Source organism: Paenibacillus sp. 2KB_20 (assembly GCF_052115765.1).
In the GTDB taxonomy this organism is placed as follows: domain Bacteria; phylum Bacillota; class Bacilli; order Paenibacillales; family Paenibacillaceae; genus Paenibacillus_AQ.
In genome coordinates, this window is sequence record NZ_JBFRHH010000008.1 from 173,014 (window position 1) to 259,717 (window position 86,704).

Annotated in this window: 90 protein-coding genes and 2 pseudogenes (1 of these 92 cut by a window edge); 66 read left to right on the plus strand and 26 right to left on the minus strand. The window is 47.3% G+C overall.

All coding sequences use genetic code 11. The annotated features are described in order from the left end of the window. From AB4124_RS22965 to AB4124_RS22975, 3 genes are all read left to right on the plus strand, one after another. A protein-coding gene (locus AB4124_RS22965; protein WP_441974285.1) for an ABC transporter substrate-binding protein/permease crosses the window boundary here: on the plus strand, positions 1-435 show its 3' portion. The gene continues 1,008 nt to the left of window position 1, outside the view; only the last 435 of its 1,443 coding nucleotides appear in the window; its start codon lies off the left edge, out of view; the stop codon is at positions 433-435. Beyond that, positions 422-1,144 (plus strand): amino acid ABC transporter ATP-binding protein, encoded by a 723-nt coding sequence (locus tag AB4124_RS22970; RefSeq protein ID WP_339272438.1) that lies wholly within the window; start codon positions 422-424, stop codon positions 1,142-1,144. Before AB4124_RS22965 ends, AB4124_RS22970 begins: the two co-directional genes overlap by 14 nt. Before the next feature lie 185 nt (positions 1,145-1,329). Then, positions 1,330-2,061 (plus strand): 3D domain-containing protein, encoded by a 732-nt coding sequence (locus tag AB4124_RS22975; protein ID WP_441974286.1) that lies wholly within the window; start codon positions 1,330-1,332, stop codon positions 2,059-2,061. 93 nt (positions 2,062-2,154) lie between these two features. On the opposite strand, the gene AB4124_RS22980 is transcribed toward AB4124_RS22975, so the two are convergent. After that, positions 2,155-3,003, minus strand: a complete 849-nt coding sequence (locus tag AB4124_RS22980) for a polysaccharide deacetylase family protein (RefSeq protein ID WP_441974287.1) — start codon at positions 3,001-3,003, stop codon at positions 2,155-2,157. Between the two features lie 168 nt (positions 3,004-3,171). Here AB4124_RS22980 and AB4124_RS22985 point away from each other — a divergent pair, with 168 nt between their 5' ends. The 7 genes from AB4124_RS22985 to mobB all read left to right on the plus strand — a co-directional run bounded on the left by AB4124_RS22985 (position 3,172) and on the right by mobB (position 8,818). Further along, positions 3,172-4,194, plus strand: coding sequence for an NADH:flavin oxidoreductase/NADH oxidase (locus AB4124_RS22985; RefSeq protein ID WP_076321196.1), 1,023 nt, complete (start codon positions 3,172-3,174; stop codon positions 4,192-4,194). 127 nt (positions 4,195-4,321) lie between these two features. Further along, positions 4,322-4,990: a PspA/IM30 family protein gene (locus AB4124_RS22990; RefSeq protein WP_076321197.1), complete on the plus strand. Its 669-nt coding sequence runs from the start codon at positions 4,322-4,324 to the stop codon at positions 4,988-4,990. Between the two features lie 198 nt (positions 4,991-5,188). Beyond that, positions 5,189-5,593 (plus strand): DUF350 domain-containing protein, encoded by a 405-nt coding sequence (locus AB4124_RS22995; RefSeq protein ID WP_076321198.1) that lies wholly within the window; start codon positions 5,189-5,191, stop codon positions 5,591-5,593. A 30-nt stretch (positions 5,594-5,623) separates the two neighbouring features. Next, positions 5,624-6,130, plus strand: coding sequence for a DUF4178 domain-containing protein (locus tag AB4124_RS23000; RefSeq protein ID WP_076321199.1), 507 nt, complete (start codon positions 5,624-5,626; stop codon positions 6,128-6,130). A gap of 10 nt (positions 6,131-6,140) precedes the next feature. Then, on the plus strand, positions 6,141-6,872 hold the full coding sequence (locus AB4124_RS23005) for a DUF4247 domain-containing protein (RefSeq protein ID WP_441974288.1): 732 nt from the start codon (positions 6,141-6,143) through the stop codon (positions 6,870-6,872). A gap of 156 nt (positions 6,873-7,028) precedes the next feature. Continuing rightward, positions 7,029-8,318 carry a molybdopterin molybdotransferase MoeA gene (locus tag AB4124_RS23010; RefSeq protein WP_441974289.1) on the plus strand — a complete coding sequence of 430 codons (1,290 nt, stop codon included), beginning with the start codon at positions 7,029-7,031 and terminating at the stop codon, positions 8,316-8,318. Next, the gene (gene mobB / locus AB4124_RS23015) at positions 8,315-8,818 is read left to right on the plus strand and encodes a molybdopterin-guanine dinucleotide biosynthesis protein B (RefSeq protein ID WP_339293101.1); all 504 of its coding nucleotides are present in this window, start codon (positions 8,315-8,317) and stop codon (positions 8,816-8,818) included. Before AB4124_RS23010 ends, mobB begins: the two co-directional genes overlap by 4 nt. Before the next feature lie 11 nt (positions 8,819-8,829). On the opposite strand, the gene xerS is transcribed toward mobB, so the two are convergent. Next, complete coding sequence (xerS, locus tag AB4124_RS23020; protein ID WP_076321203.1) at positions 8,830-9,912, minus strand: tyrosine recombinase XerS; 1,083 nt, start codon at positions 9,910-9,912, stop codon at positions 8,830-8,832. 203 nt (positions 9,913-10,115) lie between these two features. Here xerS and AB4124_RS23025 point away from each other — a divergent pair, with 203 nt between their 5' ends. From AB4124_RS23025 to AB4124_RS23055, 7 genes are all read left to right on the plus strand, one after another. Next, positions 10,116-10,619 (plus strand): GNAT family N-acetyltransferase, encoded by a 504-nt coding sequence (locus AB4124_RS23025; protein WP_339293103.1) that lies wholly within the window; start codon positions 10,116-10,118, stop codon positions 10,617-10,619. Positions 10,620-10,697: 78 nt separating this feature from the next. Beyond that, a complete protein-coding gene (locus AB4124_RS23030) occupies positions 10,698-11,471 on the plus strand; it encodes an SDR family NAD(P)-dependent oxidoreductase (protein ID WP_441974290.1) in 774 nt (257 codons plus the stop codon). A gap of 21 nt (positions 11,472-11,492) precedes the next feature. Beyond that, positions 11,493-11,627: a hypothetical protein gene (locus tag AB4124_RS23035; protein WP_441974291.1), complete on the plus strand. Its 135-nt coding sequence runs from the start codon at positions 11,493-11,495 to the stop codon at positions 11,625-11,627. Further along, the gene (locus AB4124_RS23040; protein ID WP_441974292.1) at positions 11,624-12,133 is read left to right on the plus strand and encodes an aldo/keto reductase; all 510 of its coding nucleotides are present in this window, start codon (positions 11,624-11,626) and stop codon (positions 12,131-12,133) included. The genes AB4124_RS23035 and AB4124_RS23040 overlap by 4 nt, the downstream gene beginning before the upstream one ends. A gap of 348 nt (positions 12,134-12,481) precedes the next feature. Beyond that, positions 12,482-13,828 carry an ABC transporter substrate-binding protein gene (locus tag AB4124_RS23045; protein ID WP_422759616.1) on the plus strand — a complete coding sequence of 449 codons (1,347 nt, stop codon included), beginning with the start codon at positions 12,482-12,484 and terminating at the stop codon, positions 13,826-13,828. Between the two features lie 118 nt (positions 13,829-13,946). Beyond that, positions 13,947-14,804, plus strand: a complete 858-nt coding sequence (locus tag AB4124_RS23050; protein ID WP_076321207.1) for a carbohydrate ABC transporter permease — start codon at positions 13,947-13,949, stop codon at positions 14,802-14,804. A gap of 21 nt (positions 14,805-14,825) precedes the next feature. Beyond that, positions 14,826-15,698: a carbohydrate ABC transporter permease gene (locus tag AB4124_RS23055; protein ID WP_441974293.1), complete on the plus strand. Its 873-nt coding sequence runs from the start codon at positions 14,826-14,828 to the stop codon at positions 15,696-15,698. Between the two features lie 125 nt (positions 15,699-15,823). Here AB4124_RS23055 and AB4124_RS23060 read toward each other — a convergent pair whose 3' ends face one another. Next, a complete protein-coding gene (locus tag AB4124_RS23060) occupies positions 15,824-16,042 on the minus strand; it encodes a hypothetical protein (RefSeq protein WP_441974336.1) in 219 nt (72 codons plus the stop codon). A gap of 224 nt (positions 16,043-16,266) precedes the next feature. On the opposite strand from AB4124_RS23060, the gene AB4124_RS23065 reads away from it, so the two are divergent. Beyond that, positions 16,267-16,701 (plus strand): MarR family winged helix-turn-helix transcriptional regulator, encoded by a 435-nt coding sequence (locus AB4124_RS23065; protein WP_441974294.1) that lies wholly within the window; start codon positions 16,267-16,269, stop codon positions 16,699-16,701. Positions 16,702-16,755: 54 nt separating this feature from the next. Then, positions 16,756-17,391, plus strand: a complete 636-nt coding sequence (locus AB4124_RS23070; protein ID WP_441974295.1) for an NAD(P)-dependent oxidoreductase — start codon at positions 16,756-16,758, stop codon at positions 17,389-17,391. A gap of 387 nt (positions 17,392-17,778) precedes the next feature. Here AB4124_RS23070 and AB4124_RS23075 read toward each other — a convergent pair whose 3' ends face one another. Next, positions 17,779-18,240, minus strand: a complete 462-nt coding sequence (locus AB4124_RS23075; protein WP_441974296.1) for an Hsp20/alpha crystallin family protein — start codon at positions 18,238-18,240, stop codon at positions 17,779-17,781. Positions 18,241-18,362: 122 nt separating this feature from the next. Between AB4124_RS23075 and AB4124_RS23080 the strand changes: the two genes are divergently transcribed. The 6 genes and pseudogenes from AB4124_RS23080 to AB4124_RS23105 all read left to right on the plus strand — a co-directional run bounded on the left by AB4124_RS23080 (position 18,363) and on the right by AB4124_RS23105 (position 19,742). After that, positions 18,363-18,584 carry a spore germination protein gene (locus tag AB4124_RS23080; RefSeq protein ID WP_076321212.1) on the plus strand — a complete coding sequence of 74 codons (222 nt, stop codon included), beginning with the start codon at positions 18,363-18,365 and terminating at the stop codon, positions 18,582-18,584. Positions 18,585-18,602: 18 nt separating this feature from the next. Beyond that, positions 18,603-18,806 (plus strand): annotated as a pseudogene (locus tag AB4124_RS23085) (spore germination protein GerPB); the annotation flags it as partial. A 36-nt stretch (positions 18,807-18,842) separates the two neighbouring features. After that, positions 18,843-19,175: pseudogene (gene gerPC, locus AB4124_RS23090) on the plus strand (spore germination protein GerPC); the annotation flags it as partial. Next, the gene (locus AB4124_RS23095; RefSeq protein ID WP_339272466.1) at positions 19,153-19,338 is read left to right on the plus strand and encodes a spore gernimation protein GerPD; all 186 of its coding nucleotides are present in this window, start codon (positions 19,153-19,155) and stop codon (positions 19,336-19,338) included. The pseudogene gerPC and the gene AB4124_RS23095, both read left to right, overlap by 23 nt. Next, positions 19,335-19,457, plus strand: coding sequence for a hypothetical protein (locus AB4124_RS23100; RefSeq protein WP_441974297.1), 123 nt, complete (start codon positions 19,335-19,337; stop codon positions 19,455-19,457). The genes AB4124_RS23095 and AB4124_RS23100 overlap by 4 nt, the downstream gene beginning before the upstream one ends. After that, complete coding sequence (locus AB4124_RS23105) at positions 19,458-19,742, plus strand: spore germination protein GerPE (RefSeq protein WP_441974298.1); 285 nt, start codon at positions 19,458-19,460, stop codon at positions 19,740-19,742. Positions 19,743-19,882: 140 nt separating this feature from the next. Here the strand turns inward: AB4124_RS23105 and tlp are convergent, their stop codons facing one another. Further along, a complete protein-coding gene (tlp, locus tag AB4124_RS23110) occupies positions 19,883-20,110 on the minus strand; it encodes a small acid-soluble spore protein Tlp (RefSeq protein WP_071218157.1) in 228 nt (75 codons plus the stop codon). Positions 20,111-20,333: 223 nt separating this feature from the next. Here tlp and AB4124_RS23115 point away from each other — a divergent pair, with 223 nt between their 5' ends. The 12 genes from AB4124_RS23115 (at position 20,334) to AB4124_RS23170 (ending at position 33,071) form a co-directional block, all read left to right on the plus strand. After that, positions 20,334-21,626, plus strand: a complete 1,293-nt coding sequence (locus tag AB4124_RS23115; protein WP_441974299.1) for a WD40/YVTN/BNR-like repeat-containing protein — start codon at positions 20,334-20,336, stop codon at positions 21,624-21,626. A 196-nt stretch (positions 21,627-21,822) separates the two neighbouring features. Continuing rightward, the gene (locus tag AB4124_RS23120; RefSeq protein WP_076321218.1) at positions 21,823-22,005 is read left to right on the plus strand and encodes a hypothetical protein; all 183 of its coding nucleotides are present in this window, start codon (positions 21,823-21,825) and stop codon (positions 22,003-22,005) included. Positions 22,006-22,229: 224 nt separating this feature from the next. Next, positions 22,230-22,646: a DUF2500 domain-containing protein gene (locus AB4124_RS23125; protein ID WP_076321219.1), complete on the plus strand. Its 417-nt coding sequence runs from the start codon at positions 22,230-22,232 to the stop codon at positions 22,644-22,646. Between the two features lie 67 nt (positions 22,647-22,713). Next, positions 22,714-23,463, plus strand: a complete 750-nt coding sequence (locus AB4124_RS23130) for an SDR family NAD(P)-dependent oxidoreductase (RefSeq protein ID WP_441974300.1) — start codon at positions 22,714-22,716, stop codon at positions 23,461-23,463. Positions 23,464-23,663: 200 nt separating this feature from the next. Continuing rightward, positions 23,664-25,997, plus strand: coding sequence for an AraC family transcriptional regulator (locus tag AB4124_RS23135; RefSeq protein WP_441974301.1), 2,334 nt, complete (start codon positions 23,664-23,666; stop codon positions 25,995-25,997). Positions 25,998-26,140: 143 nt separating this feature from the next. After that, positions 26,141-27,772 carry an extracellular solute-binding protein gene (locus tag AB4124_RS23140; RefSeq protein WP_076321222.1) on the plus strand — a complete coding sequence of 544 codons (1,632 nt, stop codon included), beginning with the start codon at positions 26,141-26,143 and terminating at the stop codon, positions 27,770-27,772. 81 nt (positions 27,773-27,853) lie between these two features. Next, on the plus strand, positions 27,854-28,813 hold the full coding sequence (locus AB4124_RS23145; protein WP_430139607.1) for an ABC transporter permease: 960 nt from the start codon (positions 27,854-27,856) through the stop codon (positions 28,811-28,813). Positions 28,814-28,827: 14 nt separating this feature from the next. Continuing rightward, complete coding sequence (locus AB4124_RS23150; RefSeq protein ID WP_339272479.1) at positions 28,828-29,709, plus strand: carbohydrate ABC transporter permease; 882 nt, start codon at positions 28,828-28,830, stop codon at positions 29,707-29,709. A 15-nt stretch (positions 29,710-29,724) separates the two neighbouring features. Next, positions 29,725-30,852, plus strand: a complete 1,128-nt coding sequence (locus tag AB4124_RS23155; protein WP_441974302.1) for a glycoside hydrolase family 88 protein — start codon at positions 29,725-29,727, stop codon at positions 30,850-30,852. A gap of 173 nt (positions 30,853-31,025) precedes the next feature. Next, positions 31,026-31,667: a copper resistance CopC family protein gene (locus AB4124_RS23160; protein ID WP_339293119.1), complete on the plus strand. Its 642-nt coding sequence runs from the start codon at positions 31,026-31,028 to the stop codon at positions 31,665-31,667. Continuing rightward, positions 31,668-32,756 carry a copper resistance D family protein gene (locus AB4124_RS23165; protein WP_441974303.1) on the plus strand — a complete coding sequence of 363 codons (1,089 nt, stop codon included), beginning with the start codon at positions 31,668-31,670 and terminating at the stop codon, positions 32,754-32,756. 51 nt (positions 32,757-32,807) lie between these two features. Further along, positions 32,808-33,071: a GNAT family N-acetyltransferase gene (locus tag AB4124_RS23170; protein WP_441974337.1), complete on the plus strand. Its 264-nt coding sequence runs from the start codon at positions 32,808-32,810 to the stop codon at positions 33,069-33,071. A 108-nt stretch (positions 33,072-33,179) separates the two neighbouring features. Here the strand turns inward: AB4124_RS23170 and AB4124_RS23175 are convergent, their stop codons facing one another. Beyond that, complete coding sequence (locus AB4124_RS23175; RefSeq protein WP_441974304.1) at positions 33,180-34,052, minus strand: helix-turn-helix domain-containing protein; 873 nt, start codon at positions 34,050-34,052, stop codon at positions 33,180-33,182. Between the two features lie 201 nt (positions 34,053-34,253). Here AB4124_RS23175 and AB4124_RS23180 point away from each other — a divergent pair, with 201 nt between their 5' ends. From AB4124_RS23180 to AB4124_RS23200, 5 genes are all read left to right on the plus strand, one after another. Next, a complete protein-coding gene (locus AB4124_RS23180) occupies positions 34,254-36,935 on the plus strand; it encodes a family 78 glycoside hydrolase catalytic domain (RefSeq protein WP_441974305.1) in 2,682 nt (893 codons plus the stop codon). A gap of 138 nt (positions 36,936-37,073) precedes the next feature. Then, positions 37,074-37,496: a cell wall hydrolase gene (locus tag AB4124_RS23185; RefSeq protein ID WP_076321231.1), complete on the plus strand. Its 423-nt coding sequence runs from the start codon at positions 37,074-37,076 to the stop codon at positions 37,494-37,496. An 88-nt stretch (positions 37,497-37,584) separates the two neighbouring features. Next, positions 37,585-37,983: a spore coat protein GerQ gene (gene gerQ / locus AB4124_RS23190; RefSeq protein WP_256720417.1), complete on the plus strand. Its 399-nt coding sequence runs from the start codon at positions 37,585-37,587 to the stop codon at positions 37,981-37,983. Positions 37,984-38,430: 447 nt separating this feature from the next. Continuing rightward, positions 38,431-39,747, plus strand: a complete 1,317-nt coding sequence (locus AB4124_RS23195) for a hemolysin family protein (protein WP_441974306.1) — start codon at positions 38,431-38,433, stop codon at positions 39,745-39,747. Between the two features lie 159 nt (positions 39,748-39,906). Further along, complete coding sequence (locus tag AB4124_RS23200) at positions 39,907-40,407, plus strand: hypothetical protein (protein WP_441974307.1); 501 nt, start codon at positions 39,907-39,909, stop codon at positions 40,405-40,407. 279 nt (positions 40,408-40,686) lie between these two features. Here the strand turns inward: AB4124_RS23200 and AB4124_RS23205 are convergent, their stop codons facing one another. From AB4124_RS23205 to AB4124_RS23220, 4 genes are all read right to left on the minus strand, one after another. After that, on the minus strand, positions 40,687-41,499 hold the full coding sequence (locus AB4124_RS23205) for a DUF4367 domain-containing protein (protein WP_430165159.1): 813 nt from the start codon (positions 41,497-41,499) through the stop codon (positions 40,687-40,689). After that, the gene (locus AB4124_RS23210; RefSeq protein ID WP_076321236.1) at positions 41,477-42,067 is read right to left on the minus strand and encodes an RNA polymerase sigma factor; all 591 of its coding nucleotides are present in this window, start codon (positions 42,065-42,067) and stop codon (positions 41,477-41,479) included. Before AB4124_RS23210 ends, AB4124_RS23205 begins: the two co-directional genes overlap by 23 nt. A gap of 383 nt (positions 42,068-42,450) precedes the next feature. Further along, a complete protein-coding gene (locus AB4124_RS23215) occupies positions 42,451-43,680 on the minus strand; it encodes an aminopeptidase (RefSeq protein WP_441974308.1) in 1,230 nt (409 codons plus the stop codon). A 167-nt stretch (positions 43,681-43,847) separates the two neighbouring features. Beyond that, complete coding sequence (locus AB4124_RS23220; RefSeq protein ID WP_441974309.1) at positions 43,848-45,080, minus strand: aminopeptidase; 1,233 nt, start codon at positions 45,078-45,080, stop codon at positions 43,848-43,850. 143 nt (positions 45,081-45,223) lie between these two features. On the opposite strand from AB4124_RS23220, the gene AB4124_RS23225 reads away from it, so the two are divergent. Further along, the gene (locus AB4124_RS23225; protein WP_071224350.1) at positions 45,224-45,499 is read left to right on the plus strand and encodes a hypothetical protein; all 276 of its coding nucleotides are present in this window, start codon (positions 45,224-45,226) and stop codon (positions 45,497-45,499) included. A 115-nt stretch (positions 45,500-45,614) separates the two neighbouring features. On the opposite strand, the gene AB4124_RS23230 is transcribed toward AB4124_RS23225, so the two are convergent. Then, positions 45,615-46,967: a TrkH family potassium uptake protein gene (locus tag AB4124_RS23230; protein ID WP_430184711.1), complete on the minus strand. Its 1,353-nt coding sequence runs from the start codon at positions 46,965-46,967 to the stop codon at positions 45,615-45,617. A 78-nt stretch (positions 46,968-47,045) separates the two neighbouring features. Between AB4124_RS23230 and AB4124_RS23235 the strand changes: the two genes are divergently transcribed. The 4 genes from AB4124_RS23235 to AB4124_RS23250 all read left to right on the plus strand — a co-directional run bounded on the left by AB4124_RS23235 (position 47,046) and on the right by AB4124_RS23250 (position 50,437). Beyond that, on the plus strand, positions 47,046-47,963 hold the full coding sequence (locus tag AB4124_RS23235; RefSeq protein WP_339272508.1) for a DMT family transporter: 918 nt from the start codon (positions 47,046-47,048) through the stop codon (positions 47,961-47,963). 114 nt (positions 47,964-48,077) lie between these two features. Further along, complete coding sequence (locus tag AB4124_RS23240; protein ID WP_076321242.1) at positions 48,078-49,214, plus strand: alcohol dehydrogenase catalytic domain-containing protein; 1,137 nt, start codon at positions 48,078-48,080, stop codon at positions 49,212-49,214. Positions 49,215-49,376: 162 nt separating this feature from the next. Next, on the plus strand, positions 49,377-50,120 hold the full coding sequence (locus tag AB4124_RS23245) for an AzlC family ABC transporter permease (RefSeq protein WP_339293130.1): 744 nt from the start codon (positions 49,377-49,379) through the stop codon (positions 50,118-50,120). After that, on the plus strand, positions 50,111-50,437 hold the full coding sequence (locus AB4124_RS23250; RefSeq protein ID WP_098743408.1) for an AzlD domain-containing protein: 327 nt from the start codon (positions 50,111-50,113) through the stop codon (positions 50,435-50,437). The genes AB4124_RS23245 and AB4124_RS23250 overlap by 10 nt, the downstream gene beginning before the upstream one ends. Before the next feature lie 129 nt (positions 50,438-50,566). Here the strand turns inward: AB4124_RS23250 and AB4124_RS23255 are convergent, their stop codons facing one another. Next, positions 50,567-51,484 (minus strand): NAD-dependent epimerase/dehydratase family protein, encoded by a 918-nt coding sequence (locus tag AB4124_RS23255; RefSeq protein ID WP_430107057.1) that lies wholly within the window; start codon positions 51,482-51,484, stop codon positions 50,567-50,569. A gap of 179 nt (positions 51,485-51,663) precedes the next feature. Here AB4124_RS23255 and AB4124_RS23260 point away from each other — a divergent pair, with 179 nt between their 5' ends. The 4 genes from AB4124_RS23260 (at position 51,664) to AB4124_RS23275 (ending at position 55,792) form a co-directional block, all read left to right on the plus strand. Then, positions 51,664-53,589, plus strand: coding sequence for an LTA synthase family protein (locus AB4124_RS23260; protein WP_441974310.1), 1,926 nt, complete (start codon positions 51,664-51,666; stop codon positions 53,587-53,589). Positions 53,590-53,787: 198 nt separating this feature from the next. Further along, complete coding sequence (gene bioB, locus AB4124_RS23265; protein WP_076321247.1) at positions 53,788-54,786, plus strand: biotin synthase BioB; 999 nt, start codon at positions 53,788-53,790, stop codon at positions 54,784-54,786. A 70-nt stretch (positions 54,787-54,856) separates the two neighbouring features. Next, positions 54,857-55,303 (plus strand): rhodanese-like domain-containing protein, encoded by a 447-nt coding sequence (locus AB4124_RS23270; protein WP_441974311.1) that lies wholly within the window; start codon positions 54,857-54,859, stop codon positions 55,301-55,303. 150 nt (positions 55,304-55,453) lie between these two features. After that, the gene (locus tag AB4124_RS23275) at positions 55,454-55,792 is read left to right on the plus strand and encodes an antibiotic biosynthesis monooxygenase (protein ID WP_213644932.1); all 339 of its coding nucleotides are present in this window, start codon (positions 55,454-55,456) and stop codon (positions 55,790-55,792) included. 244 nt (positions 55,793-56,036) lie between these two features. On the opposite strand, the gene AB4124_RS23280 is transcribed toward AB4124_RS23275, so the two are convergent. Then, entirely contained in the window at positions 56,037-56,798 is a 762-nt protein-coding gene (locus AB4124_RS23280; RefSeq protein ID WP_076321248.1) for an alpha/beta fold hydrolase, read from the minus strand. Between the two features lie 416 nt (positions 56,799-57,214). On the opposite strand from AB4124_RS23280, the gene AB4124_RS23285 reads away from it, so the two are divergent. Together AB4124_RS23285 and AB4124_RS23290 are read left to right on the plus strand one after the other, a co-directional pair. Next, positions 57,215-58,465 (plus strand): DHH family phosphoesterase, encoded by a 1,251-nt coding sequence (locus AB4124_RS23285; RefSeq protein ID WP_430139645.1) that lies wholly within the window; start codon positions 57,215-57,217, stop codon positions 58,463-58,465. A gap of 79 nt (positions 58,466-58,544) precedes the next feature. Further along, complete coding sequence (locus AB4124_RS23290; RefSeq protein ID WP_441974338.1) at positions 58,545-59,714, plus strand: cell wall-binding repeat-containing protein; 1,170 nt, start codon at positions 58,545-58,547, stop codon at positions 59,712-59,714. 408 nt (positions 59,715-60,122) lie between these two features. On the opposite strand, the gene qoxD is transcribed toward AB4124_RS23290, so the two are convergent. The 4 genes from qoxD to qoxA all read right to left on the minus strand — a co-directional run bounded on the left by qoxD (position 60,123) and on the right by qoxA (position 63,962). Continuing rightward, entirely contained in the window at positions 60,123-60,410 is a 288-nt protein-coding gene (qoxD, locus tag AB4124_RS23295) for a cytochrome aa3 quinol oxidase subunit IV (RefSeq protein WP_098743425.1), read from the minus strand. 1 nt (position 60,411) lies between these two features. Then, positions 60,412-61,008: a cytochrome aa3 quinol oxidase subunit III gene (qoxC, locus tag AB4124_RS23300; RefSeq protein ID WP_076321252.1), complete on the minus strand. Its 597-nt coding sequence runs from the start codon at positions 61,006-61,008 to the stop codon at positions 60,412-60,414. Then, positions 61,005-62,948 carry a cytochrome aa3 quinol oxidase subunit I gene (qoxB, locus tag AB4124_RS23305; RefSeq protein ID WP_441974312.1) on the minus strand — a complete coding sequence of 648 codons (1,944 nt, stop codon included), beginning with the start codon at positions 62,946-62,948 and terminating at the stop codon, positions 61,005-61,007. Before qoxB ends, qoxC begins: the two co-directional genes overlap by 4 nt. Positions 62,949-63,011: 63 nt before the next feature. Beyond that, on the minus strand, positions 63,012-63,962 hold the full coding sequence (gene qoxA / locus AB4124_RS23310) for a cytochrome aa3 quinol oxidase subunit II (protein ID WP_430107064.1): 951 nt from the start codon (positions 63,960-63,962) through the stop codon (positions 63,012-63,014). Between the two features lie 837 nt (positions 63,963-64,799). Between qoxA and AB4124_RS23315 the strand changes: the two genes are divergently transcribed. Further along, positions 64,800-65,189 carry an ABC transporter permease gene (locus tag AB4124_RS23315; protein ID WP_441974313.1) on the plus strand — a complete coding sequence of 130 codons (390 nt, stop codon included), beginning with the start codon at positions 64,800-64,802 and terminating at the stop codon, positions 65,187-65,189. Between the two features lie 53 nt (positions 65,190-65,242). Here the strand turns inward: AB4124_RS23315 and AB4124_RS23320 are convergent, their stop codons facing one another. Then, the gene (locus AB4124_RS23320; protein WP_441974314.1) at positions 65,243-66,694 is read right to left on the minus strand and encodes an aminotransferase-like domain-containing protein; all 1,452 of its coding nucleotides are present in this window, start codon (positions 66,692-66,694) and stop codon (positions 65,243-65,245) included. 142 nt (positions 66,695-66,836) lie between these two features. Here AB4124_RS23320 and AB4124_RS23325 point away from each other — a divergent pair, with 142 nt between their 5' ends. The 3 genes from AB4124_RS23325 to AB4124_RS23335 all read left to right on the plus strand — a co-directional run bounded on the left by AB4124_RS23325 (position 66,837) and on the right by AB4124_RS23335 (position 69,301). Further along, positions 66,837-67,454, plus strand: coding sequence for a LysE/ArgO family amino acid transporter (locus tag AB4124_RS23325; protein ID WP_441974315.1), 618 nt, complete (start codon positions 66,837-66,839; stop codon positions 67,452-67,454). 109 nt (positions 67,455-67,563) lie between these two features. Next, positions 67,564-68,412: a GNAT family N-acetyltransferase gene (locus tag AB4124_RS23330; protein ID WP_441974316.1), complete on the plus strand. Its 849-nt coding sequence runs from the start codon at positions 67,564-67,566 to the stop codon at positions 68,410-68,412. A 76-nt stretch (positions 68,413-68,488) separates the two neighbouring features. After that, complete coding sequence (locus AB4124_RS23335; protein WP_441974317.1) at positions 68,489-69,301, plus strand: sugar phosphate isomerase/epimerase family protein; 813 nt, start codon at positions 68,489-68,491, stop codon at positions 69,299-69,301. Positions 69,302-70,131: 830 nt separating this feature from the next. Here the strand turns inward: AB4124_RS23335 and AB4124_RS23340 are convergent. Continuing rightward, positions 70,132-71,976: an ABC transporter ATP-binding protein gene (locus AB4124_RS23340; protein ID WP_441974318.1), complete on the minus strand. Its 1,845-nt coding sequence runs from the start codon at positions 71,974-71,976 to the stop codon at positions 70,132-70,134. Beyond that, a complete protein-coding gene (locus tag AB4124_RS23345; RefSeq protein ID WP_441974319.1) occupies positions 71,969-73,705 on the minus strand; it encodes an ABC transporter ATP-binding protein in 1,737 nt (578 codons plus the stop codon). The genes AB4124_RS23340 and AB4124_RS23345 overlap by 8 nt, the downstream gene beginning before the upstream one ends. 186 nt (positions 73,706-73,891) lie before the next feature. Between AB4124_RS23345 and AB4124_RS23350 the strand changes: the two genes are divergently transcribed. From AB4124_RS23350 to AB4124_RS23360, 3 genes are all read left to right on the plus strand, one after another. Further along, complete coding sequence (locus AB4124_RS23350) at positions 73,892-74,794, plus strand: M15 family metallopeptidase (RefSeq protein WP_441974320.1); 903 nt, start codon at positions 73,892-73,894, stop codon at positions 74,792-74,794. After that, positions 74,791-75,333 (plus strand): VanZ family protein, encoded by a 543-nt coding sequence (locus AB4124_RS23355; protein WP_076321266.1) that lies wholly within the window; start codon positions 74,791-74,793, stop codon positions 75,331-75,333. Before AB4124_RS23350 ends, AB4124_RS23355 begins: the two co-directional genes overlap by 4 nt. 100 nt (positions 75,334-75,433) lie before the next feature. Further along, the gene (locus tag AB4124_RS23360) at positions 75,434-75,676 is read left to right on the plus strand and encodes a hypothetical protein (RefSeq protein ID WP_441974321.1); all 243 of its coding nucleotides are present in this window, start codon (positions 75,434-75,436) and stop codon (positions 75,674-75,676) included. A 61-nt stretch (positions 75,677-75,737) separates the two neighbouring features. On the opposite strand, the gene AB4124_RS23365 is transcribed toward AB4124_RS23360, so the two are convergent. After that, complete coding sequence (locus AB4124_RS23365) at positions 75,738-76,958, minus strand: RNA polymerase sigma factor (RefSeq protein WP_441974322.1); 1,221 nt, start codon at positions 76,956-76,958, stop codon at positions 75,738-75,740. Between the two features lie 221 nt (positions 76,959-77,179). On the opposite strand from AB4124_RS23365, the gene AB4124_RS23370 reads away from it, so the two are divergent. Beyond that, positions 77,180-77,581 carry a hypothetical protein gene (locus AB4124_RS23370; protein ID WP_076321269.1) on the plus strand — a complete coding sequence of 134 codons (402 nt, stop codon included), beginning with the start codon at positions 77,180-77,182 and terminating at the stop codon, positions 77,579-77,581. Positions 77,582-77,684: 103 nt separating this feature from the next. On the opposite strand, the gene AB4124_RS23375 is transcribed toward AB4124_RS23370, so the two are convergent. After that, positions 77,685-78,596, minus strand: coding sequence for an aminoglycoside phosphotransferase family protein (locus AB4124_RS23375; protein WP_441974323.1), 912 nt, complete (start codon positions 78,594-78,596; stop codon positions 77,685-77,687). A 238-nt stretch (positions 78,597-78,834) separates the two neighbouring features. Between AB4124_RS23375 and AB4124_RS23380 the strand changes: the two genes are divergently transcribed. Continuing rightward, complete coding sequence (locus AB4124_RS23380; protein ID WP_076321271.1) at positions 78,835-79,149, plus strand: DUF1904 family protein; 315 nt, start codon at positions 78,835-78,837, stop codon at positions 79,147-79,149. Positions 79,150-79,262: 113 nt separating this feature from the next. Here AB4124_RS23380 and AB4124_RS23385 read toward each other — a convergent pair whose 3' ends face one another. Next, the gene (locus AB4124_RS23385; RefSeq protein ID WP_441974324.1) at positions 79,263-80,132 is read right to left on the minus strand and encodes a LysR substrate-binding domain-containing protein; all 870 of its coding nucleotides are present in this window, start codon (positions 80,130-80,132) and stop codon (positions 79,263-79,265) included. Positions 80,133-80,274: 142 nt separating this feature from the next. On the opposite strand from AB4124_RS23385, the gene AB4124_RS23390 reads away from it, so the two are divergent. Together AB4124_RS23390 and AB4124_RS23395 are read left to right on the plus strand one after the other, a co-directional pair. Further along, a complete protein-coding gene (locus AB4124_RS23390; protein WP_441974325.1) occupies positions 80,275-80,958 on the plus strand; it encodes a VOC family protein in 684 nt (227 codons plus the stop codon). A 50-nt stretch (positions 80,959-81,008) separates the two neighbouring features. Beyond that, entirely contained in the window at positions 81,009-81,956 is a 948-nt protein-coding gene (locus tag AB4124_RS23395; protein ID WP_441974326.1) for an aminoglycoside phosphotransferase family protein, read from the plus strand. Positions 81,957-82,043: 87 nt separating this feature from the next. Here AB4124_RS23395 and mraY read toward each other — a convergent pair whose 3' ends face one another. Both mraY and AB4124_RS23405 read right to left on the minus strand, forming a co-directional pair. Continuing rightward, entirely contained in the window at positions 82,044-82,994 is a 951-nt protein-coding gene (gene mraY, locus AB4124_RS23400; protein WP_441974327.1) for a phospho-N-acetylmuramoyl-pentapeptide-transferase, read from the minus strand. 142 nt (positions 82,995-83,136) lie between these two features. Further along, a complete protein-coding gene (locus tag AB4124_RS23405; protein WP_441974328.1) occupies positions 83,137-83,721 on the minus strand; it encodes a TetR/AcrR family transcriptional regulator C-terminal domain-containing protein in 585 nt (194 codons plus the stop codon). Positions 83,722-84,228: 507 nt separating this feature from the next. On the opposite strand from AB4124_RS23405, the gene xerA reads away from it, so the two are divergent. Continuing rightward, positions 84,229-85,338 carry a site-specific tyrosine recombinase/integron integrase gene (gene xerA, locus AB4124_RS23410; protein ID WP_441974329.1) on the plus strand — a complete coding sequence of 370 codons (1,110 nt, stop codon included), beginning with the start codon at positions 84,229-84,231 and terminating at the stop codon, positions 85,336-85,338. A gap of 120 nt (positions 85,339-85,458) precedes the next feature. Continuing rightward, complete coding sequence (locus AB4124_RS23415; protein ID WP_076321277.1) at positions 85,459-85,992, plus strand: GNAT family N-acetyltransferase; 534 nt, start codon at positions 85,459-85,461, stop codon at positions 85,990-85,992. A 394-nt stretch (positions 85,993-86,386) separates the two neighbouring features. On the opposite strand, the gene AB4124_RS23420 is transcribed toward AB4124_RS23415, so the two are convergent. Beyond that, positions 86,387-86,470 carry a putative holin-like toxin gene (locus tag AB4124_RS23420; protein ID WP_220687457.1) on the minus strand — a complete coding sequence of 28 codons (84 nt, stop codon included), beginning with the start codon at positions 86,468-86,470 and terminating at the stop codon, positions 86,387-86,389. Positions 86,471-86,704 lie beyond the last annotated feature (234 nt).

The following is an 86,704-nucleotide window of genomic DNA, read 5'->3' on the forward strand; positions in this document are numbered from 1 at the left end:
AGCTTGGCGGCGTTTGATATTAAATTCTCACCGATCCAGTCGGGTATTTTGACGCTTTCTATCAACAGCGCTGCCTATCTAGCTGAAATATTCCGTGCTGGCATTCAAGGCGTGGACCGCGGTCAATTGGAGGCTGCACGCTCCCTCGGAATGACCAAGGGCAAAGCGATGCGCCACATTATTTTGCCGCAAGCGTTAAAAGGCGTTTTGCCTGCGATCGGTAATGAGTTTGTTGTCATCATCAAGGAATCCTCCATCGTCTCCTTCATCGGTGTGGTGGACATTATGTATCAAGCCCAGATTTTGCGCGGCATGACGTTTGCGGCATTGAATCCGCTGCTTGTGGCTGCCCTGATCTACTTTATACTGACATTCGTTCTTTCGAAGCTTCTGGGTGTCTGGGAAAGGAAGTTGAGTGCAAGTGATAACCGTTAAGGATCTTCATAAATCGTTTGGCAAGCTGGAAATCTTGAAGGGCATTGACATTGAGATTGCAAAAGGAGAAGTAGTGGTTGTCATCGGGCCGAGCGGCTCCGGTAAAAGTACCTTTTTACGATGTCTCAATTTGCTTGAAGTGCCGACCAGCGGCGAAATTTCGTTCGAGGGTGAGCTGATCACCGCCAAGAATCACAATATCAATTCAACCCGTGAGAAAATGGGCATGGTATTTCAGCAGTTTAATCTGTTTCCTCACAAGAAGGTCATCGATAATATTACGCTTGCTCCAATTCAGGTGAAGGGTGTCTCAGCAAAGGAAGCCGAGGCTACTGCAGACGAGCTGCTGAAATCGGTTGGCCTGCAGGACAAGAAGGAGTCTTATCCTTCCCAGCTGTCCGGTGGACAGAAGCAGAGAATTGCCATTGCACGCGCACTCGCGATGCAGCCGCATGTCATGCTGTTTGATGAGCCAACCTCCGCACTGGACCCTGAGATGGTAGGTGAGGTATTGGAAGTAATGAAGAAACTTGCCGAAGGCGGTATGACGATGGTTATCGTCACCCATGAGATGGGCTTCGCCCGGGAAGTGGGAGATCGGATCCTGTTCATGGATGGCGGTAAAATCGTAGAGGAAGGCACGCCGGACCAGTTGTTTGGCAATCCGACTCATCCTCGTACGCAAGAGTTTTTAAGTAAGGTTTTGTAACTTTTATTTCTACATTGTAACAAACAAAAACAGCGCCATACCTGATCGTTTCAGGAATTGGCGCTGTTTTTGTTTGTTTATTGGTAACAATTGCTTGCAGTATAGGTTACAAAATTGTGATATATTGATGTTCGTTGACATATTACATCCGAATTACCAGGCTACATAAAAGGAGGCATCTTTAGATGTTACAACAAATGAAATCATGGACTAGAAATTATGGACTTAACAAAAATAATAAGATCGCTGGAAAAACAGCAAAATGGCTTACCGTTACAGCCGTTGTACTTGGCCTGACTTTCGCCGGAGGCGGCCTGCAAGCCCATGCAAGCTCCGTGCATGTCGCGAAGAACGGCGATACCTTCTACTTCTTATCTAAACAGTACGGCGTTAATATGGACAAGCTGATAAAGGCTAACCCTACGATTAAGGCAACGAATATATACCAGGGACTAAAAATCACCATTCCAGGGACGGTATCGATGAACTCGACGGCATCTGCTGCACCGATCGCTCCAGGAACCACCGGATTTACGCCCAGTTTGAGCGTTTCCCCTGAGAAGAACGTGGTGGAAGCATGGGGCAAGACGTTTAATTATAGCAAAACATTGTCGGTCAAGGCTACTGCCTATTCTTCTGCAGCAAGCGAGAACGGTGGTTGGGGCGCGGTTGATTACTTCGGAAATTCCCTTGAGCTCGGCACCATCGCAGTCGATCCCAAGATCATTCCGCTCGGTACCAAGGTGCTTGTAACAGGACATGAGCATCCAGGACTGCCGAAAAAGGCATTTGTGGCAGAAGCTCGTGATATTGGTGGAGCTATTAAAGGGAATAGGATTGATATTTTCATCCCAGGTTCAAAATCATCCGTGAATCAATTCGGCATTCAGGATATCAAATTGTTCATTATCGAATAAGTTAATTCATCCTCATGAAATAATCATTCTAATACAGAAGACGGCTAGACTGGATCCAAACTCCAGTTAGCCGTCTTTTTTTGTTATTCAGATCTATCTCGACTCTGACACGCCTAACATCTCCGGGAGTGTGACGAAGCTATATCCCTTACTCCGCAGCTCGGTAATAATGTCCGGGAGCGCTTCGATCGTTCCGGTTAGGTTGGATCCCACGCCACCTCCGGCATGTTGGAGTACGATCGAGCCTGGCCCGACCGTTGATAAAATGTTGCTTTTCACCTCTTCCTTACTCAGCCCTTTCCAATCGAGGGAGTCGACATTCCAATTCACGACTTTGTATCCGTTTTTGCGTGCCCACTGAAGCTGCTCTTCATTGATATCACCATAAGGCGGGCGGATTAGCCGAGGGTCCACTCCGGTTAGGGATTTCAAGATCGTGTTGGTACGTCCGATTTGGCCTTTGAATTTCTCCAGGCTCAGCTTGTTCAGCTGGGCGTGATTATAGGAGTGATTACCAATGGCGTGACCTTCATCATGGATTCGTTTCGCGAGATCGGGATGTTTTTTGGCCCGTTCCCCCACGGCAAAGAACGTGGCTTTTACCTGAAACTTTTTGAGGACGTCCAGTACTTTTCCGGTAAATCGGGGATCCGGGACATCATCAAAGGTCAGAGCGATCTGTTTGATCCGGGGTCCGCTGGCGCGAAAGGTATCCGGATATTTTCTCAGTAATTGACTTAAAGACGGCGCATCGTCTGAATTTTGGGTCTTATTGCGCTTGGCATGATCCAAGATTTGGCCGGATTCCGACATGACGGAAGTGTCCTGGGGTTGAAGTGACAAACTATGTACATCAGACGCGTGTGCCGAGATGTCCGGCACCATGAAAAAGAATAACAGGATACACAACAGGCAGCTTCCTGCACGGTATCGATTGAACATCACGATCGACCCCTTTCGCTTTTTAATATGGTATGCCCAGTTGATCGTGCGATTATCCTCAATATGGGAATGCGATGTTTTTTAGTTTTCCCTCAGAAAGGTGTATAATAACCGGTAACAGATTGGTTATTACATTTTGATCATTTGGATATGGAAGGAGATAATCGCTTGGCAGACTTGTTTACACCTTACAATTTCAAGAATTTGACCCTCAAGAACCGCATTGTTATGCCACCGATGTGTCAATATTCCGTTCAAGCTGAGGACGGGATTCCGAATGATTGGCATTTTGTTCATTACGTCAGCCGTGCTGTTGGAGGCACTGGCTTCATTATTGTAGAAATGACAGGTGTCCATCCTGATGGACGCATAACGAATCAGGACACGGGGATATGGGACGATAATCAGATCCCAGCCTATCGCCGTATTGTGGAGAGTGTGCATTCTTATGGAACCAAGATTGGTATCCAGCTTGGGCATGCCGGAAGAAAAGCGCAGGATGCCGAACCGTCAGTAGCCCCTTCTGCGATTCCGTTCAGTTCCCATTACAAAATGCCCAAGATGCTTTCCGGGGCGGAAGTGGAAGAGCTCATTCAAGCCTTCAAGGAAGGCGCGCGTCGAGCTGTTGAGGCCGGGTTCGATACCGTTGAGATTCATGGCGCCCATGGTTACCTCATTCATCAGTTCCACTCGCCGCTAACGAACCAGCGCAGTGATGAATATGGTCAAGACCTTCCACTGTTCGGTGAGCGGGTTGTTCAAGCCGTTAAGGAAGTCCTGCCCGAAGGCATGCCGATCATAATGAGAGTATCTGCAAAAGAATATGTGGACGGCGGCTATGATGTGCAGTACTGTGCGGAGATTTGCAAACGTTACCGCGATGCCGGCGTCGATATTTTTCATATCTCCTCGGGGGGAGAAGGCCAGGTCGGCGCCAATGGAGGTCCGGAAGCGAAGCCCGGTTATCAGGTGGATCTGGCAGCAGAGTTCAAACAGCTGTTAAAGGTGCCTGTTATTGCGGTAGGATTGCTGGATGATTACCATGCCGCGCAAGAGGTGATTTTGTCAGGCAAAGCGGATCTGGTGGCGATTGGCCGGGGCATGCTCCGCGATCCCTACTGGGCTGTTCATGCAGCCAAGGCGCTTGATGGAGGACAGAAAGTCCCCAAGCAATATGAACGAGCATATTAAAAAGTGCGTGTTCCCAAATTGTGAGTTTTGAACAACTTCTAAAAAAATTTTGAAACGTTTGGGAACATGCAACGTAAATATTAATCATATACCAGTATTTTAAAGTGAAAGCGAGAGGAAGAGAACGATGTCCATATTTAAAAGATTGCGCGATTTGACCATGTCCAATATTAACGCCATTATCGACAAGGCGGAAGACCCGATTAAAATGACGGATCAGTACATTCGAGATATGACGGAAGATCTTGAGGATGCTGAGAAAGCGGTAGCTTCACAAATTGCCATTGAGAAACGCTTTAAAGCACTTTATGAAGAGCAAGCTGCGCTTGTGGAAAAACGCACGCAGCAAGCGCATACCGCAGCACAGGCTCAAAACGTTGATCTTGCCCGCCGCGCGCTGGAAGAGAAGAAGGCCGCCGAGGCCAAGCGTGATGAGTACAAAGCCAGCTACGATCAGAACAAACTGGCAGCCGACAATCTGCGCGGCAAGCTGGAAGAAATGCGCAAGCAGCTTACAGCGATGAAGAACAAACGTGAAACTTTGGTCGCTCGTTATAATGCCGCTAAAGCGCAAACCGAGATCAACAAAGCGATGAACGGGTTTGGGACTGATACAGCATCGGCCGGATTGAAACGAATGGAAGAGAAGATGCTGGCTATGGAAGCTCGTGCGGAAGCAAGCAATGAAATGTCGTCACGTGAGAAATCCCTTGATGAAGAGTTTGAGAACCTTGGCAAGGACAAAGTCGTTGAGGATGAGCTTGCAGCCTTGATGAAACAATACGAGAACAAGTAATAACGGATTTTAGCGGTCTAACAGTTATATTGTTCAGGGGGCGAGGGAGAAACAGCAGAGCTGAATGCAGCTGAGCTTCTCCTTCGCTTTTGTTTGATCGTAGATATAAGGGAAGATCCTTTTATTAGATGTCTGTCTTCAATTGAGGCAGCCCGGGCTTAAGGGAGTTTTTTGTATGTTGAATGTGGAGGCTTAGAGATGGATTTTGATATGATCTTGCGTGTATTGCTATGGACAGCTGTCGGTGGGCTGCTGTTGTTTGTTTTGATGTTTGTGGATTCCCTGTTCACGAAATATAACGATCTTGAAGAAGTGAAAGCGGGTAACATGGCGGTAACCACAAGACTGATATTGAAACTGTTCGCACAAGGGTATATTTTATCTGTGTCGATTGGTACGTCATATCATCTACTTGAGGCGATAGTGGTATCAATCATTTCGTTTATCATATTGCTGATTCTCGAATCGTTGACAGAGCTCATGCTGCGTAACTTCGGCAAGCTGAACCTTGACAAAGGAACCCGCGAGGGAAAGACGGGATACGGTTTATTTGCAGGTTCGCTGCATGTGGTTGGAGCGTTAATTATTACCGCTTGCCTATAGAACGCATAATGGAGATAGGGGACAGGAAAGATGAGTATGTGGAAAAGAATCAGCAATTTATTTAGTAAGCCAGAGCCGCCCAAGGTAGAGAAAAGCATGCTGCAGCTGGCTCCCGGCGATATTTGTGAAGTGTCTCTAGTCACTTATGAAGTCACGGGTCGTGTGCACAATCGCGGTCGTAATGCGGTCGTCTTGACGCTTCAGGATGGCAGCACCATTGCTTATCTGCATATTGAGGAACGCGAGACGGTTCAGTATGCGTTATACGCTCCGATCGATGGACGGCTGGACTCTCCGGATGAGGTACCGTCCATCATCGATTTGGACGATCATGTCTTTCATTTGGAAGAGGAATACGGGGGACATGTATCGATTACGGGTCGTACTGCGTTTACGCAAAGCGGGGAGCAGCATGTATGGCAATACCAATCGGATGATTACAAGCTGCTGCGAATTGAATGGCAGAACGGGCGGTTTATGTTGTATGAAGGCGAGAAAGTGATACCGGGGGACGTTCGAGTTATCCGGGCGACTTAGGAGTGGTGGCATGAAGGAACGCTCTTTTATATCAATAAAAATCATATTGGTGCTGAGTTTATTCGTATCATTATTGAGTGGATGCGGAGCGCCGAATATCAAGGATACCTATCCGCTGGAATCCGTCAATCGAGACGGAAATGCAACGTCCTATGTATACCGGGCAGCTGATAAAAGCGTTCCCGATGTTGCAAACGAGCTCACGGCGGCAAACACGCCGGATCAATCGTCTCCTGCAGATACCGAGCGGATGTTTCTGGTGTATGGGGATGAGTATTACCATTTGCAGCAGGACCCCCAGAAGCCAACCGATACGCTGATCGAGATCGATTCCAGGGAGTATGTTCAGCGCAATTATGATTCAAGTTTTCTGCAAGGTTACTTAACGGCAGTTCTGATCGGAAATTTATTTGATTCGATGGGTGGCGGAGGTTACCGGGGGTATACAAGTAAAGATGTGTATAAACCGTCACAAGGTAACTATAAGAAGCCGACAAGCAAGGATAAGAAGATCGCTCCGCCGTTGACGGTGGACCGGAGCGGGAAGATTACTCGGCGCGGTCAGGATTCTGCCGGTACCGGTGGGGGCCTGTTCCGACGAAATCCGGATACAAGCGGAGACCGCGGCACGATTAAGCGCGGCGAAAGCGGCGGGGGACTGTTCGATTCGCCTAAGAAATCGTACAAGAAGCCGAAGACCCGAATCGGATCTGGCAAGATCTCGCGAAGGGGACGAAGGTAAAGCAAGGAGTCTATAAGCGCATGGTCTGGTGACCATGCGCTTTTTTGTACGAGCAGAAGGGTTTCATATGAGCCGAAGGCTCGGTTTGAAGATTGCTCAGAATGTAGTACAGTAAGAATGTCAGGTTTCTTTGAGTCAGAAAGTGAGGAATGCGTTGTGAAGGATAATCATTCGATATCGCCTAAGAAACAAAATCATAAATTTGATCGGCGCGCTTTACAGGTAGCGGACGCGCAAGCGCTTGCCGCTTCATATGCAGGGCTTGGTCAGGAGGAGTTCATTCGGCTGCAGGATAGTGATGGACGTGTGCTTGCTTCCGATGTCATCGCCCCTCATCCGTTTCCGGCTTTTGCACGTTCGGGCATGGACGGTTATGCTGTTCGCTCAGCGGATTTGGCAGCATGCGATCTAGGGGGAAAGGTGTGGCTCGAGGTTGTTGACCAGATCCCGTGCGGATATGTGTCTTCAATCCCGATCCAGCAAGGCAAGGCTTCCCGCATCATGACAGGCGCCCAAGTCCCGGAAGGGGCGGACGCTGTCGTTATGCTTGAAGCGACGGAGCTTCGAATGGAGGATGGCTTAACCCATGTAGGCTTCAAGAGGTCCATCGAGAAGGGGAAGAATATCACTCCCCTCGGATTCGAGCTTCAGGAAGGTGATTTGATCCTCCGCCGAGGAACTCTCATCGGGCCTGGAGAAATTTCAGTTCTGGCTACCTTCGGCATACATCAGGTTGAAGTGTATCGTCAGCCAGTGGTAGGAATTTTCTCGACGGGCACCGAACTACTGGACATCACCGAGCCGCTTGAACCCGGTAAAATCCGAAACAGCAATACCTATATGCTCGCATCGCAAATTCGGGAAGCCGGTGGTGTGCCAGTGATTATGGAGGCGATCCCGGATGATATCGAGCTTGCCCGCCAGAAGGTGGAGGAAGCGCTGCTGGTGTATGATATCGTGGTTACGACAGGCGGCGTTTCAGTAGGCGACTACGATATTATGGGGGAGCTGGTGACATCCGGCGGTCTGGACATGCTGTTTAATAAAGTCACGATGCGTCCCGGAAGTGTTACAACCGCGGCTGTTAAGGATGGTAAACTGCTCTTCGCGCTATCGGGTAATCCGGGCGCATGTTATGTGGGATTTCTGTTGTTTGTCAGACCTGCGATCCGCAAGATGCTTGGCATGGAGCAGTTGTTCTTAACCGAATGGACGGCAGAATTGGGTTCGGATTACTCGAAAGTGAACAACTTTACCCGTTTCGTCCGGGGGAGCCTTAAGGTGTCAAACGGCAAGCTTGTAGCCACACCTGCATCCCTTGATGAATCGAGTGTCATGATCACGATCAAAGACAGTGACTGTTTAATCGTGATCCCGCCAGAGCTTCGAGGTGCAGTTAAAGGCCAAGCCGTACAGGTCCTCGTTCTGCCAGGAACCTGGACATGAAGGTTTTCCAGGTATGCGGTTATAAGAACAGCGGCAAAACCACGTTGATAACCGCCTTGATTCCACTGTTGAAACGGCATGGCATTCGGACAGCCATCATCAAGCATGACGGGCACGGATTCGAAATGGACCACGAAGGGACAGATACGTACAAATTCCGTGAGGCGGGAGCCGAGGGGATCGCTATCGCTTCGCCAGGGCGTACGGCGATGCTGATGGAAACGGAGCTGGAACTTGCGTCGTTAGTCCATTTGTACAGCGATTTTGAGCTAGTGCTTGTTGAGGGCTATAAGATGCAGCCTTATCCGAAGCTCGTACTGCTGCGAGGAACGGAGGATATTGGGCTAGTGGATCAAGTTGAAGAGATCAGGGGTATTGTGGTGCGTCCTGAAATGCTGAAGGAACCGTCAGCCCTGCATGAGATACAGCAGCGGCTAGCGGTTCCCCTATTTACTTGGAATGACACAGAGCGGATTACGTCGGTGCTGCTGTCATTATAAAGAAGTTGTGGTTAATCATCGGAGCGGCGTTCAATCGCCTCGGACATCGTTTTGTCCGTTAAGTGGGCGTACACTTCGGTTGTCTCGGTGGATGCGTGACCCAGTTGTTCTTTGGTTTTGTAAATATCATTTTGCAGATAATAGTCGGTTGCAAACGAATGCCGCAGCTTATGCACGGTTAGGGCTGGCTTGCCAAAACGCTTGGCGTATTTGATGATCATCGCCTGAATCGCCCGCTTGGTCATGCGCTGCCCTTCATTCTGGCCGTTACGCAGTGCAACGAACAGAGCCTTTTCTTTTTTCGGCACCTTGTAACGGGCCTGCCGAAGCTGCAGGTAGTATTCAAGATCGTCTTTGGCTTGCGCACGGAAGTAGACCGGGGTTTTAAAGGTTTCGTCGTTATTACCTTTACGATAGACATGGAGCATTTTATTGTTCAGGTCGATGTCTGCCAGATTCAAATTGACCACTTCGGATACACGAAGGCCGGAATTTAATATGAGGCTGGCGATACATGCGTCTCTGACTTTATTTTGCTCATGCGCGTAGAGCGCCTGTTTGTTCTGCTCCACATCCAGTCCATAACCTTCGTGAATGTAAGTAATGAAATCCTGAAGCTCTTCTTCTTCCAGTATTTTTCCTTTTAACTTGGCAGCCGTATCTTTGGGTTTATGAATTCGCTTAATTTCCACTTTAGCCATGATGTTACGCTTGAGAAGCGGGTAAAAGTCCTCGTCCTCAGCAATCTGGCTTAAATAATGAAACAGGGAGCGCAGCGATGAGAGCTTGCGGGAAACCGTGATTCTGGAGTTGGTCCCTTCCCGGCGCGTAGTCAGATATAATCGATAACTGGTGATGCTGTCCATGCGCAGCGTCTCCAGCTCGAGCAGCGTCACCTCTCGGTTAGAGGTTGCTTGGGACAGCCCCTCCGACCGGAGCCAGTTAAAAAACGTTTCATAATCCCTTACATATTCGAGCAGGGTGGAGGGGGAGAGATCCGGGAGCTTGTAGTCGATAAATTGCTGTACGAACCAAGGCATGTCCGGCGATTTCTCATCGAGTCTTGCACGGTCGATATCTTTTTGTATATTCATGTTCCACCTCGAATAATTGTCTTTATAGCGATGACCTGTGTCATTAATTACTAGTGTAACATATGGAAAGTCTACCGTGCTTGCAGGTGTCAGATCACGGTGCTCACTGATCCGTTATTGCGCTTGTGTTTCACTATGAGCGGATACTATGATGAAGATATGACGCGTTAAAATGATAGATGATATGCCAGGGAGGCGGCAGCATGATTTCAGAACGAGCGGAACGCATGGGAATTGAGCTGGTTCCGAAGCGGAAACAAGCCGTTATCGTAAACTTAATGCAATTGTACCTATATGATTTTACCAAGTATCTGGATATTTCGGTAAATGATCAAGGGTTGTTTTTACCCTATCCGGATCTGGATGAGTTCTGGAAAAAGCGGGAACGGAAATACCCTTATCTGATTACGTTTGATCAACGGCCAGCCGGGTTTGCTTTGATCGAGCGGATGGATGACGCCGCAGAAGCGGACTATTACATGACGGAATTTTTTGTTATGCAAAAATATCGGCGAACGGGATTGGGGACTTGGGCGGCGACCTGTCTGTTCGATCAGTTCCAGGGACGCTGGAAGGTGACGCAAGTGAGCAGCAATATACCGGCGCAGGCGTTTTGGCGAAAAGTCATTGAATCTTATACGGGCGGTCGATATGAGGAATATATTGATCCGGTTCGTCATAATCCTTCGCAATATTTTAATTCCTAGTATTTTTACATGGATCGAAGGAGCGTTTCATTTTTGATGATAGAATTTGATACAGGTCGATGCTTAGGAGGAATTTGAATGTATTTACCGAGTTTTCATCTGGAAGGGAAAAAAGCTTTTGTTACAGGGGCGGGACGTGGAATCGGACGCGCCATTGCCATAGGATTGGCAGAGGCCGGATGTGATGTCGGCTTGATGTCCCGAACCAGAAGCGATTTGGAGGAGACCGCAAATCTGATCTATGGCTTGAACCAAGGTCAGGCCTTTGTGCTGCCGGGTGATCTGACCATAAGGGAAGAAATGGAGGGAGCGATTCGAGAATTTGTGGATCAGGCAGGACGAATCGATATACTGGTCAATAATGCCGGCATGAATATTCGTACGCCTGCGCTGGAAGTGACGGATTCCGAATGGGACTTAATTATGCAGACCAACCTGAAGTCGGCTTTTGTAGCTTCTCAAGCGGCTGCCCGATTTATGAAAGATCAGGGAAATGGCAGAATCATTAACATCTCCTCCGTAGGCGGACACACGGCCCTTCGCACGGGCGTTGTCTATGGAGCCACGAAGGCGGCTCTCATCCATATGACCAAGGTGCTTGCGATGGAGTGGGCGCAGTATGGAATTCAGGTCAACTCGGTCGGACCTTGGTATTTCCGGACTCCGCTGACCGAGAAGCTGCTTAGTGATGAGGATTATATGCAGGCCATATTGGACCGGACACCGCTTAAGCGCGTGGGAAGTCTGGAAGAAGTGGTGGGACCTGTCGTTTTCCTGGCGTCCGAGGCTGCTAATTACATGACCGGGCAAACGCTGCTGGTGGATGGCGGACTTAGCATATATGGATTTTAACTGGGAGGAGAGTAAAGGAAGATGGAACGTCGAGCATTTGGACGAACGGACATGCAGGTTAGCGTGCTGGGATTCGGCGGCGCCGAGATCGGCAAGTCGGCTCAAAAGATGGTGGACCGGCTCCTGCACAGTGCATTGATGCAGGTCTTAACATGATTGATACCGCAGAAGGTTATGGGGACAGCGAGGAATTGATTGTCAAGGCTTTGTCAGGTCGAAGAGATGATTATTACCTGTTTACCAAATCCGGCCATGCTTCCGGTCTGGACTATCCGAATTGGGATCCTGTAATGCTTGCTCAGAGCATTGACCGCAGCTTGAAGCGACTGCAGGTGGACCACGTCGACAGCGGCGATTCGACCGATACGCTTTACACCCTGCTGACTGGCGTGTTCGAGAGCTTTGAAGCTTCGCTGAACATTGCTGACCAGGAGGCAATCGATCTCACGATTCCGCTAGCTATGCAGCAGGGAATAGGGATTATTCCCAAACGTCCGGTAGCTAATGTAGCCTGGAAGCATCAGACGCTAAGCGAACAGGACTATGCTTATCCTTATTGGGTCAGGTTAAGGGCAGCTGCCGGAGGATTTTTACGAGTCGATCCGCAATCGCTGGCGAGTGGTTGCCAGTGCGGATTGGGTGGGCAAGGTATAGGTGTATAAAAAAGAGCCTGTCGTGAGATCTCGACAGGCTCTTTTTTCCTGCTTAAAAGATTGCAAACCATGACTGTAAATGATGATGTTATTTCAACATATGAAAAATTCATAATAGAGAAATGCCCATCCATTTCCTGATCTAACCACTGCATTATTTTCATCTGGCTTCCTCTATACCTAGCACATTTTCCTAGTTTAAAAAGGGAGGTATGAAGCGAAAAAAGTTGACATGGAAAAATTTCCCCCTGTAAAAGATGAATGTCCCCCTTTGAAACCAGTAGGGCTTGGAATAAAATTCTGGTAGACAGCAAGTATTTACATAAGGTTCTGAAAAAATACTTAGGGGGATTAGAAATGAAAAGGACTTCCATGTTACTCATGAGTGTCATGTTGTTGCTCTCCATGTTCCTAGCAGCATGCGGTAACAGCAGTGGCACCAACACTCCTGCTGCTGAAGGAGATACTCCGAAGACGGAAACGACTCCGCCGGCAGATGAGAAGAAGGATGAAGCCGCTCCGGTTTCACTCCGCGTGTTCTCGACTTTCGGAGGAACTGACGCAGCTCGCGAAGCCTTCCAGGCAGCGTTGGATGAATTCACGAAGGAGCATCCGAACGTGAAGATAGACAACGATACCATGTCCGCAAATGATGACGGTTTCAGAACGAAAGTTAACACCGACATGAACAGCGGCAACGAGCCTGACTTGCTGTTCTACTTCATCGGGGCTGACGCAGAAGGATTCGTCAATGCCGGTAAAGTTGTGCCGCTGAACGAGGTTCTCGACGCTGACGCTGAATGGAAGAACGGCTTCATTCCTGACGCGCTTGAGCTTGCCAAGCAAAAAGACGGTAACATTTACGCTGCACCATTGACCGGTTTCTATGAAGGCTTGTTCGTTAACAAAAAAATCTTCGAAGAAAATGGTCTGGAGCTTCCAACAGACTGGGCGAAATTGACCACAGCTGTGAAAACATTATCTGACAAAGGCATTATTCCTTTGTCCGTACCATTTGACCAATCCCACTACCTGATCGAACATACGATTTTGTCCGCAGCAGGTCCTGAAAGCCAAAGCAAAGGTCTGCTTGATGGCATCGATCCAAACTGGGAAAAAGCGTATGCGGCTATGAAAGAATTGTATGACCTGGGCGCATTCCCTAAAGATGCAGCAACGATCGACCTGAGCATGTCCGGCAACTACTATAGTGAAGGCCTGGCTGCTATGACCATCGAAGGATCTTGGGCAGTTGGCGGTTGGAGCGATGATACTCGTGACAACTCTACAGTTCTGCCATTCCCTACGGTTCCTGGTGGCGCTGGTAGCGGTAATGATATCGTAGGCGGTTTCGGTTCCGGTTTCTACCTCTCCAAAGCCACTTATGATGATGCAGCCAAAAAAGAAGCGGCAATCGCTTTGCTGAAACACCTGACTTCCCCGGCATCTATTCAAAAAATCGCTTCAGCTAACGGTGGTACACCAGCTGCTGACGTAGAAGTGACTGGATTGCCGCAAGTAGCTCTTGACGGTTTCGCTATGGCAGCTAAAGCAGCTACCATCGTTGCACCGGTTGACAGTAAAGTTTCGCAAGAAACGTTCGGTAATCTTCGTGCTAACGTGCAGCCTGTAGTGGAAGGTAAGAAGACTCCTACTCAAGCTATCGAAGAAGCGAAGAAAACCGAGGATGCCAACAAAAAATAGTTTTCATCAGAAACGGTAGAATTAAAAGTGACGATACGCCGCCCCTCTGCTTTCATTTGGGCGGCGTAGTCATTTCGGCAAGGACGATGAAGAAAAATAAACATCAAGGGTGATTAATATGAAGGGTGATCGCAAGTACATTGTGATGTTTTTATTACCCGCAGCAGCCATCATGACAATCTTTCTATATTATCCGTTCTTCAAGAGTTTGTATCTTAGCTTTTATCGCACAAGCGGCTTTTTCGATAAAAAGTTTGTGGGATGGGCTAACTATGAGAGACTCGTTACGGATAAACTGCTTGGCGCTGCAACATTGCACACGCTGGAAATCATGCTCTATGTTATCGTGTTTCAGGTTGGGATCGCACTTGTGTTGGCCGTCCTGGTAGATAACATTTCCAAGCTCAAAGGGTTTTATCGAACTGTCTTTTTCTTCCCGGTTGTCATATCCGGTACGGCCATTTCCTTATTATTTGTATTGTTCTACAATTACAACTTCGGTTTGCTGAACAATTTGCTGGCGAATTTCAACATTGAGAAGATTTTGTGGCTGGACGCGAAGAACGCGCTTAAGGCAGTATCGATTCCAACGGTATGGCATTATGTGGGCTTTTATTTCGTCCTGTTCTTGACCGCCATGTCCAAAATACCCGCGGATTATTATGAGGCTGCAAAATTGGAAGGAATCACCGGGTTCAAGAAAACAACGATGCTTACAATTCCGCTCATCATGAGTGACATTAAGGTTGTTATCACCCTTGCCATTACGGGAACGTTGAAGGTGTTCGAGTTCATCTGGGTCATTACAAGCGGCCAGAATGGAACGGAAGTACTGGGAACGTATATGTACAAAAAGGCCATGGTGGATCAGAACTTTGGTTACGGATCGGCGGTTGCTATATACATGGTGATCTTTGGCGTACTACTTGCATTGATTGCCAACCGTTTGATGAAAAGAGACGAGATTACATACTAAGCATTATAGGGGTGTACTGTTATGGAGCCAACCATCGTCGTTGAACACAAAACTCAGCGCGTTAGGAAAAGTCGGTTTAGTTTAGGCACCACGTTGATGTACGTGATTTTGACAGCGTGGTCCTTAACAACCATCTATCCGTTATTCTGGATCGTGAATAACTCGTTCAAGGTTTCTCGCGATGTGATGAATAATTCCTTTGGTATCGCATGGGAACCGGTGTTTGTTAACTATCAGAACGCATTTGACCGCATCAATATCGGAAGAAGTTATATCAATAGCTTGGTGATGTCCTTCAGTACCGTATTGTTGGTGTTATTGCTCGGAGGACTAGCCGCTTATGTGCTGTCCAGATTCAGCTTTAAAGGCAAGCGCACGATTTATTCCATTCTGTATGCGACACTTTTGATCCCGGCGTTTGCTACCGTAGTTCCGGTATATGAGCTTCTTATCAAAACCAGCCTGGTCAATACGTACTGGGGCCTGATCTTCCCGCAAACCGCAGGCAATCTGACGTTTGCGACCTTGGTTATTGCCGGTTATATGGCAACGATACCGAAAGAGCTTGAAGAAGCTTCTTTTATGGACGGATGCAACCGATGGCAAATGTTTGTTAAGATATTCGTTCCGATCTCGCAGCCTGTATTTGCATCGACAAGTATTTTTGTATTTATGTGGTCGTACAATGACTTGTTCTCAGCGTTGATCTTTGTAAACAAAGAGAATGTCCGTCCGATCGTTGCATTGCTTAATGAGATCAGTTCCCAATACGGAACAGACTTTGGCCTGATGGCTACGGCAGTATCGTTGACCGTTATTCCGGTGCTGATTGTGTACCTGTTTATCTCAAAGTATATTCAGAAAGGTTTGACCGAAGGAGCCGTCAAGGGTTAAGGAGACAGCGAATTCAACGAATAGGCAAGTCAAGAGGGGACGCTTTCGTCACCTGTTTGACTTGCCTATTCGTTGTTTATATTCCGTTTAGTATTTTAATCTGAAGCAAGAGTCAAATCAGCATTTTAAGCAGTGGGGCGATTATATTTGACTAAGCGTGAGAAGCTATCTTCTCCTTGACCGGCATGGATTGCTCTTTGGGCAATCGCTTTTGCTGCGTTTAAGACACTGCTATCGATGCCGTTATGTTGGGCCCCGTGGATGATATGCTTCATACTTGTCATATTGGAGATGAGACTCGAGCCCTCACCAGAGTAGACGCCTTGATCCACATCTTGTGCGATATAGGTTTTTTAATTATAAAAATAAGGTGATTATTTCAACATATGAAAAATTCATAACAATGAAGAAAAGCGCTCCCTATCTCTCAGGCAAACTATATACGGTTTCACCCGTACCTAGTTACGACGAAAAGGATAAAATCAATCATCATACTAACCAAAGAAAAGTTATTGACAAAATATTAGCTTCGTGTTAATTTGTATATACAAATGAGAGGTGACTGGTTATGAACATCGATGATTCCATACTAAGCTCATGCTTGTTTTTTACATCGAATCGGTTTGCTCGTTCGATGACCAAGATGGCGGAGGAAGTTTTTGCCAAAGCCGGCTTATCGCCAACATATTCCTATGTTCTGGTGGTAATCCATCAATATCCCGGCATAACGCAAAAAGAGCTAAGCGATAAGTTATCGATTGCTCCATCCACAAGCACCCGGTTCATTGATAAGCTGGAGGAGAAGCAGTTGGTACTGCGCCAATCCGAATGGAAAGAAACGCATATTTTTTTAACGGATGAAGGGAAGTTGTTATATCAGGAGCTGAACCAATATTTTGAACAGCTGTATGGACAGTATGTTTCCCTCTTGGGGAAGGAACATAGCGAACAATTAACTAAACTTCTCCATGAATCCAGTGAAATATTGAAAAAGGGAATATAAAGCCTCTTTTTCACCCCTCATTTGTATATACAATTGATAAAGGAGAGATTCATCATGAAGATTGGTATTATCGGTGCAACAGGGAAAGCGGGAAGTCTGATTCTCAAGGAAGCACAAGCACGCGGTCATGAAGTAACGGCAATTGTACGTAATGCATCCAAGGTCTCCGATTCCAGTATTAACATTTTGGAGAAGAACGTGCTGGATTTGACTAATGCCGATCTTCAAGGCTTCGATGTTGTCGTGAATGCTTTTGCGGCGGCGCCTGGGCAGGAAACTCAATATGTGGAAGTAGGCCGAGTATTGAAAGAAGCTCTGAAAGGCACGAATACCAGACTGTTTGTGATGGGCGGTGCCGGAAGCTTGTTTGTTGATGAAGCCAAAACCTTGCGACTCATGGAAACTCCTGATTTTCCTAAGGAATATTATCCGACAGCATTCCACGCCGGTGAGAATTTGAAAGACCTGGAGCAAACTTCTGATGTGAAATGGACGTTTCTTAGTCCGGCAGCCTTCTTTAATCCGAAAGGTCAACGCACTGGCAGTTATCAGGAAGGCAAGGACCATGTCATTGTCAATTCGAGCGGTCAAAGCTATGTCAGCTACGCGGATTACGCGATTGCGGTATTGGATGAACTTGAACAGCCGAAGCATATCAATGAGCGTTATACGGTAGTATCCGAGGCTTAATAAACCCGGCAACGACCTTCATATAGATTTTTGAATAAGCTGATTTCATCATGAAATCAGCTTATTTTAATGTGGGAAAACGGCCTTAATAAGTGAATAATACATCATATGAAAAATTCATAATAAGCGAATAAATTCAATTTATCTAGCTAACTTCGATCTAAAACACCCCAAGCTCCTGTATAGTCCCTTCACAAAAGTGAAAAGGTGGGGAGGGGGATATACATATTAAGGGAAATACTCTTCATTCCGTTAAAATGTATAAGTTATGCGTATGGTTGCATCATCCATTGACCTGCATACAACATTCGTTGTACGCAGGCTGAACCGGAGTAATTGCAGTAGGAACCGTTTTGGATTGCGACAAACGTCGCAAGGTATAGGAGTTCATAAGAAACGAATATTGATATCACGAAATCGGCCTGTAGACATTTTTGGCATCTTAATTTGAAGAGTATGCTGTTTATAGGTCGCAATGCTTTGTGCAGGAAGAATGGGGACGGGTAAGACGATGGTCTGGCTTTGATCTTTTGGCAAACCATGGATTTTAATTTGTGTCCGATTTAGCTTAATCCATAAGTTTTCCGGATGGACACGTTTGGGGATATAACATTTTACAACCAGAAAGTTATGGGTATCAAAAGTTTCATATCGAAGTGTATTAGGGTTAGGCAGTATTTCATTTCCGGCGGTTGCTTGTTTTATCGTATCCTTTACATAATCCTCAATTACGGTTGGATCCAGCTGGAAATCCTCATTGAGATCATTAAGATCTTTGAATGGAAACGAATTGTTCTTGAAAAAAGAGTCCTTTGACAACCAGTCAGGCCGTTTGGATCTTGAGTTCACTCTATATCCCTCCCTCGTTCTGTAAATTCATTATATGGGCGAAAGAATGTTAGAGTGACATCTGGGCTTCCAACTACATAGAATAAATCCAAGCGTATGATTTTGAATGAAGAGGTGGAATTGTGGTTTCGATTATCGGCAATATGAAGATTGTAAACGTGGGCCCCAGTTCTACGGTCTTGGTTGGAAATACAGGCGTCATTGATTTAAACAGTACCTCAAAAGCTTATTCCGGCGCCAACTCGTTCACCACTGGCGATAGTATTGGTACGAATATTACAAACAACCAGGCCAGCAGCACGAATACATTCGATCCGGACTTGATTGATTCACCTAATGCTTAATTAAGGTTGTGATCCACTGTGAATCTAACAGTACATCAATGTATTAATATACAGCAGTTTCGGGTGGGAGCGGTGACTAATTCTTCGGTCCTGCAGATTGGAACCGCCGGAGAGATCCGGGCATTATCCAATATATATAACACAGGTGGGTTTACAGGCCCTGCTCCGGAATTCGAGCCTCAGAATAATAGCAATAACCCCTTGGTCCCATTACCTGCGCCAATTGAAGGACTGTATAGTCAGACGGGAAATACAGGCGGCGAACTACACTCGAACATATATCAGAATGTATCACGTTATCTAGAAGATATCGTACCTAAGCAGATCGAGCGCATGCTTCCCGAATCCAAGCTTGTAGTTGGTGATGAATATGCTGGGGTTATTATCGAGGATATTCGTAAACAACTCGGAGACCGTATAACAGTTTATCTGAGGCAATATCAAACGAATAAGGAATCTATGAACCCGCAAGATGTTGAGCAATCGATCATCAAACAAGTGAAGAGTGAGATCGTTACGGCAGTTGAGCAGCACCTTCTTAATTTGCAACGAGGGAAGTGGAATTCAAATGAAAATGACAGTCGTCAATAAAGAGCTTCAGGTTGGTTCGATCCGCATTACAGCAATCTCAAGTTCATCGGTACTGTTGATTGGAGATACCCATGTCATGAATTGCTCCTCCATGTATGATACGCCTTCCGAATCACTGCAAACGACCCCGCTTGTTCCGTTATCTCCGGGTGCCGCATCATGAAGCGTCATTCACACGTTGATAACATGTATATCATCAATATTTCCAATAGCTCCGTATTTGTATGCGGTGAATCGGGACATATCGATGCCGATACGCGTGCATTGGCGGTTCAGCGGTAGGTGCCGGTGTTCTTTGAAGACGAGGGACAATATGAGGATTACCCGATATTCTCCAGGCCGATACCCACATGGCCGCCGTACTCAGACGTAGAACTAAATATTATACAAGATTATAAAAAGATTCATGTGGGATGCGTCGATATTATAGCCACTGCATCTGCATCGGTTGTACAGGTGGGTCCGAACGATACTATGGATTTGGAATCCAGGGTGAAGGCGATCAGACACTTTATTACGGATGCACCAGAGTATTTAAAGGATTATAAGGGAGTTATCGTCAAATAGAATTTCGTGAACCGGTACTGAACGAAAAAATATGTTACCTTCGTTCACGATGACTCTGACGGTTCCCCGATTGGTAGGAGATATGTACAAAAACGGGAGGAGCGCCATGGCGCTCCTCCTGTTTCTATGTGATCTACGGATTATTCTCCTTGCTGATGGGCGGCTTCGTCTTTGATCTCTTCTCGGAAGCCGGAAATACTCTTTTCGCGACGAGCATTACGATCTTGGATCTGTTCTTTCTCGCTTGCTGGAATCTCATCCCCGAACTCCTCGAGATAATCTTCGGCTTCACGGTAGTTCTCAATCGTGTTCTGGACGGCTTGTTGCAAATGTTCAACATTGTCTTCGCGATTATCGGGTTTAGCCATGAATTGTCACCCCCTTAAATTCAACTGCCTTGCTAAAATTTCACACCTCATGAGTTTTCCATAATAAAAACATCCTTATGCATAGGAGGCTGACACTATCAAAAAAGCTACAGTATTGTAAATATTGCAAGTCACTTCTTTACATATCCGTTGGATGGAATATGTTATAATGTCGAAAAAGCAGACTTGCAGCATGACATCGAAATAAGAGGAGGAAGAATTCTTGAAATCAAGTCGTTTTATATTCTGGCTCAGTATGCTAATGATGATGGCATTGATGTTAGCAGCCTGTACCTCAGAACCGATAAAACAACAGCAAACTTCTACAGTAGAAGACCCTCCTGAATCGGTTGAAGAAGAAGAAGGTCAGACCATTACACTAGTAACGCCGGATACGGCGATGAAAGCGCCCGAGGAAAAAAGTAAATATCAGATACATACACGGTTGACGGATTTCCAACTCATAAATGAGTCAACAGGGATTGCTTGGGGGATAACGAACACGGAGCTGCGCCTTTACCAAACGCAGGATTATGGCGAAACGTGGGTTGATATCTCTCCATCCTCGAATGTACAGTTCGTTGATAAACTGGAGTATGGGAAAGACATCGTGTTCACGGATAAGAAACATGGTTGGATTATACGCAACAAGCAGAGATCAGCTGAAACGATCCTGCTCAATACGACGGATGGAGGAGACTCCTGGAAGCTTTCTTCGCTGCCGGAGACAGGTATCGTCACGGCCATGTCCTTCGTATCATCTCAACAGGGATGGATTATGGCAAAAGGCAACCTTTCCCGGGGCTCTGAGGAGAAGTCGCTGTTTCGAACCAGCAATAATGGCGGATTATGGGAAGAGGTCATGCAGAATACAGAGTATCCTACATCTCGCGTTCCCGGCAGCGTGATCCCACGAACAGGGTCCATTATTGGCTTAACCTTCACGGATTCGCTTGTCGGATTTGCGACCATCCGTGAAATGCAATCCTCCAAATTGTATATTACCCGTGATGGAGGTCAGAAGTGGAAGTCCTCCGGACAGATATTCAAGAGCAAACTGCTGGATCAGTGTGGTTCGGTCTTTGCAGGTGCCCCCAAGTTTCTGGGCAGAGGCAGTAGTGGAAGTGAGGTTTATATACCGATTACCTGCGTGAAGGAGGATCAGGCGAGCTATTTGGGTTACTTTACTGCCGACACGGGGAAATCATGGAATCTGGTGTCATTCCCCATTTCGGGTGATACCGGTCAGGGGTCTATTCAGCCTGTTTTCCGGCGGCTTCATGATGGGTGGAGAATGGTGAACGGTATTGTTTATCATACGAATGATATGGGCAAGACCTGGAATCCATTTCCAAGGAGTAAGCTGCTGAACGATAATCTTGCCAAATATCCGAACGTGGTAAAACTGCAGTTTACCTCTTCTGATGTCGGTTGGATGCTGATTGAAACATCGGACAAGAATCGATCGCGTCTGATGAAGAGCAGTGACGGCGGGGCAACCTGGCAGGGTCTATAGTTTTCGACGAGAATATATGATCTGAATATGCCGATAAAAAAGCAGATTGAAAAAGCTTTATCGAATGTGACCATCAGTTCGGATAAAGCTTTTTTTCGGTATATATTGTGAAATAAATCACAAATAATAACCTCCACGTATGCTACTATAAAGGTGTAATCAGATACTCCAAATTGTTTAGAAGGGGACGATCCTCATGCATACCGATCAAATGACGATAAATTTCCTCCGCCTTTGCTACCATTGTGATGATGCTTGCTTATGCGACACCGAGGAGCAGTGTCTGGCCTGCTGGAATGAGCAGGAAATGACACCGCAGGAGCATGAAATGACAGGACAAGAAGAAACGATGAAATGGATGAGATTGGCTTACGATTGAATGGACATGAAGACAATGAAGACAATAAAAAGAATGAATGAAACAGGACGTTCTAGTCCCGGGAAGAAGCTGATGACTGGCAAAATGCAGACATCAGCTTTTTTTGGTGCTCCCAGAAAGGGACAAGTTCTTTAAAATTTCAATCAAACTTTCCATAAGGATGAGTTAAATTGTCCGAATTAAAGCATATACATATTTCAAGACAAGGTGGAGGGGGGAGCCGTATGGGATCGGGGTCAGTATGGATGTTCGATTTTTTCGGCAGCGTTATGCCCGTGTTTTTCATCGTCGTCATCGGGATCATTTTGCTGTCGGCCGGTAAGGGAATCTTGCAATGGAGTCAGAATAACCGACAGCCTTTGCTATCGGTCGATTCCAAGATTGTGAGCAAGCGAACGGAAGTGAAACACACGCAGCAGACAGATGATACGATGTCGAGCCGTACTCGTACCACCTATTATCTGACATTTGAAGTAGAGAGCGGAGACCGCATGGAGTTTGTTGTAAATGGCGAGGAATTCGGCATGTGCGCAGAAGGAGACGAGGGACTGCTGCGTTTTCAGGGAACCCGGTATTACGGTTTCGTTAGGCACCCCAGAGCGCATCTTAGCGTGGTTCGAGGTTATGATCATCCGAAATAAGAGACGGATTTGATTTTTATATGCACCTTCTCTTGTGGTATATATGAAGGAGAAGGAGGGACAGCATATGAAATTTCAGGATAAAACGGTTGTAATCACGGGCTCTGCCAATGGGATTGGCCGCGGAGTGGCAGAGGCTTACGCTCTAAGCGGAGCTCGAGTGATATTAAGCGATGTTCATGAAGAACAGGGCAACCTGGCGGCAAACGCCTTAAAAGAACAAGGATTGAACGCTATCTTCGTCCCTTGCGATGTGAGGAAGGAAGAAGATATTAAAAGCCTGATGAACCAAGCCGTCCAATATGCCGGCACCCTCGATATTTTGATTAATAATGCCGGGGTTTCCCGTTGGAAATCGCCATATGAGCTTACGGTTGAAGACTGGGACGATGTGATCAACACGAATGCCCGAAGCTGTTTTTTGGCTACGCGTGAAGCGGCGATACATATGAAAAAGGCTGGAAGTGGCGGGGCTGTTGTCAACATGTCATCCACGCGTTCGATTATGTCCGAGCCGAATTCGGAGGCTTATGCAGCTTCCAAAGGAGCCATTGTCGCGTTGAGCCATGCCATGGCCGTCAGCCTGGGACCCGATGGGATTCGGGTGAATTGTATAAGTCCTGGCTGGATTGAAACTGGAAACTACGATGAGCTCCGTTCAGTTGACCATAAACAGCACCCAGCCGGGCGGGTAGGGACCCCAGCTGATATCGCCAAAGCCTGCTTCTATTTTACCGATCCGGACAATGATTTCGTGACGGGGGCCCATCTCGTTGTTGATGGCGGCATGACCCGCAAAATGATATATGAGCCTTAGTTATCTGAATATGAAGAGCGTCTTCCCATGGAAGGCGCTCTTTTTCTTGATGGTCATAGGGCCAGAGTCTACCATATGATACAAATTCGTGATGCATTAACATTTTTGAAGAAAACCTGTTCATGATAAATAAAAACAGTATGATGTAATTAATGTAAGTACGAAAAAGCCACATCTAATGAATGGGAAGGAATGAGGGCATGGGGAAATTGACGACAACCAGCACAAAAAATGAGCGTTCCAATCGAGTGTCCGTGTTCGTTACGCTGCTCATGTCCTATCTTGTGATACTGCTGATCCCGGTCATCGTGTTCTGGGGACTGTATACGCAAATCGAGCGGATTATGATCGAAAATGCCAACAACTCCAACATGGCGCTGATTGAGCAGGCGAAGCAGGTGGTGGACAGCCGATTGGATGAAATGCATCTGATTTCCCGGAACATCACTTCACATCCGCGACTGGATGGGCTGCTAAAGGCCAAATCCCCTCAAAATGGAACCGAGAACTACAATTACTACACTTTCATGCAGGAGATGCAGCGATACCGCAACAGCAGCAGTTTTATCACCGATTTTTATGTATATCTACGGGAGAGCGATACGGTTCTCAGCCCCACCTTAAAGACAACGTCCAGTGTCTTGTTCTCCGATATTTACGGATATGAAAAATTAACCTATCAACAGTATCAAAAAGATATTCTGCACGGCATCCACTTTAACCGGTATTTGCCCGTGACCGAAGTCGGTAAAGGATTAAATCAGAAACGCATGCTCACATATATGCAAACGCTTCCATTTGGAGAGAAGGCCAATCCCAAAGGCGCGCTTGTTATGCTGATTGAGGAGAGGCAGATCGCAGGATTGCTTGATGAGATTGTGAAAACAAACCACGGAACCATTTACATCAAGGATGCCAGCGGCCAAGTGATTCTTAGTGCCGGTGAATCAGAGGTTCGCAATATAGGTAAAACCGCGGATCATCCGCGTGTGTTGACAGTATCGACAAGATCTGCGAGGAGCGGGTGGGAGTACGTATCGGCCGTACCGGAAAAAGTGTTTATGGAAAAGGTCAATATGGTCAAACGAATGGCCGTTGGTGTTATGGCTATCTGTCTTGTCGCTGGGATTGCGGCCTGTGCTTTCATGACCTACCGCGCGTATTTCCCTTTGCGCGACATCATCCGCTTCATCCGGCAATCCCATCCGGCTAAGGAGGGGAAGGTACGTAACGAATATGATTTTATCAAATCGACGATGGCTGATTCCTTCGGTAAGCAGACAGAGATGAAGGAGCAATTGTCCAGGCAAACCCCTGTGATTCGGTCCAACTTTTTGCAGCGATTATTGAAGGGAAACGTGGATACGGCGGATATGTCCGATCATGCTCTGGACTTCATGGGGATCTCGTTCCCGTATTCCAGTTTTGCCGTTGCCTTGATCGAGTTGAGGGATGCCAGTGGGTTCATACATAATGAGCGGGAAAGAGAATGGGCCCTGATCCGTTTTGTCACCGGGAAGGTGGCGGAAGAAATTCATCCCTTTACCGCATATTCCGTGGAGCTGGAGAAGAACCTGGTTGCGATTATTCTAAACATCCCAGAGCCGCTGCATGACAAGGCAGGCCAGCTGTACGAATGGGCAGAGCAAGTGAAGCAGGTGCTTGAACAGCGCTTTAAATCCGAAATAACGATCGGGATCAGCGATATCCGTACAGGTCTTGGATGCTTGGCGAGCGGCTACACCGAAAGCTTGAAGGCTTTGGAATATTCCATTTTTACTGCGTATAAACCGATTTTATTGTACGAAGAAATGAAACAGAAAACGGGGGTGTATTATGATTTTCCCATTGAGACGGAAATCCAGCTCATTAACGCTATGAAAAGCGGGGATACGGATAAGGCGCAGGATATCATCCAGTGTCTGTACCACAATAACTTCAACGGACAATCCATCTCGCCTGAGCTCGGCAGACTCATGTTCGCTAACTTGCTCAGCACCATGTTTAAGCTGCTGAATGCTTTGAATTTGAAGTACGAGGATATATTCGGCGAGTCAGGCAAATCGCTTGAGGAAATTACGGAGGGGAGTACGGTCGAGGAGCTCTACCGGGAGGTGAAATGGATGTTCGGCATGGTTTGTCTCTACGTAAAAGATCAAAGGGGCGATTCCTCTTCGCTGCTGCTTGAGAAGATCAAGAGCTACATTGAGGATCATCACGACGATTCCATGATCAGTTTGGCTTCCATTGCCGAGCAATTTGATATTACACCGCCGTATCTGTCGGCTTTCTTCAAGAAAAACAGCGGCACCAATCTCACGGATTATCTGGCCAAGATTCGGATCGAACGCTCCAAGGAAATGATGCGGGATGCTAAAAATACGATTTCGCACATTGCCCGGTCCGTCGGTTATACCAGTGACGTCGGTTTTATCCGGGTATTTAAGAAATACGAAGGGATCACCCCGGGAAAATACAAGGATACCCTGCATTCCCTATCATCGACCTTAAGAAATGATCATCTCAATTCTTAATCCCTGTTTATGCATGTTGAAACTGTACGGTATACGATGTAAGCGTTTCAGCATTAATATTTGGGGCAGGGCTGGTTGGAATCTTCTAAGCCTAGTCTTATCTCGGATGATCATTCTTTAGGAAAAAAGGGAGGCGTCGTGATTTGAAAACAAACCGGAAACGTGTTGCGAGACTTGCGATTTTTATGCTGATTGTGGCTATGATTGCCGGATGCAGCGGAAAAGGCTCGGGGGCCGAGAAGCCTGCCGGCGAAAAAGGTAAGGAAGGAACAGGCGTGGCTGCTAGCGGTGAAACGGGATATCCTGGGCAGCTTACCTATTGGGTATCGCTAAATGGAAACGCTTCAGCAACAATGCAGGATATGAACGGAATTGCCGCATATCAGGAATTGGAGAAAACGACGGGCACCAAAGTGAAGTTCCAGCATCCACCGGCCGGTCAGGAGGCAGACGCCTTCAATATCATGGTCTCGTCAGGCAATTTGCCGGATGTTGTGGAGTACGGATGGGCTAACGTATCAGGAGGACCGGATAAAGCAATTTCGGACGGTTCGATTATTCGCCTGAATGAGCTGATTGAAGAGCATGCTCCAAATGTATCGAAATTGTTGAACGAGCATCCAGAATACAAAAAGCTGATTACGACAGACGGAGGCAACATTTACGTATTTCCGTTTATCCGCGGGGACGAGTATTTGCTGACCTTTAACGGCCTCATTATCCGCCAGGATTGGCTTGATCAGCTAAAGTTATCCGTGCCGGAGACGATAGATGAATGGTATGAAGTATTAAAGGCATTCAAAACCAAGGATCCCAATGGAAACGGGCAGGCGGATGAAATCCCGCTCCTGCTTGATATGGATATGACGGCAATCAATCATGCGTTTGTCGGTGCGTGGGGGATTACGACTGGTTTTTATCAGGTGGACGGGAATGTGAAGTATGGTCCGATCCAACCGGAATTCAAATCATATTTGGAGACGATGAGCAAATGGTACGCCGAAGGTCTCATTGATCAGGATTACGCGGCAACGGACTCTACGCTAAAAGACGCCAAAGTGACCAACAATCAAGTGGGTGCCTTCTCCGGTTACATGGGCAGCAGCCTCGGCCGTTATTCTGAGCTCATGCTAAAAAGCAATCCGAACGTAGATCTGGTAGGTGCTCCGAATGTTGTATTGAAAAAGGGAGACACTCCAATCCTTGGACAGAAGGATTCGCCATTCAACGGATTTGGCGCGGCCATTACAAAAGCGAACAAGTTTCCAGCGGAAACGGTGAAATGGCTTGACTATAAATACGGTGAAGAAGGGCATATGCTGTTTAATTTTGGGGTCGAGGGAGTCAGCTACGATATGAAGGATGGATACCCGACTTACACAGATGAAGTGATGAAAAATCCGGATGGCCTATCGATCACACAAGCGTTGTCGAAATACAATCTGGCCAGTTATTCGGGACCTTTTGTCCAGGATCGCCGTTACATCGAGCAGTATTCCGCGCTTCCCCAGCAAAAAGCTGCCATTGAGACATGGATGAAGGCGGAGAATGACCGTTTGATGCCGATTATTTCACCAACGGCTGAGGAAAGCACGCGTTATGCCTCGATCATGAACGATATTAATACCTACTACGAAGAGATGGTCAACAAATTCATTATGGGCGTGGAGCCGATTAGCGGGTTTGATCAATTTGTCCAAACGGTTCAAGGTATGGGCATTGAGGAAGCGCTCCAGATTCAGCAAGCTGCGCTGGACCGGTTCAACAGCCGTTAAATTGTAGTTGCATGAAGAGGGAGAAGACTCAGGATTCTCCCTCTAACTGTGAATGATTTTTTTGTCAGAGGAGGGCATAGGGTGCAGCTTAAGGAAGAGACAAACCACGTTACGTTACAGAGCAAGCCAGAGAACTTCAGCACAAGAGTTGCGAAGGACTTTCGCCGAAATTCCACAATCTACCTGATGCTGCTGCCAGTGGTAGCGTTTTATGCCGTGTTTCACTACGGACCTTTATATGGACTGCAAATTGCGTTCAAAAACTTCTCGGCAGGGCTCGGCATATGGAACAGCCCGTGGGTTGGATTTCAACACTTCAGCGATTTCTTTAACGGATTTTTCTTTGAGCGGGTGGTTTCCAATACCATCATCCTGGGAGCGTACGATCTCATATTTGTTTTTCCCGCCTCGATTGTGCTGGCGTTAATGCTGAACGAGGTTCGGCATCGCATATTTAAGCGGACGGTCCAATCCATTACGTATATTCCCCATTTCATATCCGTTGTCGTGGTTGTCGGGATGCTGGTGGATTTTTTGTCGGTAGACGGGCTGATCAATCACATCATCACCTACTTCGGCGGAAAACCGATTTCGTTCATGCGGCTGCCGGAATGGTTCCGCACCATATATACCTCATCTGCCATCTGGCAAGGGATTGGATGGGGATCTATCATTTACCTCGCGGCCATTTCCAATATCGATCCATCCCTTTATGAAGCGGCTAAAGTGGACGGTGCCGGCCGCTGGAAGCAGATGCTTCAAATTACGCTGCCCGGCATTTTGCCAACGGTCATCATACTGCTCATCTTGCGGATTGGTTCCTTTATGGCTCTGCAGGATGAGAAGATCCTGATCATGTACAATCCGGTTATCTATGAGACGGCGGATGTTATCGGTACCTATGTCTACCGCAAGGGGATACTGGAAGCGAGTTACAGCTATAGTGCTGCTGTCGGCATGTTTAATTCCCTAATTAACTTTATGCTGCTCATTGGAGCCAATTATCTCAGCAAGCGGTTTACCGACACGAAGCTGTGGTAGAAAGGGGGCATCTCATGCGAACTTCAAAATCTATCAGTGAAGTCCTGTTTGATTCTGCGAATGTCATTCTCTTGTGCTTGCTATCGATCGTCACGTTATACCCTTTCCTATATGTATTGTTTGCTTCGATCAGTACACCGGCCGAATTTGTTCAGCACCGGGGTATCCTGCTGTGGCCCAAGGGCTTCTCGCTGGATTCTTATCGAATGGTATTTGAGAACCCCAATATCATCCGTAGTTACATGAACACGATATTTTATGTGGTGGTCGGCACGACCTTGAACATTCTGATGACGGCTCTCGGGGCTTATGGCTTATCCAGGAAAAACGTGATGTGGAAGAGCACCATCATGATGCTGATCGTAATGACGATGTTTTTCGACGGTGGCCTTATCCCGAAATACCTGCTCGTGAAAAATATGGGTCTGATTGATACGTACTGGGCTTTGATTATTCCAAGCGCGATGACAACATGGAACTTGATTATTATGCGAACGGCATTTCAAGGCGTACCGGATGCGCTCGAGGAATCCGCACGGATCGACGGAGCCAGCGACTGGACCATTTTGTTTCGGATCATCATCCCGCTATCGCTGCCGGTCATTGCGGTCATGGTTCTCTTTTACGGGGTATGGCACTGGAATAAATGGTTTGATGCCCTCATCTATTTAAGGGATCGGGACCTGTTTCCGCTGCAGCTGATCCTGCGCGAGATTCTGATCCAGAACGATACCAGCAGCATGATGACCTCGGTAGGCGGGGGAGACCGGATGCCGGTTGGCGAGACGATTAAGTATGCAACGATTATGGTGGCTACGCTGCCGATTTTGTTTCTATATCCATTTTTGCAGAAATATTTTGTGAAAGGCGTCATGATCGGAGCCATCAAAGAATAAGGAGGTAGTTGACTCATGTGGGAGCAAGCCATTATGGATGCGGTAGAAAAAACAAAGAGGAATATTGAACAATTCCCGATGAAGTTTCCTCATATTACGGAAGAGAAGCGTTACGAGTGGGGAGAAAGCAATGACTGGATTGAAGGATTCTATACCGGAATGATCTGGCTGTGCTATGAATATACGAAGGACCCGCTGTTTAAGGAAACAGCAATAGCCCAATTGCAGGATTACAAGCTGCGTCTTGAGGAGGAGCGACATCTGGATCATCACGACATCGGATTTCTGTATCTGCCCTCTGCCTTGGCAGCGTGGATTGTGGATGAACATGAAGATGGCAAACAGCTCGCTTTGAAAGCTGCGGATCATCTGATGCTGCGCTGGCGGGAAGAGGGACAGTATATTCAGGCCTGGGGCCGGAAGGGCGACGAGAAGAACGGCGGTCGCATTATCATCGATTGCATGATGAACATACCGCTTCTCTACTGGGCCTATGATCAGACCGGGGATGAGCGATACAAGCGCGTGGCCGTGGCACACGCGGATAAGAGTCGACGCTACTTAATGCGGGGGGATGATTCGTCGTATCATACCTTTTACTTCAATCCGACAGATGGAACGCCCATCCGAGGAGGAACGCATCAAGGATATCATGACGGCTCAACATGGACGCGCGGCCAGGCATGGGCCATCTACGGATTTGCGCTCTCATACCGCTATACCCGTGATCCGAAATATTTGGATACGGCTTTACGTGCTGCCCGTTTCTTTATCGAATACCTGCCGGAGGATCATGTTGCGTATTGGGATTTTGACGTTCCGATTGAAGAGGGAACACCTCGCGATAGCTCCGCTTCCGCCATTGCGGCGTGCGGCATGCTGGAGATATTGGAGCACCTGGACGGAGAAGATGACAATAAAGGGCTATTGACAGAAGCTGTTGAGAAGTCGATGATATCTCTCGTAAACCGATATTCTACCATTGGTGAGGCGAGTGAGGAAGGCTTGATTAAGCATGGTTCCTATTACGTCAGAGGCGGTGCGGGGCCTGATGATTATATGATCTGGGGCGATTACTATTACCTCGAAGCCTTGCTGCGACTGACCAAAGGGATACCTGGCTATTGGTATGAGAGAGGTTAGTATAATTGAATCTGTGAAACATATTGGGGATGCCGTGCGCTATGCGGCACTCCCTTTTTTGTGTAAAATATCAGAGGATCATTGTTCACAATATACTCATTAGCATTGTCAGAATGTCTTTGTTATGATGAGGAAGATTCAAATTTGAGATAAATGGTTTGGAGGAGATATGTGTGTTGAAACATGTGAAAGCTTCAGTCTTGCTGACCTTGGGTCTGCTGCTAATACTGGTGTTCCCGACTGCAACGTGGGCCCATTCCAAGCTGGAAACCAGTACGCCCGCGGCAGATGCCAAGCTGACGGAAAGCGTGCAGGAAGTAAGCCTGTCATTTAATGAAAATATCGATGAAAACTTGAGCACGCTCAAGATTAAAAATGCGCAAGGCGAATCGGTTGAAGTAGCGGAGGTCAAGATCAACCAGAATACCATGCTGGGCACACTGGCTGCACCGCTTCCATCCGGCTCCTATACGGTCGAATGGAAAATCGTGGGTGGCGATGGACATCCCGTGGATGGAACATACGCCTTCGAGGTAGATGCCCCGGAAGCGGAAGTTACCCCGGAGACACCAGCAGGTACTGAAGAAACGCCTGCGGATACAGGAAATACACAGGATGAAACAGCACCAGCAGATAACACCGCTGCGGACAACACGGATCAGACGGCTGACCAGAATCAGCAGGCAGACAACACTTCTGCTACCGATACCGAACAATCGGCAGGCAGTGGGTCAACCGTGTGGATCGTCGTCATCGTGATTGTAGCGGTTGTTGCAGGATACTTTGGAATTAGAGCATCACGGAAGAAAAAATAAATGTCTTACTATTGGTTAGGTGAGCCGTTTCTATATCTAGCCTACGCCATGCTGGCAGGCATCACGGTATTGTCCCTCGTACCGAAAGCATATAAGCCGGAAATTTCAGTTCCGGCCTGGCTTGGTCCAGTGGCAGCAGCAGCCATCATCGTATTCGGATTTATGCCGCTGCTGCAAATCATCATGTTTTTCAAGGATGATATCGGGTTCTGGAAGTCCTTTAACAGCATCATGTTCAAGTTCAGTGAGGGCGAGCGTTACGCCTGGATTCTGGTTCTCTCGATCCTATTGGCGATTCTGACCATGATCGTCCGCCGGAAACCCGGTTCTGTATTACGCTGGCTTATGCCTATTGCCTTGCTGGGCATTGCGGTGGCCATGTCCTCGTTTAACCATGCGGCATCCCTGTTCGATGGCGTTGGGCAGCTTGCCTTCTTCGGCCATTTCACCGCGATGGCGATATGGACGGGGACGTTGCTGCTTACAGGATGGTTCAGCGCGGATCAGGAGCGCTGGAGCGCGTTTCTCAGATGGTTTCATCCATTAGCGGTCACCTGCGTCATCGTTGTGATCGGATCGGGTCTGTTCCTGATGACGGCGGTGACGCCGGAGCCCATAAACAGCTGGACGCTGTCCTATGGGCAAGCTCTGCTGGTTAAGCATATTCTTATTCTGCCGCTATTGGTGTTTGCCTTTGTTAATGGTTATCTCGTAAAGCGCAAGCTGCGCCGGGATTCCGGTTATCGTCCAGCGGCATGGGCACGAAGTGAAGGAATTCTGATCTGGTTGATCTATATCGTCACCGGATATATGAACCAGCAGCCGGCTCCGCATGAGGTAATCGATACATTGGCCTCCTATGGTCCTGCTGCAACCTTTGTTTGGTTCCATCCCGGGTTTACGATTGGTGAACTGGCATTTACGTGGAGCTGGATAGGAATTCTTAGTCTGTGTCTCGGCCTTGCTCTTCTGTGGAATGTCGTGAACGTATTTCGCAGAAACCGGGCAGCTGCCGTCGGACTGTTAAGCGGCTTAGGCGCAGTTGTGTTGATCTATTGCGGCCTGATGTTCTCGGTTACCGCTGTTTAATATTTTGGAAGTTAACAAGGTCCTTGCTGTTTATGCAGCGGGATCTTTTTTATTGTTGAAAGTGCCCAGTCTTTTCAATCCTTCTGTTACCGGGAGCTGATCGGTGAGATTACGGAAATGTATATTCAGGAGCGGGCGAGAAGGCAGGGGCTGGCGGGCTTGCTGATCGCTTTCCTGGAAGAACAATTGATTGCGCGTGGGGTTAAGACCGTAAAGGTGCTTACGGGTCATGATAATCATGCGGCCATTGGAGTTTATGAGAAATCGGGTTATAAGCGGGAGGATGAAGTGTTTCTGGAGAAAGAGCTGGAGTAAAATGATGCACGACTGTGAAATTATGGATTTTATCCATCTTAAGCATGTTGACCCTAGCTTACATCAGGATCATCATGCTTTCTTTATTTGCTGGAATATCTGATCGCTTTACTCAGGATGCTGAACATCGCTCCGGTATTGACCAGGCGTGAGCCCTGTATTTCTCTTAAACACCGAATGGAAAGAATGCATGTCCTTATAACCGACCTTCTCGGCAATTGTACTGATTTTGTCGGGGGTGGTGCGCAGCAGCTCGCGGCTCATTCGAATGCGTACGGTCTGCAGATAGTGATGCCAGCTCTGGCCTGTATACCGGCGGAATAACCGCTGCAGGTGGCGTTCGCTGAATCCGCTGATCTGTGCAAGCTGCGTCAAAGTGAGCTCTTGCATGTACTGCCCCTCCACGTATTGAAGAACATCATGAAAGGAGTGGTGTTGAGGCTCTGATGTCATGGGTTGTGAATGTTCAATGGCCCGGTTGAACTCTATGATCAGCTGTAGCAGCAGCGTGTGCAGATAAATGGCAGAACCGCTGCCTGGCATGGCATTTTGCTCATAAAGGGAGCCAAAGAGCCTCTCAAAGCGATCATGACGGTCCATAATCGCGTGGTACCCAAGGGATCCATCTTCCATACGTTTCAAAAAGGCTGCCGTTTCCGAACCTGATGCAAAAGCAATCAGTTTGGGCAGCAGCTGTACGGAGAATATGCAATTGTTCACAATGAGCGGTTTCCCGTTCGCAGCGGTGGGTCTAAATACGTGAGGCATTCCGAGTGGTATATAGAACATTTGACCTTTGCGTACGCGCTGTACCGAGTTCTCCAGGTGATGAAAGCCTTCACCCTCCGCAATATAAGCAATCTCCAGAAAATCATGGTTATGGTAAGAGCCTGTAAAATTCTCCACGTTGCGATTCACATACATCAAGGTGTCGTCCTGGAAAAAGGTATCTCCGTGATAGGTTTCCATCGGTCGTTTCATCTTACATGCTCCTTATCGTTAATCGTAGGATAGATGTCCGTTATGACACATTGAATTGTCCGTTATCCCCATAATTCCACGTTCAGCTTCACTTATAATAATAGTTGAAATAGGCACGGTTAGGGAAGCGCATATCCCGATTTATGGCCTATAAAACTTGATTGTTGGGCTCCTTAATGAAGGTGAACGGAGGAATGTTCTATGTTCAGCGTAACGGATCTACGATGTGAGTATCAGCATAATCCGATAGGAATCGACGAGAAGCACCCGCGTTTTTGTTGGAAGTTGGTCTCGGACGAAAGAGCAGTCAGCCAAACGGCCTATGAGATTGAGGTTTCGAATGATGATACCTTTGCCAAGCCCCTTTGGACCTCAGGGAAAGTGGCTTCAACGCAATCGGTTCATGTGGAATTAAGCGAATGGAGTGTATCGTCTTGTAAGCGCTATACTTATCGAGTCCGCGCATGGAATCAAGCCGGGGAAGTATCGGAATGGTCGGATGCAGCCTATTGGGAGACGGGGAAACTGCAAGGGGAGAAATGGGCAGGGAAATGGATTTCGGCACCTAGGTCTTTGCTGCCTGCTGACTCTGCTCATCTACCGCTGCTCCGCAAGAGCTTCAGCTTAAGGTCGCCCATTGCGAAGGCAAGAATATACGCCTCGGCCTTAGGGCTTTATGAACTGGAGCTGAACGGACAGCGGGTGGGAGATGGTTATTTCACGCCCGGCTGGACGAGTTACGATCATACGATTCAGACACAGACCTATGATGTGACGGAGATGCTGCATTCAGGCCAAAACGCGATCGGCGCTTGGCTCGGAAATGGCTGGTACAAAGGACAATTGGGGTGGGAGGATCGGAGAGCGATCTATGGAGAGTGTTTAGCGCTTCTGCTGGAGCTGCATATTACGTATGCAGACGGGAGCGAAGAAGTAATTGCAACCGATTCAAGCTGGCAGTCGGCCAAAGGCCCGATCCAGATGTCGGAACTCTACCATGGTGAAACCTATGATGCCCGGTTGGAGCTGGAAGGGTTCAGTTCAGGAGATTATAAGGCAAATGATTGGTATGGTGTCGAGTTGATCGATCACGGTTACGAGAAGCTGAAGCCTCAGATTAACGAGCCCGTGAGAGCCGTTCAAACGGTGCGGCCCATTGAATGTCGGATCACGCCAAAAGGTGAAACCGTCATCGACTTCGGACAGAATTTGGTGGGCTGGGTCCGATTTAGCGTGTCCGGTGCGAAGGGCACCATGGTGACGCTGCAGCATGCGGAGATACTGGATTCCGATGGTAACTTTTATACGGAGAACCTCAGAACCGCTAAACAAACGATTCAGTACACGTTAAAAGGCGGCGGGAAAGAAACTTATGAGCCTCATTTTACATTCCAAGGCTTCCGATATGTCCGTTTAGACGGTTTCACGGAGGAGCAGCTGGACCCGGGGGCTTTCGAAGCGGTTGTGCTTCATTCGGATTTTGAAGAGACCGGAACATTCCAATGCTCGGAACCCATGGTGAATCAATTGCAGAGCAACATTCGGTGGGGACTCAAGGGGAATTTCCTGGATGTGCCCACGGATTGCCCGCAGCGTGATGAGCGGCTTGGCTGGACCGGTGATGCACAGATGTTTATTGGTACGGCGGCCTATCTTGCCAATGTGGCACCTTTCTTCACAAAATGGTTATCGGATCTGGCTGCAGAACAGCGCGATGACGGAGCCGTTCCATTCGTTGTCCCGCATGTGCTTGGCGATGAAGCATATGCTTCGGCCGCATGGGGAGATGCGGCAGTCATATGCCCGTGGACGGTATATGTCAATTATGGCGATCGACGGATATTGGAGCGTCAATATAGGAGCATGAAGAGCTGGGTCTCCTACATTCAGGCTCAAGGAGAGAATGAGTATTTGTGGAATACCGGCTTTCATTTTGGCGATTGGCTGGGGCTGGATGCAAAATCAGGCGACTACGTGGGTGCTACGGAACGGGATTTAATAGCGTCGGCGTTCTATTGTTATTCGGTAGAGCTGCTTAAGAAAACAGCCGTCGTATTGGGACAAGAAAAAGATGCTGCCCTGTATACTGAGCTTAAAGAAAAGGTTGTTGCTGCATTTCGTAATGAATTCGTGACCCCGTCCGGAAGGCTAGCGGCTTCGACTCAGACCGCGCATGTGCTTGCCCTTATGTTTGGGTTGCTGGATGAAGAGGCAGAAAAACGGGCAGCGAAACGTCTCTATTCGCTGCTAGAGGAGAGTAGATTTCATCTAACGACAGGCTTTGTGGGCACACCCTATATGAACCATGTATTAAGCCAGCATGGCATGCATGACGCGGCATATAAGCTGCTGCTGCAACGGGACTATCCATCTTGGCTGTATCCGGTTACGAAAGGCGCTACCACGATATGGGAGCATTGGGACGGTATTAAGGAAGACGGCAGCTTCTGGAGCCGTGACATGAATTCGTTTAATCATTATGCATACGGAGCCATTGGCGAGTGGCTGTATCGTACGGTTGCAGGTATCCAGACCGTAGAGGAAGCGCCGGGTTATAAACATATTGTGATTGCGCCTGTGCCGGGCGAAGGATTGACGTGGGCTGAAGGCAAAATCGATACGCTGTACGGAACCGTCCGGTCAAGTTGGAGAATGGAAAGTGGTGGAGCGTTTCAACTGGAGGTATCCATCCCGCCAAATACAACGGCGGAAATCCGTCTGCCAGGCGCTTTTGATGCCTCAAGCGTTATCGAAGGAAAGGCGATAGCTCTAGACCAAGCGAGCGGGATTCATTCTGTGCGTGATGGGGAGGCAGGAGTTATGATTCAAGTGGGCTCAGGAGAGTATGTATTCAGATATATTTATTCCTATCACGCAGTGTAGTAATGAATAAGCAGAGAGCTAAAGTTCCTTACCGTGGTGAATTACGGCAAGGAACTTTTTTTTCTCCTCACATAGTCACATTTATGGGCGAATGCACATACAAATACAAAGTGATCTTAAGGAAGTGAGGGGAACTCTGTGGCAGTCATCAAAACGAATTCGAGTGATGTGGATCTTCTGGCAAGATTGATCCGCGCAGAGGCAGAAGGTGAAGGCGAGCAAGGCATGCTCATGGTCGGAAATGTCGGCGTGAATCGTATACTGGGCAACTGCCTGGATTTCCGAAACATCCGCAATATGAATGATATGGTGTTCCAGAGCCCTGGAGGGTTTGAAGCAACACAAAAGGGCTATTTTTATCAACGGGCTAGGGATCGGGATCGTCAGCTTGCCCGAAGAGTGATCAATGGGGAACGGATATGGCCGGCGAGCAATGCTCTTTGGTTTTTCCGCCCGGCAGGGGATTGCCCAGCTACCTGGTACAATCAGCAGAACACAGGCCGATTCAAAGCACACTGCTTCTTCACCCCGACATATGCCGATTGCCCGACTGTTTTTTGATTCATGTTATACAACCGCTTAGGCGGGAGTTATAAATTAAAGGAGGAAATTACTTATGTACAATCAAGGTGTGCCGCCTGTGAACTTCATGAATGGAGTCCGTTATCCGGGAGTGCCGAGCCGCGGGACGGCTGGTTATATGGCGAACGTTCCACCGCAGGTGCCTAGCGGAAGCCCAATGACTCCAGGAGGCACCGTTGTTCCGGCCCCGCAATTCGAACAATCTTACGTTGAGAATATTCTTCGACTGAACCTGGGCAAACAGGGAACTTTCTACATGACATATGAAAACAATTCGCAATGGAATGCCAAGGTGTTCACAGGCGTGGTCGAAGCCGCTGGACGCGATCATATCATTATCAGCGAACGGTCGACAGGACGCCGTATCATCCTGCTGATGGTAAACCTGGATTATGTCGTGTTCGACGAGCCGCTTCATTATCAATATCCGGGTGTTATCGGCAACCCGCCTCCGACTGGAAGATAACTTCTAGCAGCCAGCATATGCATAATAACCTTCGTTTACTTAGGCGTAGACGGGGGTTATTTCATTATGTTTTAGATGGAAAATATTCAATTTCGTGCGTTTTTTTCCACAAAGGTGCGTAAATACATCGAATTCTATTAACATTTTGAATGTTTATTCATAGAATATATCAATTCATCGAAAAACGAGTGCTAACGGCTGAGAATCAAATTAAAGCTTATAACAACGCTGATTAATGTCATAAGACAACGTTTGACTGTGTATCGTAGTACTATATAATTACTTATATAGCTTGATGAAGTCGGAATAAGATAAGGAGATGAGACCATTGGGAAGTTGATGCGTAGTCCGAACACGTTGTTATGCTTGATGGCACCACACATTTTTAATAACCGAAGGAGGTGTTCCTATTCGTCATAGCATGCTGTATGGCGGGTAGGAGATCGATTGAGTGACCCCTTACCGAGTTTGATAAGTTTAACCTTGGTATTGATTCTCGTCCTGTTAAATGGATTTTTTGTATCGGCTGAATTAGCTTTCGTTAAAGTGAAAAGCAGCCGCATTGACGCTCTGGTCGAAGAAGGACATAGACGTGCAAAATTTGCGCAGAACATACTGAAGAACCTGGACGGATATATATCCGCATGCCAGTTAGGTATTACCATCGTGTCCATTGGACTCGGATGGATCGGCGAAAGAACGATATCCGCCATGATTACGCCTTGGTTTAATGGCATTGGCTGGAACAATACAGCTGTTCATGCCATGTCCTTGGTATTAGCCTTCATCTTGATTGCACTCATGCACATTGTATTTGGTGCATTGGCGCCTAAGACGGTGGCTGTTCGTAAAGCGGAACAAATTACGCTGTTATCAGCAGGTCCACTGCGGGTATTTTACACTATCATGTTCCCGTTTATCTGGTTTGCCAATGGGCTCTCCAATAACGTTCTCCGCCTATTCCGGATGCAACCGGTGGTTGAGCGGAATGTTCATACCGAGGAAGAACTGCGGGATATGATGAAAGAGAGCAGTGAGAGCGGCCTGATGGATAGCACGGATATGGTATTGGTAGACAACATTTTTGAATTTGCCGATACGACGGCAAGGGAGATTATGATCCCCAGAACAGAAATGATCTGCTTATACAACAATCTCTCATTGGAAGAAAATCTGAAGATCGCAAGCGAGGGGATGCGAACCCGTTATCCAATCTGTGACGAAGACAAGGATCATATCATTGGCTTTATTCACATTAAAGATCTGATGCGCGGATTCGTTCATGACCAGCTTTCCTTGATTCGCCCGATCATTGCTGTTCCTGAGTCGATCAAGATCAGTGATCTGCTGCGAAGAATGCAGCGGAGCAAGACGCAAATTGCCATTCTTATTGATGAATACGGCGGGACTTCAGGACTCGTAACCCTGGAGGACATTATGGAAGAAATCGTCGGTGAAATTCAAGATGAGTTTGACGAAGAGCGCCCGGGCATTGAAAAGGTGGGGGAGGATGAATACTCCATTGATGGATTGATGCTGATCGATGAAATTAATGACCAATTTGGTCTGAACGTGGATACAGAAGACTATGATACTATCGGTGGATGGCTGTCCTCACGTCTTGAGGTGCTGCTCCCACACAAAGGTCAATCTGTCATGTATGAGGATTATCGCTTTGTGATTGAGGAGACCGAGAATAAACGGATCTCGCGGATTCGTCTGATCAGGCAGCAGCAGCTGATTCAGGAAGAAGCAGGTGCGTAAACTGGATATTAGAAGAAGTAGCGACATATTATGCCGCTACTTCTTTTTATTTGCAAAGAGGTTTCAATAATTATATCAAACTGTGAAAAATTAGATACTTTTATGTCGAAACCATGTGTTAAAATATGGATGTTCCTAATATATTGAAAGAAAGGTGATATGATGTCAAAAGTACGCAGTCCTAAACGTATAGCTTCAGCGCTTGCAGTCAGTGTTCTATTAAGTTTATCTCTAGCGGGAGGGGCATACGCGGATTCCGCTGCAGACATTGCACCCGGTGCTTTAACAACTCCGCCTCCGGTGGAAATGAATCTGAACTCATCTATCAATATTTTAGCCAATAAATATTTGATGAATTATTTTTCTTCAATTGGGAAAGTAAGCAGTACTCAAGTAGGCATAAGCGGTACTACCAGTGCTTCTCAAGCTGTTGATTCTCTGGGAATCAATTATGTTCTTCAACGCTGGACGGGCTCTGCTTGGGTTGATGCGGGAGCTTCATACGACAACGGAACGAATAAGGCCTCGCTGAGCGGGAGCAAAACTTTCAATGTGCAGGCGGGTTATTATTATCGAGCTAAGACGATTCACTGGGTCAATGAGAGCGGTACATATGAAGAAGGGACTTATCACACGAATTCGGTTTTAGTGGAGCTATAATTCGAATACGGATTTATGAAGGAATGTCCCAAAAGATCATAGATCTTGCGGGACATTTTCTTTTCTTCGTTGAAAGACGCTCCGTGAAGAATCGTCTCACCCATCGATGGCTTATCATCTGCTCATGTGGACAATCATAAAATAAAAAGGTCGAAGACCAGCCCTCAATTTGAGCCTGTCTTCGACCTTTTTACGGTGCATGAGTGAAAATCCAGGCTGTTTTTCAAAGAAACCATATACTTTGGGGGCAACCAGTTCTTTTTTTAGATCATCTAAAAATCATTGTATGCTGTTTGCGATTTTAATGAATTCTTCTTCCGTGAAGAAGCCGCTAATGGATACAACCACTTGATCATTATCGTATAAGAAGCGCAGGTTATTCTCGGTTAAATAGGCTTTCGCTCCGGATTCAAGAACAATCGTCTTCTTGATATCTCCATTGAGATTAATCATTTTGCCAAGTTGCATCCCGATGAGATCAATATAGAAAAACTTATCGTCCGAATTTTTATATTGAAGATGAAGCTCGTCAAAATCTGCATTGTCATCCTTTGTTAATGCGGTAGCCTCATGGAATTTGTAATCTTCCGGAAGATAATTGATTTTTGGTATTTTAAATACGGCACGTTTTTGTGACTCTGTCAGAGATTCATCGGTATCTGTGAAAGGAACATATTCGGTGTCCACTAATTCAGCTGGCGGTACATGCTCTTCTGGCTCTATTCCTTGTTCCGGTGGGGGAGCGGTTAATGCCTTGCCCTCATCAACAGGCTCTCGCATGCCGAATATTTGAGTAACCACACCATTTCCCCAATCCTTGATCTCCTGATAAACCGGTGTTACCGCTTGAGTTACAGAGGATGGAGAGAATATCAACGCACCAAAGGCCATCGATGCGGCGATGACTCCGGCTAACTGAAATCTGTGTCGACGCTGTTTCTTTTTGTTAGCCTGATTGATTTGTTGCTTGACCTGCTGCCAAGATTGTCGTTTGGACTCGTTGTCAGTAGGGAGTGAGGAACGTGATGCTGCACGATCAAAGGCTTCGTCAAAGGCCTCGTCAAACCAATCATCGTATTTTTCGTTGCTCATCCAATTCACCCCACTCTCTATACAGCATTTTTTTTACGGATTCTCTGGCACGAAACAAGCGCTGCTTCACGATCTCTTCACGAGTATTCAGCAGCTCCGCGATTTCCCTGTACGTCAGACTATGTTTCCAACGGTACTCAATCAATAGCTTGTATTCAGGCTTCAATTGGTCGAGGTAATGCTCGATGGATTCCTCCAGCATATTCGACTCCACCTGATGTTCCACGTTTGTGGAAGAAACTGCCACGTCCTCTTCATTAATAAAAACACTCTCAACATCCACTTGGTTACGGTATTTTTTATTTTTTCTTAAATAATTCATGGTTGAGTTTTTGGCGACGACTCGGAGCCATCCCCGCATCTTGCTTTCCGTTTCAAAATTCGGCTTACTTGTCATCACTTTTATAAAGGACTCCTGAATGATATCCTCAACAGCAGCATGATCCCGTACGACATACAGTATCTGTCCATAAACGAGGTCATAAAATTCATAATAGATTTCTTCCTGAATAGGTTCGCTCAGATCAGCGAAATCTGCTGCAAGGAGGAGCTGTAATCGGTTGGACACGCGATAATCCCCTCTCTGGTGTAACCATCCTATTTCTCTCATCATTTTACAACATCTCGGGTAAAAAAGCCCTATTAATTCTAATAACAGCCAGCTTTGAAGACTGTTTCCGGAAAATGGGTCTATCCTTATGAAGTCATGTGTTTGAAGCGCTTTAGCTTATGAGTTAAAATGGCAAGTCATAGACATGCGTCCATCTCTTCATCATATGCTCGGCAACCTATCGGTATTAATCGAAATGGGGTTGAAGTTGTATCAGGAAGGGCGTAGAAAGTCCATTATGATAAAAAAACAGAGCAGCCTCTGTTTAAAGGGCTGCTCTGTAGTATAGTTCCGATCTCATTACGATGTTCTTGTCGTGCATATAGCGGAATTGTAGCGGTTTAAGCCCAATTCCCGTCGATGAATACAGGCTCCTCCGTACCATCATGAGTGATTCCGGTAATATTAAGCTCTTTGGAGCCCATCATGAAGTCGACGTGGGTAATGCTGGTGTTCAGACCGCTTGCTTGAAGCTGTTCGGACGTCATGGTCTTGCCGCCTTCAAGGTTAAAGGCATACGCGCTGCCGATGGCCAGGTGACAGGAGGCATTTTCGTCAAACAGCGTGTTGTAATATAAGATGCCGCTTTCCGAGATCGGGGAGCGATAAGGTACAAGCGCAACCTCGCCAAGATAATGCGAGCCTTCATCCATGGAGATCAGGCGGGTCAAGGTATCCTCGCCTTGTTCCGCGGAGAAATTGACGATGCGACCCTTCTCGAACGTAATCGAGAAATTGTCGATGATGTTGCCGCCGTAGCTCAAAGGCTTCGTGCTGCGTACCGTGCCGTTCACGCCGGTTTTGAGCGGAGCGGTGAATACTTCCTCCGTCGGAATGTTGGCAACGAACCGCTCACCTTTCTCGTTGTGGCTGCCCGCCTGGGCCCAAATATGCCCCTCCGGAAGCTCGATCGTAAGATCCGTACCCGGTGAAGTGAAGCGGAGCTTATGATACTTCTTGGCATTGAGCTCATCCGATTTGTGCTGGAGGGTCGTGATATGCTCCTCCCATGCACCAATGGGATCTTCGAGATCCGCGCGAACGGCGTGGAAAATCGCGTCCCACATTTTGTCCACCTGCTGGTCGGCTGGAACGTCAGGGAAGACCTTGGCAGCCCAATCAGGGGAAGCGTAGGCAATGCCAGTCCAGCTCATTTTATCGGCTTGCTGATACTGCCGGTATTTCGCCATGGCTGCGCCATATGTACGCTGGTAATTAGAAATGCGCTCCGGATCCACGCCTTTAAGCAGGTCCGGGTTCGAAGAGAGAATCGTCAAGAAAGCAGCTCCTTGCTCGGCAAGCTCGGTCACTTCCTCCGCATAATATGTCGGCGGCTCCAGAAAAGCTTCGTCTGGTGCCAGATCATACCGTATCCGGTTCACAACCTCATCACTGTAATTCACCTTAACTTGCTTGGCGCCCGTTTCATAAGCTTTTTTCACGATAAGACGTACTAGCGGCGCGGCATCGATCATTGCGTTAACAACCAGCGTTTGTCCCGGCTGCACATTGGCACCCACCTTGACTGCAAGCTCCGCATAGCGTTCCAATTTTTGTTCAAAGCTGGACATGACAGACCCTCCATTTCTTTTATGCTAACTATAAGTAATTTCATGCGCTTTCTTAATTATCCCACAATTTTTCGGTTTGTAAATCAACCTCAGGTCAATTAAAGGCCGGATAAGTTCAAAGAAAGCAGCTACTTCATAAGAAATAGCTGCTTATTCTGTATCGTTTCTTAAAATGCCCAGTTTCCTTTCAGGAATACCGGTTCTTCCTTGCCATCTGCCGTCACTCCGTAAATATCCATATCGCCGGAGCCGATCATGAAATCAACATGAGTTACGCTCGTATTGAGACCGTTCTGAATCAATTGCTCCTGATTCATATCTTTTCCGCCTTCTAAGCAGAAAGCATATGCACTTCCGAGGGCAAGGTGGTTAGAAGCGTTCTCGTCAAACAACGTATTGTAATACAGGATGTTTGACTCCGAGATCGGGGATTGATGCGGCACAAGCGCCACTTCTCCAAGATAACGGGCACCTTCATCCATGCTCAGGAGACGCTCAAGGGTCTCATAACCTTGCTCTGCCGTGAAGCTGACCACTTTACCTTTTTCAAAAGTAAGGGAGAAATTGTTCACGATGTTACCGGCATAACTCAATGGCTTCGTACTGTGCACAGTTCCGTTGACGCCTGTTTTGAGAGGAGCGGTAAATACTTCTTCTGTTGGCATGTTAGCCACAAAGGAATGTCCTCGCTCGTTAATGCTGTCGCCTTGTGCCCAAATATGCCCTTCCGGCAGCTCGATGGTAAGATCGGTTCCCGGTGCGATATAGTGGAGTTTCTTGTATTTCTTAGCGTTCAGCACGGAGGATTTCGCTTCAAGCACTTTGAGGTGCTTGTTCCAGGCTTCCACCGGGTTATCCTGGTCCACGCGCACAGTGTGGAAAATGGCATCCCACAATTTGCCAACCTGCTCGGACTCCGGTGCATCCGGGAATACCTTGGCAGCCCAAGATGCCGAAGGAACTGCGATCAGACACCAGCTAAACTTGTCGGACTGCTGATAGGCACGGTATTGCTTCAATGCCTCGCCGCGCGCTTTGTAGAAGTTTCCGATACGCTCGGAATCAATGCCGCTGAGCAAATCGGGATTTTCGGCAAGCACATGCAGAATGGCTGCGCCGTTCTCCACCAATTCCGTCATTTCACCGGCATACCATTTTGGGGCTTCGGTAAAGACATCATCCGCAGCCTTTTCGAATTGAAGTCTTGTTATCATTTCGTCGGTCCACAGGATCTTAACCAGGCGGGCACCCGCTTCGTATGCCTTTTTGGCAATCAAGCGAGTGAACTCGGCGGAATCAACAGGAGCATGAACCACTAAAGTTTGTCCTTCCTGTATGTTAACTCCAACCTTTACAGCCAACTCGGCATATTTGTCCAAGTATGTATTGAAAACGGACATTTGGTACCCTCCAATGCAATTTAATTTACCAACCCATATTATACTAGATCAAGCCGTATAAGAAAAACAATAATCAGCTGCCAAGAAAAGTGATATACTGAGTCTTGTGAGTGCTTTACAACGTAATGAAGGAGCGTGGAAACGTGTCAGAAGTCCGAATCGAGCGTGCGGATATGAAGCGGGATGATAGCGATCAGTTCGTAGGATATACCGTATTTTCTATAGATGGACATGCATCAGCCTACGAGATCACATTCCTGAGCAAGAATGGCCGGGACTGGGACTACAGCCTGAACTTTGCCGGCGAGCCGGGAATTGAGGAGCAGTTTCTTCAGATTGACGAGCGGATTGAAGCCGACAACGAGTTGTTTGATGATTTGCTGGATGCAGCCATCGATGCCAGCGAGTTCGGCGAATAAAAGACGAATCAGAAATGGATTCCAATGAAAACAAACCGTACACCTCCCATGGAAGGGAAGGGTACGGTTTGTTTAAGATTATAGAATCTATAAATTTTCAGCGGATATGAACAACTTACCCTATCGTAATTCGGCCTTCCGGATGGCGATACAGTTCTTTATTATTCTTACGGCTAAGCGCGTAAGCAAGGGTTAGCGGACCTAACCGGCCAAGGAACATGAGCAGGGCAACGGTGACCTTGCCAACTCCGGATAGCTCGGTTGTAAGTCCCATGGATAACCCGGCTGTACCGAACGCGGATACGGCTTCGAACAGAATTCTTAAGAATTCGCCAGATTCCGTAACGGACAGAAACATGGAAGCTCCCACTAATAACAGCAACGATAGAATCGTCAGCGTAATGGAACGGTAAACCAAGGCTTGGGAGATTCGATTGCGATAGAGAACAACATCACGTTTTCCCTGGATCATCGTAACGACAGCACCGATGAGCACGGCGAAAGTGGTTACCTTAATTCCGCCTCCTGTTGATCCGGGAGCTGCGCCGATGAACATCAGGAGGATCATGAAGAACTGGGAGGATTGCTCCAGACTCGAGATGTCCAAGGTGCTGATGCCGCCGGAACGCGGAGTGATCGATTGGAATAGAGAGGCCATGATTTTTACCGGGTACGAGAGCGGCCCTAATGTTTTGGGATTGCCGTGCTCCAGAATAAAGATCATGACAGCCCCAATTACGATTAACAGTGATGTCACGGTTAATACAACCTTGGAGTGAAGAGACAGTTTCTTGCACTTCGGATACTCGATAAGATCAAAGATGACAATGAAGCCGATTCCTCCAAGAAAAATTAAGAGCATTAAGATAATATTGACAAATGGATCCGCTACATAGGTTGCAAACCCCGAGAAGGGGCCGTGAATTTGGCCAAAGAGGTCAAAGCCTGCATTGTTGAATATGGAAATGCTCTGGAATATGCCGAAGTATGTCGCATCTGCAAGCGGCATAATGGCAGAGAACCTGAGCGTCAGCAGCAAGGCGCCTGCACCCTCAATGATCAGAGCGTATATGAGCACTCTGCGGATGAGATCCACAATCCCTTGAATTTGGTATTGTCCCATCGCTGCCTGAAGGATCATGCGCTCGCGAAGCGAGATTCTGCGATTGAACATCAATGCAATCCAGGTGGCTGAGGTCATAAAGCCCAATCCGCCAAGCTGAACGAGCATGAGCATAACAATTTGTCCAAACATGGACCAATGAGTCCCTGTATCCACAACGGTTAAACCCGTTACACTGATGGCGGAAACCGCTGTGAAGAGAGCATCTACAATCGAGGTAGAACTCCCGTCCGCCGTAGCGATGGGAAGTTTAAGCAGGAATGTCCCGATCAGTGTAATCGAGGCAAAGCCGATCGCCAGAAATTTGGGAGGGGTCATTTGGTTGCGAAGGTCTTTCTTTTTCATGCCAATTATCCTTTTCCGAATGTTATAATTTTAAAATCATTCTCTAATATAACACGAAAGGTGAATCATTTAACCATCATGAATTCGAACCGAGCACCGATTCCCGTATTTATTCCTCTATTTATCGGCATCATAGCTATTTCTTTTTCCTCGATTTTTGTAAAATGGTCCAGCAGCCCCGTATCCATTCAAGCGATGTACAGACTAGTGATCACGTTCCTGATCATGTTGCCCTTCGCGGGAAAATATGTGCCGGATATCAAATCGCTGAAGCGAACAGATCTGCTGCTGCTCCTTCTATCCGGAGCGATGCTGGCGCTGCATTTTTTGTTATGGATGGGCTCCTTGAAGTGGACGAGCGTAGCCAGCTCCACGATTATCCTTGCTCTTCAGCCGGTATTCGTGATGATGGGTGCTTACTTCTGGTTTAAGGAGAAAACATCGCTGGCGGCAATCGGAGGCATGGCCATCGCCTTCCTCGGTGTCTTTCTTCTCATTGGAAGCAGTGGGCTTAGTGGGAGCAAGGGTCATTTGACAGGTGATATCATGTCTTTGCTGGGGACGGCTGCGGTTGCTGTCCATATGCTGCTGGGCCAATTGCTGCTGCGCCGTCTGCCGTCATTCCTATACAGCTGGCTTGTCTTTGCGGTAGCAGCGTCCGTACTGGCGGTGTATAACGTGGGCATGAACATTCCGATGACGGGGTATTCCGGACGAGAGTGGGGGATATTTGCCTTACTGGCTGTCGTGCCAACGGTATTCGGCCATTTGTTATTTAACTGGTTGATGAAGTATGCCACAGCCTCAACCGTATCAATGAGCGTTCTCGGAGAGCCGGTTGGAGCGAGTGTACTGGCTTTTCTCCTATTGAATGAGTCGATGAATTCCCTGCAGGCGGCAGGGGGAGCGCTTGTGCTGTTAGGGCTGGTATTATTCTTGAAAGTCGGGAAATCAAAAAAGCAGCCGGTAGACATTCAACCCGAAGCGCTGGGGTGAACTTCGCTTTATTTTTGCCCTGGCAGAGTAGTTATGATTGAATTTGCGTACACTGATCCTAAAAAAGTCAAATCATTACAAAAATGGATATTGACTTGAAAAGGGGGTTCGTGCGTGAAAGCAGTCACTTATCAAGGCAGACATCGGATCCAAGTGAAGGAGATGAAGGACGCCGTTCTTCAGCACAGCGAGGATATCCTGATCCGGGTCACCACCACGGCCATCTGCGGATCGGATTTGCATTTATATAACGGTGGATTACAACAGCTGACCGATGATTACATTATCGGCCATGAGCCTTTGGGAATCGTTGTGGATGCAGGTCCGGAAGTAAGCAGGGTCAAAGTGGGTGACCGTGTAATTATTCCTTTTATCATATCTTGCGGAAAATGCCTCTTCTGCCAGAATCACATGGAGAGCCAATGCGATTATGCGAATGAAGCCAAGAATACTGGCGGTTTTTTTGGATATAGTGACGCGTTCGGCGGTTTTCAAGGTGCCCAAGCAGAGCTGTTGCGCGTCCCTTATGGAAATTCCATGCCCTTTGTTATTCCTGAGGACGCCGAGATGGAAGATGAGAAGCTGCTCATGCTCTCCGATGCGCTGCCCACAGCCATCTGGAGCGTGGAGAACGGAGGGGTTAAACCGGGCGATGTCGTGATTGTTCTGGGCTGCGGTCCGATTGGATTGCTGACGCAGAAGTTTGCCTGGCTAAAAGGCGCGAAGCGGGTGATTGCGATTGATCATGTGGATTACAGGCTGGCGCATGCGAAACGGACCAATCTTGTGGAAACCTACAATTTTGAGAAAATCCCCGAAATCGAGCATTATATCCGAGAGATCACCAAGGGCGGTGCAGATGTTGTCATTGATTGTGTAGGTCTGGACGCCAAACGGACCCCTTCTGAAATGCTAGGCAGCATGCTGAGGCTCCAGGGAGGCTCATTGGGTGCATTCCGCATGGCTGTGAGTATGGTTCGTAAATACGGGACGATCCAGCTAACCGGCGTGTATGGGCTTGTTTATAATGCATTTCCGCTTGGAGAGCTGTTCGAACGCAATATTACATTAAAAATGGGGCTGGCACCCGTCATTCATTACATGCCGCACCTATATCAAATGTTGAAAGAGGGGACTATAGATCCTTCGGATATCATCACACATCGGCTCCCGATGGAGAAGGCTGCCCACGGATACGATATCTTCAATGAACGAAAGGATGGCTGTATCAAAGTCATCCTGAAGCCTTAAGCAGCTAAATAAACCGAATGAAGAAGCGTTCTTGGCGAATGAGGAGCATTCCCGGGACGCTTTTTTTGATGGAAAAACGGTGGAACAGCGTTGACAAGGCAGCAGGAAGAATTCATAGTAATTAAAAATAGAATTGTAGAGTAAGAGAGGAATCGAACACAGATGAGCACCAAGTCAGAACGGCTTCCCGCAGGTATAGAGGGAAACCAAGGAAGCCAGGGAAACACCTACCTTCAAGGCTTTAAAGATTGTATTCCAACCCTCCTGGGCTACCTGAGCATCGGTTTTGCGGCAGGTGTTGTCGAGCGCACCGCAGGTTTCAGCCTGCTCGAAATTACGCTCATTTCGCTGCTGCTCTATGCGGGCTCCGGGCAATTTATTGCTGCAGGGATGATAGCGGCTGCTAGCCCGATCCTATCGATCATTGTTACGATATTTTTTGTTAATGCCAGGCATCTACTGTTAAGCGCCGCGATTGCCCCGTATTTTAAAGGGCTTTCCTCAGGAAAAAGCTTCTTTATCGGCTCCCTGTTAACCGACGAGACATTTGGTGTTGCGGCAGCCAAGGCCACCGAGCAGAAGAGACTCGGCTATCAATGGATGGTCGGCCTGAATATCACGGCGTATCTGTTCTGGTGTGCAGCCAACGTAGCGGGGGGGCTAGTTGGGGAGTGGATTCCGGATCCGGAGAAGTTTGGCCTGGATTTTGCATTGCCCGGGATGTTTATCGGTTTGCTGGCTTTGCAATGGATCAGCCGGAAGAAGTATAAACTTGACTTCATGGTGGTTATGATTGCCGCCGTTTCGGTAGTAGCAGTCAGTACGATTCTGCCTGGAAGCGCGGCGGTGATTGTCGCAATTATGGTTGCGGCTACTGCAGGGATGGTGATCGAACAATGGAAATAAGATGGCATATCGCCATACTGATTATCGGTTGCGCTGTCGTAACCCTCATTCCAAGGGTTTTGCCGCTTATGATCCTGAGCAAGCTCCGCATTCCGGAGATGATGATCCGGTGGCTCAATCATGTGCCGATTGCCGTCATGGGAGCGCTGCTAGCCCAGGAGCTGCTCCTATCGGATGGACGTGTAGATCCAGGTGGGCATACACTCGAATTGATTGCGGCCGTGCCCGCATTCCTCACCGCTTTTCTCACGAAAAGCCTGTTTGCCACCGTCATCGTCGGGATCCTGACTTTGGTGGGACTCCGCTTGTTTTTCTGACAAAACGAAGCGCTATGTTTGGGATGTTTTTCGTATCCCTAACCGGAACGATTAAAAACAGCCATATTCCTTGGAATGACGAGGAATATGGCTGTTTCTATGTTCATTTGCTACCGTTCATTTGGGAAACTAGGATGTGCCAAGCCAGTGTCTGTAGGTTTCTTCCACTCCTTCTTCCAGGCTAAATAACGGGCTCCACTGCAGCAATGCCCGGGTTCTCTCATTATTCAGGCAGCTATGCAGAATATCGCCGTTCTTCGCAGGCAGATAGTTGACATCAATGCGGTTAGGATGCAGCCTGCTGATGTGATCGACGAGTGAATTGACGGTATGGCCAGTGCCGGTGCTAACATGAAGAACGCTCTCATCCCCGTGTTGGATGGAGGCGAGGTTCGCTTCAACCACATCCTTAACATAAATAAAATCCCGGGTTTGTTTGCCATCGCCGTATATATGAAACGGAGCGCCTTGACGCAGGCGGTCACCAAATACCGCCACAACACCGCCTTCCCCCTTCGCAGTCTGACCCGGTCCGTAGACATTCCCATAACGAAGAATGGTGTACTGCAGGCCGAAGAAGCGGTGGTATAAACGGATATATTGCTCACCTACTACTTTGGAAAGTGCATAGAAGGAGATCGGATTAACCGGATCATCCTCCGTCAGCTGAGATTTCTCCAGGTCCCCATATACGCCTGACGTCGAAGCAAACACAATCTTACGGACCCCAGCTTTACGACATGCTTCAAGTATATTGATGGTGCCCATAACATTCGCATCCGCATCAAGTCGAGGCTCCTTGATCGATCGCTGCACGTCGGCCTGTGCGGCCAAGTGGAATACGACGTCCGGCTTCAGCACGGAGATATATGCAGTTGTCTGCTGACTGTTTACATCGGCTACATGTAAAATTGCCTCGCTGTGCAGGCGACCTGGATCTCCGGTTGTCAGGTTATCGATCACATGGACTTCATAGCCTTGATTAACGAGTCCGTTCACCAGGTGGGAGCCGATAAAGCCTGCTCCGCCGGTTACAACCATCTTCATGTCTTAAACCCTCCAGCCTTTTGATTGGGATGCTTTATCCTACGTGATACGTAAGGATCATGCATTGGACAATTGACCAGGGGGGGCGAAGGAATGGGCAGATTAGATTGACGTTTACATTCCTGTTATAATGGAAGCTGAAATTTAACATTATATTTACACAAAAGAGGGAATGGAAAATGGAACGCTACCTTGAACAAAGGTTGAAATTAAGCATACTCGTTTTTTTGACGCTCTTATTGAAGTTGATCCTTCTAAGAGTGTTTCTGTTTAATGGGGTCGTATGGGGTAAGGTGCTTACCGACGCGCTGTCCCTGTTGGTCCTGATTAGCTTACTGGAGCTGATCCTGCCGGTAAGAGGGAAAAAGATGGTCTATGTGATCCTAGATGTCGTATTATCTTTTATCATGTTTGCGTCCGCGGTTTATAACGTTCATTTTGGGTCTATACCGACGTATACCGCGCTTGCGGGTATTGGTCAAGTAAACCAGGTAAGAGCCAGCATTACGGCTTTGCTAGAGCCGGAGCACTTTCTCTTCTTCCTGGACCTGCTAGTCCTATTGGTCATATGGGCGGTTCGAAAAATTCGTTCGCGCTCGCGAAGAGGATTGCATTTTGGTGGAGTCCGTTCCAGTTATTCCGCATCCTATTCGCGCAGACCTGGAATGAAGTGGCGCATCTCCATGACGGTAGTACTGGTCATTACGAGTGTTCTGTCCGGACTTATCATCCGGAAAGAATGGGGAATCGAGAATGAAATCGTGCGCGCGGAGCAGATGGGCTTTATGAATTATCAGGTATCGGCCGTGATCCGAAATTCGCAGGAGAATCGTGCCTTAGCCGAAGGGAGTCTGCAGGACACCATTCTGCGGTCCCAGCAGCTGCTGGCGACCTATCCTTACGTTAAGGAAGCAAAGAACAAGCCGGACTACTTCGGCGCTGCCAAAGGCAAAAATCTGATTATCGTTCAGATGGAATCGCTGCAGAACTTTCCGGTGGGTCAATCCCTGAATGGCCAGGAGCTGACACCGGTGATGAACCAGCTTGCGGCTGGCGGTCTGTACTTCCCGCATATCTTCCAACAGATCGGGCAGGGCAACACTTCGGATGCTGAGTTTGCGGTCAATACATCGATTTATCCGACCGGAACGGTGGCGATGTCCACCGGGTTCGGAAATAAAGAGCTGCCGGGTCTGCCGCGGCTCTTGAACAAGCACGGGTATATTACTACGACATTCCACGTGAATGATGTGAAGTTCTGGGATCGAAGCAAACTGTACCCGGCACTTGATTTTCAGCATTATTACGACAAGCCGTATTTCACGAATGATAACTTCAATGAATTTGGACCTTCCGATGAAGAGCTGTTCCGTGTCGGCGTGGACAAGCTGCTGGAGAATCAACAGCAGAACAAGCCTACCTATGCCCATTACATCACGGTATCCAACCATTCTCCATACCATGTGAAGGATGAATTCGCGAAGATCACCCTGCCGGCTGAGCTGGAAGGGACCCATCTGGGGAATTACCTGAAGTCGGTGAATTATTCGGATTATGCACTCGGAACACTGGTTGACCGTCTGAAGCAGAACGGGTTGTGGGAGGATACCGTTCTGGTTGTGTACGGGGATCACTTCGGCATCAATCCGGCAGAAGCCGACGCCAATATGATCTCGTCAACGTTAGGAATTCCTTACCATGAGCGGGTCAGCCGATTTAACATCCCGCTTGTCATTCATGTACCCGGCATGAAGGAAGGAAAGGTCATCGAGCAGGTGGGGGGTCAGGTCGATATTCTGCCAACCGTCGCTAACCTTTTAGGCGTATCGCTGGACGACGAAGGTTTTAACGCGTTTGGGCATGACCTGCTGAATGTGGATCGCAATGTAATCGGGATGCGATATTATCTACCGACAGGCTCTTTCTTTAATAATGACATTCTGTTCGTTCCTGGTGACGGATTTGAGGACGGCACGGCGGTTTCCTTGAAGACGCTGGAGCCCGTAACAGACATCACGCCGTATCGCAGCGATTATGACTATATTCTGCAGTTGATGAAGCTGTCCGATGAATATGTGAAAATGCTGCCCAAACGAGCGCCATAAAGCCAACAGTAGTTAACGAGGAAGAGGATTGTTTCATCAAGCCTGACGCAGGCATGGATGAAGCAGTCCTTTTTTTCTTGCAAAAGCTGCGATGGAGGATTGCCTCTGTTTCGTCATCTATGCTATTATTACTCTTATTGTTAACCTAATTTTTATTTGAATAGGTTAACATTTAAAACGGAGAGGGAGAATGAAGATATGACGACTCAAATCCATTATGATTGGGCGACGCTGGCTGAACACGTTGTGCAAGGGTATGAAATTACGCCGACTGAGGCTTTGGCAATTCTAAACAGCGAGGATCAGGAACTGCTGACGGTTATGCAGGCTGCATATCGCATCCGCCGCGAGTACTACGGGAATAAGGTCAAGCTGAACATGATTGTAAACGCTAAATCCGGTTTGTGTCCTGAAGATTGCGGATACTGTTCCCAGTCCATCGTTTCGGAAGCGCCTATCGATAAATATGCATGGCTTACCAAAGACAAAATTCTCGAAGGCGCGCGTGAGTCGATTCGCCGAAAGGCGGGCACCTACTGCATCGTGGCTTCCGGTCGCCGTCCTACCAATCGAGAGATTGATCATGTAGTCGCAGCGGTGAAGGAGATTACACAGACTACTCAGCTGAAGGTGTGCTGTTGTCTGGGCTTCCTGAATGAGGACCACGCGCGTAAGCTCGCCGATGCCGGCGTGCATCGATATAACCATAATTTGAATACTTCCAAAGATAACTATGAACAGATTACGACCACGCATACATACGATGATCGGTTAGATACCGTGAAGCAGGCAAGCTCTTCCGGAATGTCCCCTTGTTCCGGAGCTATCTTCGGAATGGGCGAGAGCCTGGAAGAACGGGTGGAGATTGCGTTTGCTCTGAAATCGCTTGGAGCGGATTCGATTCCTTGCAATTTTTTGAATGCGATTGAGGGCACTCCTCTTGAAGGGCGCAAGGAATTGACCCCGACGATGTGTTTGAAGATTCTTGCCATGATGCGGTTTGTTAACCCCACGAAGGAGATTCGAATTGCAGGGGGGCGCGAAGTCAATCTGCGTTCCTTGCAGCCGCTGGGATTATACGCAGCCAACTCGATTTTTATCGGCGATTATTTAACGACAGAAGGCCAGGCGCATACCGCAGACTGGGGATTGATTGAAGACCTGGGCTTTGAAATTGAAGAATGCGCTTTGTCATGATGTATTGACATTTAAACATGAAGCACATACTATATACCCGTAGGGGTAGGGTCTGGGGGTTGAATGTCCCGTGCTCTTTCCACCAAGCATCAAGCTGATGCACATGACAATGATGGGGGAATGCTGCGTGCTGATTGCATCTGCCGCTCTGATTATATTTATATTCAGTATATATTACCGGAGGTATGTACCTATAACTGGCCTGCGGTTCATGAAGTGCAGCGAACTTCGGCAGGCTCAGAAGGAATGTCCGAATCTGAAAGTGCTCGATGTACGCGATGTAACCGAATATATGGCCTGTCCGCAGAAAGAGACGATTAACATCTCTCTCGGAAGATTGCCGTATGTGTGGGAGCAGGAGCTCAGACTCGATGACTCCGTGGTCATTGTAACGCCCAAGCGTTCGGACGGAATCCTGGCTGCGCGCAAGCTGAAGAAGGCTGGCTTTACTTCGCTGTTTTATTTGCAGGAGGACTGCACGGCTTGCAATTCCATGCAGCACGTTTCTCTGAATTGATGATCATCTGATCAGCAGGTTTATGCTGGTCAGATTTTTTTTGTTTATCGAGTGAAAGGATAGAATTTGACAATGATAATCGTTATCATTTAGAATGGAAGAATATCGTTCATTTTACGGTTATTTTCGCTAAGGGAGTGTTCGTTCAATATGTTGATCGAGACGAAAACGATTATTGTTAAAGCAGGCACATCCAATTTGGTTGTTGAGCGTTTTAGCAAGCCGGGACCCATTGAAGAAATTGAAGGTTTCATCGATCTGAATGTCCTTGTTAAGAATGCAAAGCGTACCGACGAAACGGAAGAAGTCATCGTCATGATTCGCTGGGAATCCAAGGAAGCTTGGAAACGCTGGGAAACCAGTCCCGCACATATTCAAGGACATCGTGATAAACGCGGCAAGCCGCAGCCTGAGCATGTGATTAGCTCCAGCCACGGCATGTATGAGGTTATGGCATCCAAAGGACCGAGACCTGTTCAACAGGCATAATATTTTTATTATCCAAGAAGCGGCTCAGCAGCCGCTTCTTTTTTTGTTCCATAATTTCGAGTTAATGACAGATGTCCAGATAAGTTGTAGGCTCATTGAATCGCAGTAAATTACATCCTAATCTTTTGGTACGGTTCCCCCGATTTATCAATCTGCTTCACCTAGCAGCAGCGAATCAGCTTGTGCTGTAGGGCTTTAAGCCGGCTTTTCGTCCCATCAAGTTATTAACCAAATTAACGTTGTCCTATGCTTTTGCAAAATGGGTGATAACAGCGTCACCAATCCAATCGACAGCTGGCATTAACTCGAAATGGTTCGCACCTTTCATTTCCATCAACTCACTATTCACGAATAATCGGGACATCGTTCTCATATCATCCCGGCTAAAGCAAAGTTCTCCTGCGTATAACAAAACAGGTGATGTTATTTTTTGGGGAATGCCTGCCAAGGAAGGCCAATCTTTTTCGACTTTTCGTAGCGAGAGCAGCGCATTGGTATTGACTTGGGTAAGTCGCTCTGCCATATTTTTGGGTACTTCAAATAATTGCTGCCAAAGATCTCGCCAAGCAATACCACCAAGCATAAGGGTATCTGTAACAATGTCATTGGATAAGTCTACAAATGAGTGCAGCTCACATCCTCCTAGCACCAGGCCGCTAATCTTATCGGAAAAGGATTCGGATAAAGCCAACGCGATTTTCGCCCCCAGCGAATAACCCCAAATGACGGCTTTCGGTAGATTCAGATGTTCTATCACTGTTCTTACATCCGACACCAAGAAATCCAATTGATACGCAGAAGGATCAATTGGACATGAGCTCCGTCCATGTCCACGTGGTTCAATGGCAACCAATTTGAAGTGCTTTTCTAACTTATCCACGTAACCGAAATCGACCCAATCTTGAATGGACATCGAAAACCCAAAGACTAATACCAGGGTTGGCCCTCCTTGATGATAGCCGAAAGTTTCATAATGAATGGTAATTTCTCCGTTTTTTATATACATTGTTGTGGTCTCCTTTTCCTCCGATTTGTTCATTCAACGAAAAATATCTTGACACATCCTGCCCCCAAAAAATAGACTTATAATTCACAGTTTGGTATGATGTTGGATGAAGACTGTCCAAAATCTCGGACTCATTTTCCTGTTTTCTATTGAAACGCCACATGGCGATTAAAAAAAGTCATTCTTCTGCAGCAAACAATGTTTCTGCAGAAGAATGACTTTTTTATTTTCTCCCCACAGCTTTATGAATCACGCCATGGGTTTGCGATCGCACTTTACTTGAACGCTGTTCCAATGGACAACTGTATCGTCGGGTGAGGCCAACAGGGGTTAAAACGACAGATTTTAGGGAACCGTAAAGGGATGAAAGACAGGATCAGCTAATCATTCCACCTACTGTTTGGAGGAAGTCACCAATGTATCATCTATACAGCCATAATGATCTGGATGGTGTCGGATGCGGCATTATCGCCAAATGCGCTTTCGCCGAAGGAATTGATGTCCGTTACAACTCCATTCACGGTTTGAATCAGCAAGTCGCAAGGTATCTGAACCGGACTTCCGTGCAGGAGAGTCCGTATGATGTGTTGTTTATTACGGATTTGTCCGTCGCTCCGGATATGGAGAAGGAACTGAACGTGTTTGTCGAAGAGGGAGGGCAGGTGCAACTTATTGATCACCACAAAACGGCTCTTCACTTGAATGAATATAGCTGGGGGCAAGTGGATGTCACGCATCGGGACGGCCGCCCAGCATCGGCAACCTCACTATTCTATGAATATTTAATTGAGCATGGACATCTGGGCAGAAGCGAGGCACTGGACGAATTCGTAGAGCTGGTCCGCCTCTATGATACATGGGAATGGGAAGAGAATCAGAAGATTGAGGCTAAACGTCTGAATGATTTGTTCTATATGTTGTCCCTTGACGAATTTGAGAGCAAGATGACGCAGCGTCTGCGGGAGCAGGGGGGCTTCTTCTTTGATGAGTTTGAAGAGAAAATATTGGACATGGAAGAGAATAAAATCGATCGTTACATCCGCCGTAAGCAGCGGGAACTCATTCAGACCTTCGTGGGGGAGCACTGCGTAGGCATTGTATATGCCGAATCCTATCATTCTGAGCTTGCCAGCGAGCTGGGAACGACATATCCTCACCTGGATTACATTTCTATCTTGAACATGGGGGGAAGGAAAATGAGCCTTCGTACGATTCATGATCACGTGGATGTGTCCGAAGTGGCGATGCGATACGGGGGAGGCGGTCATCCCAAAGCAGCGGGGTGCACGATTAACGAGGAAGTGTATCAATTATTTGCTGCTGACTCGTTTGAGCTGGAACCGATTCGGTTCGACGCTTCACGGAATCAATTCAACATGAAGGGGACGGAGTCCGGTGTTCTATACGAAAGCTGGAGTGAGGATCTGTTGTTTGTTTATGCCCACGCCGGGGAATGGATTGTCGAGTGGAACGGGGAACCCCTCCCATTCCGGTTCAGATCGTTCGAGGAGGCGGAGCGGCACATGAAGCGGCAGTATGGCGCCTGGCTCTCCAGGGATGACGTGTTTGTGAAGATGCTGAAGGAGCAATGGAGGAGAAACCGTTCCAATGACCGGCCGGGACTGCCGCCGGATATGGATGAGGAGAAGTTAATGGAAGATCTGTAGAATTAACAGCATCAAGGGTGGAGGAGATCTATCCTAAAGACGCTTTACTGTGAGACAGGAGGAATATACGGTGAAAAAAATGATCGCCGGCTGGGCTCTTGCCCTGTTAACGGCAGGCATCCTCGCATGGAGTCAGACTCAAAGTCATTCCGAGCCCTCCATTCCCTCGGCTGTTCACAGCAAGGAGCTGCTGAAGGATGTTCCTGTACCTTGGTCCGCTACGAAGAACACCATTCGATTGAATACATCCGATCCAGTAAGTGCGGCTGTACTTACCTCCAAGACGCTGTGGCAGTCCACGAATGAGCATAGCCGTCCGCAGGCGGTGATTCTGGTGGATTTGGCTCAATGGTCCATTGCGGCTGTTAGCGTCGATCTGACCCAGCTTAGCGAAGGGCCTCTACTGTTTGTGGAAGAAGATGGGATTCCCAAGGAGACGCTGGAAGAGCTGAGACGGCTGAAGCCAAGGGGAGCGGAGCATAACAAGGGCATTGAGATTATTACTGTCGGCCCGATTTCGGATAGGGTGATGAAGGAGCTACATGGGCTTGAATATAAGACCGATCACATTGCTGCCGGGGAGCCAGCAGAAGCAGCAGCCGCTATTGATGAATACGCTGCTAAGGTATCCGGATCTGTACCCACCTCGGTTATTGTCGGATCGATGGATCGTCCGGATTATACGCTTCCTGCGGTAAGCTGGATTGCCCATATGCCGGAAACGATGCTGTATGTTCGCGAGAAGAATGTGCCTGAAGTGACGGCACAGGCGCTTCATAAGCGGAAAGGGAAAGCGAATATCTATATCATCGGTCCCGAAAAGGTGGTATCCCGGGCAGTCGAGGACGAGCTGCGGCAATATGGGAAGGTGACGCGGATATCCGGGGATGACCCGTTCGAGAATGCCTTACATTTTGCTCAGTTCAATGATCCCGTTACAGGCTTTGGTTGGGGCGTTCAATCGCCGGGTTACAGCCTCTCGTTCTCAACCCCAGATTCGCCCGTATTGTCCATTGCAGCCGCTCCATTGTCCCATATGGGTAAGCATGCACCTTTATTGTTTACGGACCGCGACGGGGTGCCACGCTCCATTACGAAGTATGTAGACTCGATACGGCGTCAGAGCGGCACGTCCCCTAAGGAATCTCCTTATAATCACGCCTGGATTATTGGAGACGAACAGACCCTGACTACGAAGCTCCAGAGTGAGATTGATGAAATTCTAGACATGGATGCAGGGCGTGACTAATGTCGTCCTCCAAGTCCAGTGGCTGGTAAAGTTGATCTATCGTGTATTGAATGTAAAGAAACCGTTCCTTTTGTAAATGGTGGTAGCACATCCATTTTACCAAGAAACGGTTTCTTTTCGTTCGTCTAAAGTATGTTTCCGCACAACGTAGCGGAGAGGACGAATTAATTCCGGATAAGCGAGAGCGGTCACCTTTGTCCCCGAATTTCTTCCTTGCTTAGAACCGTTCCAAGAAATTTGGGGACAACAGCGATGGTAGGAACGATTCGTACACGAAGCGTCGTATAAAAGAAAGAGGGCATCCCGCTAGATCTAGGATCTTTTGGGATACCCTCTTTGATATTGGATGATAGGTTCAGCATGCGAACGTTCATCGCCATATTTTAAATTCAAAGATATTCGCAGGGATTAAGCATACCAGCCCCATACGAAGATGAACAGCGTTCCGAAGATCGTGACAAGGCCAACGAACAGAGCGTAGGCAATGTTGATGTAAACGGATTTTTTGTCATCACTTTCCCCGACGTGCATGAACAGCATGAGCTGAACGGTTGCCTGCAGGATAGCGGTAACCAGCAGAACGGCCAATTTCGAAGCTGCCGGCATATCCAGCAGAACGACGAGTGCAACTGCTGAAAGGACGAGAGACGATATATAACCCGCTACATGCTTAATTGGAAATAGCTGTTTTAACATGTCACATCAGTCCTTTCAAGTATACAAAGCTGAAGATGAAGATCCACACAACGTCCAGGAAGTGCCAGTAGAGCGAGAAGATGAAGGACTTGTTGGCTGTGGAATGATCCAGTCCATGCTTTTTAATTTGAAGCAGAATGCCAGTTCCCCACAGGAGACCGAAGGTAACGTGAGCTCCGTGGGTGCCAAGCAATGTGAACAAGCTGGAGGAGAAGGCGCTGGTTGAGAGCGTTACTCCTTCATGCACATAGGTGAAGAATTCGAAGATCTCGATCCCAAGGAATCCTGCACCGAGCAGCAGGGTGATGACCATAAAGATCATCATCTGCTTTTTCAGTCCCAGACGCATCGCATGAACAGCCAAACCAATGGTGAAGCTACTCGTTAAGAGCAGGAACGTTTCAAGTAATACAGGCGTAATTTCAAAGATTTCTGCTCCGCTAGGACCACTGGCAAAGCGGTTCACGAGAACGAAGTAGACGGTAAACAAGGTTGCAAAGAGTGCAATTTCAGCTCCAAGGAACAGCCAGAAGCCAAATATACGATTACGGTTTTCCTCTGTTCCATATTCCAGCGGCTGAGTGGCATCTATTTTCATACCGTATCACCCCGCAGTTTCTGTTCGGTTTGAACAATCTCTTCAACCGGGATGTAATATCCGTGATCACGGTCAAAGGACATGGTTGCCAAAATAATCAATACCGCAATACCGGCAACGATGGATGGAATCCACCAGCTGAATACCAGGAAGAAGCCAAGGAAGAAGAAGGCGATACCCAGTATAAATGGTTTTCCGGTGTTGCTTGGCATGTGAATCTTCGTGATTTTCTCATCCGAAAGCGGCTCGTTGTTTTTCTTCGAGAACCAGTGGGCGTCGCGGCCTTTGACTTTCGGCGTTACCGCAAAGTTGTATACAGGAACCGGACTTGGCGTAGACCATTCCAGTGCACGTGCATCCCATGGATCTCCTGTTTTGTCGCGCGGCTCGTAACGTGTACTCCAGTAGATGTTGTATACCAGAATGATGAATCCGATCGCCAGGCCAATTGCGCCGACCATCGACAGCATATTCAGCGGGCCAAAGCCGGTTTCAGCCGAATAGGTGTACGTACGACGGGTCATCCCCATAAGTCCCAGGAAGAACATCGGGAAGAACGTAACGTTAAATGAGATGGCAATAAACCAGAATGCGATTTTGCCAAGCTTTTCGTTCATACGGAAGCCGAACACTTTAGGGAACCAGTAATGGAAACCGGCAATGACGGCGAATACGGCGCCTGGAATAAGCACATAGTGGAAGTGGGCAACCAGGAACATCGTATTGTGATACTGATAGTCGGCACTGGCCATCGCCAGCATTACGCCGGTAACGCCACCGATCGTGAAGATCGGAATAAAGGCAAGCGAGTAGAGCATCGGCGTCGTAAAACTGATTCGACCCTTTCGAAGCGTGAAGAGCCAGTTGAATATTTTGATTCCGGTCGGTACGGCAATCGCCATCGTCGTGATGGAGAAGAAGCCGTTAACCATAGCCCCTTGACCCATCGTATAGAAATGGTGGGCCCATACCAGGAAGGACAACCCGGAGATAATTACCATACTCAATACCATGGAGCTGTAACCGTACAAGTTTTTTCTGGAGAAAGTCGAGATGATCTCACTGAAAATACCGAAAGCTGGCAGAATGACAATGTATACCTCAGGGTGTCCCCATACCCAGAACAGGTTGGCCCATAGCATATCCATGCCGCCGTTGGCCATCGTGAAGAATTGCGAACCAAAGACGCGGTCGAACATCATAAGCAAGAGCGCAATCGTAAGTACAGGGAAAGCAAAGATAATAATGACGCAAGTGATCAACACAGACCACGTAAACATCGGCATGCGCATCAGGGTCATGCCCGGAGCACGCATCTTCAGAATCGTCACGATAAAGTTCAGACCTGTCAGCAAGGTACCAATCCCTGAAATCTGAAGCGCCAGCGAGTAGTAGTTATTGCCGACGGTCGGACTGAACTCGATACTGGCCAGCGGGAAATAGGCGGACCAGCCGGCATCCGGCGAGCCTCCGATAACGAAGGAAATGTTGAACAGCATCGCGCCGGCAAAGAACAGCCAGAAGCTGATTGCGTTCAGTTTAGGGAAAGCTACGTCACGGGCACCGATCTGAAGCGGAATGATGACGTTCATCAGACCGAAGATAAACGGCATCGCCATAAAGAGGATCATGATGACCCCGTGAGTCGTGAATACTTCATTATAATGCTGACCGTTCAGAAACTTCATGTCCGGCGCAGCGGTTTGCGCACGCATCATGATCGCGTCCACGCCTCCGCGGAACAGCATGATCAATGCACAGATGATGTACATGACCCCAATTCTTTTGTGATCCACGGTTGTGAGCCATTCCCGCCAGAGATAACCCCACTTCTTGTAAAAGGTTAAACCGAAGAGGATTGCAAGCGAGACGAGAACAATACTCACCATGGCACCGTAAATTAACGGATCACCGGTAACGAAAAATTCGTCCCATTTCATAAAGGCCTAGCTCCTTTCTGGATGTATGAAGTAGATCGGGTGAAGAACGTTTTCCTCACCGATTTAATGTCCTTCATGTTGATGATTTGGACTTTCTTCAGCCGGGGAGTCCGGCAGTTGTTCATTCGGATCGACGTCTTTATGGTCCTGATGCTCCTCATTGCCGTTGGCATCACCGCCATGGTGATGGTCTTCGGATGGCGGCGGGCTGAATTCCAAATGCGTGTTGGAGAAGGTCATTCGTCCGACATGCGCGGTATCCAGAAGCTTCTTGAACTCATCTTCCTTCAGTTCAGGAGCGGTATCCTTTACATCCTGAACCCACTCATCGTACTCGGCAGAGGTCATGGCAAGGGCTTCGAACTCCATATGGGCAAAACCTTCGCCGTTGAAGTTTGCGTTACGGCCCATCATCGAACCTGGTACGTCGGCAACCATGTTCAGCTTGGTGATCATGTCGCTCATCGCATACTTCTGCCCGTGAAGCTGAGGGATCCAGAAGCTTGTGATCGGACCGAAAGAGTAGAGACGGAATTCGATCGGACGGTTGGTTGGAATGTTGACGTAATTGACGGTCTCAATTCCTTCTTCCGGATAGCTGAAGTGCCATTTCCAGTTCGAAGAGGAAGCGTAAATGACCAAAGGCTTTTGGTTTTCGTATCCTTCAGGAACGTTCTCGACGGCGACCGTCGTTTTGACGGTTACCACAGAGAGCACGGCAACGATCAGAATCGGAATGGCAGTCCACAGAATTTCCAGCCATTTGTTGCCCTCTTCATGAGGCGGTTCGTAACCTTCGTTGGATTTCTTGGCTCGATATTTTGTGAGCATGTAGATATAGAGCGCGTAAACAACCGCTAGTATTCCGACCATCATGAGAATGGAGAATATGATTGTATCGGATAGGGTTCTCGCAGCCGGTCCTTTCGGATTTAATACCGTGATCGAGCTGCAGCCCGATAAGAGCAAGGTAAAGCATAAAAACAATGCAAATAACGGCCCTCTTTTGTTCATGATGTACCCCTTTCCTTGAAACGTTCGTTCGATTCAATGTTACTAACACATCTATAGTAGAAAGTTCCGGTCGGCTTTGCAAAACACATAAATTTGTATAATTAACATATAAACCCACATTCGTGTCAATGTATGTAATTTTATGTGTTCAATTTGTTACAAAAGGGGAGGGTTGTGAGCGAAATCATTGTAGTGGCGCGGTTCTGGGGCAGTTCATACTTTGTTCAAACATTCACGAGAGTTACCAGTTTCGTCACAATTCCGGGCCTGTTTTTCGCTGTATTTCCCTTCTGGGCTTGCCGAATAAATCCCAGTATTGATAAGGGTTTAAGCGTGTATGTATATTTTTTCACAATAAAATCGATGCGATTTTTTTATTTCCAGTTTACTTATTTCCCCAAAAGTACCGAAGAGGCTTGTGATATGATATAACTAAAATTTGGAACGTTATTTTATACTGGGAGCCTTGAGTTTGCTTGAGTGGAAAGAGAGGGGACGATGTGCGGTCGTTCTGGATATGGTTTATATTTCTTGGTTTGAGCTGGATTTTTGCCTTCCTCCCTGTGATCCAACATGGAAATCCTGACCAATTGCCTTGGAGATTGGGGAGCAGCGCCATTTTCTTCACGGCCTTTTTTCTATCGCCGTTATACCGCGCCAAGCCCGCAATGCTATTTGTCACACTGCTCGTTGCGTCTTTATTCTCCATGATCTCCTTATGGCCAACCAGTACGAGTACATCTCCCCCGTACATTCTGCTGGTTTTTTCCATTCTGGCGGGAAAAGCCGTGTATCGGCTTCCGCGAGCACGTACATGTTTATATGGAGAAACCGCCCTTGCGTCTCCAATCCGAGTCGCAGGATGGGGGAGAACTCGTTTGTCATGATATGGGACTTCAGCTGCTGTTTGGATTTTCGTTATTCCTAGTGATGTTTACCGTTGGGTTCAAGGTGAATACGATTACGAAAGATAAAGCATCCGGCGTTTGGAACCGGCTCATTCTGTCTCCTGTCCGAAAAACAGAGATGTATATGGGTCACCTGCTGTACAGCTCGTTGATTGGCGTCTTGCAGATTATCATGGTGCTCATCTTTCGTTATGGTTTCGGCTTCAGTTATGGAACGTCGTCATGTGTAAAAGAGGATCGTCGGCAAGAAGAATGTCGTTTTGTAGAAATCGGAAAATCGCCGAACCTCCGAAATAAGATAGCAGAAGTGGCACACTGACAATAGGAATGGGCCTTCCCTGTGGATCAAAGTCCGGGGGAGGGCCCTTTTTCTTATGATACCGCATGGAGGCGGATAAGCTCCGCAAGCCGGATAAGCCCGCTCTCCAGCTGATCGTACGAGGCGTAAGCATAAGATAGGCGCAGATGCTGCTGGTCGTTACGATCATATATATTTCCGGGATTAAGCAAAATGCTCTCCCTCAGCGCTTGTTCAAATAAAGGGCGAATGGAGAGGGGGTTCTTGATGCAAAGCCAAATATAGAATCCCCCTTGGGGTGTATTCCAGAGTGCAATATCGTGAAAATATTGCTCCAGTAACGACAGGGTAAAGTCTCGGCGTCTCATCAGCTCTGCACGGATCTGAGCGAGATGATTCTCATATAACCCACTGGAGAGCCATTCGGCGACGGCATGCTGGGAAAGGGAGCTGGAGCCGTAATCGGTTTGCATTTTGATATCGGACAGCCGATCGATGACCGGCTCAGGCCCGACGATCCATCCGATGCGCAGCCCGGGACCCAGGGTCTTGGACATGCTGCCCAAATAGAGCACTAGGCCTTGTTTATCCGAAGCTTTCAGAGGGAGGGGGGAGGGGGTGTCTAACCATAAATCCCCATACACGTCATCCTCGATTAAGGGCAGCCTTTCTTGAGCACAAATCTGGAGCAGTTCTGCCCGCCTGTCGGAAGACATTAGCGTTCCGGTAGGGTTATGAAAGGCAGGGATGGTATACAGCAGAGCAGCCCTGTGTTGGCGCTTAAGTCTCCCGATGGCTTCCGTTCGGATCCCGTTCTCATCCATAGGGATGCCGTGCAAATGCATGCCGGCGGATTGAAACACATGGATCGAGTTCAGGTAAGAGGGATTCTCTACCAAAATGGAGGAACCGTGATGCAGCAGTCCAAGCGAGATAAGCTGTAAGCCTTGCAGCCCGCCGGAGACGATGAGTATGGAAGCAGGGGAGGCCATAATCCCTTTCTTTTTCAGATGATCGCTGATGATTTCCCTTAAGTATAGGCTCCCTTTCGGTTCCGAGTAGCCCAAGGTGAAGCGGCTGGATATCCTGCCGCTAAACGTCTCCCGCATTTGGTTAGTCGGAAGGAGATCAGGAGAGAGCTCGCCTGTTCCGAGACGGATCATGCTAGCATCGGCTTCCGCACGATTGATTTGCTGGATCATATGGATGTTGGGCTGATAGGAGCCGGATTTCACGTATTGATTCCAATCAGGCAGAGGTGTGGCAGCAAGTAAACTCCATGTATTGTTAATAATTACGGTCCCTTGTCCCACGCGGGATTCGATTAAACCGTCTGCGGCAAGCTCCCCGAGTGCATATACAATGGTGCTGCGGTTCACTTGAAATTTGGCAGCCAGATCTCGCTGCGTGGGAATTTGGGTTCCGACCGGCCATTCCCCGTTCATGATTCTGCTCTTGATAACATCATAAATTTGCTGATGAAGCGGCACATTGGAGTGCTTATTCAATTTCCATTCTTCAGCCATAGGTATAGGTAAACCCGCTTTCATGTAGGAATATGCCTCAGTATAACTCATTGGTTGGGTCAAGTGCCAACCAATTGGTTGGAGACGCAGCCGATACCCTCCTTTACAATGGTGGAAATATTCGCTGGAGGTTTGGTTTCATATGATAGGCGTCATCGTTCATGGATTCATTCTAGCTTTAGGTCTTATTCTTCCTTTGGGCGTGCAGAACGTGTTTGTATTTAATCAGGGAGCGGTACAACCCCGCTTCATCAAGGCACTGCCCGTCATGATTACCGCATCGCTATGTGATACGCTGCTGATCTCATTAGCGGTTCTGGGGGTATCCGTTGTTGTTCTGGAATATGAATGGATCCGAACCGTGCTGTTTTCATTGGGGATCTGTTTCCTGGTCTATATGGGAAGGGTAACCTGGAAGAGTAAACCTTCGGGTCAAGCGCAAGAAGAGACTCGTTCGTTTACGCCGAAAAAGCAAATTGTATTTGCCATGTCTGTATCCTTGTTAAATCCGCATGCTGTTCTGGACACGATCGGGGTCATTGGCACAAGCTCGCTCCAATATACAGGGATCGACAAAGTGGTCTTTGCCGTTGTATGTATCGCAGTTTCGTGGTTGTGGTTCTTGGGTCTTGGAATAGCGGGCAGGACAGCGGGAAGGATGGATCCATCAGGGAAATGGTTGTCCACGTTGAACCGAATATCGGCGTTGATTATGTGGGGAACAGCGGGGTTTCTGGGGGTTAGCCTGATTCTATCCTAGCCGAAACGGTATGTGTGATTTTTTTATTATAGAAGATAAATCCCTTTGCCCACTCCTCTTCCAACCTATATAATGGGCCTAATTCAAAAGGGTATGAGGAGGGGGACTTATGGAATACAGATTAATAAAGGCGGATCCCAAGATGTTCTCGAAATATTTTGCTACCTATTATAAGAATAATTGGTTTAGACCGAGCTGGGGTGATTTAACCAAGGTTCTAGCGGATTCGGACGACGGTTACTGGGTTGTCTTAGGTGAAGATAAAGTGGCGGGAGTTTATTTGTCTGACCATTCCATCGGACTTGTGTTTGGTATCCCCCCATATTCTATTACCACAAAGATGATTGATTACGTGAAGAGCTATACCTTAAAATCCTGGAACTTGACAGAGTCTCTGCATGCTCATAATGTTCTGGTTGAGCAGGAGATCGCTTTTCGTGAAAATGGTTTCGTTCAGGTTGAATCCAGGCAATGCATGATGCGGCCTACCGAACAGCTGGAAACATCGATGGATCTCCATTATATGGATAGAAGGCCCACAATAGAAGATATGTCTAAGATTGTAGAGGTGTTTAGGGAAGCGTATGCAAATGGCCCGGATGAGCGGGAAGTCCAGGTTTATGCGGATGATGCGGCCCGATATTTTGACATAGTGGACCCCAAGCTGTTGGAAGCCTCTTCAGTAGTATATGACCGAACAACGGAAGAAATCGTCGGTGTATGTTTGATCTCTTTATGGGAGGGCCTGCCACTCGTTTATAGCATCGCAGTATTACCCCAACATCGAGGGCTGGGGTTGGCGAGCGCGATGCTGGATAGGGCATTAACCGTCTTGGAGCCTGATTACCCTGTGCTGCGCCTCTTTGTAACGACGGGGAATCAAGCGGAGCAACTGTATAGGAAGAAAGGTTTTCTCTCCGGCGGGGAATATCATCATCTTAAATACACCATAGAGTAAGATATGTGCGCAGGGTGTTTGGTAGTGTGATAAACGGAAGATCGTGCTTTGATCTATTCTCTAAGGGGGCATTCGGGTGAATATTTCGATTGGCGGCTATTCTTTTTATAATACGTTTCTGGATGGAAAAATGGATGTGTTCGGTTATTTGGAGACGGTGAAGTACCGGTACCGAATGGATGCGGTTGATTTGTGGAACGGTTTTTTCATCGATCGGAGCGATAGCGTATATAAGCTTGCTGATAAGAGTTACATCCGGAAAATCAGAGAGGCACTGGATGAGAAAGAGATGAGGGTGGTTAACTTTGCTGTGGATGGAGCGCACCTATGGGATCCAGACCCGGATATCCGGCAGAAGCTGTACGAGAACGCGCTGGTTCATCTGGATGCCGCTGAAATCCTGGGCGCCGAAACCGTGCGAATCGACACCGGCGGCAGTTATAAGGAATCGGAGCCGATGACTAATGAACAGTTCGAGTATACCGTTAAACGTTATCGGGAATATGCGGATCGTGCAGCGGATGGCGGTTATACCATTGGTCCGGAAAATCATATGGGCGCATCGCTGCTTCCGCGAGAAATGAAACGGCTTGCCGAGGAAGTCCAACATCCGGCTTTTGGTTTTCTGCTTCATCTTGGCAGATGGAAGGCAGATGAGGCTGAAGGTGATGAGATGGTTGCCCCATGGACGGTACATACTCATTTTGATGCAAAAACAGCAGTCCATCCCGATGCGGAGGAGAAGGTACGGAGCCTGATCGCAGGCGGATACAAGAGTTACTGGGGCGTCGAATACAATGCGCCGCACAACCAATATGTGGAGATGGAATGGATTATCGGGGCTGTAAAACGGATCGTGAGTAATGCCAGTCGAGTTGAGTTGGAATGATGAAATCGTGCGAGATGGTTGCTTTGTATTGCAATGGAAGTGCGTGCGTTTGAAGAGCGTTTGAAGAGCGTTTGAAGAGCGTTTGTATTGCGTTTGAAAGGCATTTGAAAGGCATTTATATTGCATTGTATGGCATTTGCATTGCATTGCATTGTATTTGTATTTGTATTGCGTAGTATGGCATTGTATTGTATTTGTTTTGCGTCGAATTGCATTTTATTATATTATATTTGTATTTCTAACGGACTGAGCATCCGTTATCTAGTTAAAAAAGATGAGTTTAACTAGTTTAGCGGACATGAGATACGTTATTCGCCGTAAAAGTGTGATTATCGCCCTATGTTAACTGAAATAACGGATCTGGTGTCCGTTCGATTCGCGAAATTAGCAATTCTGAACGAAATAACGGACCTGGAGTCCGCTCGATTGGCGAATTCAGCGATTTTGATGGAAATGAAGGCGCTAGTGTCTGTTCGATTCGCGAATCGAGCTAGTTTGATCGAAATGAAGGGGCCTAATGTCTGCTTGATTGGCGAATTCAGCGATTTTGATGGAAATGAAGGCGCTAGTGTCTGCTCGATTTGCGAATTGAGCTGGCTTGATCGAAATGAAGGCGTTCGGGTCCGGTCGTGTCAAATGGGAAGAATAATCCGTGTTCGTCTTAGACTGATACTGATTCAGATATTGCTCTGTAGTTATAAGGGGAAGGAAGTTGTGTGGTAGACTGCGCTTTGTAAGCAGATCATTTATCCTTATAGCAGAAAACAAGAGAGCCGATTCCATGAACCGGCTCTCTTGTTTGTTGTCAGCAGCCTGTAAGCAAGGCCGCTTTAACTGGTTAACTTAAACTGGCTGTTGTATAACTCGTAATAAAAGCCGTGTTTGGCCAGCAGTTCTTCGTGTGTGCCACGCTCCGCGATACCGCCTTGATTCATGACGAGAATCTGGTCAGCCTCGCGGATCGTGCTTAGACGATGAGCGATGACAAAGCTCGTTCGGCCCTGCATCAGGGTGCGCATGGCGGTCTGAATATGCATCTCCGTCCGCGTATCGATGCTGCTGGTAGCCTCGTCCAAAATCAGTATGACCGGATCGGCAAGCACCGCACGCGCGATCGTCAAGAGCTGCCGCTGGCCCTGGCTCAGGTTGCCTCCGCCCGAGAGAAGCTGCGTATCATAGCCTTCGGGCAGCTTCATGATGAAGTCATGCGCATTGGCAAGCTTGGCGGCAGTTTCGATCTCTTCGTCCGAGGCATCAAGCCGGCCGTAGCGGATGTTCTCCCGAATCGATGCCGAGAATACATAGGCATCCTGCAGTACGATTCCCAGCTTGCTCCGAAGATTGTCCTTATCAAGCTGTCGGATGTCGACCCCATCAATGGTGATGACGCCAGAATCGATTTCATAGAAACGGGTGAGCAGATTGATGATGGTGGTTTTGCCGGCACCTGTCGGACCGACGAGTGCAATAGTCTCGCCCGGCCGAGCGGTGAGTGATACATCCTTCAGGATCGGGACGCCCTCCTTATAACTGAAGCAGACACGGTCAAATTGTACCTCCCCATACATGTCATCCGCTGCATTCTCGTCTTGATTGTCTTGGTACTCGGACTCGGTATCGATAATCTCAAAGACCCGTTCAGCACCCGCCACAGCAGATTGCACCAGGTTGAATTGATTCGCTAGATCGTTCAGCGGCCGTTGAAACTGCTTCGAGTAGTTTAGAAATGCAACGACAACACCCACGGTAGTATAATCCTTGAATGCCATATACCCGCCAACCGCCGCAATTAAAGCAAAGCTGACGTTATTCAGCACGTTCATAACCGGACCGACGGTACCCGAATAGATCTGAGCTTGAATGCTGGCATCGGTCAGCTTCTTGTTCATGACATCGAACTGCGCAGCGGCATGCCGCTCCCGGCGATATACCTGTACAACCTTCTGACCCGAAACGGTTTCCTCGATAAAGCCATTAAGCTCCCCCAACGTGCTCTGCTGCTTGGAGAAATGCTTCCTTGTCCGGCTTGCTACCGTCTTCGTAAACAGCATGACAAGCGGAATGGTCACCATACTGAGCAGCGTCAGCCATACGTTGAGGTACAGCATGATGGCAAGCGATCCAACCAGGGACAGCACGCTTGAGATTAGCTGGGTTACGCTCTGATTCAATGTCCCGGAGACGTTCTCGATATCGTTGGTCGTGCGGCTCATCAATTCGCCGTGCGTCTTGCTGTCGAAGAATCGCAGCGGAAGAATTTGAAGTCTTGCAAAAATATCCCTCCGCATGGCCTGAATAGACAGCTGGGAGACCTTAACCATGACATGCTGTTGCAGCCATGCCGTGAGCGCGGTACCCGCGTAAACGGCAAGAAGCACCGCACACAACCCCATGAGTCCCTCGAAATCTCCTGGAATGATGTAATGATCCACCGCATTTCCCAGCAGGAAAGGAGCCACCAGGGACAGAATCGTCGCGATGAGCGTGAATAAGAAAACAGCGATCATACCGCCCTTAAATGGACGAATGTAACCCCAGATCCGGCGAAGCGTTGCCATCGTATTTTTGGGCTTCGCCTTGGCCATCGTCATTCCACGCATGGGGCTGCCGCCGCGCATGCTAAAGTCCGGAGCGTCCGCATGGCCTTGCTTGGTTTCCTGATCCGCTTTAACCATGGGAAGACACCTCCTTGCCGAATTGCGATTGATAAATATCCTGGTATAACTCACAGGAAGCAAGCAGCTCGCTGTGCGTACCCTCCGCTACCAATTTTCCATCATCCAGCAGCAGTATAAGATCGGCATCGATCACGGAAGAGATCCGCTGGGCAATCATGAGGCAGGTACGACCGTTCATCAGCTGGGCTAACTCTTTCTGAAGCCTGGACTCCGTCCCCATATCGATGGCGCTTGTGCTGTCGTCAAGAATAAGAATGGCGGGGCGAAGCAATAATGCCCGTGCAATGGAGATCCGCTGCTTCTGGCCGCCGGAGAGGTTCACGCCTCTTTGTCCAAGCACGGTATCGTACCCTTCCGGCATGGACGAAATGAATTCATGCGCCTGTGCCGCCTTAGCTGCTGCCATCACTTCTTCATCGGAAGCATCCGCTTTCCCGTAGCGGATATTGTCCCGGATCGTGCCTGTGAAGAGGATGGATTCTTGAAGGACGATGCCAATGCGTTCGCGTAACGCCGATAAATCGATCTGTCGCACATCGGTCCCATCGATGAATATCCGCCCGGATGTTACATCATACAGACGGGGGAGCAGGGATACCAGCGAGGCTTTTCCCGAACCGGTTACTCCCATAATTGCGACGGTCTGCCCTGGCTGAACCTTGAAACTGATATTATGTAAAACGGGCTTCTGTATTTCCGGTTTATAGGAAAAAGTCACCTGGTCAAATACGATTTCTCCCTGCTTGCATACATTCATCGTCGGCTGAGCAATGTTTACAATCTCGGATTCCGTATGCATGACTTCTTGGATACGATCAGCGGAAACCTTAGCTGTAGAGATTCGGACCAGCATCATCGCGACGGAGGATACGGAGAATAGCACCTGCGTCACATAGTTGATAAAGGCTACCAGGCTTCCCACCTCGAAAGAGCCATCGATCGCGTTCTTCCCGCCAAGCCATAGGACAACCACGATACTGATGTTCAGTAACATGGTGAGGATGGGCATATTGAGCGCAACGATCCGTTGTGTTTTAACCGAAACTTGCGTGAAGTCGGTATTCGCTTGATGGAATCGATCCTTCTCATACCCGGCTCGCACGAATGCTTTGGATACCCGGATGCCAGCAAAATTCTCCTTCAGGACCGTATTCACCTTATCGAGTTTCTTCTGAACGGTGGCGAATAAGGGGAGGGTGGCGCGAATCAGGAAGAACATCACAACGAACAACAATGGAACGGCAATGGCCAGAATGATGGCAAGCTTGGGGCTAATGATCACCGCCATAATAATGCTTCCAATCGCGAGAAACGGAGACCGAACGAAGATGCGCAGCAGCATCTGGACCATGGTCTGAAGCTGAACGATGTCGCCCGTCAGCCGGGTGATAAGCGAACCGGTCGAGATGTCGTCCAGATTTCGGAACGAGAGAGTTTGAACCTTGCGGAACAAATCCCGGCGCAGGTCGGCACCGAAACGCTGCGAGGCAACGGAAGAATAGATCGTACATCCGAGACCTCCAAGCAGCCCGATGGCAGCCGCACCCAGCATGATAAGACCTGTATGGAGAATGTGTGAAGTATCGTTCTGCATGACACCTTGATCAATAATGCTGGCCATGAGAATGGGCTGAAGCAAATCCATGGCGACCTCCAGCAGCATGAGCAGCGGCGCAAGCAGGGCCGCAGCCCAGTGGGGACGTAAATAACGAAATAATTTGAGCAAGAATAATGGCACCTTCTTTATTCTTTTTAATCTAAATACCAAGTTAAGCCATAGGCTTCAACCTTGTCAAAGGAAAAAGGGATAAAGGCAACTTGCATCTCTTAAGAAAAACTTTAACTTTTCCCTACTTTTCCTTAAACTCTATTTATTAATCTGGATAAACCAAGCTAGAGGGAGTTGTTGAAGTTGAAAAAGGGTTTGATCATGCTCGTTATATTTCTGTTGGTCGGATGTGAGTCGATAATGACGGAGACGCCTAACGTGAATGATAGAGTAGAGAGTAGAGATGGACAGGAATCAAAAGCGGGTTCCGACACGCAATCGAATCCTCCATCAGCTGCGCAAACGATCCGTGTAACAGATGAACAAGTGACACGTGGAAATTTGGTCCTGGTCAACAAGGATTATCTGCTTGATCAGGGAGCGGTGCCGAAGGATATCGTAACATTGTTTGAGAATAAAGACTTAATGCATGGTTATGTGGTTCTGGACAACACAATCCGGTTATCGCGCAGTGTGGCAGAGAAATTCGGTGATATGGTTGAAGCCGCCGGAGAAGACGGAGTCAATCGCTTCATGATCAGCAGCGGGTATCGGGATGAGGGCGAGCAAGAACAGCTTTATCGTGAAAAAGGTTCCGATTACGCCTTGCCTCCAGGCTACAGCGAACATAATCTCGGGCTCTCGATGGATATCGGATCGACGCAGCAGTCGATTGATCGATCGCCCGAAGGGAAGTGGCTGAAGGAGCATGCATGGGCGCACGGATTCATTCTGCGATATCCTGAGGACAAGACTGAGATTACAGGCATTCAGTATGAACCGTGGCATTTTCGTTATGTTGGGCAGCCGCACAGCATGATCATGAAGGAACTGAATCTTACATTGGAGGAATATTTGGATTACCTGAAGGAACAATCCAGCTATACAACAACCGTAGAGGGGAAGGAATACGAAATAAAGTATGTACCCGTGACGTCCAAAGACATGGAGATTGAGATACCGGCGGGAAGCGAGTATGAGATATCTGGAAACAATATCGACGGAATCATTGTGACGGTACTGCTAAACAAGGATGATGAGGAATGAAATTATCGTATAAATGGATGCTTGTATTACTATATGCGCTGTATCTCTATGTCTTACTCAAGGTGATTTTATTCAAGTTCGGTTCTGTAGATATATCAGTTCTGTGGCAGCAGCTGCATCGAGCCACCGAGATCCCGGATTATGTACAAAATCGATTGCAATTCGCCAATTTCACGCCCTTTGAATCCATTCGTATGAATATCAAGCACCTTTCGAGTACGCATGACGTGGTCAATCTCTTTGGCAATATCGCCATATTCATGCCCAATGGCCTATTCGTCGGTCTTATGCTTAGGAACAAGTTCCTCGGATTCATTGGCTCCTTCACGACATCCCTGGGGTTGAGCCTGGGACTGGAATGCTCCCAGCTCTTTTTTTCAATGGGAAGTTTTGATGTGGATGATTTAATCCTGAATACGGCCGGTGGTGTGCTTGGGTACGGCATGTTTCTCGTGCTTAAACTCACCTTAGCGGGAACAACTCTTCCTACTGATGAGAGAAGAGGAAGAACGGATAAGCCTTTAACTGGGAACGAATAAGTAAGCAATCACGCGACCCGGCCGGAACTCGATCCGTTCTGTAAAATGCCCGGTTTTAAGACATCCGCTGTCCGGATACGGTCCCTGAAGTGACACGTGATTGGGAGTAGTAGGAAAAGATCGTGGTTTAGAGAGCTGGGAGCCATGGTATCATGCGGTCGGTGACGTTTCCGAAGCCCGCCATGGAGTGGTGGAACAAAAGAATAAGTATGTTTTGACGGTTGGCCGCCGTGAGGCTGCTAATCCCCCCCTTAGACAGATGTGGCATGGAAGATCTAATATGTACCTGGATAACCCGCAGACAAAGGTGATTTCCCATGTCGTGCTGGGCCGGTATGGATAACGAGAATGGCAAACGTATGGAGATAGTGGAAAACCCGGTCCTGGACCGGGTTTCTTTTGACCTAAACGAGCTGATCTTGGAGGGCTTTCGCCCACTGTTCATGAAGCTTTTCTTCGGAAAGATGGAAAATGTCGTGATAACCATCCGGGTTGCGGATGATTTGATTTAATGGACCTAGCCCATATTTTTTAATGATGAACTCAACGATCAGATAGGAGAACTGAAATCCCGTTTTGCCAAAATCCCAGGAATCATCATTGAGATCCTTGAAGCTTGGAATTGCATGATTGCTGATGGCTGCCGAAGTCGTACTTCGTATGAAATCTTCGGACATTTGCTGCGCTTCGTACCCGCCAATGCCCTGCCGGATCCATTTGGGGGCAAGGGGGTTGATGTCGCTGATCAACCACATGGTATACAAGTGCAGAGTGGACCGGAGGATCGATTGATACGTATGCTCGGGACCCGGGTTTAAGGGTGAGACGATTTTTAACGTGTTGTTATCGAACGTGCCCATGAACCAGTCAGGTGCATCCGATTCTCCAACGGCTTGATGGAATGTTGGCAGATCGGGATAGATCTCAATTACGATTTTGCGTGATGGCTGATGATTATATTTCGCTGCAATCTGTTCTACATTGTTCTTTAGTTCTTGAAACAGGTCCTGATGCACTTGGCTCTGACGATGACTTGCTTCACTTTTGCTTTCAAAGGATATCAAATCAAGAATTGACATAATCGTGATGTCACCCCATTCTTTTAATTCTTTCTTTAGCTTCTCTAAGGAACGGTACAATCGATTTTTCACCGCACTCTCGCGCATGCCCACGATCCTGGATATTTCCAAAAGCGTACAATCCACGAAGAATCGCAAGGATATAATCTGCTGATCAAGCTCACTCAGCTGCTTAAGTGCCGCGCTAATATCGATTCGAATATCTACATATCTGGCAAAATCAAGGGAGATGGACTGTGATTCATAACTTGTAAAGTCATAAGGCATCTCATGTTTACGTGATATACTTCGATATTCATTTTTAACCGTGTTCTGGGCGATCTTGAAGATCCAGGTGAACAGACTGGAATTCTCGTTAAACTTATCGAGGTTCTCCATGGCCCTTAAGAACACTAGTTGTGTTAAGTCATCTGCAGCCATTGGATTCACTTTCAGTGCGAGATAATGGCGAATCCTCAGGCGGTATTCATCATACATCTCTTCAAATGTACGCTTGGTTCCCTGGTTATCCGGATAAACAGGGAGATTGTCATGAGCTCTTGACATGGATAAGAACCTCCTCTTGACCTTACAGTTAATTAGACACCGGAGGGAGGCAAAAAGCCACATTCGACGGAAATAATTTCTGCTTATTTTCATATGGTGACTGGGCTGGTAAATCTAGGTTATTGACGCATTTGTATCAATCATCCTATAAAGGCACAAGAATGAAAGACGGCTCGGCATATGATGTCTACATGATAAATAGGGAAGCGAGGGATCCTAATATGTCATCGAAACGCGCAAGGAAATCCAGATCTGCTTCCAAATCGAGCCCTCCGCAGCATTGGGTAGGCCAACCGGTCGTGGTCGTTCTGAAGGACGGCAGCTACTATATCGGAGAACTGAATCAGATCCAAGGCCGGGAAGTAACGCTGTCAGGACTTCGTGCTAACAAAAATATGCCGGCTTCGATTGCTCGGAGCGGGGATAAAGCGCAAATCTCCGGATTTTTAAGCAACTTGTTTGGAGGTCCTCCAAGCGCTCCGGCAGTCGAAGGGGCTGAGCGAGGAGAAGGAGTCGCGGCTGTTGGCGGATTGGGCTTCTTGGGACAGATCGTGCCTCACATTACACTGGGCATGAATGTGATAAAAACCATTATGCCATTAATGGGAATGTTAAAAATATAACGTTACAAAAGCGTCAGGCAAATCACGAGACTAAGAAAAAGAAGCTTGAAGGTTTCAAGCTTCTTTTTGCATGAATTATGATTACACCATAACCATCGAACTATTACGTGGCGATGGCACGCTGAATAATCGATTTGGCTTCCAATGCAATGGCTTCATCTTTTTCGTCGATGGCTTGGATGAATATTAACATGGGGATATATACGGCGATCATTCGTGCCAGAATCTTAGTTTCTTCGTCCACTTCGCCATAGATATCATAGAAAGTCGCTCTGGAGGCCGGTGGCAGGAAGCTGTAAACGATACTCAGGTCACAGGCAGGATGGCCAATGTTTATGTCACCCCAATCAATAATGCCCGAAAGCTTGCCGGCATCATCGACCAATATGTTTTTAAAATGGAGATCCCCGTGGATTAGAATATGTCGATGCCTGGCCCGATCCAGGTGGATGCCCTGCAAATAGTCTGCAATCTCGTTCAACTCCGCCTGCGTAATATAGTGGGTAAGATTGGAGAGGAGAATCAGCATTTTGTCTTTCCGGCCGGCCAGATCGGTCAGATTACGCTGGTCAGACAATACACCCGCTTGCTGTGCTATTTCTACGGGAAATGCATGCAGGTTCTTCAGGAAGCGGGCGAGCGTTGCCGCCGACTGCATCCGCGCTTCATCTGATATTCCAATCGGAAATTTCCCGGGAAGATAGGTATACCCCAGAAAAGGTGCAGGATAGTCTTCGCTTTCTTTTCCGAAGAAAAGGGGTTTCGCATAAGGTACTGTTATGTAGTTTGCAAGCTTGGGCAGGATTTTTGCTTCGGTATTTAGTAAATTTATGGCAATATCTCTTCGGGGGAAGCGAAACACATACTCATCGCCCACGCGATAAACGGTGTTGTCCCATCCGTTGCCAATCTCCTGGACCTTGAGGGTGGACAATTGGGGAAATTGACGGTTAAGTAATAATCGGACTAACGGCTCGGTTACTTCCCATTCGGCATCCCATAGATTTCGGCCCATGATGACCTTCACCTCCATAATGAATTTCTCGTATGATGAATCGGATGTTATCAAGTCTAACGGAAATGCTCCGTAAAGGGCAATTGAAAGGATAACTATAATTGAAATTCACCTGCGAATATGTGCATCTGAATCATAGTGATTCCTTTCACAATAACAATATTGTATAGTAGAAGAGAGATAAAAGTCACTTGGGGACATCTATAAGACAATAATTTGACGAAATGAAGGGATACGAGTGCCATATTTACGCTTTAAAGGATTTACCGAAGTTTTTCTTGAAGAAATCACACCACAGGTCGTTGCCGAATTCGCCGGTATTGTTCAAATACCGCAGGAAATTGTAAAGATTGAACTGCTTCCTTATCAGATCATAACCAATACGCCGTTATCCGTGGAAATCCTCATGTTCCAGAGAACTCAGGAGATTCATGATGCTGTCGCAGCCCGCATTCACGACATCTTGTCGGAACACGGGTACCGGAACGTACATATTTTCTTCGTGATTCTTAAGCGGAATCTTTATTATAAAGAAGGCAGGCCATTAGAATAAAAAAAAGATGAAGCAAGCAAGAACAAGGATGCTGAAAATGCACCCTTGTTTTTTTATATGTGGTAAAAAGAGGCTCAATGTTTCTTGGATGCTGTCATAAGCCTGGAATCATTCTAGAAGGAATTCTCCATCCGTTTCATAAACGTACGAGCTGCTGTACTTAAATATTTGTCATTGCGATAGTACATCTCCAAATCCCTGGAAGGAGGGTGTTCGATGGCAACTGCCTTTAAACCGAGGGAATGAAAGCTGTCGATCAGTTGACTTGGTTGAATGGTCGCACCGATTCCTTCTCTCACAAGCTGAAATAGAGAGGTTACCGAACCGGTCTCGATCAGGATCTTGAGTTCAATCGCTTGCTCTTTGCACCATGCGTTGATCAGTTCGCGTCCATAAAACCCATTCGGATACATCACAAATGGAATACGTTGAAGTTCTTGAGGCTCTATTAGCTCACGGCTGGCTAAACGATGCTGTTCATGAACATAGAGACTATAGGTTTCTGTGTAAAAAGGTAGGCGGTTTAACCGGCTGTCAGGCTTAATGGCAAGACCCACCCCGATATCGACCTCATTGTTTAGCACTTGGTTCACGATATCAATGGAAGGGATGATCTGCACTTGGGTATTCGGCAACTCCTTGTGAAACTCAACAAGCAATGAAGTCAGCCGATAATCCAAATCGGAGGGAAGCACGGCTACCCGTAAATGGCCTGTGTTTAAATGGGTCAAGTCCGCAATTGCTCTCTTTGCATTTTCCATTTGCTGAATCATCTGTCGGGCATAGTGTTCCAGGATCGCTCCAGCTTCCGTCTGAACGGTTTTTTTACCCATGCGATCAAATAACGGAACCCCGACTTCATCCTCCAATACCCGTATTTGTTGACTTAAGGTGGGCTGGGAAATACCCAGTTTATGCGCCGCTTCGGAAAAATGAAGTTCCTTGCACAGCATCAAAAAATAGTGCAGCTGTCTGATCTCCATTCGATTCACTCCGTATCATATAGTTATAAACTATTGTTTATATAGAAAATATAGTATTGATCTATTATTGTTTAAAAACTACAATGAGGTCAAGTTAACCGCAGACTACAAGCAAGACAGTAATGAAGAAGGGGTGGTCCATATGAATATATTGAAAGTTGAAGTACGGACGAAACAGCTGGCTATGATCAAGAAATTCTATGTAGATCTTTTGGAATTTGAAGTCAAGAAGGACGCGGATGAACGATTGGAGCTCCAAGCCGGTCGATCAACCATCGAATTTGTTCAGGATCATGACTCCCGCGCCTTTTATCATATTGCCTTCTCCATCGCCGTTAACCAATTATCCGAAGCCATGAAGTGGTTGGAGAATAACGGGATCGAGCTGATTACTCAAGATGGCAATCAACCATTTGAATTTAAGGATTGGCCGGCATCGGCTTGTTATTTTTATGATCCTGACGGCAATTTGATTGAATTCATTGCTCATCATGCGACGGTTCACGAGCAAGTAGATTCTTTCCATGCGAAGCATATTATAGCGATTAGCGAAATCGGTCTTCCGGTGGTTGATGTCCGTGAAGAAACCCGTCGACTGCATGAAGTCTTCGGTTTATCGCTATGGAGAGGTGATGGCAAACAATTTGCAGCGATGGGTGATGAGAACGGGTTGTTGATCGTCATTGATAAACATCGGCCTTGGTTCCCTGTACACATTAAGCCCGGCATGTTTCCGACAGTGGTGTCAATTCAGGGACTAGCCCCTGAAGAACAGCATCTTGTCGTGAATGATGGACTTTATATCATATCTTCACTATCGTTATGATAAAGTGAAAGGGAGCACCAAGATTTATAAGAAGGTTGATAGGAGGACCCATGGACCGTTTACGAAACATGTTGAAGGATCACTATGGCTTGGAGAATACTGACGTTGTACCACAGCAGGGTGGCTGGGCTGCACTCGCATTTAGAGTCAGGAGCCATAACGAGCATTATTTCCTGAAGGCTTATGAGAAAAGCCGGGCATCCACTCCCAAGTGGACGGCGCTCATTGATGATTACGTGCCGATATTGCTGTGGCTTGAAGAGCATAGCCGTTTGAAGGGCAAGATTCCAGCCCCCATTCTCACGACGGACGGCAGTTATCAATGCGAGGATGACGAAGGGATCTATCTGCTGTATGAATATATCGTTGGGGACACGATTGCCGATCAAGAACTGACAGAGGATCAGGTACGGCAGCTAGCGGAGATGATCGCAGAGCTCCATCGCTATGGGGAAGAGGTTCCACTTGTGACAAGTGCCATGATGGAAAACTACACGGTGCCGTTTCTTGGGCAGCTAAAGAGCACGCTGGACGGGGAGTTGCCGTATGACCTCGGGGAAGTGCTGCTTCATTATATCGATAGATTGAAGGAAATCATGCTTAAAGTTGAAGAGTTGTCCGAAGCGCTGAAGAATCGGGATCTGGCAATGGCATTATGCCATACCGACGTACATGGATGGAATCTGATGTCTACGAGGCAGCAACTGAAGCTGATCGATTGGGAAGGACTGAAGTTGGCACCGGTTGAGGCGGATATGATGTCTTTTGTGGATGAGCCCTATTTTGAACTATTTATGAAGGTTTATAAAGAAACGCACAGTGATTATGAAATAAACGCTGAGGCGTTGCAGTTTTATCAAGGCAGACGCAAATTGGAGGATGTCTGGGAGTTCATGGAGCAGCTGCTTTATGATGTCCAGCATGACAAAGAGCGTGCGTTAACGCTCCAGAGTTTGAGAAAAGAGCTGGAAGAGATCGCTTCTTCCCATCGGGACTGATCCTTATACATGAAAAAAGCCAGCCAGTAGAGTGAAGCACGCTTCAATCCTACCAGGAGGCTTTTTTTGCTTGTCTATTTCGGTGTTTCACATCACATACTTTGCAAGTACCCAACAGAGAAGAGCCATAAACCAGGAGACAAAACCGAAGATCATCACGATTTTGTTCTCGCTCCAGCCGTACTTGAGACTGAAGTGGAAATGGATCGGGGTCATTCGGAACAGACGCAGCTTGGTCCGTTTATAGTACCATACCTGCAGGATAACCGAGAGTTGCTCGGCCAAATAGATCATGAACAGCAACGGAATCAGAATTTCGACCTTCTCGATCACCGCTAAGAATGAGAGGGAACCGCCAATGGCAAGGGATCCCGTATCGCCCATAAAAGCCCGGGCCGGATAAATGTTGTAGAGCAGCAAGCCGAGCAGACAGCCGATCATGACCAGCGAGAACATCTGAACCTCCGGTTTGTCGGAGATCAAGAAGAAGAAAAAGTAGGTGGGTATGGCCACATTGATCAACAGTCCGTCCAAACCGTCGGTAAAGTTAATGGCATTCGCCGAACCCACAATGAATAGCAGCATGATGATGACGTACACGCTAACCGGCAGATGGAGTTGGAACCCGTTGAAGAGTCGGATATCACTTGTCAGTGAAAAGAAATGGAACAGCACATACAGTAATGTGCCGGTAAACAGGAATTGAAAAACAAGCTTCATGCGACCGGAAATGCCGGACGGGTCCTGCCATGCAGCTTTTTTGAAGTCATCCATAAATCCGATCAAACTGAACAAAAGAAAGGTCGAGCATAAGAAAACGGTAAGTGGCGCGGGTTGAAATTGCAGTGACATCGCAACGCCAATCAGCAATATAAGACCTGCCATTAACGGCGTCCCGCGTTTGGCCTGATGATCGGGAGGCAGCTCGGTCCGGATTGGCTGCGTAAGCTTTAACGTACGCAATCCCCAGATAAGCAGGGGGGTGAACAGCGTTACCAGCAAGAACGATAGTCCGGATACACCCAGAATTCCATTCATCTCATACACATCTCTTTCTATCGATTTCGTGTTAGTACATTGTATTTCGATGAAATGGACAAATATTCCTTCTGATTTACGAAGTTAGCAAAAAGAGTAACGTACCTATTCTCAACTGAGAGACGCTACTCTTTTTTATATTCTAAAATTGATAGGGTCCGTTAATGGACAAACGTAATGCCATAGCCGTCATTTCCTGTGGAGTGTAGGGATATCCATTCAACATCCACCACAAGATGGTCTCGTGAAACGCGCCCGTCATAAAGTTGATCACCACGTCGGACGGAACGCTGATCTGGGCGCCTGTCTCGATAGATGCTTCAAGCCCGACATTTACAAAATAGTATAGCGTAGCTTTGAAATAACGCGTAAATGGCGTGTCCGGTTGGATTAAAATGAAGGCTTCGTAAAACTGCCGATTCTCCAGCACATGGTTGAATAAAGCTACCATATTGGAGGGCAGTTCCACATAATCAACCTCTTGAAGGGATATTTTTTTCTCGATCACGATGCAGCGTTCCAAATCTTCCATCATCTCCTTGGACATGACCTCCATTAACTCGGCTACACTACTAAAATGCTTGTAAAAGGTAGGCCGTGTCACTTGTGCCTCGGCACATAGATCCGTAATGGATATGGGATCGATTCGGGAAGCCATCATGTGAAGGAGAGCGGTTTTTATTTTTTGCAGAGTTCTGATTTCTCTCGGATCTAACTCCGGTTTCATGACGATAGCTCCACTCCTTCGCAGTTCCACAATATGTATCTCTCTATTATACAAAATACCATCATGTACTGAATCTGGGTAGGAGATGTAGTAAGATCCACGACTACTCTATTCTTCATGTAAGAATCGACGCCAAACGCAGATGGTCATATATCTTAAGATGTGAGTTGCTCGAAGACGGCATGAAGCATCAAGACCGATTCGCTACGCTCCTAGTCATCATGTTACACGCAAAGGCAGCACCAAGATTTCGCTTGCACTGCATCTTCGTGCTTGAAGTAAGGTGAGAAATGAAGTAGCCATTGCTACCTTGATTATGGTTAAATCTATTTAATGGCTACAAGAATTTTAAACCCCTAAACGTAATATTATTGAATTGAATGCGGTTAGATCATTAAGGGTGGACAGCACCGAAAGTATCGGGAGCTTACAACGTCGATAACGGCGATTGTGAGCTCTTTTTGCTTTCCAATAATTAGGTAGCTGCTATAATGAGAGGGTGGGTACGTGAGTATATGGGTGTCTCGGAATGATGAAGGTTCCTTGTATATTCGTTTTAAGTATGATGAACAAATGGTGATGAAGATTCGAGAAATTCCAGGAAGGAAATGGGTCAGTGAAAAAAAGGTCTGGATGATTCCATATACACTCGAATCCATTCAACAGTTACATACACTTTTTGAAGGAACGAAGATTCATGTTGATAGCGTGTTGATGAAAGAGTGCAGTTTGTTTAACAATGAAGTTCATATGCAGGATCACATTCCAATCTATTCATGGAATGAGTCGATAAAAAGGTCTTTCGTTGATGCACTGCAGCTTCGAGGTTATAGTAAAAACACGATAAAAGCTTATTGTAGTCAAGTCCATCGATTTCATGCTTTTGTACAGCAGCAAAATCAGAGGATGGGTCACGAGAAATTGATTCAGAGTTATTCCTTACACTTACTTCATAGGAAATGTTCTCATTCCTATGTTAATCAAGCACCCAGCGCGATCAAATTCTATGCTCAAAAAGTATTATTGCATGAGGAAACAGTCTCTTATGTTCGCCCTAAGAAAGAAAAGAAGTTGCCGAATGTGTTATCGATGAACGAAGTGATGTTGATCTTAAAAGCACTCCATAATTTAAAACATCGTGCGATCCTATACCTTACCTATTCCTCAGAATTACGGGTAGGGGAAGTGGTCCGGTTGAAAACTCCAGACATTGATTTCGAGCGAAAAACACTTCGGGTTTCTCAAGGCAAAGGTCGAAAGGATCGTCTTACGCTATTATCCGATACAGCTATGGATATGGTTCAACCGTATTTACAACAAGAAAAGCCTGAGAAGTGGATGTTCCCAGGTCAACACCCAGAGCGCCATATGACTGAACGAACTGTTCAAAAAGTGTTCGAACAAGCACGTGCTGCTTCTGGAATCCAGAAAAAGGTTAGTATTCACGCTTTGCGCCATTCATTCGCTACACATCTATTGGAAGGTGGAATTGACATTCGCTTCATTCAAGAGTTGCTCGGTCATCAAAGTGTACGGACCACCGAAAGGTACACACATGTGAGTGTGAAGGACATAAGAAGGATTAAAAGTCCGTTAGATCAATTGGAAGAGTCGTAAACATTTTTAGTGAAGGAGTGTTCACGAAGTTCGTGAACACCTCAAGAGATGATATTTTTGCGAAGTTCGTGAAAAAGACGTTACATGAAATCAATGCTGTTTATTTTGGAGGATCATTCAATGAAGGTTTATTTAGAAGCATTATCAGAACAAGATTTTACAACGATCATAGAATGGATAAATCAAAAAGATGAAGATTTCATCGTACAATGGGCAGGTTTAACTTATTCCTATCCATTAACCATAGAACAATTGAAAGCACATTACAGTAAAGGAATAAATACGATTGAATCGGATGTTTTTATATATAGGATCAAAGAGGCAGAGCAATTTGTTGGAACAATACAACTATGCAGGTTTAATAAAGAACTTGAAGAAGCTGCAATTGGAAGATTTTTAATTGGTGAAACGCAAAATCGAGGAAGAGGAATTGGAAGCAAGGCATTAAAGGAAATTGTAAAGATTGGATTTGAACAATTCAGATTAAAGGCAATAAATTTAAACGTATTTGATTTTAATGTATCGGCAATAAGATGTTACGAGAATATTGGTTTTAAGAAGATGAATCGTATGGAGAATGTATATCAAGATAAGGCAGGACGCACGTGGAATAATATCGAAATGAAATTAATCAAAGATCATTTTGTGGGCTAATTCGAGAGGGCATTGACATCATGTAACATAATATTCACGCATCGGAGCCTGGTGGCTCCTCGGTCCGTGAGATGTGATCGGCAGAGGAGTAGATTCAGCGGACACATCCGCACCGACTACCCGCATCACGGCCGGACACTGGGGGGGCCTTAAGTCGGTGGGACGTCGTGAATACGGGAACGTTAAGTGAAATTACTGCAGACAACATTACAGACCTTATATAAATAAAAATAATCAACAAAACCTATAAAAGCGTTATAAAATGAGTTATACTGAGGTAAGAATAAGTAAGGAGCCGTGCGCTAACACGGCTCCAAAGTACAATAACTGCATAAAGAGCAGTCGGCCACACTAGTCAGGTCGCAGAATAGACCGTTTCCTTAGGCAGGGCGGTCTATTTCTTTTTCATGTAGGTAAGCAATGCCAGAATGAACATGCCGAACATGAACATTAAGGAAAGTGCATCTTTGACCTCCATGGGCATCACCTCCCTTCTGGGAGATTAGCCGACCGCCCTTAWAGCCGTATATTGTACTAGAAAATTATAACATATAAGACATGAYGAAATACCATTAAAATACTATAAATAACTAGAATACATAAGAAACAATATATATCTGTAAAACATTTATGAGAATGTAAATACAGAGAAGGCAGTAACATCACTTAACAATGCATCTAAGCTGCGGGGCATTCGCCCCTTGGTTGTCAG

Excerpts from the sequence above, each read along its gene's own strand:
- AB4124_RS23415 (WP_076321277.1), top strand. The coding sequence starts at position 85,459 with ATGAAGGTTTATTTAGAAGCATTATCAGAACAAGATTTTACAACGATC.
- AB4124_RS23055 (WP_441974293.1), top strand. The coding sequence starts at position 14,826 with ATGGAGCCAACCATCGTCGTTGAACACAAAACTCAGCGCGTTAGGAAA.
- AB4124_RS23040 (WP_441974292.1), top strand. The coding sequence starts at position 11,624 with ATGATTGATACCGCAGAAGGTTATGGGGACAGCGAGGAATTGATTGTC.
- AB4124_RS22990 (WP_076321197.1), top strand. The coding sequence starts at position 4,322 with ATGTCCATATTTAAAAGATTGCGCGATTTGACCATGTCCAATATTAAC.
- xerS (WP_076321203.1), bottom strand. The coding sequence starts at position 9,912 with ATGAATATACAAAAAGATATCGACCGTGCAAGACTCGATGAGAAATCG.
- AB4124_RS23385 (WP_441974324.1), bottom strand. The coding sequence starts at position 80,132 with ATGGAGATCAGACAGCTGCACTATTTTTTGATGCTGTGCAAGGAACTT.
- AB4124_RS23000 (WP_076321199.1), top strand. The coding sequence starts at position 5,624 with ATGAGTATGTGGAAAAGAATCAGCAATTTATTTAGTAAGCCAGAGCCG.
- AB4124_RS23220 (WP_441974309.1), bottom strand. The coding sequence starts at position 45,080 with ATGTCCGTTTTCAATACATACTTGGACAAATATGCCGAGTTGGCTGTA.
- AB4124_RS23250 (WP_098743408.1), top strand. The coding sequence starts at position 50,111 with ATGGAAATAAGATGGCATATCGCCATACTGATTATCGGTTGCGCTGTC.
- AB4124_RS22975 (WP_441974286.1), top strand. The coding sequence starts at position 1,330 with ATGTTACAACAAATGAAATCATGGACTAGAAATTATGGACTTAACAAA.
- AB4124_RS23120 (WP_076321218.1), top strand. The coding sequence starts at position 21,823 with ATGCATACCGATCAAATGACGATAAATTTCCTCCGCCTTTGCTACCAT.
- qoxA (WP_430107064.1), bottom strand. The coding sequence starts at position 63,962 with ATGAACAAAAGAGGGCCGTTATTTGCATTGTTTTTATGCTTTACCTTG.
- AB4124_RS23275 (WP_213644932.1), top strand. The coding sequence starts at position 55,454 with ATGTTGATCGAGACGAAAACGATTATTGTTAAAGCAGGCACATCCAAT.
- AB4124_RS23005 (WP_441974288.1), top strand. The coding sequence starts at position 6,141 with ATGAAGGAACGCTCTTTTATATCAATAAAAATCATATTGGTGCTGAGT.
- mobB (WP_339293101.1), top strand. The coding sequence starts at position 8,315 with ATGAAGGTTTTCCAGGTATGCGGTTATAAGAACAGCGGCAAAACCACG.
- AB4124_RS23200 (WP_441974307.1), top strand. The coding sequence starts at position 39,907 with ATGATGTCAAAAGTACGCAGTCCTAAACGTATAGCTTCAGCGCTTGCA.
- AB4124_RS23330 (WP_441974316.1), top strand. The coding sequence starts at position 67,564 with ATGGAATACAGATTAATAAAGGCGGATCCCAAGATGTTCTCGAAATAT.
- qoxD (WP_098743425.1), bottom strand. The coding sequence starts at position 60,410 with ATGTTAAAACAGCTATTTCCAATTAAGCATGTAGCGGGTTATATATCG.
- AB4124_RS23355 (WP_076321266.1), top strand. The coding sequence starts at position 74,791 with ATGAAATTATCGTATAAATGGATGCTTGTATTACTATATGCGCTGTAT.
- gerQ (WP_256720417.1), top strand. The coding sequence starts at position 37,585 with ATGAATGGAGTCCGTTATCCGGGAGTGCCGAGCCGCGGGACGGCTGGT.
- AB4124_RS23035 (WP_441974291.1), top strand. The coding sequence starts at position 11,493 with ATGGAACGTCGAGCATTTGGACGAACGGACATGCAGGTTAGCGTGCTG.
- AB4124_RS23255 (WP_430107057.1), bottom strand. The coding sequence starts at position 51,484 with ATGAAGATGGTTGTAACCGGCGGAGCAGGCTTTATCGGCTCCCACCTG.
- AB4124_RS23370 (WP_076321269.1), top strand. The coding sequence starts at position 77,180 with ATGTCATCGAAACGCGCAAGGAAATCCAGATCTGCTTCCAAATCGAGC.
- AB4124_RS23420 (WP_220687457.1), bottom strand. The coding sequence starts at position 86,470 with ATGGAGGTCAAAGATGCACTTTCCTTAATGTTCATGTTCGGCATGTTC.
- AB4124_RS23155 (WP_441974302.1), top strand. The coding sequence starts at position 29,725 with ATGTGGGAGCAAGCCATTATGGATGCGGTAGAAAAAACAAAGAGGAAT.
- AB4124_RS23150 (WP_339272479.1), top strand. The coding sequence starts at position 28,828 with ATGCGAACTTCAAAATCTATCAGTGAAGTCCTGTTTGATTCTGCGAAT.
- AB4124_RS23285 (WP_430139645.1), top strand. The coding sequence starts at position 57,215 with ATGTATCATCTATACAGCCATAATGATCTGGATGGTGTCGGATGCGGC.
- AB4124_RS23390 (WP_441974325.1), top strand. The coding sequence starts at position 80,275 with ATGAATATATTGAAAGTTGAAGTACGGACGAAACAGCTGGCTATGATC.
- qoxB (WP_441974312.1), bottom strand. The coding sequence starts at position 62,948 with ATGAAATGGGACGAATTTTTCGTTACCGGTGATCCGTTAATTTACGGT.
- AB4124_RS23280 (WP_076321248.1), bottom strand. The coding sequence starts at position 56,798 with ATGTATATAAAAAACGGAGAAATTACCATTCATTATGAAACTTTCGGC.
- AB4124_RS23235 (WP_339272508.1), top strand. The coding sequence starts at position 47,046 with ATGAATTCGAACCGAGCACCGATTCCCGTATTTATTCCTCTATTTATC.
- tlp (WP_071218157.1), bottom strand. The coding sequence starts at position 20,110 with ATGGCTAAACCCGATAATCGCGAAGACAATGTTGAACATTTGCAACAA.
- AB4124_RS23165 (WP_441974303.1), top strand. The coding sequence starts at position 31,668 with ATGTCTTACTATTGGTTAGGTGAGCCGTTTCTATATCTAGCCTACGCC.
- AB4124_RS23180 (WP_441974305.1), top strand. The coding sequence starts at position 34,254 with ATGTTCAGCGTAACGGATCTACGATGTGAGTATCAGCATAATCCGATA.
- AB4124_RS23135 (WP_441974301.1), top strand. The coding sequence starts at position 23,664 with ATGGGGAAATTGACGACAACCAGCACAAAAAATGAGCGTTCCAATCGA.
- AB4124_RS23405 (WP_441974328.1), bottom strand. The coding sequence starts at position 83,721 with ATGAAACCGGAGTTAGATCCGAGAGAAATCAGAACTCTGCAAAAAATA.
- AB4124_RS22980 (WP_441974287.1), bottom strand. The coding sequence starts at position 3,003 with ATGTTCAATCGATACCGTGCAGGAAGCTGCCTGTTGTGTATCCTGTTA.
- AB4124_RS23340 (WP_441974318.1), bottom strand. The coding sequence starts at position 71,976 with ATGGTTAAAGCGGATCAGGAAACCAAGCAAGGCCATGCGGACGCTCCG.
- AB4124_RS23070 (WP_441974295.1), top strand. The coding sequence starts at position 16,756 with ATGAAGATTGGTATTATCGGTGCAACAGGGAAAGCGGGAAGTCTGATT.
- AB4124_RS23125 (WP_076321219.1), top strand. The coding sequence starts at position 22,230 with ATGGGATCGGGGTCAGTATGGATGTTCGATTTTTTCGGCAGCGTTATG.
- AB4124_RS23065 (WP_441974294.1), top strand. The coding sequence starts at position 16,267 with ATGAACATCGATGATTCCATACTAAGCTCATGCTTGTTTTTTACATCG.
- AB4124_RS23320 (WP_441974314.1), bottom strand. The coding sequence starts at position 66,694 with ATGGCTGAAGAATGGAAATTGAATAAGCACTCCAATGTGCCGCTTCAT.
- AB4124_RS23205 (WP_430165159.1), bottom strand. The coding sequence starts at position 41,499 with ATGAGCAACGAAAAATACGATGATTGGTTTGACGAGGCCTTTGACGAA.
- bioB (WP_076321247.1), top strand. The coding sequence starts at position 53,788 with ATGACGACTCAAATCCATTATGATTGGGCGACGCTGGCTGAACACGTT.
- AB4124_RS23050 (WP_076321207.1), top strand. The coding sequence starts at position 13,947 with ATGAAGGGTGATCGCAAGTACATTGTGATGTTTTTATTACCCGCAGCA.
- AB4124_RS23395 (WP_441974326.1), top strand. The coding sequence starts at position 81,009 with ATGGACCGTTTACGAAACATGTTGAAGGATCACTATGGCTTGGAGAAT.
- AB4124_RS23230 (WP_430184711.1), bottom strand. The coding sequence starts at position 46,967 with ATGAAAAAGAAAGACCTTCGCAACCAAATGACCCCTCCCAAATTTCTG.
- AB4124_RS23100 (WP_441974297.1), top strand. The coding sequence starts at position 19,335 with ATGAAGCGTCATTCACACGTTGATAACATGTATATCATCAATATTTCC.
- AB4124_RS23260 (WP_441974310.1), top strand. The coding sequence starts at position 51,664 with ATGGAACGCTACCTTGAACAAAGGTTGAAATTAAGCATACTCGTTTTT.
- AB4124_RS23365 (WP_441974322.1), bottom strand. The coding sequence starts at position 76,958 with ATGTCAAGAGCTCATGACAATCTCCCTGTTTATCCGGATAACCAGGGA.
- AB4124_RS23130 (WP_441974300.1), top strand. The coding sequence starts at position 22,714 with ATGAAATTTCAGGATAAAACGGTTGTAATCACGGGCTCTGCCAATGGG.
- AB4124_RS23245 (WP_339293130.1), top strand. The coding sequence starts at position 49,377 with ATGAGCACCAAGTCAGAACGGCTTCCCGCAGGTATAGAGGGAAACCAA.
- qoxC (WP_076321252.1), bottom strand. The coding sequence starts at position 61,008 with ATGAAAATAGATGCCACTCAGCCGCTGGAATATGGAACAGAGGAAAAC.
- AB4124_RS23325 (WP_441974315.1), top strand. The coding sequence starts at position 66,837 with ATGATAGGCGTCATCGTTCATGGATTCATTCTAGCTTTAGGTCTTATT.
- AB4124_RS23290 (WP_441974338.1), top strand. The coding sequence starts at position 58,545 with ATGATCGCCGGCTGGGCTCTTGCCCTGTTAACGGCAGGCATCCTCGCA.
- AB4124_RS23375 (WP_441974323.1), bottom strand. The coding sequence starts at position 78,596 with ATGGGCCGAAATCTATGGGATGCCGAATGGGAAGTAACCGAGCCGTTA.
- mraY (WP_441974327.1), bottom strand. The coding sequence starts at position 82,994 with ATGAATGGAATTCTGGGTGTATCCGGACTATCGTTCTTGCTGGTAACG.
- AB4124_RS23025 (WP_339293103.1), top strand. The coding sequence starts at position 10,116 with ATGATTTCAGAACGAGCGGAACGCATGGGAATTGAGCTGGTTCCGAAG.
- AB4124_RS23030 (WP_441974290.1), top strand. The coding sequence starts at position 10,698 with ATGTATTTACCGAGTTTTCATCTGGAAGGGAAAAAAGCTTTTGTTACA.
- AB4124_RS23095 (WP_339272466.1), top strand. The coding sequence starts at position 19,153 with ATGAAAATGACAGTCGTCAATAAAGAGCTTCAGGTTGGTTCGATCCGC.
- AB4124_RS23045 (WP_422759616.1), top strand. The coding sequence starts at position 12,482 with ATGAAAAGGACTTCCATGTTACTCATGAGTGTCATGTTGTTGCTCTCC.
- AB4124_RS23175 (WP_441974304.1), bottom strand. The coding sequence starts at position 34,052 with ATGAAACGACCGATGGAAACCTATCACGGAGATACCTTTTTCCAGGAC.
- AB4124_RS22995 (WP_076321198.1), top strand. The coding sequence starts at position 5,189 with ATGGATTTTGATATGATCTTGCGTGTATTGCTATGGACAGCTGTCGGT.
- AB4124_RS23215 (WP_441974308.1), bottom strand. The coding sequence starts at position 43,680 with ATGTCCAGCTTTGAACAAAAATTGGAACGCTATGCGGAGCTTGCAGTC.